The organism is Oscillibacter valericigenes, from assembly GCF_021531435.1.
GTDB lineage: Bacteria > Bacillota > Clostridia > Oscillospirales > Oscillospiraceae > Oscillibacter > Oscillibacter valericigenes_B.
The window spans coordinates 173,015-265,252 of record NZ_JAFBIS010000001.1 but is presented as its reverse complement, the minus strand read 5'-3'; the positions used below and the strand labels follow the sequence as shown (position 1 = coordinate 265,252).

Here is a 92,238-nt window from a genome sequence, read left to right as displayed (position 1 = left end):
TCCATCATGCCCCAAGTCGGATGATGAATATTGGGTTCATACGTTGCAGACAGTCTTTACAGAACTCGAGGCTCTGGGACTGTCGGAGGCTGTCCCGAAACCGGAGCCAAAGAAGCGTGGCAGAAAACCAAAGGCAAAGGAAGGACCAACCCTCAAGCGTCCTCGAGGACGCCCGCGAAAGAATGATAATCACTCTGCCGGACTTCTATAGTCCGACAAACTGGGAATCTATTAATTAAATACGGCGTCTTAATTTCGCAGATCACGTCGTCCGGCCGGGGCTGCATCAGCTCAACCATCATGCGGATGATATGGCGGGGGGTACGGAACTGGCCGTTGACGCCGGCAGTAGCGATTTTGCTGAGGAGGTATTCGTATATATCGCCACGGGTGTCGCTGTCCTGCATCTGCGCCATCTGCTCATAGATGCCGTCCAAGGCGGTAACGATCTTATCCAGCATCAGCGGCGTGGGGATTTTGAAAATGGCATCATCCATATACTTGGCGTAGGCGCTGGACTTATCGCCGTGAAGCGTCTTGATGAACGGGAACACCCACTCCTGCACAGTGGCGTACATTTTGCCCGCAGGAAAATCGTGAAATACCGACCACTTCAACTGATTTCCCGGAATGGTGCGGTCACCGATTTTTACCTCATCGGCAAAGATGCTTTTGTGGGGCAGGCCCAGCATGGCGCTCTCTTTGGCCCGCAGATTGTCGGTATCGTCCAGATCGCGGATAAACATCAGATAGGTCATCTGCTCCACGACGTCCAGCGGGTTGGTGATGCCGCCGGTCCAAAAAATTTCCCAGAGGCTGTTGATTCTATTTTTCAGTTCGCCAGTCAGCATATCAGTCTATCTCCCTGTTCCAGATATAGGCGGTATAGCGTCCGCCGCCAAGTTTGATGATCTCGCCCTTTTTCTGTAATTCAATCAACGTCCGCTGCACGGTGACCTGGCTGATATCAGGGCACTTCTCCATGATCTCTGCCTTGGTAATCTTGCCGAGGGTATCTTTGATGATTACCCGGATACGCTCCGGCTTGGACATGCCGCTGGTGACCAGGACTTGTACGCGGGAAGAAAAGTCCCGATAGGCGGCGACGATCACGCCCAGCATATAGCGCACAAATGGCGCATAGTCATTTTGGTTCTCATGCCACCCGACAGAACTCTGCTGCAACGTTTCGTAATACGTCTCTTTGCTCTGCTCGATGACTTTTTCGATACTGATATATTTTCCAACGATATAACCGCTCCGGTAGAGAAGCAGCAGCGTCAGCAGTCGGCTCATGCGGCCATTTCCGTCGTTAAAAGGATGAATGCAGAGAAAATCCAGAATGAACATGGGAATCACAAGCAACGGGTCCGCACCGGACTGCACCGCTTCATCATAGGCTTTACAGGCGAAGTCGATGGCTTCCGGCGTCTCCCAAGCGGGAACCGGCTGGAAACGAACGAACCGATTACCTGCTGAATCGGTCTCTGCGATCACATTGTCAGAATTTTTATAGTTTCCCCCAATGGACATACCGCTGAACTTATACAAATCACGATGCAGCTGTAAAATCATGGTCGGACGCAGCGGGATATACTCATAACTCTCATGGATCGTGGCAAGAACATCACGGTATCCGGCAATATCTTGCTCGTTTCTGGTGCGGGGAGTGGTCTTATCCAGCACAATTTTCTTCAATCGCTCGTCAGAAGTGTAGATACCTTCAATTTTGTTAGATGCCTCGGTGCTCTGGATTTTTGCAACCTCTACCAACTGGGTCAGCGTGTCACTGTTGGCCTCAACGAACAGATTTTGCTCACCCTTGAACTCATGGATCTGGGTCAGCAACGCAACAATATCGGGAACAAGCAGCTTCTGCCACTCATTTTGGAATTCATACTTACGCATATAGTACCTCAACAAACTGGTTTATAGCATTTTGCTGAATATATTATATGTCTAATACGATGACAAGTCAATTTAATTTTATCATTATTGCATTATTGATTTAATTGAAAACAAAAGCAATAAATTATAGGTTGATTTTTACCTATTATTGAATATAATAAAAGCAGAAAGAAGGTGTGCATATGAACATCGACAGCAATACCATCGTTTCTGTAACGGAAGCAAATCAAAACTTTTCCCGTGTGACCCGCATCGCCGAAAAGAAAGGCAGTGCTGTTATCTTCAAGAACAATCGTCCCAAATATATGTTGATTGACCTTGAGAACTCTCCGGTTATCGACATGAGTGATGACGAGAAAATTGACTTTGTTGCAGCACGCATCCTGAAAAAATATAAGCCTGCATTTCTGGAGTTGGCGAAATGATCAAGTTTTCAAAAGAAAAGGTCCTTTTGCTGCATCGGTTGATTGCTGAGGAAACCGGCGGCAGTATCGGTGTTCGGGACGAAGGACTACTGGAAGCTGCCCTGGAGAATGCGTTCGCCAGCTTTGGAGGAGAGGAGTTCTACCCTTCGAAGGAAGAAAAGGGCGCACGCCTGGGCTATGAGCTCATCTCCAACTACGCATTTGTCGATGGAAACAAGCGGATCGGCATGTATGTGATGCTGACATTTCTGGAAGTCAACGGAATCCGCCTGGAGTGTACCAACGAGGAGGTCGCGGAAGTGGGCCTCGCTGTTGCGGCGGGAGAAATGAAATACGAAGCATTGTTGGCTTGGGTCAGGGAGCACAGGATTTGAGAACTCCTGACTACTATTTGACTACTGTTTCGGAAGATACGAAAAAACCCGGGAGCCATTGCGGCGCAATGGCTTCCAGGTTTGCTCCGTTTTTCCTCAATATTTGTGCAAAACTACTGGAACCCCTGGGGCATCAGCGCTCCAGCGTTGACGGCCTGATAACTCCGACTCTGAAGGCCGCTGGTTCGAATCCAGTCGGGCGTACCAAAAACTCTCGTAAATCGAATATTTACGAGAGTTTTTTGCTTGTAAAGTTCAGAATTTAAGTTGCCGGTTTGACTACTATTTCGTATAGGACTCTTTCCGCCGCCGCATAAGCAAATCCCAGCAGACCCATCAAATATGGATCTGCTGGGAAATTTTATTATCTGTTTTCAGTCAGTCTACATGCGCAATTCCTTATAATCATAGCAGGGGCTGTGAAGCAAACCTTGTCAGCCTGAGCTCTGAGCGTAAGTTATTTGATATTGTGACATTGTTGAAAACTCATATTTATGTGTGCTGATCTACATTATATGCGGAGGTTTTAATTCTTCAAATACTGTTTCCGGAATTTGATAAAGTTAGTGGTCCCTGGGGCAAAACGGATTGGGAAACTGGTTCGTGTGCTCTTCTCGCCTCAATATCAATGACCCACTATTACTCCGTCAATTTGCGCAGAATACTTTCAAATCCTTTGCAAGCCTTTATAAGTTGTTCAACCTCAATGTACTCGTCTCGCACATGTGCCAGAGTTTCCAGAGAAGGACCGTATCCAATTGTAGGAATGCCTGCCTCACCACAGAAGTGACTGCCATTGGTGCAGAAAGCGAAATGGGAGATTTGGGTATCAATTCCCGCTTCCTTCAGGCCGGTAACTGCTTTCTGAACAAAATCACTCTTTTCATCGATTACCCAGGCGGGGAAGTAACGCTTGGCAGAAATGGTCTCACCGGTCCAGCATTTTTCTTTTCCTTCTGCCAAATAGGTTTTTGCCTTTAGACCGGGGACCCGCTGCTGGGCACGGTGGATGGCCTCTTCGATCTGACCGAGGATGACGGCTTCGTCTTCCCCTACCAGTGTGCGGCGGTCAAAGGTTGCGCGGCACAGAGAAGGAACAACAGATGCTCCGGGATAAGGATATGAGATGATATCGGTCAATTCCAAAATTCCCTTGCCAAGAATAGGATGCTCATTGGGAACAATCTTACAGATTTCCTCAATCAGAACCATCATCATATAGACAGCGTTAACGCCTTTTTCGGGATTGGAAGAGTGGCAGCTGACGCCCTCAGTTTCCACAACGACTTCGGCGCGGCCACGCTGACCAATCTTTACGGTAGAGGATGTTGCCTCACCGATAATTACAAAATCAGGCTTAACTGCCTTGGTAATTTCGCGGGAGGAGATTCCTTCAAAGCATTCCTCATGAACGGTACAGGAAACAGCAATATTGCCGGCGAAATCACGATCAGTATCTTCGGCGAGATGTGCAGCTGCGGAAATCATCGCCGTCACGCTGCCTTTCATGTCGGAAGTACCACGACCGTAAATCTTTCCATCGCAAATTTCAGCGCCCCAAGGAGCATGCGTCCATTTGCTTTCATCAATAACATCTACATTATCAATATGGCCATCCATCAGAATCGTCTTGCCAGGACGTTTGCCGTGAATGATACCATAAACACTGCCGAAGCGGTCGATCTTGACCTCATCAAAGCCATACTCCTCCATCTTGCGCTTCATCAATTCTGCAACTTCCTTCTCGTGTCCGGAAGGACTTGGAATGCGGATTGCCTCCTGGCAGAATGCAATCAGTCGTTCGTCTCTGGTCATAGTATCTTTACTCCTTTCAGTGTAGTGTATTTTTATAATCAGACGTTGTCGGAGCAGGAGCAATATGTAATGTCTCATTCATTATTATTATATTCGTTTCGCAAAAAAGCACAAGCGTTTTGTCTATTGTTTCCTTTTGTTGTAATAACGAATCATCAAGTAATATTTATGCGAGATGCACAAATTTTTTACTGAATCTTTAAAATATCCCGTTTCTTTTTATAAGTTCTTGACAGAAAGCTGACGGTATGCAATTATTATGTCAGAAATATATTGCGTATTCCCAAGGGAATCATCCTCCCGAACGGAACTGCATAATATTTCAAAATACGAAAAGGAGAGTTTGAAATGGCAATATGGAATGCTGTCAGTGCGTTTACTGATTGGATGTGGGGCAATCCCCTTCTCATCCTGCTGGTAGGCGGCGGTATTATCCTCGCTTTCATAATCAATTTTATTCAGATTAGAAAGTTTGGCTTTATCTGGCGCAATACCATTGGCACGATCTTCAACAAAGAAGAACAGGCTCGCAAAAAGGCACAGGGCGTTTCTCCTCTTCAGGTTTTGATCGCTGCAGTCGGTGCAACGGTTGGTACCGGCAACATCGTCGGCGTATCCTCCGCTATTGCAATCGGTGGCCCCGGCGCTTTATTCTGGATGTTTATCTGTGGCTTTATTGCGATGGGTATCAAGTATTCGGAAGTAACCCTTGGCGTTGAATATCGTGAAAAACTCAGCAATGGGCAGTATCGCGGCGGCCCATTCATGTACATTCTGAAAGGCCTCGGCTGGAAGCCCGTCGCATACATCTTCGGCATATGCAGCATGGTCTGTATGGCTATGATTTGCTGCGTACACGGTTCCTCTATGACCTCCAACGCTGCATCCATCGGCATCCCTCCCATTGTCACCCTGGTTTTTGCAGTTATCTTTATGCTCGTTGTCTGCTTCGGCGGCATGAAGGCGTTGTGCAAGATTTCCGATGTTCTTGTTCCTGTTATGAGCATTCTTTACATCCTTGCTGGTCTGATTGTTATTCTTATTAACATTGGAAGTCTTCCTGCTGTTATCGTTTCAATCTTCAAGGGTGCCTTCACTCCCACTGCCGCAGTTGGCGGTTTTGCCGGCGCTGTCTTTAAAACGGCTATGACGCAGGGTTTCAGAAGAGGCGTTTTTTCCAATGACGCCGGTCTTGGCCTTTCCTCTACTGTTCAGTCCCAGGCTGCCGCTATCGATCACCCCGCACAGCAGGGTTCCTGGTCTGTTATTGAAACCTTTATCGACACCACAGTCATTTGCTCCATTACTGGTTTGATGGTTATCTTTTCTGGTGTTTGGACTACCGGTGAAAGTGGCGCAACGCTTGCCGGCTCCGCGCTCGCTTCTGTCTTTGGTCCCTTTGGCCGCTATCTGTGCGTCATCGGTCTGTTCCTCTTCGGCCTTAGTTCTTTGATTACTGACCTTGAAGGTGTCAAGCTGTATTCTGACAATATGTTTAAGAGCGGTATCGTCGGCTACTGTTTCCAGGGTTTGATTATCGTGATGGTCATTATTGGTACTTTCGTCGATATTTCCAAAGCATTTATGCTCGCCGACTTTACGAACGGTGTCGTCCTCGTCATAAACATGATCTGTATCTTTGCTCTCGGTAAGAAACTTCGCGCCCTTACTTCTGAGTGGTTTGATAATCCGACAGAAAGCATTAAGAAATTCCAGATTCAGAAGAAGTAACAGTAAAATTTCCGTTTATTTGCTTTGAGCTCAAAAAAGTACCCACCCCATTTTGATGAGGTGGGTACTTTTCTAACAAAATATAGCTATTGAAACCGATACCCGCGTTCTTGCAGGGAACTTAGATAACTCATAAAGAACTCGTGCTGACAAAAGGATTGGCTATGAAAGCCATCCATTGCATGGAAGGACGCCACGCGGGTTTGTTCATTGATCCAGACAACATAGCTGCTGGACTTAGGGACAACTGATGTTCCTTTCAATTTTGTGCCTCCTCTTGACCGCTATTTGATACCTGGAAGGTATCTTGTATCACATGAAGCCGGGTTCCGAAGCCCTCAGTGGCTTCCACGGGATACCGCAGCTCCACGGCATACATAGCATTCTGACCGGAATAAAAGAATACTTCCAGCATGGATTTGCCGTCTGTACCGCCAATGCCGCCCCGCTTATCTTCGATCAATTGGAAACCTGCGTTTTGCTCTCGTTCCCACTCCTGCGCGTCCGCTAAATCCCGATACCCCAGATGGCGCACGGTCAGGGAGACGGCGGGATTGATGGTAGAAGTCCAACATTTGGCCAGCATGTCATGCTCCAGCATTCGATGATATTGCCAACCATCGTGGGGAATGTAGAGAGAATATTCCAGGTCACGGAACAAATAGACGGGAACCGATTCTTCAAGGCCTTCCACTACGAAGGTCAAATCCGTTTGCTCCGGTCGGGAGGAAGTGGCCCCGGAGAATGCAGACCAATCCGCGGAGAAGAACGCCTGCTGTCCACGTACATTGTAGAGCACAAAGAACGGGAGTGTTTTCGGCCCCTGACCGTCCCAAAATTCTTCCGCACCGCCGCGGAGCCAATTCAGCGCCTCCATCGGCAGCTTGCTGACGGGATACCCCGGCAGATAGATGCGGATCTCCTCCGCGTCATCCAGACCGTAGGGGCTGGTCGTGATGACGGAAAAGCCGTTTTCAACCGTGGTCACGCCGGGCTTTTCGTAATTCAGCTCGGCTATGTAGGCGGAGTATTCCCGCTCGCCGACGATTTTCAGCGCGTTCATACGCCCGGTAAAGACGCTGCGGTAGAGGGTCTGCGCCCCCGCGTCGGCGTCCTCGTAAATGCCGGAGAAGGTTCCATCCCCGTGCCAGTACAGCTCCGTTTGCCAGCCGCCGGCGCCGCTTAAAAAGTGAAACGTACCGGGCATGGAGGCAAAGAAGTTGTCGGCGGTAATCGGTGTCTGCACCTGTTCCTGCTTGGGAACTTGGGCATATTCCTCGAACGTGAAGTCCTTATAATGATAGGCGCGGCTCGCGAAGTCTCCCCTGTTTGTGTCATAATCCAACATGAAGAAGCCGGATTCGGGATCATAGGATTCCCGCGTTGCATTGACGCCCCAATCCTTGAAATCAAGAAGTTCTGACGCGTCCCAGTTGAGCCAGCCGCGCTCAATGACAGTTCCGTTTCGGCGGTACACATAGACACTTTCGTGACCGTCACCGCCATACTGACAGTTGCATACCAGCTCCGTGACGCCATCCCCGTCCAGATCCACGATGTAATCGTCAATTGCAAAGCCGAAGCTTTCTGCAATGCTATGTCCGCCGTCATTTTCTACGGGAACGTAGTAGGTGCGGGTAATAAGGTGATCGGTAGAGGTATCTATGTAGTAACCTGAAAGACCAAACAGATTTTCAAAACTTCCTCTGGATTCCTGCGGCATAGATTCATACCGCGTAACTGGCTTACCGTCCACATATTCTGTGATGTCACGCTGATACAAAACCAGATTGTGGCCTTCGTTGACTGCATAATGATCCTGATAATAGGTCTGCCCATCCCGATAATTTACAACGCATTCTTTCATTTCACTAATAGGTTCCAACGGGCAAATATAGACTCCATGATACTGAAATTCTCCAGAGTCCGGCACATAGAACCAGTAAACGTATGGTTTATTGTAGGCAGTTTGCTGTGCTTGGAGTCCAATATCGGTATAACCATCGAAATTGAAGTCACCAAATTGAATTCCTCCGTCCCGAATTCCATCGGTCAGGGGAGCTTCTGTGTATTCAGAGGCCAGTTCCGGCATTTCTGCCCAGTAGTCACGCATGGCGTTTTCTGTGGAGAAAGTGGTAATTGCTCCATCATCCCATACAATCTTTACATCGCTGATGCCATAGAAATACTCACTGGTTTCTTTGCCATATAGATGCAAAGTTCCAGTACGGCCTTCCGTTAGGGTGAAGGGTAACTCACATAGAGCGGAGGCATCAGAGGGGAGGCCGGGGGAATCAGACGTATCGGATTTTTCTTTGGGATTCGTCAGAAAGCACACCGCTGCCCCGACGCAGGCGATGACAGCCACAGCAACAATCCAGAAGGCAGGCTTTTTGTAATTCAGAACTCCTTTGATTCGCTCTTTGACCCCCACTTCCCCAAAGGCCAGCGGACAGGCGGAGATCAGCCTGCGGGGAATACTACAAGAGAGCAGCGCCATGGAATAGGCCTTCTTCGCTTCCACATCCATGTTGCAAATGACCTTTTCATCACAGGCAAGCTCAATATCCCGGCAGAGCAGAATATAGGCGACCCAGCAGAAGGGATTGAACCAGTAGACAGTCAGAATCGCCCAACCCAACGGCTTCCACCAATGGTCGTGTCGGGAAAGATGTGCCTGTTCGTGTGCGATCACACTTTGCATCTGAGCCTCGTTCATGTCAGAGGGAAGATAAATGTGAGGCCGGATGACGCCGAGAATGAAAGGCGTCTGGATGTGGTCGCAGAGATATAGCTGGTCCCGCTGCCGGACAGCTTCGCAGACAACTCTACGCAGACGGAGATAGCTGATAACCGCATATATGACCAACGCGATCACGCCGACGAACCAGACGATGCTGGCAAGATAGGTCCATACATACAGGGGATTAACGCCGCCCACCGGTGAAGGGGCAAATGCCTTCCCTATCACAGGATTTACAGTGTTGTCTATGATAGTGACGCCGCTGTTGATGGAAGGATTCGGGACAAATTGTACCACATCAGGGCGAATGGTTTCGCTGCTGGGGATCAGGCTTAATGCGCTCTCAATGGAAATCGGGCAAAGCAGGCGAATCCCAACCAGTGCCCACAGAATACAGTGGATCCACTTCGGTGCCCGTTTCAGCACGACTCGAAGCACAATGACCGCCAGAATCAGCCAGCTGGCGGCAATGCTCATATTGAGCAGCTTCAGAAATAGACTGGCCATCTCAGTTCTCCTTCCCGTAGCTGTCGATCATCTGCTGAATTTCAGCAATTTCCGCTGCCGTCAAAGCTTTTCGGGTGGTGAACGCCGCCAAAAATGCCGGGAGAGATCCGTCAAAGGTCTCATCAACAAATTGTTCACTCTGCACGGCGTAGAATTCCTGCTTGGAGATTTTGGACGTTACCGTTCCGTCTTCGTTTTGAAAAATGCCCTTCTCACACAGGCGGCGCAGTACGGTATATGTGGTGGACTTCTTCCAGTCCAACTCCTGTGCTGCCAGTTTCACCAGTTCCGCGGAGCTCAACGGCTCATTGCTCCAAATCAAATCGGCAAATTTCGCTTCGATCGCGCCTAATCTCATATTGCCCATCATTGGCACCTCCGAATGGTTTACAAGTTGTAGCCCATATTTTGAGTTTACAGCAAGTAAACCAAGCTGTCAAGAGGATCAAAAAAAGAATCTCTCCGGCTGCTTGGAAAGCACCGCTCCCAACTCATCATTCGGATATAGAACGGCGGACATCTTCCTCGTCCACATTGCCGAGAAGATGTCCGCCGCAGCGTTTCAGTCCATGTGCAAGTTCCAGGCCCAGCTTCAGGCCGCGGAGAAAACTGTCGGTTGGGAGCTTTCTTCACAGCAGTTACAGCGCAACATGAAATGTCCCCGGTTCCATAATCTCCAGAACCGGGGACATCTATGAAAAGACGCAATGTCTCTCAGCCGGGAAGCAGCACACCAAACACGGCGCCCAGGAAAGGCAGTACGATTTTCCAGATCAGCAAGGCTCCAATGACAAGTCCCGCAATACATGTAGTTGAATGATCGAATTTACGGATTCATCCATACAAAGCGGGGCCTTCTTCTCCCATGATATTCTATGATAGTTACTCCTTGATCCCCAATTCCTTCAAATAATTGTAAACAGTAAAACGGGAGATTTTCAGCCGCTCGGCCACATAGGGGACCGCTTTCTGCATCTGGAAAACATTGCGCTCATGCAGCATCTGAATGATCCGCATGCGGTCATATTTCCCCATTTTTTCAACCGGGACTCCAACACAGCTGATGCACTCATTCATGATCTGATTGATGTTCTGGCGGGAATAAAGTTCCTCTTCTAATTTTGTGGACGTGGAAATCAATTTATCCAGCGTATCCCGCATACCTGTATACTGGGAGATGTCAAAATTGATGCCGAGGCCGTAGTGATAATTTTCATTCTTGAAATAGATCGTGGAGGATTTGATCGTCTTTCCGCCCGTTGTCACGACCTGGCAATTCATGTAGTTCGTGCCGGGATCAATATTTTGAAACGCATCCTCCGGAACGGGGTCCCCCGTGATATACACACAGTCTCCCTTTTTCCGGCCGGATACATGCCCGTTATAAATCGCCGCGATAAAGTTCTCATAATGCTCGCAGTCGTGGATCACGGTTTCGCAGTGATAACCAAATGTCTCTGAAATCATTTTCGCGATCTCACACAAATTGTTGAACATCTCTTCGCTTTCCATATGGCGCTCCACCCCTGTTCCCCGGGTTTTTTCGCATTATACCATCTCTGTATCAGAAAAACAACATGGGCTATCTGCACAATGAGTTGTCTATTTTTCGTCAGTTGTATGACAACGCACGTATTGACAATTCGTTCACATATTATTACAATTTGTTTAGATATATCCGTGCTGGTTCGTACGAAAAATCCAACGAAGAAAAGGGGTCTTTGTAAAGATGCGTAAAGAAACGATCATGGTAGCGGACGGAAACGAAGCCGCGGCATATGTGGCCTACGCCTTTTCGGAGGTAGCCGCCATCTATCCCATCACCCCCTCCTCGCCCATGGCAGAGAAAACGGACGAGTGGTCCGCCAACGGGCGGAAAAACCTGTTCACCCAGCCGGTCAACCTGGTAGAGATGCAGTCTGAGGCCGGCGCCATCGGCGCGGTCCACGGTGCGCTGGAGGCCGGTTCCCTGGCAACCTCCTTCACCTCCTCTCAGGGCCTGATGCTGATGATCCCCACAATGAACCGCATCAGCGGCACCCGCCAGCCCGCGGTGCTGCATGTGGCGTCCCGTACCGTGGGCACCCACGCCATGTCCATATTCGGTGACCACAGCGACGTGATGAACTGCCGTCAGACCGGCTTTGCCATGCTGTCCACCGGCAGCGTGCAGGAGGTCATGGATATGGCCGGTGTCGCCCATCTGTCCGCCATCAAGAGCCGGATCCCCTTCATCCACTTCTTCGACGGCTTCCGCACCTCTCACGAGATCCAGAAGATCCGTGCCATTCCCTATGAGGAATTCGGCAAGATGCTGGACTGGGGCGCCGTCCGCAGCTTCCGGGAATCCGCGCTGAACCCCTACCATCCCTCCCTGCGGAACACCGTCCAGAACCCGGACGTCTACTTCCAGTTCCGGGAGGCCAACAACCGCTTCTATGACGGCCTGCCTGACATCGTGGAAGATTACATGAAGCAGATCAACGCCGTCACCGGCGAGGATTACCACCTGTTCAACTACTACGGCGCCCCCGACGCGGAGCGGGTCATCGTGGCCATGGGCTCTGTCAGCGGCGCCGCACGGGAGACGGTGGCCTATCTGAACGGACTGGGCGAAAAGGTCGGCTATCTGCAGGTCCACCTGTTCAACCCGTTCTCCAAGGAATATTTCCGGGCAGCCCTGCCCAAGACGGTGAAGAAGATCGCCGTCCTGGACCGCTGCAAGGAAATGGGCGCGGCGGGTGAACCGCTGTACCTGGCCGTCTGCGCCGCCTACGCCAACCGGCAGGACGCTCCTTACATCTGCGGCGGCCGCTACGGTCTCTCCTCCAAGGACACCACTCCCGCCCAGATCAAGGCCGTGTTCGACCACCTGTTGGAGGACGCGCCTTTCACCGGCTTTACCGTGGGCATTGAGGACGATGTGACCCACCGTTCCCTGCCCGTGGGCGACAGCCTGCCCCTGGTGCATAAAAAGATGGTCAACTGCAAGTTCTGGGGCCTGGGCAGCGACGGCACCGTGGGCGCCAACAAGAACTCCATCAAAATCATCGGCAACAACACCGATATGTACACCCAGGCGTACTTCGAGTACGACACCAAGAAGTCCTTCGGCATCACCCGGAGCCATCTGCGCTTCGGCGAGGAGCCCATCCTCTCCTCCTATCTGGTGAAGGAGGCGGACTTCGTCGCCTGCCACAACCAGTCCTTCCTGGATAAATACGACATCGTCTCCGAGCTGAAGCCTGGCGGCACCTTCCTGCTGAACTGCCGCTGGAAGCCCGAGGAGCTGGATCGCGAGCTGCCCGCCGCCGTGAAGCGGGGCCTGGCGGAAAAGCACGCCAAGCTGTACATCATCGACGCCAACTCCATTGCCCGGGAGCTGGGCCTGGGCGACCACGCCAGCATGGTGCTGCAGTCTGCCTTCTTCCGCCTGGCGGACATCATCCCCATCGAGGAAGCGGTCACCTACATGAAGAAGGCCGCCGAAAAGTCCTTCGGCAAGAAGGGCGAGAAGGTGGTCCAGATGAACCTGGCGGCCATCGACCAGGGCGTGAACCATGTGGTGGAGGTCCCCATCCCGGAGAGCTGGAAGGACTGCGCCGATGAGCCCAAGGCCGAGAACCCCAACGAACCTGATTTCATCCGCAAGATCCTGCGTCCCTGCAACGCCCAGCAGGGCGACAAGCTGCCGGTCTCCACGTTCATCGGCTATGAAGACGGCACCATGCCTCTGGGCACCACCGCCTACGAGAAGCGGGGCATCGCCACCCGGCTGCCTGTTTGGGATTCTACCGCCTGCATCCAGTGCAACCGTTGTTCCTTCGTCTGCCCCCACGCCGTCATTCGTCCCTACCTGCTGGACGCCCAGGAAGTGGAAAAGGCCCCCGAGGGCTTCGTCACCGTCACGGCCAAGGGCGCCAAGGAGTACCAGTTCTCCCTGCAGATCAGCGATATGGATTGCACCGGCTGCGGCAGCTGCGTGGCCTCCTGCCCCATGAGCGGCAAGGCCCTGCGGATGGAGCCCGTCACCGGCGAGCTGTCCCTCACCCCCGCCTGGGAATATGGCCTGACCATCACCGACAAGCAGGCTTTCAAGGCCGAGACCGTGAAGGGCAGCCAGTTCCGCCAGCCCCTGTGCGAGTTCTCCGGCGCCTGCGCCGGCTGCGGCGAGACGCCTTACGCCAAGCTCCTGACCCAGCTTTACGGCGACCGGATGTACTGGGCCAACGCCACCGGCTGCTCTCAGGCCTGGGGCGCGGCCATGCCCTCCATCCCCTACACCGTCAGCAAGGAGGGCCGCGGTCCCGCCTGGTCCAACTCCCTCTTTGAGAACAACGCGGAGTTCTGCCTGGGCATGTACCTCTCCGTGAAGCAGCAGCGTTACAAGACCCGTGCCTGGATCGAAGAGCTGCGGGGTCTGGTCCCCGAGCTGGAAGCTCCCATTGCGGAGTGGCTGGATACGTTCTCTGACGTGAACGCCTCCATGCCCGCGTCGGAAAAGCTGGAGGCCGCCCTGAAAGAAACGCAGGTCACCGGCCGGGCGGATGAGCTCAAGACCCTCATCCTGCGCCACCCGGAGCATCTCGCCAAGCAGCCCGTTTGGATGTACGGCGGCGACGGCTGGGCCTACGACATTGGCTTCGGCGGTCTGGACCACGTCATCGCCATGGGCGAGGACATCAACGTCTTCGTGGTGGATACGGAGGTCTACTCCAACACCGGCGGACAGAGCAGCAAGGCAACGCCTCTGGGCGCCGTGGCCCAGTTCCAGGCCGCCGGCAAGAAGACCGGCAAGAAGGACCTGGGCAAGATGATGATGGCCTACGGCAACTGCTACGTTGCCTCCGTCGCCATGGGCGCGGACCCCAACCAGCTTCTGAAAGCCATCACCGAGGCCGAGGCCTATCCCGGCCCCTCCCTCATCATCGCCTACGCCCCCTGCATCAACCACGGCATCAAGGCCGGCATGGACCAGGTCCAGGCCGAGATGAAGCGGGCGGTGGACGCCGGCTACTGGCCCCTGTACCGCTATAATCCCGCCAAGAAGGACCATCCCTTCACCCTGGATTCCAAGGCGCCCACCATGGGCTATCAGGAGTTCCTGGAGGGCGAGGTGCGTTACGCCTCTCTGCACAAGACCTTCCCCGAAAACGCGAAGGAGCTTTTCTCCCAGGCAGAGCAGGAAGCGAAGGCCCGCTACGAGTCCTATCAGAAGATGGCAGAGGAAGAATAACACACGCCAGATACGTCGGAACACCCCTTTCCGACTGTATTTCCCAAGAAAAATCCCGAAGCCTCGGCTTCGGGATTTTTCTATGTCATTCCGCGCGGAACTGAAAAACACGTATGCTGTCAGATCTCCATGGCAGCTTCCTCGGCTGCCGCTTCCGCGGCGGCGGCTTCTGCGGCAGCTTTGGCCGCCGCGGCCTCCTCGGCGGTCGTCTTATCCCAGGGCTCCGCCAGCTTGCTCAGGCACCGCTGGTAGCCTGCCGTCCCCTCCTCGTAGGGCGTGGGGCGGTAATCGTTTCGGTTGGCCACACTGCTGACGCAGCACGGTACATAGGTCATCTCCCAGGAAACGCCCGTCTCCTCCTTATGTACGGTCAGCTGCGCGATCACCGTGTCCTTATCCCCCGGATTTCGGTTTCCTCCGAAGCAGAAATTGCCGAGGCTGTACAGGATCACGCCGTCCTGGTACGCTTCCACCGGCTGCAGAACATGGGGATGGGTCCCCACGACGACGTCCGCTCCACCGCTGACTGCCGCATGAGCAAGAGCAGTCTGCCGTTTCGTGGGCACGTAAATTCTCTCCGCGCCGGTGTGCATGCAGGCGATCACGATATCCGCGCCGTCCTCCCGCAGGCGGGCCGCGCCCTTTTTCATCTGTTCCGTTGAGCCGTTGAAGGGCAGCACGTAAATACCCACCCGCACCGCCGAACCGTCATCGTGGCGCAGGTCAAAGCATATCCCCTGGTCTCCCTGTATCCCGGTGACGCCCGCGTCCTCCAGCGCCGCCAGGGTGTCCTCCACTCCGGCGTTGCCGAAGTCGCCGGTATGGTTATTCGCCATGGACACGCAGTCCACACCGCCAAGCGTCAGCGCCCGCGCATACTTCGGCTGTCCGCAGAACGCATATTCCGACTCGGACTCCAGACGCTTGTCCGAAAAGCTGCACTCCAGGTTGGCGAGGGTCAAATCGTCCGCCGTCAGGATCTCCGCCGCGTTGGAAAACGGATACGCCAGGTCATCTCCCACCACCGTTTCAAAATGGTTGGTATAGTGGCTTGATGTCAGGGTACAGTCGCCCAGAAACGAGATCACAAACCGATCCTGCGGTTCCCTGGGAAGGTCCGCAGGCTCCGGTGGGGAGACGGGCTGTTGTTCCTGCACGGGCTGTTGTTCCTGCACGGGCTGTTCCTGCTTCACAGGTTCCGCAACCGTTGAAGACGCGGGGACATCCGGTTCTTCGGGCACTTCATGGCCGGACGGTTTCAGAAAGGCCAGTCCTGCAGCCAAAAGCGCCGCCGCAAATACGGCGCCCAGCGCCAACAGCCACGGGTTTTTCTTCCGCTTCATCTCCCGTTTGCCCACACGGCCATTCCCCCCTCTCTTTTTTACTATTCTACCATGGTTCCCGCCCATATGCCAGACAGCAGCTGAAATTTTCGGTTTGTCAGTCTCTTTTCAGGCAAGAATTTTTGTCGGGCAAAAGCTTTTCCCGGATACACGCCCAAAAGCGGCGGAAGCACTTGCTTCCGCCGCTTTTCTCATAACCTTGTTATTTTCCGCCCGCCTTTGTCTCCTCCCAAAGCCGCTCCGCCTCAGGCTTCCAGTTCTCTGCATAGGCCGTGCATTTGCCGCACAGGTGGTCCACGCTCTCAGGCGACTGCAGGTCTGTGGAGCGGGCGCCGGTCCTGTGGACCATCTCCCGCAAAAGCTGAGGATTTTCCAGCATGGGACAAGGCCGGAGCATATTCTCGTTGAAGGGCTGACCGTCGTGATAGGCCATGAAAATCGGCGACCGGAGACACTCCAGCAGCGTCTTTTCCCGGATGTTGCTGTCAGAATAGTGGATAAACACGCAGGGGTCCACATCGCCGTTGGCGTTGATGTGCAGATACCGCCTGCCGCCGGCGATACAGCCGCCCACATATTCCGCGTCATTCTGGAAGTCCATGGCAAACAAGGGCTTGACCCGCCGCAGACGGCGGATGCGGTGATAGACCTCCAAACGCTGCTCCGGGGTGGGAAGCAGCGCGGGCGAGGCGTCGTTGCCCACCGGCATATAGTGGAAATACCAGATAAAATAAGCGCCCTTTTCGATCAGGCTGTCATAGAATGCCTCCGAGGTGATGGAATCATAATTTGCGCTGGTATAGCAAGCGGAAATGCCGTAGAGCAGCTTTTTGCGCTGAAGCAGCTCCATGGCCCTGATGACCTTTTCATAAGTGCCCTTGCCCCGCCGTCCGTCCGTGGCCTCCTCAAAGCCCTCCAGGGAGATGGCCGGCACAAAGTTCTTCACCCGCAGCATTTCATCCGCGAAAGCCTCGTCGATCAGCGTCGCGTTGGTGAAGCACAGGAACACGCAGTCCGAGTGCTTTTCGCACAGCCGGATCAAATCACGCTTGCGGACAAGGGGCTCTCCCCCGGTGTAGATGTACATATAGACGCCCAGCTCTTTGCCCTGACGGATAATGTCGTCGATCTCATCAAAGCTCAAATTCAGCTTGTTGCCGTATTCCGCCGCCCAGCAGCCGGTACAGTGGAGGTTGCAGGCAGAGGTAGGGTCCAGCAGGATGGCCCAGGGAACGTTGCAGCCATACTTCCGCCGCGCCTCCTCCTGGGTGCTCCAGCCAACCAGGTTCGCGTTGATGAAGAAATTGACGCCGATGGTCTTGACCACATCCTCGTCAACATTGCGGAACAGGTTCAGCACATACTGGTGATAGGGATGATCCGGATTTTCGATAACTTCCCGCAGGACCGCCCGCTGGGGCGCAAATTCTCCTTTTGCAAATTTGTCCGCCCAATCCATCAGCTTCAGCAGATTTTGCTCCGGATCTTTATAAAGATAGCGGAACGCCTGCTCCAGGCCCAACTTTTTGACCGTCGTTGATACATCCATTGCAGCATCCTCCTCTTCAATATTTGTCTATTCCATTTTTATAAAGGACTGTCTCCGCATATCACACATCCGGCCCACGGCGGCGGACAATTTTGACTGCCGCCAGAATCGTGATAAAGTTCAGCGCGCCCTCCGCCAGCAGTGCCGCTCCCAGTGAGATCATCACAGCCCCCGCGCTCTCCGACGGACGCAGGACCAGTAAAAAGCCGGCTACACCGGCCACCACTGCCGCTGCCAGGATCAGCCACCACGAATCAATTCCAAACGCCTTCGCGTCAATGGCGATCTGCACTTTCAAAAGCGCATCGGCCAGAACATAGATCCCAAGGATCGAAAACAGAACATTTGCCATCTTGTCTGTGCGCAGCATCATTAGAGCGCCGAGGGCGATCAGCAAAATTCCAAAGGCCAGATCGTATTGGAACGCCAGGCGGTATAAGTCCTTGGAAACATAGCCGACGATGCGGATTGCCCCAAACAGGACCAAGAGCAGCCCGCTGAGCCTGCACAGCAGCAATACAGAAAAAGTGGGGTCAGCTATCAGCGCAGCGCCCAACATGCACAGCAGCACGGAAACAATGATATATCCGGACTTCGCCGCTTGAATATATTTGTTGGAAATCAAATTCAGGACCCCTTTCTTATCCTTTGACAGTTCCATTATAGGAGAGCCGTTTCATAAAACATACGGACAAAAACAGCCCCTGTGCCTGAAAAGCAGGCACAGGGGCTGTTTTGTCTGAACCGGTGGTCATGGCTGCTCACACCGTGCGATCATCGTCTCCAGATCGCCGCGTTTCAGTTCACAAATGCGGTGGAACCGGGCCTGGATATCCTCCTGCATCCCCGTTTCCAGCCAGCCAATGGTAATGCCGAAGCACACACATTTCAGATAGTTGATGATCAGAAGCCGGTCCTGCTCAGGAACGGTCTTTCCGGCCAAAACGCCGTCCAGATAGGTCGTAACGGCATGCTCGCAGACCCGCCACTGGTATTGCTCATATATGTTCCGATTGACCGAGTTGTAAATATGCAGCACGGCTTTCCGGTTTTCCAGAGCAAAGCCAATGATGGCATGAAGGCAATCCTCAATGGAGTCAATGGACGGGTGCTCCCGGATCATCCGGTCCGCCTCTTCATTGACGATGGTCTCCACCAGCTGGGGCAGATCCTGAAAATAATAATAAAAGGTGTTGCGGTTGACGCCGCAGTCATCCACAATGTCCCTTATGGTGATCTGACTGATGGGCCGCTCATTCAGCAGCTTGATAAAAGAGTTCCGAATCGCCGTTTTTGTAAAGGCTGCCACGGTCCACGCCTCCTTCCTGTTGCTGTTTTTCCTATCTTACAACAAAACACGGCAAAAATGCAATCACGGGATGTTCCATACCTGTTTTTGTAAAAAACAGGTATTGTATCCTCCGCTTCCAGCGCGTATAATTTTTAAAGGCAAACGCTTTACTGCCATCAAAGAAGCAAAGAACAGGAGGCCATTCCCATGCTGACGATGGAAATGCTGGAAGACGCGCGTCTGGCGCTGCGGGGCATCGCCCGGCTGACGCCCCTGGACCCGGCCCGGGGGCTGGGGAAAAACGTGTATATCAAGGCGGAAAACCTGCAGCTCACCGGCGCGTTCAAGCTCCGGGGCGCGTACAATAAGATCCGCTCCCTGTCCCCCGATGACGCCGCCCGGGGCGTCATCGCCTGCTCAGCCGGCAACCACGCCCAGGGCATCGCCTGGTCCGCCACGAAACTGGGCATCAAATCCATCATCTGTATGCCCGCCGGCGCCCCCATCAGCAAGGTGGAGGCCACCCGGGGCTACGGCGCCGAGGTGGTGCTGGTCCCCGGCGTCTATGACGACGCCGCCCGGGAGGCGGAGCGGCTGACGGCGGAGCACGGCTACACCTTCGCCCACCCCTTCAACGACCCCCTGGTCATCGCGGGCCAGGGCACTATCGGCCTGGAAATTCTGGAGCAGCTCCCCGATGTGGAGCAGATCGTGGTGCCTATCGGAGGCGGCGGCCTCATCAGCGGCATTGCTTTCGCCGTGAAGCACCTGAAGCCCTCCTGCCGCATCATCGGCGTCCAGGCGGCGGGGGCTGCCTCTATGTACATCTCCCGTCATTCCGGCAAGCCCACGGAGCTGCGGAGCGTGGCCACCATTGCCGACGGCATCGCGGTGAAAAAGCCCGGTGACCTGACCTTTGAGCTGTGCCAGCGGTACGTGGACGAGATCGTCACCGTGGGAGAGGACGAGATCGCCTCCGCTATTCTGGCGCTGATGGAAGGGCAGAAGACCGTGGCAGAGGGTGCAGGCGCCACGCCGGTGGCCGCCTGCATGTTCGGCAAGGTGGATACCAGCGAGAAAAAGACGGTGTGCGTCGTCTCCGGCGGAAATGTGGATGTGACCACGTTGTCCCGGGTCATCACCAAGGGCCTGTCTAAATCCGGCCGTCTGGTGGAGCTGACCACCAAAGTGACGGATAAGCCCGGCAGCCTGCTTCAGTTGATACATCTGGTCAGCCAGAGCGGTGCTAACATCCTCACCATCAACCACTCCCGGGAGGACCGGGATTCCGAGGTAGGCGCCTGCATCGTCTCCCTGGTGCTGGAGACCCGCAACAGCGACCATGTGGCCGCCATCAAGCTGGCTCTGACCGACGCAGGCTATCCCCTGCTCCACAATTCGTAATTTACATCCATACAAAAGGACGCCTCACATGTCATGTGAGGCGTCCTTTTCTTGCAAGCATTTTTACTTTACAGCATTTCGTTTTTAATGTTTTCCCCACGCCGGTAATCCCGGGGCGTGACGCCGTAGCGCTTCTTGAACTGCTGGTTGAAATTTGACAGCGTCTCAAAGCCCACCGCCTCCGCAATGGAGAGGATGCTGTCCTCAGACTGGCGCAGCCGCTCCGCCGCGGCTGCCAGGCGGCGCTCGTTCAGATAGCTGATAAAGCTGCTCCCTGTCATTTGCTTAAACCAGCGCATAAAATGACTGGCGCTGCATCCACAGCCCTGCGCCATATCCGCCACCGTCAGCGACTGGTTGAACTCCCGTTCCACCCGCTGGAGCACCTCCTTCAGCCGCTCCGTGTCCCGGTGCTCCTCCGGCAGCGGCTCCGCCTGGGCCTGGGTCATCAGGAAGAGAAAGCGCAGCATGGCGGCCTTGACCCCCAGCTCAAAGCCGGTCCCCCGCTGTCCGCACAGGTCTTCCGCCTCTTTCAGGCAGGCCGCGGCAGCCGGGTAAACCGCCTCCTCCGCCCGCAGGCACACCGGCAGGGGCAGCCGCCCCGCCGCCAGCGGCACCAGATACCGCTGGGCGCAGATGTCCGCCGCGCCGGAGCCAAGGAACTCCGGGTCAAAGATGATATTCTCATATTCCATGGCGCTGCCCGGCACGCCCCGCAGAGCATGGAGCATCCCCGGCGGCAGGATAAAAATATCGCCCGCCGCCGCGTCCATCCAGCGCATTCCCGCCTGGACCTGTCCCGCGCCCTTTTTCACGTACACCAGCTCCATGCTCTTGTGCCAGTGCAGCGCCACCGACGGAAAGTCCCGCGGAATGGTGCAGGGGTAGATGTTGAAGGGAAACAGCACGCTGCCGTGCCGCTTTGTCTCCTGAAGATAGGCCGACCGCGTCTCGCTCATGGAACGCCTCCTTTCCTGTCGAACCGGGTAATATGATAGGATTCTGTCAGAATATGCAATCATTATGAGAGAAAAATCGTCAGTGAGGATATAATATACCAGCAAGCGTGAAAATGCACGTAAAATCTTCCGAACAGGAGGAACTTTTATGAACGAAATGATTTCCGCCAAGCTGACCGCCCTCTGCGGCAAGCCCATTCAGGATGCCAGCAATCAGGAGTTGTATTTGGCCCTTCTGCGTCTTGTTGAGGAACAGGCTCAGGAACGGGTCCAGCCCGTCACCGGCAGAAAGCTGTACTATATCTCCGCCGAGTTTCTCATCGGCAAGCTGCTCTCCAATAACCTCATCAATCTGGGCCTTTACGACGACGTGCGGGACTGCCTGGCCGCCGCCGGAAAGTCCCTGTCCGACCTGGAGGAGCTGGAGCCAGAGCCCAGCCTGGGCAACGGCGGCCTGGGCCGTCTGGCCGCCTGCTTCCTGGACTCTCTGGCGACCTTGAATCTCCCCGGCGACGGCATCGGCCTGCGCTACCACTGCGGATTGTTCCGCCAGCAGTTCCGGGACGGCCTCCAGACCGAGACGCCGGACCTGTGGCTGACGGACGAGAGCTGGGCAAAGCCCACGGGCACCGTGTATCCTGTGGAGCTGGCGGGCCAGGTGTATCAGGCCCGGCTGTACCGTCTGGCCGTCACCGGCTACAGCGGGCGCACAAATTTCCTGAACCTGTTCGACCTGGACACCGTGGACGAAAGCCTCATTACCGAGGGCATCTCTTTTGACAAGACCCGCATCGGCGAAAATCTGACCCTCTTCCTCTACCCCGACGACTCCGACGAGGCGGGCCGCCTGCTGCGCATCTACCAACAGTATTTCATGGTCAGTGCCGGGGCCCAGCTGCTGCTGGACGAGTGCGCCGCCCGGGGCTGCAATTTCCATGACCTGCCAGACTACGCCGCCATCCAGATCAACGACACCCATCCCAGCATGGTCATCCCGGAGCTGATCCGCCTGCTGGAGCAACGGGGCATCGGCTTCGATGAGGCGGTGGACATCGTCACCCGCACCTGCGCCTACACGAACCACACCATCCTGGCGGAGGCCCTGGAAAAGTGGCCCCGACACTATCTGGAACAGGTGGTGCCCCAGCTCATGCCCATCATCGAGAAGCTGGACGCCCTGGCCCGCACCCGAACGGACGACGGCTCCACCGCCATCATCGACGGCGAAAACCGGGTCCACATGGCCCATATGGACATCCATTTCACCCACTCCACCAACGGCGTTGCGGCCCTCCATACGGAAATTCTGAAGAACAGCGAGCTGAAGAACTTCTATCAGCTCTATCCCGAAAAGTTCAACAACAAGACCAATGGCATCACTTTCCGCCGCTGGCTCCTGGCCTGCAACCCCGCGCTCTCCAACGAAATTGAATCCCTCATCGGCCCCAGCTTCAAGCAGGACGCCGGGGAGCTGGAGCTGCTCCTCCCCATGGCCGCAGACAAGGACACGCTGCGCCGCCTGGCGGACATCAAGGCCCGGAACAAGGAGGCCCTGGCGGGTTGGCTGTACCAGAAGCAGGGCATTCTGGTGAATCCCAGGGCTATGTTCTCCATTCAGTCCAAGCGGCTCCACGAGTACAAGCGGCAGCAATTAAATCTGTTGTTCCTGATCCACCAGTACCTGGAGATCAAAAACGGCCATATTCCCGCCGTGCCTCTGGTCAGCATTTTCGGTGCCAAAGCCGCCCCAGCCTACACCATCGCCAAGGACATCATCCACGCCCTGCTGACCCTCTCCCAGGTCATCGCCGCCTCCCCCGAAGTCTCCCCCTGGCTGCAGATCGTGTTCGTGGAGAACTACAACGTCACCGCTGCGGAGAAAATAATCCCCGCCTGCGACCTCTCCGAGCAGATCAGCCTGGCCAGCAAGGAGGCCAGCGGCACCGGCAACATGAAGTTCATGCTCAACGGCGCCGTGACCCTGGGCACCATGGACGGCGCCAATGTGGAGATCGCCCAGCAGGTCGGGGAGGACAATATCTATATCTTCGGCCAGACCTCCGACCAGGTCATCCGCCGTTACGAGGCCGGAGACTACCGCGCCCGGGAGTGGTACGACGGCGACCCCAACCTGCGCCGGGCCATCGACTTCCTCACCGGCCCCGAAATGCTCCGGGCGGGCCGGGAAGAAAATCTGTCCCGCCTCCGGGACGATTTAATGAACAAAGACTGGTTCCAGACCCTCCCCGACTTTAACGCCTACCTGGTCCGCAAGGAACAGGCCATGGCGGACTACGCCAAAGACCCCCTGGAGTGGCAGCGGAAGTGCCTCGTCAACATTGCCAAGGCGGGCTTCTTCTCCTCCGACCGCACCATCGCGGAATATGACCGGGACATCTGGCACCTGGGCTGATATGTTCACAGCAGGCAGACAGACACGCATCTGCGTGTCTGTCTGCCTGTTTTTTATATTTGTCAAAAAGTTCGGTTTTCCAGAAAAACGATTACGTTTACAAAGTCTTTGACAGATCATACATAACCGGAATTGGAATTTTGTTGTAATCCACGAATTTCAAAAGCCGGATTGACAGCCGCTGAATATTTGTATATATTTAATAACTGAAAGGAGCTGGAAACGTTACCAGTAACGTTTCCACAGCATACTTTGTCAAAAGAAGGGAGTGGACACGGCATGACCATCAAGGATGTAGCGGAGCACAGCGGCGTTTCCGTCAGCACGGTTTCCCGTGTCCTCAACAACCATCCCGACGTCAGCGAGGCCGTGCGTTCCCGGGTCCTGGAGACCGTGCGGGAGCTGCACTACGTTCCCAACAGCAGCGCCCGGGATCTGGTCCGTCCCCAGTCCGACGCCATTGGCCTGGTGGTCCGCGGCGTGGGCAACCCCTTCTTCTCCTCCGTCATCCGGGCGGTGGAGCAGGCGGTAAACCAGGCGGGCTACACCATGGTCCTCCACCAGATCCCTTCCGGCGAAGACGAGATCCGGGCCGCCGCTGAGCTGGCCCGCTCCAAGCGGCTGCTGGGACTGATCCTGCTGGGCGGCTGCTTTGACTACACGCCGGAACAGACGGCGGCTCTGGAGATCCCCTTTGTCTGCTGCTCTTTTACCAACAGCTTCGGCAGTCTGAAAAAAGACGCCTACTCCTCCGTTTCCATCGACGACCAGGCGGAGGCCCGCCGGGCGGTGGAGGTCCTGATCCGTCAGGGCCACCGGAAGATCGCCGTTCTGCTGGACTCTGTCCAGGACCACTCCATCAGCGAGCTGCGCTACCGGGGCTACTGCCAGGCACTGTCGGAAAATGGCATCCCTCTGGAGCCGGACCTAGTGGCGGAGACCGGCGCTTTCGATATGTCCGCCGCCTACGAAGGCACCCGCCGCCTGCTGGCACGGAAAAAAGAGTTTACCGCCCTGTTCGTCATCGCGGATTCCATGGCCATCGCCGCCATGAAAGCGCTGCACGACAGCGGGCGCCGCATTCCGGAGGATTGTTCCATCATCGCTATCGACGGCATCGACATGTCCTCCTACACCGTTCCTACGCTGACGACCCTCATCCAGCCCCAGGAGGCCATGGGAGAAGAAGCGGTCCGCATCCTGGTGGATATGGTGGAGGAACGGGCGGCCAACCGCCATATCCGGATGGACACCACCCTGCGCATCGGCGGCAGCGTCGCCGCTCCCAACTGATTTTTACATCCAAGGGATGTGAAAATAAATGAAAATTCAAAAAAGGAAAAGGAGTATCACGATGAAAAAAGTATTTGCGCTTTTGCTGTCCCTGACTCTTTGCGTCGGCCTCCTGTCCGCCTGCGGCGGCAGCAAGACCGAGACCCCCGCGTCCTCCGGTGAGAGCGGAAGCTCCACCGCCACCGGCTCTGTTTACTACCTGAACTTCAAGCCCGAGCAGGACGAGGCCTGGCAGAACCTGGCCAAGGCCTACACCGAAGAGACCGGCGTGCCTGTCACTGTGGTCACCGCCGCCTCCGGCACCTATGAGCAGACCCTGATGAGTGAGATCGCCAAGAGCAATCCTCCCACTCTGTTCCAGGTCAACGGCCCCGTGGGTCTGGCCAACTGGAAGGACTACTGCTATGACCTGACCGGCTCCGACGTGCTGGGCCAGCTCACTTCCGAGGACTTCGCCCTGAAGGACGGCGACGCTACCCTGGGTATCGCCTACGTCATCGAGTCCTACGGTATCATCACCAACAAGACCCTGCTGGCCAAGGCCGGCTACTCCGTGGACGACATCAAGTCCTTCGCCGACCTGAAGAAGGTCGCTGAGGACATCACCGCCCGCAAGGACGAACTGGGCTTCGCCGCCTTCTCCTCTACCGGCATGGACGGCTCCTCTGACTGGCGCTTCAAGACCCACCTGGCTAACCTGCCCATCTACTTTGAGTACCAGGCCGACGGCATCGGCACCACCGACGCCATCAAGGGCACCTATCTGGATAACTACAAGGCCATCTTCGACCTGTACATCAACAACTCCACCTGCGATCCCGCCGTGCTGTCCGGCAAGACCGGTGACGACTCCCGCAACGAGTTCCTGGCCGGCGAAGCCGTGTTCTTCCAGAACGGTTCCTGGGAGTACGGCAACCTGGTTGGCGACGGCAAGTTTACTGACGATGACCTGCAGATGATCCCCATCTACATCGGCGTGGGTGACGAGGCCAACCAGGGCCTGTGCACCGGCACCGAGAACTACTGGTGCGTCAACAACTCCGCCAGCGCGGAGAACATTCAGGCTACTCTGGACTTTATGAACTGGTGCGTCACCTCTGAGACCGGCACTAAGGCCATGGCCAACGACATGGGCTTCGTCATCCCCTTCAAGGGCGCTCAGGAGTCCCCCAACCTGTTCGTCAAGCAGGACGCCACTTACACCGCCGAGGGCAAGACCCCCGTTTCCTGGAACTTCCCCACCATGCCCTCTGAGAACTGGAAGAACGAAGTAGGCAACGCTCTGACCGCCTATGCTGCCGGCACCGGCACCTGGGACGCTGTCGTCTCCGCTTTCGTGGACGGCTGGGCCAGCGAGTACGCTGCCGCCAACGGCTAAGATCAACACCGCGCAATCACAACGGGGTGGGCTTTCCGCCCACCCCGTTTTTTTCTCTTTAAATTCGTCCGCCCCAGCCGAGGGGCCATAAAAAGGCCCCCGTTTCATTTCTATCATAGGAGGGATATTGTGGAAAAAACGATCAGAAGATACTGGCCGGTGTTCGTCCTCCCCACGCTGGCGGCGTTCATCATCGGCTTCGTCTGGCCCTTTATCCAGGGCCTGTACCTGTCCTTCTGTAAATTCATTACCATTGATAACGCCAGCTTCAATGGCCTGAAAAACTATATCTTTGCCCTGACAGAGAGCGATTTCCTTCACTCTTTCTGGTTTACGGCTCTGTTCACCATCGTTTCCACCGTCTGTATCAACGTGGCGGCGCTTGCCATCGCCCTGGCCCTGACCCGTGAGATCAAGGGCACCAACCTGTTCCGCTCCGTTTTCTTCATGCCGAACCTGATCGGCGGCATCGTTCTGGGTTACATCTGGAACATCCTGCTCAACTGCGCTCTGACCCTGCTGGGCAAGCCTCTGCTTTCCCTGCACGCGCCTTACGGCTTCATCGGCCTGGTCATTCTCATGTGCTGGCAGCAGATCGGCTACATGATGATCATATACATCGCGGGCCTCCAGTCCATCCCCAACGACTATCTGGAAGCCGCCCGCATCGACGGCGCCACTGAGCGCCAGATCCTCTGGAAAGTGAAACTCCCCAACCTGATGCCTTCCATCACCATCTGCCTGTTCCTGAGCCTTACCAACGGCTTCAAGCTGTTTGACCAGAACCTGGCCCTGACCGGCGGCGACCCCGCCCACAAGACCGAGATGCTGGCCCTGAACATCTACCAGACCTTCTACGGCCGCTCCGGACCCCAGTGGAAGGGCTACGGCCAGGCCAAGGCTGTCCTCTTCTGCATCCTAGTGGTAGTCATCGGCCTCGTCCAGCTGAAATCCACCCGCTCTAAGGAGGTGCAGCAGTAATGGAAAAGAAACGCACGCTGAAAGACAGCATCCTGACCGTCGTTCTGGGCATTCTGTCTCTGGCCTGGATCTATCCCATTTTCATGATCCTGTTCAACTCTTTGAAGAAAGAGACCTCCATCAGCACCGGCACCGCCTTCCAGATCCCCAACAGCGGGAGCTTCGCGGGGCTTGAAAACTATATCAACGCGCTGACCTCCAAGGGCTTCCTCTCCGCTTTCTGGTACAGTCTTGTCATCACCATCAGCTCTGTGGTGCTGATCTTGATCTGCTGCTCCATGTGCGCCTGGTTCATCACCCGCGTCAAATCCTGGTACAGCAAGGCGCTGTACTACATGTTCGTATTCTCCATGGTCGTCCCCTTCCAGATGCTGATGTTCACCCTGTCCTCCACGGCGGACCGCCTGCACCTCAGCAGCCCCTACACCATCTGCATCATCTACCTGGGCTTTGGCGCGGGACTGGCCGTGTTCATGTTCTGCGGCTTTATGAAATCTATCCCTCTGGAAATCGAGGAAGCGGCCATGATCGACGGCTGCACCCCCCTCCAGACCTTCTTCCGGGTGGTGCTCCCCATCCTGAAGCCCACCCTGATCTCCGTCGGCATCCTGGAGACCATGTGGCTGTGGAATGACTACCTGCTGCCCTATCTGGTCCTGGACCGCACCAAGGGCTACATGACCATTCCCATCCTGATCCAGTATTTCCGCGGCAGCTTCGGCAAGGTGGAGATGGGCCCCATGATGGCCTCCATTATGATGAACATCATCCCCATCATCATCGTCTACCTGCTGTGCCAGAAGCACATTATCAAGGGCGTGGCCGCGGGAGCTGTCAAGGGCTGAGAGGTACCGCACATGAAAAGAAGCAGCGGCATTCTCATGCCGATCTCCTCTCTCCCCTCCCCCCACGGTATCGGCACCCTGGGCGCGGAAGCCCGGAAGTTTGTGGACTTCCTGGCGGATGCCGGCCAGTCCTGGTGGCAGATATTGCCCGTGGGCCCCACCAGCTACGGCGACTCCCCCTACCAGAGTTTTTCCGCTTATGCGGGCAATCCCTATTTGATCGACCTGGACCTGCTGTGTGAGGACGGCCTGCTGACGCCTGCGGAAGTAAATGCCGTCAGCTGGGGCACGGACCCCGCCAGGGTCGATTACAGCGCCATTTACAACGGCCGCTTCCCTCTGCTGCACCTGGCCATGGAAAGAGGCTGGGAGCGGGATGCTGACAAGGTAAAAGCCTTTTCAGAAGAAAACGATGCCTGGCTGCCGGATTATGCCCTGTTCATGGCTCTGAAGCGTCATTTCGGCATGAGCGCCTGGACGGAGTGGCCCGACGAGGACATCCGCCTCCGCCGTCCCGAAGCGGTGGCACGTTACCGGGAAGAGCTGGCGGACGACATCCGCCTGTTCACCTACATTCAGTACTTGTTCTTCCGCCAGTGGGAGGCCCTGCGGTCCTATGCCCACGAAAAGGGCATCGGCATCATCGGCGACCTGCCCATCTATGTCGCCATGGATTCCGCCGACGTATGGGCCGATCCCCGTGCTTTCCAGCTGGACGAGCGGAATGTGCCCGCGGAGGTGGCAGGCGTGCCCCCCGATTACTTCACTGCCGACGGCCAGCTCTGGGGCAATCCCCTCTACGACTGGGACGCCATGAAAGCCGACGGCTATACCTGGTGGATCCGCCGCATTGCCGGCGCCTCCCGGCTGTATGACATTCTCCGCATCGACCACTTCCGGGGCCTGGAGAGCTACTGGGCAGTTCCCTACGGCGAGACCACGGCCAAAGTCGGCCGCTGGGTGAAGGGCCCGGGCATGGACCTGATGAACGTTCTCACGGAAAAGTTCCCCAACATCCAGTTCATCGCCGAGGACCTGGGCTATCTGACCCCGGAAGTCCGCCAGCTTCTGGAGGACTCCGGTCTGCCGGGCATGAAGGTGCTGCAGTTCGCCTTCGATTCCCGGGAAGCCGCCAACTACCTCCCCCACACCTATCCCCGCCACTGCGTCTGCTACGCCGGGACCCATGACAACTCTACCCTGATGGGCTGGAAGGACGAGGCGGCTCCCGCTGACATCGCCATGGCCCGGGAATATCTGGGCCTCCACGACGAGGAGGGCTTCAACTGGGGCGTCCTCCGGGGCGGCCAGAGCAGCGTGGCAGACCTGTTCATAGCCCAGATGCAGGACTACCTGGGCCTCGGGTCCGAAGCCCGCATGAACACCCCCGGTATCTTAGGCGGCAACTGGCAGTGGCGGATGCTGCCCGGCCAGATCACTGATGAACTGACAGCGCGTATCGCGCGTATGACATCACTTTACGGAAGGAGTTAATAACCATGGCAAATGTGAGCCTGCAGCATATTAAGAAAGTATATCCCAACAGTGAGACCAAAAAGAAAAAGAAGGGCGAACCTGAAAAGAAAAGCAACCTCCAGATCACGGAGGAAGGTGTTCTGGCGGTCCAGGACTTCAACCTGGAGATCTCCGACCGGGAGTTTATCGTTCTGGTAGGACCCTCCGGCTGCGGTAAGTCCACCACGCTGCGGATGGTGGCCGGCCTGGAGGACATCTCCGGCGGCGACCTGCTGATCGACGGCAAGCGGATGAACGACGTGGAGCCCAAGGACCGGGACATCGCCATGGTGTTCCAGAGCTACGCCCTGTATCCCCACATGACGGTGCGGGAGAACATGGAATTCCCCCTGAAGCTCCGCAAAATGCCCAAGGATGAGATCGACCGCCGGGTCAACCAGGCGGCGGAGACTCTGGGCATCACCGAGTACATGGACCGCAAGCCCAAGGCTTTGTCCGGCGGCCAGCGGCAGCGCGTGGCCATCGGCCGCGCCATCGTCCGGGAGCCCAAAGTCCTGCTGATGGATGAGCCTCTCTCCAACCTGGACGCCAAGCTGCGCAACCAGATGCGCGCCGAAATTCTGAAGCTGCGCCAGCGCATCAACAGCACCTTTATCTACGTCACCCACGACCAGACCGAGGCCATGACCCTGGGCGACCGCATCGTCATTATGAAGGACGGCGTCATCCAGCAGATCGGCACCCCCCAGGAGGTGTTCGACCACCCCGCAAACCTCTTCGTCGCCGGCTTCATCGGCGTGCCCCAGATGAACTTCTTCGACGCCGAGCTGGTGAAAAAGGACGGCAAATACGCCGTGGAGCTGGGCGGTGTGTCCGTGGCCATCTCCGATGAAAAACAGGCCAATCTGGAAAAGAACGGCGTCCAGCCCCAGGCCATTACCCTGGGCGTCCGGCCCGAGCACATCGCTCTGCTGGGCGACGGCGCCCAGATGCTCCACGGCACCGTGGACGTCAGCGAGATGATGGGCAGCGCCATTCACCTGCACGTCACCAGCCAGGGCAAGGATGTCATCATCATTGTCCAGACCATGGATCTGCGGGGGCCCAACCAGGTCTCCATCACCTCCGGTCAGGACATTGCTTTCACCTTCGGCGGCAATGTGGTCCATCTGTTTGACCGGGAGACCGGCAAAAACCTGGAAGCCTGAACCTGTCATACATAAAAAAGAGAAGCGGCGTTGCCGCTTCTCTTTTTTATACGTTTTCATCCCGCCCCACGAAATCACAGATGCGGTCAAAGGTCTCCTGGCTCAGGTCATGCTCTACTTTACAGGCATCGATGGCCGCCTGCTCAGAAGAAACGCCCATGCGCTCAAACAGCCGGGTAATGGTCTTGTGGCGGCTGTAAATGCGGCTGGCGATCTCCATGCCGCTGTCATTCAGAGTGATGGTCCCGTCAGCCGCCATCGAGATATATCCGCTCTCCCGCAGCTTTTTCATGGCGATGCTGACACTGGGCTTGGAATATCCCAGCTTATTCACAATATCAATGGAGTGTACCTCTCCGCATTGCTCCTGCAAGATCAGGATGGATTCCAGATAATTCTCCGCGGATTCATGGATCACCATGACCGACAACCTCCTCTCTGTATTTTTATTATTATACCAAGCGCCTCTGCTGATTGCAAGGTCTTCTTGATTTCCCCCGCCGCAGAGCAATTAAAGCTTACATCCGAAGCCAACAGCAAGAAGATCAAATAACCTCCTAGAGAAGCAGTAAGGAATTCACAGACGCCTTTACGCCAGTGAGAATACCAATGCATAACGAAACCCCCTGCTGGGGCATTGTCCGTATAAAGCGCTTCCCTTCCGCATCAAAAACCAGATAACGGCCAATTTTCTCGCCTCTGATCCGTTCCCATGCCCCATTCTGCTTCATTATCCGCAGCCGGTCATCCCCGCCTGGGCGGAGATGGCCCCGGCGCACTGCTCATAATCTTGACACTGTTCCGCACCACGGCGACCTGGCGGTTGATGGTCCGCAGGTCGGCCAGCAGTATACCCGACGAGGCGGACATGGTGTCATTCAGAGCGTTCCCGTACTCCGTCAGGTTGCTGCCGGTGGGGGTAAACTGGATAGCCTGCATCCCTGCCAGTTCCTCGATCATGTCGGCTGTATTCTCCACTGTTATGATCTCGGAAACGCCCTGTTGGGCTTGGCCGATTTTGTCAATGGCATCTCCCAAACCACTGACCGCTCCTTGAAGCGATTGCAGAGAATGTCTGCGAAGTCCAGCTGGAGGATGCTGAGGACAGAATTTGAGGCGAAAGAGATCGTACCAAATATAAAATAAGTTCCTTTGTTGATGATCATGGTGGAAAGAAATGTCAGCAGCAGTAGCGAAACCTCCGCATATGTCCGGGAGTTCAGAGTCAAGACTGCCATCACGACCACAGCCACAAACACCATGATGACACTGACTTCCGCATTCAGGAACTCTGCCGCCACATTCCCCAAATCAAGGGCGAAATTCCGCAAACAGTATCCCCGGATTTTACTCAAGCAATTATGAAAAAAGAAAGGCATTGCAGCGAAAACGATGCAATGCCTTTGCTCGCTTGGTTAGGATAAGCGGATACGCCCTTCAGTCGTGCTCCGCGCCTTTGGCGCACCACAGCAAACCGCACACGGCTATCCGTAGGACCCCCGCGCAAAAAAAGAACGGCAGCTTATGCTGCCGTTCTTTTTTTTGGTGGAGATAAGCGGGATCGAACCGCTGACCTCTTGACTGCCAGTCAAGCGCTCTCCCAGCTGAGCTATACCCCCGAACCGGAACATTCGATAGTATAGCAGGAAGAATAGGGTTTGTCAACTCTTATCTCAAATTTTCTTGAAAATCTTTCGTTTTTCGACCGCACATTACAGGGTAATGAGCTCCGGGTTTTCTATCAGGGTTTTCATATCCTCCAGGATACGCCCAACCTCCAGGCCGTCGAACACCCGGTGGTCAAAGGTCAGGAACATATGCATCATGGAGCGGATCTTGGGCTCGTCACCCACCACTGCCATCTTTTTCACGGAGCGCCCGAAGCCCAGGATCGCCACCTGGGGCGGATTGATGATGGGCGTGGACCAGTCAATGGGGAACATTCCCACATTGGATACCGTGAACGTGCCGTTGGATTGGTCGCCGTCCCGCAGCTGCTTGTCCCGGGCCCGGTCAGCCAGGTCCTTCATGGCCTGATGCAGCTCCACAAGCCCCATGCGGTCGGCGCCTTTGACCACAGGGACCATCAGCCCCGCCTCCGCAGCCACCGCCACGGAGAGATTCACGCTGGAGTGAACGGAGAGCATACTCCCGTCGAAGGTAGCGTTGGCCATGGGGTGCTTTTTCAGCATCTTCACAGTCGCCATGCACAGCAGGTCGTTCACCGTGACCTTACAGCCCAGGAACGCCTCCTGACCCACCAGCTTCTGCCGGTAGGCCAGCAGATCGGTGACGTCCACCTCCACGGCGGCGGTACACTGGGCCATTTCCTGGAGGCTGGTGTACATATTCCGGGCGATAGCCTTCCGGATTCCAGACAAGGGAATTTGCTTTACATCGTCTGCCGGCTGCTGGACAGGCGTCGCGGCGGGCGCCGCCGCCCTGGCCTCCAGATAGTCCTTCACATCCTGAGCGATGATACGGCCGTTGGGCCCGGTGCCCGTCAGCTCCGTCAGAGGGATCTCATGCTGACGGGCCATCTTCCGGGCAAGGCCGGTGATGCGGACCCGCTTCCCGCCGCTCTCCGGCGCCTTTTCCGCCGCTGCGGGTACCGCCGTCTGGGCAGCCGCAGCCACAGGCTCCGGGGCCGGAGCAGGGGCGCTTTGTCCACCGCAGAGTGCGGCATACTCCTCCTGGCTCTCAGCCACACAGCCGATGGGCGCGCCCACCGACACCACGTCGCCCTCCTGGGCAGTGATGTGCAGGATGCCGTCATGGGTGCATGCAAATTCAATGGTGTTCTTCTCGTTTTCAAATTCCATGATGGTGTCGCCTTTTTTCACGGCGGCGCCCTCCGGCACCGTCCAGGCGCTGATGGTGCCCTCCACCATAGTCAAACCGGCCCGGGGCATTACCAATTCAAAACTCATATCTCAGACCGCCTTTCCGCCTTAATACCGGGCCACCTGTGCACGGACAGCCTCCGCGATGCGGCCCGCATCGGGGATGACGTACTTTTCCAAGGAAATGTTGTAGGGCATGGGCACGTCCAGCGCCGCTACGCGGCCGATAGGTCCGTCCAGTTCGTCGTACATCTCCTCCTGGAGCATGGCAGCCAGCTCCGCACCAATACCGGCGGTCTTGTTGCTCTCCTCCGCCACCACCACATGGTGGGTCTTGCGGAGGGACTGGAACACCGTCTCCTTGTCAAACGGCACCAGGGTCCGGGGGTCGATGACCTCCACGCTGATGCCCTCCTTCGCCAGCGTCTCCGCGGCTTCCAGGGCACGGCGCACCATCAGACCCACGGCGATGACCGTCACATCCGTGCCGGGCCGCTTCACATCCGCTACGCCGATGGGGATGGTGTAATCGCCCTCTGGCACCTCGCCCTTGGTCTGGTAGAGCTGCTTGTGCTCGCAGAACAGGATGGGGTCGTCGGAGCGGATGGCGCTTTTCAGTAAGCCCTTTGCGTCGCAAGGCGTGGTGGGGCTGATGACCGTCAGGCCGGGGGCATGCATGAACAGGCTCTCAACACAGTTGGAGTGCTCGGCGCCGGCGCCAAAGGAGGAACCCATGGCGCAGCGGATGACCAGCGGCAGCCGGTAGTCCGGGCCGTGCATGAACCGCCACTTGGAGACACAGTGGAAGATCTCGCTAAACGCCACCATGGTAAAATCAGCGTACATCAGCTCCGCCACGGGCCGCAGGCCGGTGACGGCGGCGCCCAGCGCCGTGCCGATGATGGCGGTTTCGGAAATGGAGGTATTGCGGACACGCTTGGGGCCGAACTCCTCCAGCATCCCCCGGGTCACGCCGAAGATGTTTCCGAATTCCGCGATGTCCTCGCCAAACATCAGGATCTTGTCGTCCCGCCGCATTTCTTCCTGCAAAGCGGCGCTGATCGCCTGCATATATGTCATTTGCATGAATCTTTCCTCCTTTACCGCTGCTCTGCGTACAGGTTCCGATAGAGGTCCTCCGGAGTGGGCTCAGGACTGGCCTCGGCAGCTGCCACAGCAGCGTCGATCTTGCCGCTGATCTCCGCCCGGATGGCCTGCATCTGCTCATCCGTCATGACACCCTGCTCCCGCAGCAGCGTCTCCATGCGGACAATACAGTCCTTTTTCTTCCACTCCTCCGTCACGGCGGCGTCCCGGTACTTCATCTGGTCGCCCTCAAAGTGGCCCCGCATCCGGTAGCATGTACTGTCCAGCACCGCCGGGCCATTGCCGGCACGGATGCCGTCCACCAGCTCCTTGGCGCCCTCGTAGACCGACAGGGCATCGGTTCCGTCCACAATGCGGGTGGGCATCCCATATGCCGCCGCCCGGTCCGCGCCGGGATGGGACACCGGCACGCCGTAACCGGCAGGGGTGGAGATGGCAAACTGGTTGTTGTTGCACACGAACAGCACCGGCAGCTTCCAAATGGCCGCCAGGTTCATGGCCTCATGGACAGGCCCTCGGCTGGAGGTGCCGTCGCCGTAAAAGACATAGGAAACGTTGTCGGTGCCCGCCATCTGAATGGACAGCGCGGCGCCGTCAGCCACGGCGATGTCGCAGCCCAGGGTGCCGGAAAAGCCCACCATGCCGTGCTCCCGGGAGACCATGTGCAGCACACCGCCCAGGCCGTTAGCATTGCCGCTGACCTTGCCCATCAGCTCGCCGAACATGGTCTCAAAGGGCATCCCCAGGATGCAGCCCGCGCCCACAGGACGGTGGCTGATCTTGAAGTAGTCGCCCTCCTTCCGGGTCGCCAGGACACCCGCGTAGGTGGCCTCCTCACCGATGCCGCTGTGGATATGGCCCGGCACCTTACCCAGCGCGTAGATCTCCACCTGCTTTTCCTCAAAAAGCCGCACGGAAAGCAGGTCCCGATACACATCCGTCAAAAAATTCTCTGTGTACTGCATGATTTGGCCTCCTTATGTACCTCATATTCCCGGAAGAACGGGGCGGTTTTGCATATTTTTGTGAATATTCATTTTCAAATGGATATTGGGTCTGATTTTACATCTATGGCTTCATTATCCCCGCTTTTTCGTTTCGTTTCAATGCACAATTTTCCCGAAAAGCTTCCAGTTTTTTTGTTGCTCTATACAGAGAAATTTTCTCTTTTTCTCAAGTTCCGATCAAATCTCCTCCCTCCATTGTTTTTACGAAAAATCCTGCTATAATGAATAAAAACGATGTTTCAAGAAAGGGGGCGCGTGCCATGAGCGTTCCGCCCGAATCCCTTCTGGAATTGGCCTATCAGTCGCTGAAGGACAACATCCTCCGGGGCGTCTACCCCGCCGGCAGCAAACTGCCGGTGGACCGCCTGTCCCGGCAGCTCTCCATCAGTTCCACGCCCATCAAGGGCGCACTGAACCGTTTGGTGGCAGAGCATTTGGTGGAGCAAGTCCCCCGCTGCGGCTATGCGGTAGTCCGGCTGTCCATCAAGGACATCTCGGAAGTGCTTGAGATCCGCAAGATGTTTGAGATCTTCGCCATTCGACCCGCTATCAAAAACAAGCAGCGTTTTCCCGCCATCATGCATCATATTGAGGAGCTTCTGGACCGCTTTGACCACGCCACCGACGGTATCTCCTTTATGGAAGCCCTGGAATTGGAGCGGGATTTCCACCTCTGTTTTATCAAGCTCTGTGACAACGAACGGTTTCTGAAGCTCTACTCCTCCAGTTGGTGCATGGACTACCTGTTCATGGTATTCGCCAATGTGGGGCTGTCCTTTGAGGACTTCGGCCCGGAGTTCTCCTATCACCGCAAGTGGTACAACGCCCTGGTCGCCGGTGATGCCGCGGAATATGAGTCTCTTTGGGATTCCGGTATCGAGACGCTGAAAAACCGGCTGTCACAGCTTCTGGCCGAAAAGGAGGCGCGTACCCAGCCAAAGCGCCGCCCCGTTTCAAAAACAAACCCGCCATCATGAAAAGCGCCTGCCGACGGCAGGCGCTTTTTTTGAATATACCAAAGCGCGGCTGCGTTTCCGCAGCCGCGCTCTGTTTAACACAACTTCAAAATAAATTCTTCCCAGTTACTTTCTTATTTCGTGAAAGCGGCGATCAGCTCGGGAGTCAGAACATCCTCGAACTCGGTGTAGCAGGGCTCGGAAGCGGCCTTGAACTCAGCGGCAGCCTCGGGAGTCAGCTCGCTGACGGTGACGCCAGCGTCAGCCCACTTCTGCAGAACGATCTGATCCTGCTCGCGCTCCAGCTTACGCTGATTCTGGGCAGCCTTCTGACCGCACTCATCAACGATCTTCTGCAGCTCGGGAGACAGGGAGTCATACAGCTCACCGTTCATGGTGAAGAAGATGCAGTCATACACGCCGGTCCAATAAGTAACATACTTCTGAACCTCAGCGATGGAAGCGCCGTCGGCGGTGGGCAGGGGGTTCTCCTGGCCGTCGTAGGTGCCGGTCTGCAGGCCGGTATAAACCTCAGACCAGTTGGCGTTGGCCCAGTTGGCGCCCCACAGGGCATACTCGCGGTTCAGCAGCTCGGAACCAGCGACACGCAGCTTCAGGCCCTGCATATCGGCCAGGCTCTCAATGGGACGGACGCTGTTGGTGGGATGACGGAAGCCATTCTCACCGATGCCCAGCAGGTGCAGGCCCATGCTCTCGACGACTTCGCCGACAGCCTTGCCGCCGTCGCCGTCCAGCTTCGCGTCGACATCATCGAAGGAGTCGAACAGGAAGGGCAGGGAGACAACGTTCAGGCGCTGATCAAAAGCGGAGTAGATCAGGTTGGAGTGAGCGGACAGCTCAGTGGTGCCGTCGATAACGGCCTGAATGCCCTCGGACTGGTTGCCGGCAGTCAGCTGGTCGGCAGCGTAGACCTCGACGGTGACGGCACCGCCGGTAGCGTCGCTGACCATCTTGCCGAAGTCACGGCCCATGTCAGCCCAGCAGGTGTTCTCAGTGGCGGAGCAGGCAAACTTCCAGGTCTGCTTCTCGAACTGAGTTTCGCCGCCAGAGGGCTCTTCAGTCTTGGCAGGCTCTTCGGTCTTGGCAGGCTCTTCGGTCTTGCCGCCGCCGCAGGCCACCAGGGACAGGCTCATGGCCAGAGCGAGGATCAATGCAAGAAACTTTTTCATTGTTTTTCCTCCTTGATTTTTTTCAGTTGTGTTTATTCTGTATCACTTGCGTGATGGCAGACGAATCAGGGTACGATCAGGCAGCGCCGCCGCCCACAAAGATCGTGGAGAAGATGGGGATATAGGTGATGACCAGCAGGGTGATGACGCACGCGATGATCATGGGCCACACAGCCTTGGAAATGGTCTCGATGGTGACGCGGGTCTTGTCCTTGATATTCTCCAGCTTGCTGCTGACGCCGATGGCGACGAACAGGTTGACGCCCACGGGAGGAGTCACCTGACCGATGGCCAGGTTCACGGTGGACAGCACGCCGAAGTGGATGGGATTGATACCCAGCTGGCAGGCCACGGGATACATGATGGGAATGAAGATGTACATGGCGGAGTTGGCATCCACGAAGCAGCCGGCGATCAGGAAGATCACGTTGACAATCAGCAGGAACACATACTTGTTGCCGGAGATGTTCAGCAGCAGCGTCTGAGCAGCGCCGGAAATGCCATGCACGGTGCAGATGTAGGAGAACAGCGTAGCGGCGCCGATGATCAGCATGATGCCGCCGGTGGTCTTGCCGGAATCAACCAGCAGGTCATACAGGTCGCGGAGCTTGACCTCGCGATAGATGAACAGACCGACGATCAGGCCGTACACCACGGAGACGGCAGCGGCCTCGGTGGGAGTGAAGATGCCGCCGTAGATGCCGCCCAGAATGATGACGGGCATCAGGAAGCCCCAGAACGCGGTGCGGAAAGACTTCCAACGCTGGCCCCAGGTCGCCTTCTCACGGGAAGCGGTCAGGCCCTTGCGGCGGACCTCGATCATAATGATGACGACCAGAGCAAGGCCCATCATAATGCCGGGGAGGATGCCGCCCATGAACATATCGCCCACGGAGACGCCGGTAATGGAGGCGTACACCACGAATGCGATGGAGGGCGGAATGACGATAGCAATGGAGGATGCCGTTGCCATCATAGCGGAGGAGAACGGTGCGGAGAAGCCGCCGCGGTTGATCATGGCAGGGATCAGGATAATGCCCAGAGCCGCCACGGTAGCCGGGCCGGAACCGGAAATGGCACCGAAGAAGCAGGCGACCACAACGCACACAATGGCGATGCCGCCCCGACGGTGGCCGATACAGTCATCAATGAACTGCACAAGACGGGTGGAAATACCGGCCTTGGCCATGATGTTGCCGGACAGCACGAAGAACGGGATGGCCAGCAGCAGGAACTTTGCCATGCCGTTGTAGACGTTGGTGGGAACGATGGACAGCTTGTCCCCGGAATACAGCATAGCGAAGATAGCGGACAGGCCCAAGCTGACACAGATGGGGATGTTCAAAAACAGCATCACGAAGAAGGAGCCAAACAGGATAATATTAATCATCAGTCATTTCCTCCCTCTTCTGTCTTCACGCAGTCCGCATTGTTGGTCATCACATCGATCAGGAACTCAATGGTGTGCAGGATCAGGAACACAGCGCCGATGGGCAGGAAGATCGTAAAGACCCATTCCGGCCAGCCCAGAGAGAAGGTACGCTTTCCGTTTGCCATCTGAGCAAGAACTTTCTCAGCGCCAGTCTTCAGCAGCAGGACCCAGAAAACCATGTTTGCCACCGTAATGATGATGACAAAGATCTTCTTGCCCTTGACTTTCAGACGGTCAAAAATCAGAGACAGGCTGATCAGGCTTCCCTCACGGGCGCTCAGTGCGCAGCCCAGCATGATCATCAAAACGAACAGGTTGATGACCAGCTCCTCGGTGAACGCCAGCTGGCTGGTGGTCAGCTTACGCACCACAACGTTTGCAAAGGTGATCACGGTGACGAAAACCAGGATGAGACTCAGAACGATCTTCTCAACCGCAGCAACGCCATTCATGATCTTTTTGTAGGCTTTCATGCAATCAATCCCTTCCTTTCTTTCCCCAATCCAAGGGGGGCACGAAAAGGGCCCCAAAGCCCTTTTCCATTTTCTGCGTCCGGGGGCCAACAGTGCCGTCTGCACCTGGCCGCTGCTCTCCCAACAGCGTCCGCAGTTTCAACACAGCCGCTTTCCCGGTCCGCTCCACAGAAAACACAATGGATTTTCTGTTAACGTGGACAAAATACATGCGATGCCGGCCGTATCCGGGACCGCGCCCCGGCTGCTGCCGGAGGCCCTTTTCCCGCTGGACTGGCACTGGTATGTTGGTCATACCAACTAGTTACACTTTATCATTTTACAGCGTTGGATTCAAGTAAACTCTGGGCTGTCTCCTGCCAAAAAATGAGGGGAATCCTCTCTGATTTGCACAAAAAAGCTCATCCTTCGCCGCTATTAGCAGGATATTTTTCAGCGAACTCCGAAACGATGTCCAAATGGAGGTTCATCTCCCGCTGGGCGCGTTCCTCATCCCTGGCCTTTACCGCCTCAAAGATCGCCCGGTGAGACACCTGGGACTTTTGGATGTAATCCGGTAGCATAAAGAAACGGATACGCACATCCGCGATCATGCTGTTGACCAGATGCATCGTGGCGGCCAGCATCATGTTGTGGCTCGCGGCCGCCAGGGCAGCATGGAACTCCACATCAGCCATATATTCCCCGGGGTCCTCCTCCAGCCGCTTCATGGCGGCGCCGATGGCCGCCAGGTCTTCCTCCGTGGCCCGCTGGCAAGCCAATCCAGCAATGGCCACCTCGTTGACTCTGCGGAATTCGTTGAAATCCTCCCGGGCATCCAACTGGTTAGAAACGCGGACAAAAGAGATCGCCTTGCGGATGAAATCCGCGTCCCGGGCGACCTTCTTCCGGTTGCCATTGGCCTCGATTGCGCCCAGGAACTCCAGGATCGCCAGGCACTCCCGGAGAGAGCCCCGGCCAATGCCCAGACGCTCCGCAAGATCGCGTTCCGACGGCAGGTCCTCCCCCACCCGGATCTGGCCGCTTTCAATGGCGTTGATCAACGCCTGCATGACCAGCTCCGGAATCTTCGGAGAAACATTTTGGATCTTTTCCAGCTGCATATCCCTGCCCCTCTCATAATGGTAGTACCATATTACCATCGGAGCAGACAGCCGTCAATCGAACCAAATACACAAAAATTTCCGCTTTTTTTGTATCCTCCGCAGAAAATCGTTCTGTTTTGCTTGTAAAGTATTTTAGCTTTTCAGGATAGGCGGTCCGGCAAAAACCGGGCATAGACCGCCGGCGCCAGCAGCGCCAGAATAATCAGGACAGCCGTGACAATGGTGGAGCTGGAGGTCAGCATGACGCCCGCGATCACCACCAGGCCCACCGCCAGCCACAGCAGGCCGGCGAAGCGGTGGAGGGACTTCCAGGCGGCATCATTGTTCTCACAGCCGGCAAAGCGGAGGGCAAGCTTCGCGTCCCTGGGGCAATCCCACATATGGGCGCCCAGCATCATCAGGGCCAGACCCAAAACGCAGGGCGTCACAAAGGGCAGCGTCAGCGCCTGTTCCCCCACGGACTGCATGATCATGCCGCTGCAGAAGATGACGGAAATGATGGGAAACCCCCAGCGCCCTACCAGCCGCACGGCGGGCTTGGGCAGCGTCATGTTCTTCTGGTTGATAAGCAGCTGCATATGGGCAATCAGATCCAGCAGGCACATCAGTCCCGGCAGGCCAAAAGCCACCATCCAACGGGGGATGGAATCATCCTTGCCGTCCATTCCGATCAGTCCGCTGGGGACGATCTCGGGGATCTTGTCCCACATCCGGGCACCCAGCACCATAGGCAGCGCGCAGGCCAGCAGCGAAGCCACCAGCAGTCCCCGCCCCTTCTCTTTGGAAACATGCTTGCCAAAGATCTTGGCGCCTTCGGCCTCGATCATCCGCTCTTCTTCTGTTTTCTTCTTGCTCATAACGGGATGGTTCCTCCATTCAATGCTCTCGCCGCTTCGCGCTCGTCAGTGCGCCGCGAACAGCGGCCAGGGTGTCCTCCTCCAGTTTGCAGACGCCGGTACAAAAACCGCCGTATTTGATTGCAAGAGGCCCGAAGTATGAATGCTTCGGGCCTCTTGACTACCGGAAACAGCCGCGGGGGCCATTCCCCAAAGCTGTTACTTGTTGGAGGTGTGGATGGCGCGCTTCTCGGCCTGCAGAGCAGCCTCACGCATGGTCTCGGTGACAGTGGGATGAGAATGGATGGTCGCGATGATCTCATCCAGGGTCATCTCCTCGCCGATGGCCAGAGCACCCTCGCAGATCAGGTCGGTGGCACGGGGCCCGATGATGTGCATACCCAGGATCTCGCCGTATTCCTTGCCGGCGATGATCTTCACCAGGCCTTCGCCGCCGTTGAGGATCAGAGCCTTGCCGTTGGCGGCCATGGGGAACTTGCCGACCTTGTACTCGATGCCCTGGGCCTTGCACTGCTCCTCGGTCAGGCCGACGGAGGCCGCCTCGGGCTCGATGTACACGCAGGTGGGATTGGTCTTCTCGTCATAAACGGCGGGGATGCCCATGATGTTCTCAGCAGCCACCTCGCCCATGGCGGAGGCGGTGTGTGCCAGCTGTGCGTGACCGAACACGCAGTCGCCGATGGCGTAGACGCCGGGAACGGAGGTCTCCATCTTGTCGTTGACAATGATGCGGCCGCGGTCGTTGTCCAGCTTGCCGGCTTCCAGGTTCAGGGAAGCGGTGTTGGCCTTCCGGCCGATGGCCACCAGGACCTTCTCAGCCTCAAAGCTGACGGTCTCGCCGGCCTTGTTCTTGCAGACGACCTTGGCGCCCACGGGAGAGGGCTCAACGGACTGCACGGGGCACTCCAGGTTGAATTCCATGCCCATCTTCTTCATGTGCTCCACGCCGATCTTAGTCAGGTCGCCGTCCAGCATGGGCAGCATATGGTCCATAGCCTCGACCACGGTGATCTTGGTGCCGAAGGCAGCGTAAGCACAGGCCAGCTCCAGGCCGATGACGCCGCCGCCGATGACGATCATGCTCTTGGGCAGGGCCTCCAGGCTCAGAGCGCCGGTGGAGTCGATGCAGTTGGGGTTCTCCTTCAGGCCGGGGATGGGCGGCTGAGAGTTGACGGAGCCGGTGGCCACGATGATAGCGTCGGCGGTCATCTCCTCGGTGGTGCCGTCAGCCTTCTTTACAGACAGCTTGCCGGGAGCCACGAAGGAAGCTTCGCCGTCGATCTTCTTGACCTTGTTCATCTTGAACAGGCCCGCGATACCGGAAGTCAGCTTCTTGGAGATGTCGTTCTTGTGCTTGATGACCTGGGGGAAGTTGACCTTCACGCCCTCGACCTCAACGCCGATCTCCTTGCCCTGGTTCTTGATGTCCTCCACCAGCTCGGCGGAGTGCAGCAGGCACTTGGTGGGGATGCAGCCCACGTTCAGGCAGGTGCCGCCCAGGTGCTCTTTCTCGATAACGGTGACCTTGGCGCCCAGCTGCGCGGCACGGATAGCCGCCACATAGCCGCCGGGGCCGCCGCCGACCACCAGCACGCTGGTGTCACCGGCGGGCTTGGCGGGAGCCGCCGCGGGGGCGGGAGCAGCAGGAGCGGCAGCAGCGGCAGGAGCAGGAGCGCCGCCCACGGCCTCGCCGGGCTTGCCGATCCAGGCCAGGGTGCCCTTGACGGGCACATCGTCGCCCTCCTGGGCCACGATCTTCAGGAGAGTGCCGTCCACCTCGCTGTTGACCTCATTGGTCAGCTTGTCGGTGGTGATCTCCACGATCACGTCGCCGACCTTCACCTCGTCGCCCTCGTGCTTGACCCACTTGGACACGGTGCCTTCCTCCATGGTCAGGCCCAGCTGGGGCATCTTCAGTTCATAAGCCATTGGTGATTCCCTCCTGTTACAGCAAGATGCTCATGGGGTTCTGCAGCAGATCCCGCAGATCCATCTGGAACTTCGCCACGACAGCGCCGTCCAGGGTGCGGTGATCCAGCGTCACAGACAGGCGCATGACCTGCTTCTTCACGACCTTGCCCTCATCGTCCAGAGCCAGCTCGTCCTCGATGGCGCAGACGCCCACGATGACGGAATCAGGCTGGTTGATGATGGGAGTGAAGGTCTCGATGCCGAACATGCCCAGGTTGGACACGGTGATGGTGTTGCCCTTATACTCCTCGGGCTTCAGCTTGTTCTCCTTGGCGCGGGTAGCCAGGTCCTTGGCGGTGGCCGCCAGGGTATCCAGGCCCATCTTGTCAGCGTCGCGGATGACGGGGGTGATCAGGCCGGAGTCCAGAGCCACGGCCATGCCGATGTTGACATGAGCGCGCTGGATGATCTGATGGTTGGCCTCGTCGAAGCTCACCAGGATCTCGGGATGGCTCCGCAGGCAGACAGCCAGGGCCTTCAGCACCAGGTCATTGACGGAATACTTCTTGCCGGTCTCGGCCAGCAGTATCTTGCGGAACTTCATCAGCTCGGTGACGTCCACCTTGATGTTCTGGGTGACAGGCGGGATCTCGGTGTGGGAGGCCAGCATCCGCTCGGCGACGACCTTGCGCATACCGGACAGCTTCACCACGGTGTCGCCCTCCATCAGATCCAGGCCGGCCTTGGGAGCGGCGGGCTTGGCAGCGGGAGCGGGCGCGGCGGCGGGAGCAGCCGCGGGCGCGGGAGCGTTCTTCTGGGCTTCGGCGGCGGCCAGGATGTCCTTCAGGACGATACGGCCGGAGGGGCCGGTGCCAGCGATGCCGGAATAGTCAACACCCATCTTGGCCGCGGTCTTCCGGGCCAGGGGGGAGATGCGGATACGGGCGCCGTTCGCGGCGGCCACGGGAGCGGGAGCAGCGGCAGGAGCGGCAGCGGGAGCAGCCTCCGCAGCGGGAGCGGCGGGAGCGGCAGCAGCGGGAGCGCCGTCGCCGACAGACTCGCCGGGCTGTCCGATATAGGCCAGCAGACCCTTGACGGGAATGTCCTCGCCCTCCTGAGCCACGATCTTCAGCATCACGCCGTCGTGCTCACTGGTGACCTCGTTGGTCAGCTTATCGGTGGTGATCTCCACGATCACGTCGCCGGTCTTTACCTCGTCGCCCTCGTGCTTGATCCACTGGGAAACTGTGCCCTCCTCCATGGTCAGGCCCAGCTGAGGCATCAATACTTCAAAAGCCATTTATTGTTACCTCCTCACTTGTTCAGCACGCGCTTGACAGCCTTGACGATGTCGTCGGGATGGGGGAAGTTCTCGTCCTCCAGCACGGGGCTGAAGGGAGAGACGATGTTCAGGCCGCAGACACGCTCCACGGGAGCGTCCAGCTCGTCGAACAGCTCCTCGGCGATCTGAGCGGAGATCTCGCCGGCGTAGCTGCCGCGCTTGACTTCCTCAGAAACAATGATAGCGTTGTGGGTCTTGGAAATGGAGGCCTTGATAGCGTCCCAGTCGATAGGCACCAGGGTGCGCAGGTCCAGGACCTCCACGTCGATGCCCTCGGCAGCCAGCTTCTCAGCGGCTTCCATGGAGAAGTTGACCTCACGGCTCCAGGTAATGATGGTCAGGTCCTTGCCCTCGCGCTTGACGTTGGCCTTGCCGATGGGGACCAGATACTCCTCATCCTCGGGGATCTCTTCCTTCTTGGCGTACAGCAGCTTGTGCTCGAAGACCACCACGGGGTCGGGGTCACGCATAGCGGACTTGATGAGGCCCTTGGCGTCGGCGGCGGAGCAGGGAGCCACGACCTTCAGGCCGGGGAAGTGGCAGACCATGCCCTCCAGGGACTGGGAGTGCTGGCCGGCGTTGCGGCGGCCGGAACCCATGGGCATACGCAGCACCAGGGGGATAGAGCACTGGCCACCGGACATGTACTTCAGCTTGGCGGCCTGGTTGAACAGAGGATCGGCGCAGACGGTGACAAAGTCGTCATACATCAGCTCCACGCAGGGATGCATACCACGCATGGCAGCGCCAACGGCCATACCCAGGAAGCCTTCCTCGGAAATGGGGGTATCAATGACACGGTTGGGACCGAACTCGTCCAGGAAACCGGTGGTGATGGCGAACACGTTGCCCATCACGGCCATGTCCTCGCCCATAATGAACATCTTGTCATCACGGCGCATCTCTTCCAGCAGGCCCTCACGAATGGCCTTGCTCACAGTGATCTTCTTGCTCATCTTGCCACACACCTTTCGTTATCGGCAGTATACATATCGTCAGTGACCTCGGAGGGGTCGGGATAGGGGGACTCGTCGGCGAACTTCACGGCCTCGTCCATCTCTTCCTGGGCGGCCTTCTTGATAGCTTCGAGGTCCTCTTCCTTGACGCCCATACCGATCAGCTTCTTGCCCAGCTTCTCGATGCCGTCGTTGGCCAGAGCGTCCTCCATGTACTTAGCGGGACGGTACACGGCGGGGTCGCCGCAGTAATGGCCCTGATAACGGTACACCTTCGCCTCGACCACGAAGGGGCCCTTGCCGCTGCGGGCGTGGTCCATCGCCTTGGTCATGGCCCAGTAAACTTCCTCGGGGTCGGTGCCGTCCACGACGGCAAAGGGCACGTCGTAAGCGGCGGCACGGGTGGCCAGGTCGGGGGTGTTGGTGACGCGGTGGATCTCGGTGGAAACGCCGTAGCAGTTGTTCTCGATGAACCAGACCATGGGCAGTTTCCAGGTAGCGGCCATGTTCAGGTTCTCATGGAAGGTTCCCTCGTTGGTGGAGCTGTCGCCGAAGCAGCCGACGGTGACGGAGTCGTCGCCCATGATCTTTGAAGCCAGGGCGGAACCGGCGGAAATGCCCTGGCCGGCGCCCACGATGCCGTTGGCGCCCAGGTGGTTCATCTTCGCCATATCAGCGATGTGCATGGAGCCGCCCTTGCCCTTGCAGTAGCCGGTGCGCTTGCCGAACAGCTCGGCCATGGCCAGCTTGGGATCGCCGCCGCGGGCGATGACGTGGCCGTGGCCGCGGTGGGTGGAAGTGAAGTAATCCTGGGGCTGGATCGCGGCGAACGCGCCTGCCTCAGCAGCCTCCTGACCGATGCTCAGGTGGATATTACCGGCCAGCATACCCTTGGTGAAGCACTCAGCCGCGTGTTCCTCGAACGCGCGGATGCGCACCATCGTGCGGTAAAAGCCCAGCAGCATTTCCTTGGAGCATTTCTCCTCAGAGTTTTTCTTCTTAGTTGCCAATGTCTTCACGCCTTTCTGTAATTTTTAGGATCTATGGTTTCCCTTACGCCTGTCTGGGCGCAAACAGGGGAACTTCCAATTCTTCGTCGAACTTCCGGCCCATGACCACGCCCTCGATCTCCGCGATGATGACGTCGACAGTCAGCAGGACCTTGGTTCCCTCCACCAGATGTCCGCCGTGGGCGTTGCCGTGGCGGTCGGTGAGCGTCATGTGGACATGCAGGTTGGTGTTGCCCTCGTCATCATGGCAGATGATGCCGGACGCGTTGGTCAACTCGATGGGTCCGGTCAGATGGAGCACCTCACCGTAGCCATAGCCCGCCTTGGTGGGCAGCTCCACCACATCGCAGAAATGGGGACTGTCCAAACTGCCGATCGCGCTGAGGATCACGCCGTTGTTGATACCGCTGCGCTTACAGGCCTCCTCCAGACCCAGCAGGACGTCGGTGCCCGGCTTCAGCCGGAGCGCCACCACGCGGCCCAGCTTACCCTGGGCCATTTCCATATCCATGTTTCCCATGCCAGCCTCCTTTAAATAATGATGTCTGTTTCCGGTTTCCTATAAGTCGATATGCTGGAATGCGTCACAGAGGACGAGGGTCTCCTGCTTCTCCGGCGGCCACTCCACCATATTGTGGGCGAGGACCGGCCGCATCCGCAGGCTGTCGTCTTCTGAAAAGGGGACATGATAGATGCAGTAGCACTGGGTGTTCAGCTGCCCGTGGAAATACCGTCCCCAGCGCAGCACGCTGAAAAACAGTGGGTTGACGAACACGGCCCGCAGCGGAAGGTTTCGGATGGTGTCAAAATCCTCGGTGGTGTAATCCACGTCCGCTGTGAACAGCACGTTCTTTCCGCCGAAGCTGATGAGATAGCAGAAGTGCCGGACATGCTCATATTTCTTATCCAGGTGCTTTGTCTTGAAGGCCCGAACGGTGATCTCCGGTTCAATACGGTAAGCGGCGTGATCCGTCTGCTCCGACAGCGGCACGCAGGGGATGCGCCGCTCCCGCAGGTAATCAGCCAGCCCGCTTTCCCGGACGGTCCTGGTATACGGCAGGAACACGCCCTTGACGGAGCGGCGCCGCAGGAACTCCAAGGTCATCTCCGGGGAGAAGTGATCCGGATGAGCATGGGAAAACAGCAGATAGTCGATCTTTTCAAAGGGCGGCTCCCCCGCCAGCATCCGCTGCCATACCTCCGGCTTCAGATTGCTGAAAGGATGTCCCTCTTTTCCGTAGATCCCGTCCATCATCAGGGTGATGCCCTGGTATTCCAGCAGCAGCCCTGCGTTAGCAATCAAGGTAACCCGCAGTTTTTCTCCCATGGGTGTTCTTTTCCTCCGAATCATCGCGGAACGCCTCAGCGGAGCCAGTCCCACACATCTTATCTCAGCTTGCTAGTCATCTTACGTCTTATGTAATACCCTTTGCTTTTTATCTTATGCATCCGCTTTCTAAAAGTCAATGTATAAAGTGCTGTTTTTTTGAATTTTGGTAAAATCACTCTTTTTCCGCCATTTTTTTGTGCACAATTTTTTCGCGTAAAATTTTCCAAAAAAGAATCTTGCTTTTTTGTGTCAACTGTCGTAAGATGTCTATAACATCCGTTGCAAGCATACGAACAGGAGGTGCCCAATGGCCGGATCGACTTCTTCCCTTTCTGAGCAGGCAGCTATCCAGATCATGGATATGATCTTGGTGGAGCGCCGTTTTCAGACCGGTGATAAGCTCCCGAATGAAATGGAGCTGGCTGAGGAGCTGGGCATCAGCCGTGTGACATTGCGGGAGGCTATCCGCATTCTCTGCACCCGGGGCCTTGTGGAGATCAAACGCGGCCGGGGCACCTTTGTGACCTCTTATGAGCTGCCGGCGGCGGGAGCGGACCTCTCTCCTTTGGAAACGGTGTCCGCCAGCAACCGGGAATTGCTGGAGATCCGTATGATGGTGGAGCCCCCCGCGGCGTACTACGCCGCCAAGCGCGCCACTCAGGAGGAGATCGAGGCCATCCGGGAGCTGAGCCTGAAAATCGAAGCTGCCGCCGCCCACGGGCAGAATCCCGTGAAGATCGAGCAGGATTTCCACAATACCATCGCCCTGGCCAGCCATAACCAGTTCATGACAAAGCTGATGCCGATTATCAATAAATCCATTTACACAGACCTGACCTATTTTGAGGAGAGTATCACCTACTCCCTTCAGGATCACCGCGAGATCGTCCGGTTTATTGAGAGTGGAAATGGTGAGGGTGCCCGTTCCGCCATGCGCCTGCATATTCTTCACGCCTACCAGATCTCCAACCTGGAATTTGAATGAGGTACTGACCATGCGCCTTGGTTCGTTTTCAAAATTTTTTTCGAGACTATAAAAAAGTGTTGACATTTTTCTATTCCCCTGTTATACTTGCAAATGTTCCGGTTCGGGGGTATAGCTCAGCTGGGAGAGCGCTTGACTGGCAGTCAAGAGGTCAGCGGTTCGATCCCGCTTATCTCCACCAAAAAAAGAACGGCAGCATAAGCTGCCGTTCTTTTTTTGATTCATGGTTTCGTGGAACGGTCCAAATTTCATAGCGAAGGGGCGGCAGGCTTGCCGCCCCTTCAGCATATTCGAAAGCACTTTAAAAGTTCTTGCGAATGGTCAAAACATTCTGGCCGTTTTCATATTGATAACGCACATCATCCATACTGTTTTTCACCATATAGATGCCAAGGCCGCCGATCTTCCTGTCCTCGGCGGACAGCGTAATATCCGCGTCCTCCCTGGCCAGCGGGTCAAAGGGCTTACCCCAGTCGCGGAACTGAATGGTCACAGAGGGCGGCTCCTGCTCCACATGGCAGCCGATGACCGCCTCCCCGCTGTTGGGTGCGTAAGCGTAGCTGGCGATGTTGACAAACAGCTCCTCCACGGCGATCTGGAGCTGCAGCCGGGTCTCAGGCGTGCAGGGTACCTGGTCCAGAGCCTCATCCACAAAACCCTGGACCGTGTCCAACTCGTTTCGCTCAGCCGGAACCGTCAATGTTTTCATGCGTCTCCTCCCTTTCCGGGTCCCCGGTAGGTGATGCCCAGCATGGTAATGTCATCCGCCTGCTCGGCGCCCCGTGCAAATTTCTCCAGAGCGGAGCGGACGTAGGGCAACAGCTCGCTGACCCGCAGATCGATCCCCTGTTTGTCATTCAAAGCGTCCCGCAGCCGGTCCTCGCCGAACAGCTGCTCATCGGGGTCCAGCGCCTCGGTGACGCCGTCGGTGTACAGGAAGAGGGTGTCCCCCTCCCCCAGTCTCAGCTGGCTGCTCTCATAGATCATCCCGTCCAGACCCGCCAGGACAAACCCGGGGTCCATCTTGAGATATTCGTAATTGCCGCCCGCCCGGCGCAGCAGCGGGGCGTTGTGCCCGGCGTTCACATAGGTAAAGTCTCCGGTGTTCAGGTCCAGCAGACCCATAAAGGCGGTGACGAACAGTCCCTCGCCGTTGTTTTCGCAAAGCTGGTCGTTGGCCCGGTCAAACACCTGGTCCAGCGGGTCGCCGGTGAGGGCCTGGTTCTTGATGATGGTCTTGGCAATGACCATGAACAGCGCCGCCGGCACGCCCTTGCCGGACACATCCGCCATCACCACCGCCAGGTGGGAGTCATCCACCATGAAGAAGTCGTAGAAGTCGCCGCCCACTTCCTTAGCAGGATCCATGCTGGCGTAAATGTCGAACTCCCGCCGCTCCGGGAAGGCCGGGAAAATATTGGGCAGCATGTCCTTCTGGATCTGGGTCGCCACGTTCAGCTCCGCGCCGATGCGCTCTTTTTCCGCTGTGACGGCGGTCAGATCGTGGATGTATTTTTCCAGATTGGCGGTCATGCTGTTGAAGGCATCCGCCAGCGTCTCGATCTCATCTCCCGTATGGACCTCGATCTGGGTCTTCAGGTCGCCGCCGCTGATGCGCTCCACACCCTCCAGCAGGTGGGACAGGGGCGTCGTCAGCTTCTGTGCGAAGGCATAGGACACCAGGGCCACGATCACGATAGCCGCCACGCACACCAGGGCCACCAGTATCAAGACCGTATAGATGGACTTGTCAATGCCGGCTACCGCGCCATCGGTGATGGCCTCGATATTGCTCCGGGTGTCCTCGGCGGGCGCCATGGCCTCCTCCACGTCCATCACGGCCACCACGGACCAGGGCAGAACGGACATGGGGTGATAGGCCATATAGACCTGGCGGCCCTCAAACTCCACCTCTTTCACGCCGGTCTCCCGGGCTGTGATGGAGCGGCCGATGTCCCGCAGTTCCCGGTTGTCGCTGTCGAACAGGCTCTCCCGGATGATATTGCCCTGGTCATCCCGGCTGATATTGGGCGAGATGATGGTCTGGCCGTTTTCATTGACCACGAACACATAGCCGGTCTCGCCGATCTCCGTCTCGATGATCTTGTCGCTGAGGGCGTTGATGGTGGAGCCGAACGCCACAACGCCCCGGATCTCCCCGTCGCCGTCCCGGTAGGGCATGGCGCAGGTGATGGCCAGGCCCCGGCCCATGGCGTCCTCAAAAACGTCGGTCCAAATGAGATCCCCGGCCTTCATAGCCTGCTGATACCATCCCCGGGTGGGGCAGTCCAGATACTCCTTCTTGTGGCCGGGCACGTCGTCCACCGTCAGGGAGAAGCCGCTGGCGGCGGCGAAGTAGCCGCACTCGATGTCCGGGTCGCCCCGGGCGATGGAGAGCAGCATGTCCCCGGTGTTGGCGGTCAGGGCCACCTCCTCCGCCACGGCTGCGGGGTCGATGGTCTCATTGAAGTACAGCAGCTGGGGCGACAGCTCTCCGTCCAGCGCCGGGTCCGGCCCGTTGGCCTCCCGGGGCGTATAGGAATCCGGATCGGTATAGAGCTGCTGCAGATAATCCGCCACCATGTAGGTGTAGGTCTGCTGCTTGTTCATCTTCTCGTCTGCATAGTCGGCTTTGCCTGCCGCGATCAGCGTCAGCTGTTCCATGGCCTGGGTCTCCATGGCCATAGTGCTGTCCTCCGCCGCCTGGGTGCCCATGGTATCGCTCATGGTCACCACATTTTCCCGCATGTTGTTCAGATTGACCAGGGTCACGGCGGCGACCACGGCAATAGAGCCGACGGATACCGCCAGCACCGTCAAAAGGATTTTGCTCCGAATACTCTTCATTATTCAGTTTTCCCTCCTGTTTGGAAAAGATGCGCGGACATCATCGAACATCGCCTGATACGCGGGATCGATGTGCATCCGGTCAAAGGGGATCTCCACCCCCATAGGGTGATGCAGCAGCAAATACTGCTTCCCCCGGCAGAAGGGCTGCAGGCCGGAAAACCGGAAGCCCAGGCCGGTCAGTACCTGGTATCCCCAGGCCGCCGAGGGGCTGGACAGCTCCAGGCAGGCGCCGGCAGTCTGCATCGGCCGGTCCTTGCTGTGCGCCAGCAAAGCGGACGCCCGTTCTTCCAAATCAGACCCGCAGGCCTCCAGACACAGTGTCAGGGTGCAATGGGCCTCGTCCTCCAGCACCGTCAGGTCACTGGCGGGGGCCGGTCCCCCCTCCGGAAGGAAGCGGACCGGGACGCCCACGCTCCGGTAGTAATCTGCCGCGAAAGCACGGTGCTCCTCCGGCATACAGAGGCTGACCTCACGCCGGTCAAAGGGCATGGCCGCCACCGCGTAGCTCAGCTTCTCGCCGATATTGGCGTGGGAATGGACGAACCCCCGGCTGAGATAGAGGTTGAACAGCATCCCGCAGGGCCGCAGCCCGCAGGCATAGGACTCCCGCTGGCTCATGGTGTGGAAGGTGGCATTGTGAGAGCCGATGGCGGAAAAGCGCTCTGCCTCCGGCATCGCGATGACCCAGGCCACCAGAGGGGTGCCGATGCCGTAGCCCCGGTACGCCTTGCGCACCACATGCATGCACAGGTCTCCCACCCCGTAAAAGGGCGGATTCTCCCGCAGGCAGATCCCGGCCGCGGCCTCTCCGTTTTCAGCGAACACCACGGCTGTCAGCAGACGGCCCGCGATGGTCTCCTCCATCAGCCAGTCCAGATCATAGATCCGCTTGTCGATGTAGGTGTCGCCGTATTCCTCCCGCACGCAGGCGAGCATCCCCTCCAGCACAGCTTTGTCCGGCCTCCGGTCCGAGGCGCCGGCAAATCTGCACGCCAATGTCTCCCCCGTCGTTTTCTTTCTGTACAGTGTCACAGTTTTTCTTCCTCACAGCAAAATGGTCAGATTGTTCACGCCGAAAGTCGTTTTATAATCCACCACCGGGGCGGCGGCCAAGACCATAGCAATGCCGAGGCTGTCGTCCAGCCCCTCCAAGAGGCCGTCCAGCTCGTCCATCTCCCCCGCCGTCTCCGCCTTGTGGCGCTCATAGTAGTCGATGGGGTTAAAGGGCGCGCCGCCGCAGCGGATGCGCAGGATGATGTCCGGTCTGTCCGGGTCTTCTCCCGGCGTCAGCAAAATGCGGATGCTGATGGTCTGGGTCTCATCCTCCGGGAAGCAGTGCTCCTTGATGCTCACCAGCATCTCCTCCAGAGACAGGGAGATGAGCATGGACCGCTCCGGATCCAGTTGATTTTCCTCGCAGAAAGCCGAAATGCGCTGGGAGGCATCCAAAATCTCATCCAGCGACGTATGTACCGAAAAGGACACGAACCGTCCCTCCTCCTCATACCGCCGGTCCAGCAGCAGGATGCCCTGCAGTTCCGGGTGGCGGCGGCGGAACAGGGTCAGCGCCGCCCACAGCACCGCCCAGGACAGCACCTCCGCCGCGGTAAAGCCCAGCCACACGCCGGGGAGCCCCAAGAGGCCCGACAGGACCCGGGCGGAGAGCACCAGGAACAGGTACGCGCGGCACACCGTCAGCAGATTCGCCAGCCAGGTCCGGCGGGCGGAGAGGTAGTAGTTCATCCAGATGGTGGACAGCATGGCCAGCGGCAGGCTGAGGGCAAACAGCCGCACCGCCGGAGCCGCCAGGTCCAGGGTCTCCGGGTCGGAGACACCGAACAGGCGGCAGAAGGGCGCCGCCAGCACCGCCAGAAGAACAGCGACCGGCACGATGAGCAGCATTCCAAGCTTCAGCGCCTGCTTTTCGATCTGGCGCAGGCTGGTGCCGTCCCGCTCACTGGTAAACACGCCCACAAAGGGCCCTGTGGTCTGACACAGGCCGTTGATGAACACAATGGACAGGTTTCCCGCCATGGAGACGACGCTGAAAGCGGACAGGCCGGCCTGTCCCGCCAGAGCGGAGATCAGCAGGTTCAGGGCCACGCCCCGCAGCACGCCGCACAGGTTATTCAGGGCGGAGGGGCTACCGGCGGCCAGCATCCGGGGCGCCCGGGACCAGGCCCGGGACAGGGAGCGGAGATGGAAGCTGCTGCCCTTCCACAAAAGGGCGGCCCAGCCCAGGAAAGCGGCAGCCAGGTTAGCGACCGTGCAGCCCAGCGCCACTCCCGCCAGCCCCATGCCCAGGGCCAGCACATAGAACAGCTCCAGGCCCACGCAGCCAACGGCCAGAAACAGGAACAGGGCCATGGACAAACGGTGCCAGCCGTCCAGCTTCAGCAGGAAATAGGGCGGGTAGATACCGGCGACGCCGATGCCGCTGAAGATATAAATGCGGAGATACTGGCGGGTCGGCTCCAGCAGTTCCCCCGTGGCTCCCAGGATGCCCAGAAGCGGCTCCAAAAGCAGGCTTCCCAACACCGCCAGAGCCAGGCTGACTCCCAGAGACAGCAAGGCCGCCAGCGTAACGGCAGCGTCGCAGCCCTCCCGGTCATCCCGGCCGATGCACCAGGCGGCCAGAGACGACGCGCCAACACCTGCCAGGGAGCCGATGGTGGTATAGACAAAATACACCGGGTTGACGATGCTGAGAACCGCCAGGGTCTCATGCCCCAGCAGGTTGCCGGCAATGAGGCTGTTGGCCAGGGTGGACGCCATCACGCCGCCGACGGACAGGATCGCGGGCAGGAGTGCCTGGCGGAAGGTAGTGGATATAAACTGACCGCTGTCCCGCAGTCCGCCATCTGGGGTGGATTGAGACATAATAACCTCCGTTTTCGCACAGGCGAGGCAGCCTGTCCGTATAAGATTTCATGATTTGATATTTTGTATTATAACGCGTCAGAATGAATTCTGTAAATGTCTCCTTTGTCACTTCGTTGGTTTTTTAGAAAAAATTTAGAAATTTAACACAAGATCTATGATATACTGATATTAATAAAATTTTTGAGATCGTGTATACAGACCAGACTATCCAGCCGGTTTTCATAGAGAAAGGAAGGCGAGAATTATGCCGCAAGATCAGGTCCAGCAGCAGTGTCCGAAGTGGAAACCTTCGGAGGCGACGGATCACCACCGCGAAGCACCACCGTTCGCGATTGGAGCACACCGGCAGGCCGAGGAGGCCCCCCAACAGCAGCAGCGCCAGGAGTGGAAACCTTTGGAGGTGACGAAGCACCGCCGCGAAGCACCACGGTTTCCGATCGGAGCACACCGGCAGGCCGCGGAAGCGCCCCAACCGCAATTTGCCCAGCCTGTCAATATCCAGGGTGCGGCGCCCGCCCCTGAAATGGCCGGGCAGGCCCAACAGCAGCAGCTCAGCCGTAAAGAACGGTGGAAACAGGAACGGAAAGCCGCGAAGCAGGAAAAGGCGGAAGAGAAACAGCGCCAGAAAGAAGCCAAGCGTATGGCCGCGGCCAAGGTCCAGGTGGACAAGCTGGTGCAGCAGATGAGAGAAAATCCCATTCCCGGGCAGGCTGCCACGGATTACGCCGGAATGCGGCCTACAGAGACCTTTTCCGACAAGGGAGAGTATCTGGAGCGGGTGATTCTGACACAGATCCAGGACGAATGGCAGGCAAGAGAATTACTGACTGAGGTACGCACATTCATGCACCACGCTGAGATATTCGATAAAGCGATTCAGGATTTTCGTTTCCGTCAGCAAAACGTCCCGGTATACATTGAAGATGTGCTGCACCAACAGGTCTCGGAGGATGTCACGGAGTTGCTGCAAAATGAGTCGGTGAAGTTCTCCAACGCCGCTTACGGAGAGCAGATAAAGAATACCTATAAAGCACTGGATGTAAAGGTATTCGGCTATCTGACCCGGGAGCAGGAGGAACAGGCCACTACCCGCTCCATGCGCAAGGGCGAGGCGGCTCAGGCATATCGGCAGGCCATCGAGCAGCGGATGCAGCAGGATCACATCGGCCGTAATGAAGCTGCGCGGCGCTATGCGGAAGACGCACTGCGGCAAAAGCGGCCCGTGACGCTTCGGAAGCTGGAGGAGCAGCGCAAGGCGCATAGAGGGGAGAAAAGCTTCCAGAGGATGGAGGAAGGGTTTCAAAGTGTAACCTACGCCAATGTGGATATTCAGCGCGCCCACCCCGGTGCCCCCACTCTGAACTGGGATACCGCCAGCGATCTCGCGGCGGAGTACATCCGCGACGCCACGAAGAACATCTCTTATCAGATGCGGGTACCCAACTGCCAGATCATGAATCTGATTTTGGACGCCGGGCGCTTCAAGACCCAGATGGAGACGAACTCCACCAAAGGAGCCCTGAATCTGGACATGCGTAAGCAATTTACCAAAGCCAGCTTTGGCGTGGACCCTGAGACACTGCCCCCGGATCAGTTTGAGATTTATGGTTATGCGTCCCATGGCGACCTGGTCAAAGAGAGCCAAGCGAACAGTGAGGTCGGTCAGGGTGTGGGCCAGTACGGCCAGGTGGTCGTGACCCTGAAGAAAGACTCTATGCGGAACCGGACTACCATGCTGATCGGCGACAGTCTCAGCGCACGGAGTGACGCCAGAGTGAACTGGGTGGATCAGCCGGACCTTCACGCGGTCACTGTGAAGTCGAGACTGGCTTTGATCGACAGTGCCTATGAGCACCACCTGCGCAAAGCAGCCGATCCCAATCACGAGACGGACCTGGAGGATCTGTTGCGGGATGCCCAGGCGTCGTATGCCGAGCTGCAGTACCACGGCGGCGTCCGGGTGGAGGACATTGAATCCGTGACCCTGATCGCCGATTATATTGCCGAAGACGGCGTGGAAGTGGAAAGAGAGATGCCGCAGGAGCTGGTGGACCGCCTGAAGGCCCTGGGCATCAGGGCCAAGATCGTGAAGGAGGGACGCGAACATGAACTTTGATGTGATCTGCAGCCGGGGCGCTAACGCTTATCTGGTGCGCCGGGATGATGAATACTGCATGGTAAATCTGGTGACCGGCAAATACAATGCCAACAAGGAACCCGGCGTCTTTTTGAAGCTGGGCTATTTTGAGGATGTGGACCAGCTCTCCCCGGAGGTGCTGGCCAAAATCGCCGCTATTCTGGAGGACCCGGACCGCAGGATCGAGATCTGAGCAGGAGGCAGAAATGCTATGGCTGATTATTACATCTTGGACCAGGAAAATCTGAAGTTCTTTCTGCCCTTCCTCTCCCCCGCTCTGCGGCGCGGAGCGGAACAGGGGGCCTTCCTTGTGGCAGGCGCCGTGGAAGATAATCTGGCGGTGGGCGCGGCTGCTTTCTCCAAAGCAGGCAGCGAAGCGAGACTGGAATCCATTGCGGTCTCCCCGGAGTACCAAAGATACGGCATTGCCAGCGGACTGCTGCGGTATCTGCGTTCCGTGCTGCCCGCCTTGGACTGCTTTGCCCTGAAGGCCTCCCTGGCCCCCGGACAGGCAAAGGAGACCGCGGTGAAAAGCCTTCTGGAGAGCCTTGGTTTTCAGGCAGTGTCCGGTCCTACCATGATCTCCTGCCCCATTGCAGCCCTGCGGTCGTCACCGCTGCTGCAGCCCCTTCTCCATACAGAGATCCAGGGTGTCGCCCCTATGAAGGATGTCCCGAAGCCGCGGCTGCGGGAGTTTGGAACCGCCCTGCTGCAGCAGGGCACGACTGCGTCTCCCCTTGACTGGGAGGTTTTCGATCCCGAGCTGTCTTTCTTCGGTCTGAACGAACGGCAGGAGATTTCCTGCTGTGTCTGCACACTACAGGAGGAAAACGGCATCAGCGTGGAGTGGCTCTATACCACGCCCGCCGGCGTGAAGCGTCTGGTACTGGCCGTGGTAGCACTGCTGCGTGCCTGCGAGGAACGCTTCCCACCCGACGCCCTCTTTTCCGCCGTTCTGGTGGACGACAGCGCCCGCAACCTCTTAGAGCATCTGGGCGGCGATGCCGTGACCTATACCGCTGCGATGCAGTGGCGGCTGGATCTGCTGGACTGAACTGGCAAACCCTACGAACAAACCCTCGGAGGCATGTGCAATGAAACGACTGGCGGCCCTGGCGGCCTTTAAGCTGTCCCTGTTTTTGAAGTCCCGGGTCAGTGACGATTTTTTCAAGCGGTACAGCCGCCTCATCTCCCCCGATGTGACGGAGGAGGAAGTATCGGGCTACCCGGAGGACGCGGAGAGCCTGTTCTATGACGAGCCGGTGACCGCCGCCCGTTACCGTTTTCTCCAGGACCGGTGTCAGGATGACCCCATTGCCCTGACAGCCATCCAGCTGTATCTGCTGGCCTTGATGGAGGAGCGGACGTTGGACCTGCTGCGGGAGGGGCTTGGCCTTGGTGAGGGCCTGACCATCGAGGCCGCCGCCAGAGTCGCCTGCCGCACCGACGAGACCATCGACCTGGCGCCCCAACTCCGCTCCGCCTTTGACCGGGTGGAGCTGCTGCTCCAGGCGGAGCCGGACCGGGACTGGTGGAAGGCTCCCTTCCGTCTGGACGGGCGGCTGGCGGCCTGGCTGTCCGGCGACGACACGCCGGACCGGGAGCTCAGCGGCGTATGCACTGTCACAGCCCCCGGCGAATCTCTGCCCCCCGCCTCCCTCACCGGAGCGCAGGCGGAGGAGACGGCCGCCCTGCTGGCGGCCAGCTCCGGCTTTGCCATCGTCCATATCTCCGGCGAAAGCGGCAGCGGACGGCGGCACTTCGCCCGCCACACCGCCCGGCTGCTGCACAAGGAGCTTCTGACCGTTCCCTTCGACGCCGTGGGCGAGGAAGGCTTCTTGCGGTCCCACCCCTGGCGGCGGGTGCTGCGGGAGCTGCTGCTGACGGACCGGCTACTGTGCCTTTCCGGGCTGGACTGCCCGGCGGAAAAGCGGGCGGCCCGCCTCCCTGCCCTGCTGCGGCAGCTGGAGCAGTCCCTTGCGCCCCTGAATAAGCCTGTATTTCTCACCACACCAACCGCTGTAAAGGTAATTCCCTTTCTATCCTGTCCCGTGTTTTCCGTGAGTATTCCGACGCCTACCATCCCTCAGAGCGCCCTGCTTTGGCGGGAGCTGGCGGAGCAATACCTGCCGGAGGGCGCGGAGGATTTCCCGGCGGCGGGCCTCGCCGCCAAAATGTCCCTTACCGCCGGGCAGATGGAGCGCATCGTCCGGCTGCTGCAGTGCCGGGCGCCTCACGGCCCCTGGGCGGAGCGGGACATCTTCAAGCTGTGCTATCAGGTTTTGGATGACGGGCGGTATGAGAACATCCGCTTCGTGGACACCGCCTATACCTGGGAAGACCTCCAGCTGGAGCCCGCTCTGAAAGCCGGCCTCCAGGCAGTCTGCGCCCAGGTGGAACACCAGGGCCTGGTGCTGGACGAATGGGGCCTGCGGCGGCGGTATCCCTACGGCCGCTGCGTGTCCGTGCTGATGTCCGGTCCTCCGGGCACCGGCAAGACCATGACTGCCCAGGTGCTGGCCTCGCGGCTGGGCCTGGAGCTGTACAAGGTGGACCTGTCCCAGATCGTGGACAAGTACATCGGCGAGACGGAAAAGCGTCTGAAGCAGGTCTTTGACCAGGCGGAGAAGAGCAACATGATCCTCTTTTTCGACGAGGCGGACGCCCTGCTGGGCAAGCGCAGCGAGGTCAAGGACGCTAAGGACAAGTACGCCAATACCGAGGTGGCCTACCTCCTCCAGCGGATGGAGGAGTACCAGGGCATCGTCCTGATGGCCACCAACCAGGCCGGCAGCATGGACGCCGCCTTCGTCCGGCGGTTCCGCTACCACCTGGTATTCACCCTGCCGGACGAGGCCCTGCGCCGCAAGATCTGGGAGGACGCCCTGGCGGGTATCCCGTCGGCGGGCATCCAGCTGGACTATCTGGCACGCCAGTTCCAGCTCTCCGGCGCCCAGATCAAAAACATCGCCCTCAACGGCGCCTACCGCGCCGCGGCGGACGGAGGCGTCCTCCGCATGGACCATCTGGTCCGGGCAATTTTCCAGGAACTGCAAAAGGAGGGCAAGGTCATGCTGGCCAGCGAATTCGGCGAGTATGGCGTGATGCTCAGTGAATTTTTGGCAGAAACAGGGCCGTCCATACCCTGAATACAATAGGAGGTGCGCCATGTCTCATATGTATGCTGAACCTGCTCAGGAGCAGCAGCGGGAGACTGCCTCCTCTGACAAGCAAACAGAAACCTTAGCCCCCTCCCGTCCTCCTGTCGTCTGTGCTGCGCCTCCCGGTGCGCCCCAGGGCGGCCTGCTGGACTGGTTCCGGGAAAAATTCTCCAAACAGGAACAGCCGGACGAGGGCCAGCAATGGGAAGAAAACGAGTACGGCGAGGTGAACCCCGCCTATGTCACGGACAAACCTGACCCAGGCAGTCCCCTGGCTCCGATGGTCCAGAACTATACCCAGGAGGGGCCCGGACAGGCGCCGGTCTTTGAGACCCACAGTTTCATGCCCAGCGCAAGTGTGGACAATGAGAGCGCGATGCATCTTCACAGCTTCATCGGCCTGCGCTTCACTCAGCTGGACCCCGTCACCACCCGGTATACCCGGAAGCGGCTGAAAGTAGGCTTCGGCGGCGGCGGGAAACCCGTTGCCGACCACGGCAAGCTGATGGACGACAGCAATACTCAGGCAGATATGTCCTCGGAGACCCCCATCACCCGGGACCAGCTGGAATCGGTGATGATGAGCATTCCCGACATGGCAAAAGAACCCTACAATGTTGTTGCCCACAATTGCAACCACTTCACCCAGGCCATCGCCGCCATGGTGGGCGCGACCATTCCAGCGCAGCTCCACGACACGGTCCTGGGACCGGCGGGCGCTTACAAGAATCTGGCCAATGCCGCGGAGCAGGGCCAGCAGGGCCGCACCCGGTTCTTCCAGGGCGGAGGCATGGGCAGCGGGAGACAGTCCCAGATGGCCGGCGGACAGGAAAGTAAGATCATCACCGATTTTGAAGGTCTGGCACAGTCGGCAGCCCGTTGGGACGGCCTTCCTTTTCTGCTGTACCCCAGTCTGAAAAATGCCGCTCAACAGGTGGCGCAGGCGGCGGCACCCATGGGCCGCTTTTTGAACAGCGGATTTTCCATCGAGTCCCCCGCCGATGCCGACGCGCTGGAGGCTGCCACCGATACAGCCGCAGAAAAGGCGGATGAACTGATCAAACTGCGCCTTTGGAAGGGGCATCCACGGGTCAACATCACCGCCATGAAGGTCATCGCCATGGCGGAGCGGCTCCACAGCACCTTCCTGCCGGAAAAACGGGCCATCACCAGCTATTCCCAGCAGGAGTTGGATGCCAGCCTGCACCAGAGGACCAAGCAGGAGGAGGATGCGCAGAAGGAAGGCAAAAAGGCCATCAGCAATCAATCGCTGTTTGTTTTCGGCAATACATCGCTTACCGGAGCAGGAGATATTTTCCTGCAGTCCATGGGCCTGATGCCGATCGATCTGATCCAGCAGCACACCATGGGGACCGGCAAGCCGCTGGTGCGGTGCGTGGCGCTTCTGCGGCAAGTCGCAGGGGCCTTGACCGGTGAGGACGGCATGGGCGTCAACAACTATCTCATCTCCTTTTTCCAGGGGCGGGAGAATCTGACCAACGCACAATTGGGCGCTTTGGCCACACAGACCATGCTGGACGTGCTGAGTCTGAAAGCGACAGAGGTCAACAGTCCTCTGGCCCACGACCTGCAGCTGACCCGCAACAACGCCGGAAGAATTGCCGCGGATCGGGATGATGACAGTCTGGACAATGAATCCAACGAATACACCCGGGGGACCATCCTGAACTTCACCGGAAAGCGCAATGCACCTCAGAACGAGAACCAGCGGAGTTATCAGGAGAACAAGCAGCACCTGCTGGATCTGGTCAACACCATGGAGGTAACCTTTGCCACAAAATTTGAAGCGGTTCGCGCCCGCGCGGCGGCAGAATCAGCCGAACAGAGCGCATCGGAGGGATGATAATGGGAACAATCCTGCACGCCGATAAAACGGAAGAACAGAAAACCGCTGAAGTCAGCACCAATATTGCGGGCCGCAGCCTGTCCTCCCGCCCCATCCGCACCGGCGTGGACGCCTTTTCTGCCGGGACGGACACCTTTTTCGGCCGGGACGCCTTCGGCAGTGCCCCCGCCGTGACCGCCTCTGCCCCCATGGGCGCGGAGCAGGGCGGTCTGCTGAGCTGGTTCAAGGGGATGTTCGGCAAGTCCGGGGACGCAGAGGACTCTGCCCCGGAGCAGGAAGCATCTGAAACGGACGCCCAGCAGGAGCTCACCCAGAACAATGATCCGCAAAAGGAACTGGACGATGCGGCGGAAGCGCTGCGCGGCTCCAAGAAGTGGGGCTTGTTCGGGAACTCCGACAAATTTGAGAATGTCACCGCTGCCATCAATGTGTCTGTCGGAAAGCTCAATGCCACTCTCAGCGGTGAGCTGGCTCAGGACCATACGATTCTTGAGGAAATCACCGATTCCTTCCGGAAACTGATCGATGCCTGCGATGATTATATCACCAGCCATGATCCCTCAACGGACCGGGGCAAGCACCGCCAGGCCATCGTCCGCCAGGTGCGGGAGCTGGCCGCGAAGGACCTGGCAGGCTTTGCCTTCTATATGTCATCTCCAGACCAGGGTGAGCGTGTTACCAGTCCCATAGATATTCTGAAGAGATCCCGCCAGCGCACCCTCCAGCTGGTGGACAAAAAGGAGGCTGAGCTGGAGCACGTGGGCGGCGCTGCCAGCTATATCGCGAAAATCGAGCCGGGCATGCTGACCGATGCCAACGCCTCCGGCTTTTTCAAGGAGGATGAGGTCTATACCTACGATCCCGATATCGGCCCGATGGACCAAATGCTGGAAAGGCTGGAAATCGTGCGGCGAAAGATGTCGCTGTCCGACGCGCAGTACGAGGAGCTCAAGACCGCCATTGAGAGTGGCCGCTTCGACAAGTACGCCGGTCACTACAAGGATCGGAAGCTTTATGACGCCGTCCAGATGATGATTCACCTGGGCTCTGCCGACAGAGCCGTAAAAGAGAATCTCTCTCATCACATGGAGGAGGGCGAGAGCCTGAACCTGTCCAAGCGCAATGTGGCAACCAGCCGGTTGGCGGAGCTTCTGGGGCTGGGGGATCTGATCGCCAAGTCCGAAACGGCAACACTGGTGGACAAGGACGGCACCCGAAGAACCGGTAATCTGATGCAGGCAGCCGAGGGCCAGGAGGTGGCCGGCTATGTCGTGGCTCAGTTCCGCGATCAATACGCCGAAAAGCAGAAGCAGGCGCTCATGAACAACGCGTACGCAACGATCAATGGCAATATGGATGACAAGGTCACGCCGGAGTTTCTGAAATCCCTGATGTCGCTTCAGGTACTGGATAATCTGGCTGCCCAGGTGGATCGCCATGCCGGAAACTACTTTGCCCAGATCAAGGACGGAAAGCTGGGCAAGGTCCAGGGCATCGACAACGATTTCTCCTTTTCCGACAATACGCTGGAGTACTCCACCACCGGTTCCAGCGCCGGTTTAAACAACATCGGTGGCCACGGCAGAAATATTCTGGACGAGAAAGGGGAACTGATGGTTCCCTATATGGATAAAGCCCTTGCCGACCGCATTACCGCTCTGGATGAATCCGTCCTTCGGGATGTGATGGCGGACATTCTGGAGCCCTGGGCCATTGACGCGCTGTGCATCCGTTTTGACAAGATCAAAAAGGCGATTCAAAAGGATCAGGAGAAAAACCCCGACTCGGGGCGCTATCTGGAGCGGGACGAAGACTGGGGCAAAAAAGAAGTGTTTGACACCCTTCGCAACGCCACCACGCAGAACAAAAAGGGAGTCAAGGTTGCAAGCAATTATGTGGCCAATTTCCTGAAGGCCGCCGATATGGACAATAAGGACCAAAGCAGTTCGATGAATCTCAAGGTAAAAGTAGATGGGGAATTTCGCAAACAGCTTGCCCGCGATGTTCTTCAGGCGGCTCAGGACCTGGGCGATGAGAAGCAGGCGAAGGAGTTTCTGGCGGCCCATGGCCTCCACGCCCGCGTACTCTCCTATCTGGAGACCACGGGACAGCTTCTGGACGGCCCCGCGCTGCTCAAGAGGATGAATAGCGCAGACCTGATAGACCCCATATCAGGCTCCGTCATCAGATCGTGGCAAAAACAGAAGAAATAGCGGTAGCCATGTAATCGGCGCAGCAGTTCGCGGGGCGCTGCACCGTCAGGGGAGGAACACATATGGGCAAGAAACTGCATATGGACCGGGCGGCGGAGAAGGAAGCCACCGACATCGGCGCGAAATTCATGCACAGCTCCGATGTGGTGGGCGACATGAGCCGTGCCTATGGCCGGGACCTGTCCTCCGTCCGCATCCACACCGACGAGAGCGCCGCCCGGGGCGCGGCGGAGCGGGGCGTGGACGCCTTCTCCACCGGGAAGGACGTCTTTTTCGCCCGGGGCGCTTTTGACCGGAGCGACCCCGCCAGCCGGGGACTGCTGGCCCACGAGCTGAGCCACTCCATGCAGCAGGGCGTGGGCGGCGGCGCGCCCGCCCTGACCCAGTCCGCCCCCATGGGCGCGGCCCAGGGCGGCCTGCGGGAATGGTTCAAGGGACTGTTCGGCAAGTCCGGGGACGCGGAGGACTCCGCCCCGGAGCAGGACACGGACACATCTGATATGGACGCCCAGCTTACCCAGAGCAACGACCCCCAGAAGGAGCTGGACGATGCGGCGGAAGCGCTGCGCGGCTCCAAGAAGTGGGGCTGGAGCCAGAACACCGACAAATTTGAGCGGGTCTCCTCTGCCATTGACGCCTCCATCGGCCAGCTCTCCGCCCCGCTCAGCGGCGACCTGACCCAGGATCAGGGGGTTCTGGACGACATCATCGCCTCCTTTGATGATCTGATCGGCGCCTGCGATGACTACCTCGGCCGCAGCTCCAGAACAGACCGCGGCAAGCACCGCCAGGCCATCGTCCGCCAGGTGCGGGAGCTGGCGGTGAAGGACCGGGGCGGCTTTGTCCGATACAGGATGACCCCCGATGAGGGGGAGCATTTCACCAGCGCCATGGATGTGCTTACAAAGTCCCGCCAGCGCACCCTCCAGCTTATGGACAAAAAGGAGGCTGAACTGCAGCATGTGGGCGGCGCCGCCAGCTATCTCGCTAGAATCGACAAGGGCATGCTGACCGACCGGGATACCTCCGGCTTTTTCAAGGAGGATGAGGTCTATACCCACAAGACCGATACCGGAAACACCGAACAAAAGCTGGATGCGCTGCAGATCGTAGGGAGAAGGATGGTGCTGACCGACGAACAGTATGCAGAGATCGAGACGGCCATCAAGGGGCCGGGTATTTTTCATGCCGCCAACTACCTGACGGATCGGACGATCCATGACGCCTGCGATCTGGTCGTTAAGCTCTCGCAGGCAAAAAATATCGTAGGATCGAATTTTCATCGTCATATGAAGGAGGGCGAGAGCCTGAACCTGTCCAAGCGCAATGTGGCGACCAGCCGGTTGGCGGAGCTGCTGGGTCTGGGAGACCTAGTGGCAAGATCCGAAACGGCGACGCTGGTGGACGCGGACGGGAAAAGCCGTTCCGGCAATCTGATGCAGACAGCCCGGGGCCAGGAAGTGAAGAGCTTTGTTGTGGATCAGCTCATCGATCAGTACACCGAGGAGATGGCACATACGGACAACATCTTCACGTTCCATCCCTTCGAGGCCAATATGGACGACAAGGTCACGCCGGAGTTTATGCAGTCTCTGATGTCGCTTCAGGTGCTGGACAATCTGGCCGCCCAGATAGACCGCCACGCCTCGAATTATTTTGCCGAGATCAAGGATGGGAAGCTGGGCAGGGTCCAGGGTATCGACAACGACTTATCCTTCACATCCGAGACCCTGGACTGGGAGGCCGGACAGACTAACCGGGTCGGCCACCACGGCAAAAACATCCTCGATCAGGACGGTAATCTGATGGTCCCCTATATGGATAAAGCCCTGGCCGACCGCCTCACCGCCCTGGACGAGTCTGTCCTCCGGGATGTGATGGCGGATGTTCTGGAACCCCGGGCTATTGACGCCCTGTGCATCCGTTTTACCAAAATCAAAAGGGCGGTTCAAAAGGATCAGGAGAAAAACTCCGGGCGCTATCTGGAGCGGGACGAGGACTGGGGCAGGCAGGAAGTGTTTGACACCCTTCGCAACCACATCGTAGAGGACGACCGGGGGGAAAAGGACGCAGGCAACTATGTGGCCAATTTCCTGCACAGCGCCCAAATGAGCGATATGGTAAACAACGGTACGCTGAACTTAAACGCTGCAGTTGACTGGGAATTCCGTCATCGGATCGCCATGCAGATCCTCCGGGAGGCCCAGGACCTGGGCGATGAGGGAAAGGCAAAGGAGTATCTGGCAGCCCATGGCGCCAAACCCAACGTACTCGCTTACCTGGAGGCCACGGGACAGCTGCTGGAGGGCCCCGACCTGCTCAAGCACTTGCCCTCCAATCAGTTGGAGGACTCACTCGTGTACTTCTATGTCAATCAGTGGAACGCTGCGCATCAATAATGGATCGCATCTGCATAAGTTCCGACGAAACAGCAGGAGGAATGTATATGGGCAAGAAACTGCATATTGATCAGGCGGCGGAGAAGGAAGCCACCGACATCGGCGCGAAATTCATGCACAGCAGCGATGTGGTGGGCGACATGAGCCGTGCCTATGGCCGGGACCTTTCCTCCGTGCGCATCCACACCGACGAGAGCGCCGCCCGGGGCGCGGCGGAGCGGGGCGTGGACGCCTTCTCCACCGGCAAGGACGTGTTCTTCGGCCGGGGCGCCTTTGACCGCAGCGACCCCGCCAGCCGAGGGCTGCTGGCCCACGAGCTGAGCCACTCCATGCAGCAGGGCGTTGGCGGCGAAGGCGGCGCCATGGCCCAGTCCGCCCCCATGGGCGCGGCCCAGGGCGGTCTGCTGGACTGGTTCCGCAGCAAGTTCGGGAAAAAGAAGAAACCTGAACCTGAGCCAGAGCCGGAAATGGAGATCTCCGAGCCGGAGCTGGTGACAGGGCCAATCCGTGAGCACACCACAAACGACAAGGGTGATGTTGTTGTGCGCACCTTCCAGAACTCCCGCAGTCATGCACTGAATCAAATGCTGCAGGGCGCCACCCGGGAACAGCTTCAAAATCCCATGCTACGCCGTCTGGTTATTGAGGATTACAACACCAACATGAACAGCCGTCTGCGTTCCTTAAACTCCTTGTCCAAGACCCAGATGGACAGTGAGGCGTTCCGCAATGGAGCCGGTGAACTCAACAACCTGAATATCATGCTGTCCAGTATGCTGCCGGAGGATTTCGACCAGCAGGTCATGAGCGCCCAAAAAACCGGTGGGCTGGACGCTGCCACCCAGTTCATCGGAGATTCCGTGGAAGGAAATACCGATGTAATGGACTTCATCGGTGCGCTGGCTCCCTCCTTCGAAGGGGTGGACAACTATGCCGACCCCGAGGCGCGTTCCACCATGATGATGAATAACCTCCTGCTGCGAACTGTCAACGGTGAGGTAGCAAAGCGTTACGGCATGGCTCAGCGTGCACGTGCCAACGTGCTGAAAAAGCAAGGCAAAAACAACGCCGAGATCTCAGCGGATATAGCTAAAACCGTGGACAACGGTGATGTGATGCGCAGCATGAAGCTGCAAAAGGAGTTTAACACCGGAAAGAGCGCCGGGGCGAGCCGTCTGCGCAATCTGTTCCTGAATCGGTTAAGAGGAGGACACTGAACTTTAAAAATACCTGCCGCGGGCTGTGTTCCGTCCCGCGGCAGGTATTTTCCTGTTTTGTGTTATTTCCCGGAATAAAAGGTGGCCTGTTTGTCGAACACCGACGGTGCGGTGTTGATGCCGCCGAAGGTCTTGTCCGCGCCGTCGTCAAAGGCGTTTTTCGCCTTGTTCAGCGGGACGAACCGGGGGCGCTCCAGCTCCTCCTCCGTCTCCTCGTCAGGAGGCGGTACATTTTGCTTCTGCCGCTTCAGCCTCTTTTGCTGTTCCAGCCGTTCCAATGACCGCATAGGCTTTCTCCTTTACAGCACCAGACTGGCGTAGGGCTCGAAATCGGCCCGGGTAAAGACCTTGCCGGTCTTGACGAACTCGTACTTGATGGCCTGGAGGTAGTGCTTCATATGTACCTCTCCCTCCGCCTCCGGGTCCGCCGCCGCCAGGAAGGCGGCGTTGAGGATGCAGTTTTTGATATTGCCGCCCACAAACTCGAACCGCTCCGCCAGGAAGCGGATGTCCACATCCTCCGCAAGCGGCGTGGTCTTGGGGATGGTGGTGCGCCAGAGCATCTCCCGGGTGTCCGGGTCGGGGAACTGGAACTCCACGATGAACTTCATCCGGCGGAAGAAGGCGGGGTCGATGTTGTGCTTGTAGTTGGTGGCCAGAACAGACACGCCGTCGTAGCCCTCCACCTCCTGCAGCAGCAGGGCGGTCTTGTTATTGTTGGAGGACTGGTTGCTGCCGCCGTCATCGGAGCGCTTGGCAAACAGGGTGTCGCACTCGTCGAAGAACAGCACCACGTTGCACTTCTTGGCCTCCCGGAAGATCATGGAGATGGCCTTTTCCGTCTCGCCCACGTACTTGTCAACGACCTTGGACAGGTCCACCCGGTACAGCTCCAGGTTCATCTCATGGGCGATGACCTGGGCGCACATGGACTTGCCGGTACCGGGCGCGCCGAACAGCAGCACGGACAGGCCGCGGCCGTAGGGATACTTCTTGATGTAGTTCCACTCCTCGTAGACCTTCTTCCGGTAGATCAACTGGTCGCAGGCGTTTTTCAGGGCCAGCCGCTGGTCCGGGTTCATCACAATGTCGTCCCAGCCGAAGTTGGCGGGGATGCGGGTGGCCTTCTGGGTCAGCTCATGGCTCATCTGGTTGTTGCAGGACTGGAACAGAATGGACCGGGGAATGTCGATGAACTGGTTCATGGAGGCCAGGGACCGGCCCTGGCGCAGAGCGTCCCGGATCTTTCCGGGGGTGAACAAGAACTTGGTGGCAAGCTCCGTAAGGTCCACGTCGGCGTTCAGGGTGTAGGGCTTGGCGTAATGCTGCCAGACCCGCTCCCGCTCGGAGAAGGACGGCGTGGGAAGCTCCAGTTGGGCGAAGTCCAGGTCCGTGATCTGCTTCATAGGCAGCTTTTCCTTGCTGACGGTGAACACCGTCAGTTTCTGCTGGGTGAACTTGCCGAAGGCCAGGTCCATGTAGCCAAAGAACTTGTCCTTCTCATCCTCCCGGTAGCCCAGATTGTCCAGGCAGACGCAGGCGTCGGTGAGGATGCACTCCCGGGCGGCGGCCCAAAGAGCCTGCTCCACGAACCGAAAGTCATAGACGAACAGCTTGGCGCAGTTGATGGACACGCAGTCCATCCCCTGCTCCTTGCAGAAGTGACGGATGGTGAACTTCCGGCCGGAGCCCTCGTCTCCGAACAGAGAGAAAATGCGGTTGCCGTCCTGATAGGAGATGCGCAGGGCGTCCAGCACACCGCCGTTGGCCAGGAAGGGGTCCAGCTCCTTCTCCTCCGTCAGGCGGGAGAAAAAGCGGGTGTAATTTTCGTCAATGCGCAGCGGATGGGCGCCGAACAGGAAGTCGATGACCCGCTTGTCCGGAGAGACCAGGGTGGAAAACGGCATGGCGCCGTTGATCTGCAGGGCTAGCACCGGCTGGAGCTGCTCCAGCGCCAGGGACATCTGACTATAACTGCCGGTGATGGTAAAATCTTCGCCGTAGTAGACCCGGGCGGCGGACTCGATGCTGGGGGCCGACTGATTGCCGTTCTGGTTCACCACCTGGAACACCGACGCATAGTTGGTCTGGGTGGAGGACAGAATGGCGCAGGCAAAACAGAAGGTGGTAAAGGGAGAAAAGTCCAGCTTCCGGCAAAGGCGGTACAGCGGCAGGGGCACCTCCGTCAGGGACGCCCGGTGGTCGATATAGGCCAGCAGGTCTTCTACCGATAACGCCTCTTCCGTTTCTTCCTCCTCCGCCGCTTCCGCCAGATCGCCGAACAGGGCGGACAGCTCGTCGGAAAGCTCCGGCAGTTCCTGCTCCGCTTCCCCGCCGCCCTTGGCGTGGAAATCCATCAAATGTTTTTCGCACAGGTCCCGGGCCACCTCAATGTCCGGATAGAGCACATTTTTGAAGCCGCCGTTGTCGCTGGCGAACAGCCGCATCAGCCCGTCGATATAGGCGGAGAGCTGCCGGTCCACGCAGGCGAACAGATGGTCCGTATACTCCTGGTAGCTGGCAAAGGGAACTTCCCGTTTCGTCAAGTCAAAAAAATCCATTCGGCACCTCCCGCTCACACATCGGAAAAAATATAGCCCGCGCCCCGCACCGTCTCGATGATGCCCCGGTGATCCGGGTCCAGCTTCTTGCGGAGATTGGAGATATGTACCATCACCGTGCGGAAATCCCCCAGGCTGTCCGTCTCCCAGACATGCTGGTACAGGTCCTGGTACAGCAGCAGCGTATCGGGGTGGTCTATCATATACCGCAGAAGCCCATATTCGATGGAGGATAGGTCTACCCGTTCCCCCTCCCGCAGGATGCAGCGGTGGGACGTATCCACGGAAAAGGATTTGAACATCCGGGCACTGTCCTGGGGCATCTCCTTCTTCTGCCCGGAGCGGCGGATCACTGCGTCTACCCGGGCCAGCAGCTCCGGGTAGCGGACCGGCTTCACCATATAGTCGTCGCCGCCGCTGCGCAGCGCGTCCACAATGGTCTCACTGTCCTCCAGGCAGCTCATAAAAATGATGGGACAGTCGCAGTCCTGCCGGATGGAACGGCACAGGTCATCGCCGGAGCGGTCCGGCAGCATGATGTCCAGCAAGATCAAGTCGTATTCATTTTGCGAAAGCAGCTCCTCCGCCTGGGCACAGGTAAAGGCATCGTCCACCTTGTGTCCCGCGTAGGTCAAATTCGCATGGGTGATGATCGACAGGTCCTGATCGTCTTCCACCAGCAGGATATGAGACATGGGCAGTCCTCCCTTTTTATAAAAACTCACATCTGTGCATTGCAAATAGGTCAAACATTTATTATAATGTCATTATTTATGTCGAATAAGATGTCAAAGGGCTGAACATCTCCTGTTTCGATACGGAATCTGCTTTTCAGGTATTATACCACACAGTGGATCTTTTGTCACCCTTTTGTGTCTTTTCTGTCCTTTTTTGTCCCTTTATATCGTATCGGAGCATTTGGAAAGAAGATGGTCACATTGAAAAAGAGAGAAACCGTCCTTGCCGTTTTGACGGCTGCGGCAATACTGGCCTGCGGATGCCTGTGGGCTGCCGAGCTCTACCGGAACGGGCCGTTGCCGGCAGCCTGCCTGGGATTGGCATGTACGATCGCGGCGGCAGGACTGCTGGCGGCTCTGTGGTCTTTTCAGCGGCGCAGCCTGGATGCCCGGGAACAGGCCCATCGTGAAGAGCTTGCCGCGCTGAAGAAAAAACACGCCCAGGAGCTCTCGGAAATGCAGGCACGGAACCAGTCCGAAATGGAGGCCTTCCGCAGCGGCCTGTCCCACAGCCTGCGGATGCCCGTGGCCATCATTCAGGGCTACGCGGAGCTGCTGTCCAGCGGCGTCATCAAGGACGCGGATGTGGCGGTGGAATATCTGGAGAAGATCAGCCAGCGGAGCCAGTACATGACCGAAGCCATCAGCCGTCAGTTCTCCGCGGCGGATACCATGGACAGCAGCAAGCTGACCTATTCGGATCTGGACCTGATAGCGTTGGTCCGGCAGGCCGCGGCGGATATGGAGACAGCCGCGGAGGACCAGGGCGTCCGTATCCAGGTGATCTCTCCCGAGGATCATCTTGCCATGCGGGCGGATACATATCTGCTGAACCGGGTGCTGTTCAATCTGTTGGAAAACGCCCTGAAATATATGGGCCGCCCCGGTGTCATCACCATCCGGATACTCCGGCAGGGAGACAGCGCCTCCCTGCTCGTACAGGATGACGGCCTGGGCCTTCCCGCCGAAGAGACCGCCCATATCTTTGAGCCCAACTACCAGGGCAGCAACCATGTGGGCGGGCAGGGCTACGGCCTGTACCTGGTTCGCCGCGCCATCGAGGGCCACGGCGGTACAGTGTCCGCCCAGAGCGCCCCAGGCCGGGGCCTGGGCATCTCCATGACCCTGCCCCTCTTTCCTTCCGTCTGAATACGTCATATGTAAAAAAGGGCACTGCCGCTTCCTTGCGGCAGTGTCCTTTTTTTGATTCCTCATCGCAGAGTCAGTATCTTGGAAAAGCCCACGGAATCCAGCACGGCCTTCACCGTGGGGGCCACATGCAGCAGCTCCATGGAGGCGCCCTTGGAGGAAGCGGTCTTCTGTCCCAGCAGCAGGGCACGCAGTCCCGCGCTGCTGACATACACCACTTTTTCCAGGTCCAGCGTCAGCTTTTTGGCGCTCTGGAAGGCTTCCAGGATCGCCTTTTGCAGCTCAGGGCTGGTATTGGTGTCCACGCGGCCGTCCACCTGCAGGGTGACGGCATCACCATTTTGAAGTTTCGTAATCGTCATATGTACCTCACATGGCCGCACACTGTGCGGCTGCCGCATTTTCTGGCCAGCGGCCCGCCGAATTGACTGTTTTTATTGCAGGTAGGTCATGCCCGTCAGCGCCTTGCCGTCGTCCAGGCTGCCCGGCGCGTTTTGCAGCACCGTTCCATTGATGTCCAGATAGGTAAAGGCGTCCAGACCGCCGCACTCCTCCAGGAAGACGATGCGGCACCGGCTCCGGGCGGGCCGGAATTGGTCGATGAGGAACTTCAGCCGCAGCCGGAGCTTTTCATCCATCTTCCGACCAACCATCACGGTGAAGTCATACGGCGTGGCGCCGTACAGGTCCTCGCTGTGCCGCTTGTCCGACTGCAGCAGGTTCCGCTCCACGATGTACACCGGCTCCTCCACGAACAGCTTCACTACTTTTTCCACCGCCCACTTCGTGCCCTTGCGGGCCATCAACTCCGGGGCGGCCTTCAGCAGGCGGCGCAGCTCCTCCGGGGAAAACAGCGCCTCATCCGTCTCCAGGCCCAGCCAGTGGGCGAACATGGGCAGCAGCGCCTCCGGCGCGGTGTCCACGTCCAGCAGCTCCGGCAGAGCGTCGATCTCCTCCTGGAACTCCTGGTACATGGTAGAAAAAATGGACAGATACCTCTGCAGGAAGTCGTTGTCCGTCTGATAGACCTGGGGGAACGTCCGGAAGAAGTTATCTCCGGGCACATAGACCCGCAGGTCCTCCAAAATGCCGTCCTCCGCGCCGGCCACCTCCAGCCACAGCCAGAGCCACCGGCCCGTCTGTCCCGTCAGCAGCACATCCTTCACGCCGGAGCGCTCCATGCCGTCCGCCAGGGTAAAGAGCCGTTCCTTCTCCGTCCGGGGAATGGCCGGGTCCAGCAGAAAATCGTCGATCCGCACCACCTCGTTATTGCGGATGACCGCATCCTGGTTCGAGGCGAAGGCCCGGACCGTCAGCATGGATTCCGCTCCCAGCTTGCACCGCAGGGACAGCCGTCCCCAGGCGCAGTCCGGCTGGGCGCTGTCCAGCCCCGGCAGAAATACGCTATGGACGCCGCTTCCCTCCGTCCGCAGGACGCCGCCGTCCTCTGACAGGGAAAAGCCCTCCAGCAGGCTGCGTTTCAGCAATGCGCCGTTCAGTCGGTATTTTCTGATCCCATAGTCAGCCATGGCTTACCTCCCCTGTTCCCGAATCGTCAGACGGATGGTACCGGGACAGCACAGGCTGTCATCCTCCAGGCGGATGTCGCTGCCGATCAGCACCGCGTCCCGGCTTTCAGGATACAAATTCAGGGCGTCAACCGCCTCCACGAAAGGCAGGGCGCTGAGGGCCTGGTACAGCTCGTTGAACCGGACCCAGCCGCCGAAGTCCTGGGGGCCGTTCACATGGTCCAGAAGGCTCCGCAGAAGCCGTTCCGCCTCTTCCCGGGCGTGAGACGCCATGCCCCGGATGCTCAGCGTGGCGGTGACGCCCACCGGCACATAGCGGGGCTGGCAGAGCTCGAACCGGGTGGTCAGCATCCGGCGGGGCTCCAGGAACTCCCGGAGCTGCCGCAGGTATTCCGGAGTCAGCTTCGGCAGTTCTTCTTCAGTATAAGGCTTCACAGCGATTTTGACAAGATTTTTGCCGCCGATTGCCACAGCTTTTACTTTGTGGATGCACAATCCCGGCGTCTGGCGGACCAAAACCTCGTAATCCTCCGTCCGCACCGCCACGGAAACCTGCCGCATCCCCGCGGAGAACCGCAGCCGCAGCTCCTCCGCGCTCTCGTAGGACACGCCGCCCCGTCCGGGAGCCGGACAGAAGTACCGTGCCTCCACCTCGGTGCCGTCGTAGCCGCCCCGCTGCTCCAGCGTGGTGCAGTGCCGCAGGTTGCCCCGGCTCCCCTGGGTCACGGCGCAGCCGGCCAGAAGGAGCTGGCAGCCACCTCCCCCGGGTTCGTCGATGACCAGCTGGGCCTCCCGGGAACGCAGGTGATAGGCAAAGTCTCCCGGACCCTTTTCTCCCGGCGCCACGAAGCGGTACTCCGCCTCGCCGTCCCGATTCTTTGTCTCCACCGCCACCAGCAGACTCTCCGGCAGCACATCCGCCACCAGGTCCAGCTGGATCACCTGCTTGTCGTAGCCGTACACCGGCCCCAGCAGGCGATGGTGGATCATCTCCTCGTCATAGCACACGGCCCGCACCGCGTCTGCGGCTTCGCAGGGCACATGGCCGAAGGCCGGGTCGAACCACAGCGTTACGCCCTCAAAATCCTCTTCCACCCGGTAAAACCGGCCCTGGACTCCCGCTGCAGGCGCTTGCCGGTAGAGGAAATAGGGGCCGTCCGCCTCCTCCCGGCAGAACACCAGCAGATTCCCGATCAGGGGCAGCCGCCCCCGCAGCTCCGCTTTTTCGTCGCCGGGGCAAACGCAGCAGCGCACCCGGGTCTCCCGCTGCTCCATGGGAAACAGGTGGACCGCCAGGGCCTGCAGCCGGGGCGTGCGGTCATAGTCCGCCGTCTCCAGCAAGCACCGCAGGGCGCATCCCTGCACCGGGGCTTCCGTCCATTCCGCGGGCAACTCTCCTTCCAGCCGCAGCGTCACGCAGCCGGAGCGCAGAAAGCCCATTGTCTCGTCCTGAGCCTCCGCGTCCTGCCAGCCGCCCTCTGTCCAATACTGCCAGCGGACACGGGAAAAGGCGGGGATCTCCGTCTCGTCCGTAAAAGGCGTCCGCAATTCTTCCTCCGCCACCTGGAACCACAGTCGCAGCGGCTCTCCCATCTCCGGCACGCCGGAGAGGACACAGATCAGACTGTTCCCCGGCTCCGGCTCCCGGCCGAAGGGATAGGCCACGGTCTCCGTGGCAGGGTCCAGCAGCCGGGTCACGTCCCGCTCCCCGCCGCTGCCGCCGGCATAGACCGCCGCCAGCCCCCAGGGATTCAGGGCCACGGTGCCGGTGGTCTCAAAGGGGATGGCGCCGCTCCAGAGCTGATGGCCCTCCGGCAGGATAGGACCGCCTCGTTCGGGCGCCTGCACCAGCACGGTGGCCGCCCGGTTCTCCCGGGCGGTATAGCCCACCAGCTTTAAGAGCTTCCGCCGGGTCTCCTCGGGCACGTCGTTGATGGCCTCCTGCTGCAAAAGCTGGAAAGCCGTCAGATTCTGCAAAAGTGTGATGCCGGGGTCGGAGACGTTGAAGTTGGTCCACTCCGCCGAATAGAGCGGAATCTGGGCCACGGCCTCCGCCAGCAGCTCGTCATAGGTCTTGTCACTGAGATTCAAACTGTTGAGCATAGCCTCTCCTCCCCGGAATTTTTACTGAAATTCAATGTAAACATGGTGCTCGCCGCTGACGCCGATGGCAAACGGCGTATCCGGCAGCTGGTCCAGTCCCGTTTCGTGGACGCCATTCCGGTCCACATACCGGGCCACGGCGATCATCCGCCCCACATGGCCCGGGAACCGCAAGGACTGGAGCAGCATCTTCAGCTGCCCCTCAGAGGGCAGGGTGCCGATCTCCCAGCCGCTGTGACCGGGCCTGGCCAGGGGGTCCAGGAAGTCCCGCACACTGTCCAGAATGAGGTTCTGCACATCAAAGGCCCGGGCGGCGTCGTCCGCCTTCACCCAGACGGAGACGGAGATCTCCACATATACCGGCTCTGACAGCACCAGACACTCCGGCGTCACGGTGGCATCGCACCGGGACAGGAGCTGCCGCCGCAGGGGTTCCCGGATGTTGTTGAAGGAATAGGCGCCCTCGCTGTAATCCCTGGTCATGACGGCAATGGTGATAAGGGACGGGTCGGGCTTTCCGTCAATGTCGCAGCCCGTCACGCACTTCACTTTCTCCACCGTCCCGGAGAAGGCCCGCACCGCCCGCACAAAGTCCAGCTCGCTGATGAGCCGTCCCCGGCCGCTGAGCAGGTCGGCACCCCGGCGGCGGGCGCTGTCCAGGTCCTCCAGGTCGCTGCCCGCGTAGGTAGCCACCGGGTTGTGGACGGACTGGACATACATGACATTGCCGAAAAAGCGGTCGATGGCCCCGGCGGGCACGTTGCCCCGGGCGCCGTCGCAGCTCACCGCCCGCACCAGGATGGCGGCCTCCGGGCGCGCCTGGGGGATACGGACGTGGATGCCGTCGCCGAACACCAGCAGGTTCCGCACCCGGTCGATCATATAGTGCCGGTCCCCGGGCTTGGAGCGGTCAAAGGTATCCACCTCCGTCCAGCGGACATAAAAAGCGGTGATCTCGCCCAGGAAATCGTACTCCACCCGGACGTTCTGGGGCTGTTCCTCCAGCATCTGCCGCATCTGGCGGCGGGAGAACTGCCCCAGCTCGCTGACGAATACCTCGGCGGAGAGGATGTTCTTGGCCGCCAGGGGGAAGGTCATATTGGCGACAGCCGTCTCCACATAGAACGCTTCCTCGTCCTGGGTCTGTTGGTTGCGGATGTCCACGGCGTTGAGCCGGATGGACCGCACCAGGGCGTGATAGCCCCGGACAGCGTTTTCGCTGCCCCGCAGCCGCAGCCACCAGCGGCGGACGCCCTCTACTTCCAGCGGTGCGAAATCCGCCGGAGGCATGAACAGCACCGTTCCGGCACCGGAAAAGTCCCCTGTGCCGTCGATGACCTTCATCTGCTTGAAGCCTGTGCGGGTGGAATACTCGTAGCACACCGGCTCCATGCGGAAGTGGACGTTTTCCTCCACGTCGAACAGTACAGACACCGGTGCGCCCTCCAGGGGACGGTCAAAGCCCAGGTACAGCGACGCCGCCGGGTAAGGCAGCGGAGCAAACACCGTCACCGGGCCGCCGTCCAGCAGCGCCTTGCTCTGGTCCTCTGTCCGGGTGCCGCAAACCGTCCGCAGCCGCTGGGGCTGCTTCCACTGGCCGGTATAGGCGTAGGACAACCGCACATCCCGCAGCAGCGGCATGGTGTGCTCGCAGGGCAGCAGGTAGCAGTTATCGGCCTGGATGACCCGCAGCCGCAGGCTCCTGCCCGTGTAACCGTTCACCGGCACCGGGACCCAGTCCGCCGGGCATTGGAAGGTGATCCGTATCTCGCCGCCGTGGGTGCCGTCCATGACGGTTGCCCACTCGCTGTCGCAGGGCAGGCGGCGCCAGGCCCGGCCGTTGAAATATTCCATGGCAATGCGCTCCGGCGCGGCGGAGGCCGTGTCGTACTGCACCGCCCTGGGCTTGCGCTTGATGATCTTCAGTTCCTCGGACTCCTGCTGGGCCGTCAGCCGCAGCAGCTTTTTCCGGCTCTCCAGCCGGAATGTCAGCGTCACGGACGCGCCCTGCTGGGCGAACACCTGATCGTCGCAGAGGTAGCACTCGTCGAACAGAGACGCCGTGTCGCCGAAGGGCATACACGCTTCCGCTTCCAGTTCCTCCCCGTTGTGGAGGATCAGCTCCGGCGCCGCCGGTTCCCCGGCGGAAGCCACCCGGATGTCCCCCACCGTCACGGCGGTGGAAACAGGGCCCAGGGCCTCCAGGCAGATGAGGTGGTATTCCGCGCCGTCCAGCGTCAAGGGCTCGGAGGCACTCTCCCGACGCAGCAGCACGGTGCCGTCCCGCTCCTCCACGCTGGCAAAGGGCCGCAGCTCTTCGCCGTCGTAATAGCTCCAGCGCCAGCGGGTGGAATCTGTCAGCTCAGACGCCAGAGAGGTCCCCTCCGGCGTGGTAAGGGCAATTTGAATGGGCACGCTGCTGTCGCCGCCGAACATGCTGCGGTGGTACAGCAGCAGGGCGTTTTTCTCAATGCCCGGTTCTTCGTAGTCAAACAGGCGGAAAGCTTCGGGGCTCTCCGGTGCCATCTCCGGCACCGCGCCTGCCTCCGGCAGTTCCTGCGTCTGCGGCACCAGCTGCGCCATCTTCGGGCCGCCCAGCAGGGGCTGTATCCGTCCCTGGGTGCCGGAGAGGGACAAAACGTCCGTGATCCGGGCGTTGGTGAGGTACACATCGCCGGTGGTCTCAAACAAAATCGGCGAGCCGTCGGCCCCGTCCGCCATCAGGCGGGAGCCCCGGGGCAGCGCCACGCCGGGCACCGTCCCCCGCAGCAGCTCCACCACGGCCACGCCGGAGGCGGGATAGGCAGGCTGCAGCGTCAGGCCCAGCAGGTTCACAAATTCCGTATGGTACTTCTCCGGGAGCTGGTTCAGCCGCCGGATGTTGTCAGCCATCTGGCCCGTGTAAATGAGGGCCAGGGTGGAACCGATGTCCGGGTCCCGGCGGTCAAACCGCCATTCCGGCGTATAGGACGATGCCAGCTCCTCCACCCGGGCGCAGAGGTCCGCCTGGGTCCGGGGGTCCAGCGTCAGTTCGTCGTGGTTCATAAGGTCGGCTCCTCTCGCGCGGCGTTCAGATAGAAGGGAAACACCAGGTTATCCTGACTGTTGGTGGCCGCCACGGTGTACCGGATGGATACCAGCAGGCAGCCGTTTTTCACCTCGGGGTCGATCTCCACATCCACGTCGCTGATGCGGGGCTCCTGGGTCAGCAGCAGGTCCCGCAGATCGTCGGACAGCATCCGCAGCATGGTGGGCGAGGTGTCCATGAAGGCGTAGCTGGCCATCTGGCTGCCGAAATTCGGCTCCAGCCACCGCTCGCCCCGGCTGGTCATCAGAATGAGATACACCGACTCCCGGACGCTCTGCTCTCTTGCAGAGACCGCGAAGCGCCCCGTGCCGGGGTCGATCTGCGGCGGGAATTTCATGCCCGCACCTAAAAACGCCCTGTCGTTCATCCTGTACCTCCTTCCTGTTATCCCACGGATACCGTGGAGCCGGACACCGTTGCGGTGCCGGAGCTCTCCATCTTCAGCGCGGAGCTGGCGTTGGCCGCCACCTGGGGAGCCTCCATCTTCACGGCGCTGTCACTCTTGGTGGTGACGCCGTTGGCGCCCTCCAGCTGGATAGAATCCGCCTTGACGGACACAGCGCCGGATTCACCATTCAGCGTCACGGTGATCTTGTCGCCTACTTTGATGTCGATCTTGCTCTTGATCTGCACCGTCAGAGTGCCGGAGCCCTCCTTGGTGTACATCTCGATGAAGTCCTCCTTGGCCTTGTCGCCAATGCGGATCTTCTCGTTTTCGTTGTCCATCAGGATCTGGAGCTTCTGCCCCGCCGTTTCCAGGGTCAACTTATCCTTCAGGCCGTTTTCATCGGTACTGTTGTCCTCGAAAATAATGGAGGTCCCGTGGCGGGTGACGATGCGCTTGAACTGGTTGTCCTTATCCACGGAATCCTTCAAAAACTTATCCGCCGTCTTGGGGATGCAGCCGATCACATAGGGCTTTTCGATATTACCGCCCTCAAAGGCCAGCAGCACCTGGTCCCCTACCTCCGGCAGGAAGTAGTGGCCCCACTTGCTGCCACTGGAGGGCATGGCCACCCGGGCCCACTTCAGCTCGTTGGCATTGACATCCCGGGTGGGAATGGTCACGCAGACCCGCCCGTCCATGGCGTCGGCCCCGGAGTTGACGCCGCCGGAGGCAGTGCTGTTGGGGTCGAAGTTCTTGGCGACGATGCCCACCATCACGCCCCAGATGCGGTTGTCCCCGGTCTCGGTCTTGGTGACCTGCCGCTCCGTGATCTCATCAATGATATCGTAAAGCCCCATGGCTCCTCCTTATTCCTCCTTATTCCTCCTGGCCTTCCTGACCCTCCTGGCTCTGCTGGCCATCCTGGTCATCCTGGCCGAATCCACCCGCCATGCCCACAATACCTGCGGCAAGGGGTGCCGCGGTGGCCGCCCCCATACCCACCAAGGCGGCAATACCGGCCGCGGTGGCAGCGGTACTGGCGGCTCCCGCTGCTGCGCCGCCCACCGCACCGGCGGCTTCTGTCGCAGTGCTGGCAGCACCCGCCGCTGCGCCGGCGGCGCCGGCAGCACTTCCCGCGGCAGCGGCAGCACCGGCTGCGGCACCTGCCGCTTCGGAGGCGGAGCTGGTCTTGATCTGGGCGGCACAGCCCTCGATGTGAGTGCGATAGCCGCCGTCACTGGTGAAATCATGGGTGACGGCGGTGAGGTAAAACTGATTGTCCACCGGCACGCCCATGCCCGTCACCTCGATAAACCGTCCCGGCACCAGGTCCGGGATGCCCACGCAGTCCGCCTCCAGGGAACCCAGGCGGTAGCTCATCTGCTCCATCAGAGATGCTACCCGGGCCTCCGCCTCCTCCTTGGACGTGATGGAGGCATCCAGATATACCTTAGCTCCTTTGCCCACCAGCTGTTTCGCTTTGCTGGCTGTGGAAATCGTGTTGTTGAAAGAGCTCTTTGCCGTGATGACCTCACCCTTGCCGGGGTCCATGGCCCGGGCCTCGATCTTCCCCACCACGCCGGTAATGCTGTACTGGATGTGGAACCCCCGGAGGCCGGTGCGGGTACCCATTTTGGTCAAAAGCGATGTGTCGCTTTTCGCCGGTCGGAACAGCACCTTGCCCCGGTCCACAAAAAACTCGTAATTGTAGCGCTTTGCCGCCCGCACCACGAATTCATAGTCACTCTCGCTGACCATCTCCATGGTAATAGGGCTGGACTTGGACGAGCCGCCGGTTGGTGCACCGCCGGGAACGCCCGTAGCGCCTCCGGCGTCCGGCGTATTGATGATCTCCGAGGACGTGATGCCCTTCATCTGCTGGAGTCTGCCCTCACCGGTCCGGTCCAGAACCTCCTTCACCGCCGCGCTGTACGTGGTGGCCCTCAGGGAGGTGGCGTAGGAGCCGCCCATCATCAGACCCTTGATGTCCATGGCGTTGATCTCGATGTAGGGCAGTCCGCCCGGCTCAAAGCCGAAGGCCACACCGGAGACAAAGCCCACAAAGACCGTTTCCAGCTTGTCCAGATACCCAAGCTGAACGGTGACGGAGTTGCCCATCAGCACCTGCTTCTTCACTTTTTCATAAAAGAACTTGCCTGTGGAGGGGTCGTAGGAATCGTAAAGCCGAAAGGAGGCCACCGATGCCTCATAGCCGGAGGTCACCTCCACGTGGATGTCATTGACTGCCATCTTCGTGCTCACGCTGTCAAAGGGCGTATCGCCCAACAGCACCTGGGCTCTGGGATGGGCAAAATCCACGTATTTGTCCTGCAGGTCCTTATAGGTGAACTGGCAGGCCCCAGGAATCCCGCCCGGGATCCCGCCTGCTCCGGAAAGCGGCATACACGCTCTCTCCCTTCCGTTTCAAAGATGTTTCAATGCGTCAGAACGCGCCCAGATTCAGCAGGTTCCCCAGCTGCTGTCCCATGTCCTTTCCGCCGGCCTCTCCGTTGCCGCTGAAGGTGGTATCCAGCACCTTGTTCCAGTACTGGATATCCGCGTCGGACTCCACCTGTTGGGCGATGTTCATCCGGACCTTGCTGCGGACCGGCTTTCCCGAGACGGAAAACATGGTGTATTCCGCCTGGACCTCGATGAGCTGCCCGGTAAAGGCCATGTCCGCCCACCGGAAGGTCACCACCCGGGTGCTGGGCCGCATGAGGGCGGCGATCAGGCCGTCCGTCTGGGGCTGGACGGTGTAGCCGCCGCCCTTGGCGGTTTGGATACCGCCCGCCACCGAGGATACGATACCTCCGGTGGACAGGCTGAACTTTTCCGCCATAAAGGCGTCCTTGGGGTTCATAGCGTCGAAGATCAGCTCCACCGACAACACCACCATGGGCGGCCGGGGGCTCTGGTTGGGGATGCCGCTGTCGATATTTTGCTGCAAATAAGTAAAGGGGATGGCCTCCGCATTGGCCTGGATGGACAAGGATGTGGGATTGTACTGCACCTTCATCACGCTGGTGTTCATCCCCGCGCCCTGCATGGCAGCACTGGTGGCGGCCATGCCCGCAGCGGCGCCCAGCAGGGCATTTTGCGTTGCCGCCGCCACCTGGGAAGAATCTATCTGGGAGGCATCCGACTTATGAATGATCAAAAGCGCCTTCTGCACGCTGCCCAGGGCCGAATTAGCCAGGGTACTTACCAAGCTCATAAAGTTCCCTCCCTTCCCTTACAGGCTCAGATTCAGCAGATTGCTCATGTTCTGCTCTGTCTTCACCAGATTGCTGGTGTCGCCGCCGAAGGCCTTGTCAAAGCTGTCGTACCACCCTTGGAGCGTCTTCGGATCCATCTCATGCTGGATCCGAAGCAGCACCTGCGCCCGGATGGGCCGCCCCGACGGGGAGAACATGGTGTAGTTCGCCCGGACCGTGTTCAGCTGGCCGATAAAGGTAAAATCCGCCCACCGGAAACTGATGAGCCGGGTATAGGGATTCCGCAGAGCCGCTACCAGCGCCTCCACCTGTCCCTGGATGCTGTGAACCTTCTGCCCTCCGCCAAGCTCCATGCCCATCTTCGCCAGGTTAGCGACGCCCTGGGCCGTCATGCCGGCGGTGAATTTGTCCCACATGAACGCATCGTAAGTGTCCATATCGTCGAAATACAGCATCACCGTCAGATTCAGCTTGGCATCCTCCACCGCCATAGTCCTGCTCCGGCCGGTGGTGCTGTCCTGCTCGCTCTTGGGAACAGCGGAGGCGTTCAGCGTCAGCTCGGAGGGGTTGAACTGCACCCGGAGGATGCGGTCCAAGCTGCCGGGATAGGTAGGCGGCGAACCGGTCTCCAGCGCCGCGGCGGTGGCCCGGATGCGGGACTGGTTCAGGGAGCTGAGGTTCTCCGCCGCACTGAGTCCCCCGGTGACGCCGGCACTCATCTGCGCGGCTTTTTCCCGGTAATCATGGATGACCAGCAGCGCTGTCTCCACATTGCCAGTCAGCGAAGCTAGTGCCTGCTGACCGATGCCCATTGCCATGTCCGTCACCTCCGTTCAAGTTATTTTACTTTACAGTCTGCCCCGGCGGCTGCGTTCCGCCTGAAGGCGCTTTTCCATCTGCCGGTACACCTGGTCGGAGATGGTCCGCATCTGCCGTGCCAGGGTCCGGTTCACCAGCTCGGTGATATCCTCTGCGGTTTGGGCCACCACCTTGCGCTCCACCTGGTTCACATCCACCTGATGGCTCTCACGGCGGTTCACTTCCTCATGGGTATCCGTACGGACGGTACTGCGTGTCCGCTGCTCCTCCAGCTGTTCCAGCAGCTCCTCCGTCACATCGGGGGCCGCCTGCTTGTGGACGATCTTCACCGCCGGAGGCGGCGTTACGTTTTCTTCCACAACGCTCCGCGGCTTCACAGGCAGATGGTGGAACCGCTCCAGCACCGCCTCCGACTGCTCCCGCAGCAGCTCCCGCTGCCGCTGGGCCTCCTCGCTCGGATGCTCCAGCTCCAGCGGCGTTTCTTCCCGCACTGCTTTTTGCAGTTCGGCATGGAGAGCGCCTAGGTTTCCGGGCTTCAGCAGCCCTTTCGCCAAAGCCCCTTCCGGGTCCTTCTGGTAGGCCAGCACCGCTTCATACACGGCCTGGTTCTCCGGCTCCGCCTGCCGCAGCAGCGCCTCCTCCCGGGGCGTCAGCTCCGGATGAACGGTGTCGGCCGGCTGCTCTCTCTGTGCGTAGACCTCCCGCAGAACGCTTTCCGGCTCATTCAGGGCCCGCAGCGCGTCCCGCATGGTCCGCTGGAGATCCGGACCGGCGGGCATCCGGGTCTCTTTCCGACGACTCTCCGCCTGCACCGCCTGAAGAACGGTGCGGTTATGCTGGTCAATGCGGGTCATCTCCTCCAGCAGCACCTCCGGTGCCTGCTCCTCTGCCTCTCTGGGCGTCAGGGGAAGCGGCTGAACAGGCGGGACAGGCTGGGTCTCCGTCCGCTGCCGCAGCTCCAGCCACGGCATGGCGGTCTCCGCTCTCTCCCGGGCCGGCGGCAGCGGTTCCGCCGTCTCCCGGCTCTCCCGCACGATCTGTTCCCGCTCCCGGTACGCATGCTCCCTGTGGAGCATGACCGTATGGGCAGAGGGCTTCGGCGGCCAAATACGCTGAAGTTCCGGAGCCGCGATCAGTTCCCGGATGGCAGTTTGCTCCTCAACAGTCAGCTGTTCCCTGGCCTCCTGCCGATGGATCAGATCCCCTTCCCGAATTTGGTTCAATTGGGTAAGGTTCCATATCTCTCCCGGCGGCACAGGCGTCCCTCCGGGGATCGCTCCGGCAGTCCGCAGCAGCTCCTGAATCGTCTGCCGCTGGCTCTCCCGGCTATGTTCATATGTAAAGTGTTTTTCCTGTTCAGTTCTTTCAGAAACGAGCTTTTTATCTATTATAGCTTCTTTTTCGTCCGGCTCTTCCCGGTAAAGGGCAGGAATCATCGGGACTGCTTCTCCCGGCGCTGTGGACGGGGCGCCGCCCTTTTGCAGCTGCTGCCGGATGACCTCCCGCAGCCGCTCACTGGCCAGCTGCCGCTCCCGCTCCTGGCGGAGCAAGGTCTCCCGGTCCGCAGGCTCCGCCGCTTCGACGGAGCGCCCTGTCAAGGCCTCTGTCTGCTCGGATTCCACCGTCATCTTTCCAGGAACGTAAACATTCTCCGTATTTTCCTGGTATTGGATCTGGTCTCCCTCCCGGTTTTCATTCCGGTAAGTAAGCTGCAGGAACTCCGCACCAGGCGCGGTATCCCCTCCGGTCAGTTGAACACCGCTCTCCGGTAACTCCCGAATCGTCTGCCGGAGGCTTTCCCGCAGTGCATTCTCTGTAAAGTGTTTTTCCCTGTCAGTTTCGTGGAGCACGGTGCTGCGCTCCAGCAGAGTTTCTTCCGTTCCGCCCTCTTTCGTAAGATGCGTCAAAAAAGTTCTGCCGCCTTCCCGGCGTTCCGGCAGCGGGAGCTGTTTGTCCGCCGCCTTTGGATACATCTGCCGGTAGAGGGCCTGATACTCTTTCAGCTCCTGCACATAGTTGTTCCAGACCATATCCGTCCGCACCGACAGGTCAACGGACGGCTGGGGCTGGCTGTGATAAGTCTCGAACCGGGACAAGGTGTTTTCCGCCACCTGCCACAGGGCGTTCTGCACCTGGACCCACTGCTCCTGCCGGAACTGGGGGCGGTTCAGCACCTCCACCACCGTGTTGTCCACGGCGGTCATCAGGGCGGCAGCCGCCGCCTGGGAAAGGACTTCTTCCTCGTCCCGGGGCGCTTCCAGCAAGTCGCCTGTCTCGTAGGCATTCAAATGGTGCAGCAGATGCAGGTTCGGCTGCTGGTAGACCTGCTGCTTGATCTCCGCCAGAGACACCGCATTGCTGAAACGCAGCTGCTCCGACAGCTTCAATTCCTGATTACGGAAAATATTGACGCCGCCGGACCAATTCCGCTGAAATGCGTGGACCGTTTCATATAGATTCGTCGTGTCCAGACGGTTCAAAATCTCCATGCACAGCGTCACCCGGGGGTCCTGGGCCGGGGCAGGAGTCTCCTCCTCTTTCGCCGCGGGCAGGGGCAGCGCGGGAGCGTCTTCTCCCGCCGCCTGCCGCTGGAGGATGCGCTCCAGCTCCTCCCGGTAGAGCTTCGTCATGTGGACGGTGCTCTCATTCTCCACCCGGAGCTGGCGCACCTGCTCCATGAACTGGGCCACATTGGTGATACCCAGCCGGTTCAGCACCGTGGTGATATACACCTGGTCCTGGTAGGTGAACTGCTCCGTGCCGTCCAGCAGGATTCGGTTCACCACGTTGTTCACGACCTCCATGGTGACACTCCGCACATCCACCGTGTTCTGCTGGTTCACCAGGGTGGTCATGCCGCCCAGATCCTCCGGCAGCTCCGGCGGCGCGGTCATCAGGAACAGCAGGTCCTTGGCCGCGAAATGGGCGCCCAGCAGACCGTAGTTGCCCCGGATGCGCTCACCGAAAGCTTCCGCGTTCCCCGTGAGGTTCTGCGCAATATGGAGTTGAATGGGGGCTTTCAGTGTCAGCATTGGGACCTCCTGTGTCCGGTATCACACGCTCATTCCCCGGCTTCGGGGGTATCAGAGGGATCAGATGTATCAGTAATATCGGGAATCTCTACCACTTCCGACAGCAGCTTCCGGGCGGCTTCCATATGCTGGCATACCTCCCGCACCCGCTTCTCATGGTAGCACGTCTGCTTGGACAGCCTTTTGACTTTCCCATAACCGGTGTTGATCTCAAGCAAATTATCATCCGATGTCGCCTGAAGGGCGATATTGGCCTCCTTGCACTGGTCGTGCTGCTCTCCGCAGCTCTCCTGGGCTTCCTTGCCGGTATCCTTCCGCAGCTTCATATTGGTCAGGCTGTTCTGCAGCGGGTTGATCTGCTTTGAGCCCATATTATGGGCCGCCTGAGCCTTGCTCAGCGCCTGCTCCGCCAGATCGGCGGCATCCCGGGCATTTCTGGCTTTCGCGGCAGCTTCCTTCCACTTTCCTGCCGCCGCGTCATAGTCCTTCTTGGCCTCGTCTGCCTCCGCCTTTGTGCTGCGCTCATTGTCTTCGGCTTCTTTCAGCCGTTCTTTGCCGATGTCCTCAATCTCCGTCTCGGCGGCCTTACGCGCCTCTTCCAGATTCTTGATCTCATCGTTCAGCTCCGCCAGGTCCTCGCTGTCCTTCACCTGACCCGCCGCGGTATCCAGGGCCTTTTTCGCCTCATTACGAAGTTCAGAGGCAGCTTCCACCGCTTTTCCCGCTTCGCCTGCGGCTAAGGTCTCCTCTTTCTCTTTCAGCGCCTTCTGGAGTTGTGCCTGTGCTTCGTCATTGGCCATCTGAGCAGTATCCAGTTCTTTCTGAGCATCCGCCAGTGTCTGTTCCGCTGCTTCCACAGCGCTCCGGCGCTGTCCTGCTTCACCGTCTTCGGGGCCCTTTTCGATTTTTTCGCTCACGGCTTTTTCTGCCGCCCGCGCTTCCTCTGCTTCCTTTTCAGCGGCTGCCAGTTCCTTCTGAGCTTCTGCAAGTGTCTGTTCCGCTGCTTCCACAGCGCTCCGGCACTGTCCTGCTTCACCGTCTTCGGGGCCCTTTTCGATTTTTTCGCTCACGGCTTTTTCTGCCGCCTGCGCTTCCTCCAGTTCCTTTTGAGCGGCTGCCAGTTCTTTCTGAGCTTCTGCCAGTGCCTGTTCCGCCGCTTCCACAGCGCTCCGGCGCTGTTCTGTTTCGCCGTCTTCTGGGCCCTTTTCGATTTTTTCACTCACGGCTTCTTCTGCCGCCCGCGCTTCCTCCAGTTCCTTTTGGGCGGCTGCCAGTTCCTCTTTTGCCCGTTCCAGCGTGTCTTCTCCGGCTTTACGGACAGCTTCCTCCTTAGCCCGGACCGCGCCTTCACAGGAGCGCCGTTTCTCAACGGCCCGCTCCAACTCATCGCCCTGCTCCTCCTGCCATGACCGCAAGGCAGCCTGATACGCTTTCTGCGCCTCTGCCAGCGCTTGGGAGGCCTTATCAACATCCGCCTGTTTGGACGAAGCCGCATCCTCGCGGGAGCTCCGCTCGGCAGCGGCCCGCTCCAACTCTTCGCCCTGTTCCTCCTGCCACGCCTGCAGCGCAGGCTGATATGCTTTCTGCGCCTCTGCCAGCGCTTGGGAGGCCTTATCAACATCCGCCTGTTTGGACGGGACCGCGCCCTCGCAGGAGCTCCGCTCGGCAGTGGCCCGCTCCAACTCTTCGTTCTGCTCTTCCTGCCACGCCTGCAGCGCAGGCTGATATGCTTTCTGCGCCTCTTCCAGCGCCCGGGATGCCTCATCAACATCCGTCTGCTTGGCCGGGACCGCACCCTCGCAGGAGCGCCGCTTGACAGCGGCCCGCTCCAACTCTTCGCTCTGCTCCTCCTGCCACGCCCGCAGCGCAGTCTGATACGCTTTCTGCGCCTCTGCCAGTGCCCGGGAGTCCTCATCAACATCCGCCTGTTTGGATGCCGCTTCCGCGGCGGCACTCTCCGCTTTTTCCCGGGCATCCTTCACATCCGTTTCGGCCCGGGCGTCTTCCATGGCTTTCTCAAGGGCTGCATTCGCCTCTGCCAGCGCCGCCTCCGCCGCGTCATAGTCAGTCTGTGCCTTTTGCTGCGCGGACCTGGCCTTTTCCACATCCCGCAGGTCAACTGGCAGCCTGTCTTCCAGCTCCGCCTTGGTTTTCTTTGCCTTGCTCAGCTGCGCTTCCAGATCCTCGAGCTTTTTTGCAGGTCCTTCCATCTGCGTCTGGATGTCATCCAGTTCGCCTTTCGCTTTACGCCAAACGGCATCTTTTTCCCGCCAAGCGTTTTCTTTCTCTTTAGAATCCTGCTCCGCCAGACGGGCAGCATCCATTGCCTCGTCGGCAAGCGCCTTTTTCGTCTTGCCGCCTTCGCCGTTGATGCCACTTTTCGCCGTATCCAGCTGCTGGGTCAGGCTTCCGCCCGGCCCCACAGCCGCCCGCAGCTTCGTCAAAATCTCATCCAGTTCGTTGATGAGGGCTGTCGCGTCCTCTTCCGCGAACTCCACGTCCGCCTGGGTCTTGGCGGCCAGTGCCTGACTGTACAGGTCGTTGGCCAGCGCTTTCAGCTCCGCGGGCGTCTTATCCGCGGACTTGGCATTGGTGGGTACCGTCTTGATGTCCTTGGGAATGTTGTCTCCCACCTCGCTCCAGGGGATATCCACGCAGAGCATCTCCCGGTAGCCAAGGGTGGTGGTCTCCACCAAAAGGCCGGACTGGTCCGCCACCAAATCGCCGTAGGTTTTCTTCATCACGGTGCAGCCGGTGAACACATAGGTCCGGGCTACCACGCCCGGGATGAACTGGTCGTGGTTTCTGCTGACGAACAGCAGCACCGGCAACACCAGGTCCGCGCCCAGAGGCAGCGGATCTATGTAATCCACGCCTACATAGCGCTCTATTTCCAGTGTGAAGGGCCGGGAGATGGGCTTGCGCCGCATATGGACGTAGTCGTTTAGACCGCCCTCCTGGATGTAGTCATACTCCAGCTCTCTCGTGAACGCCCGCACACTTTTACAGGGCAGGTCGAACATCAGCTCCACGCGCAGCATGAAATTGAAATTGACCAGTGGGTTTTTCCCTTGGTTCCAAACGACCCAGTTTTGATCTGTAATGCTGGCCATGGCGATGCGCCTCCTTGCCCGTTATTTTCTGCCGAATTCCAGAATGCTCTTTTCCTTTTTCTTCTTCGAGGGATTCAAGCTGCTGTTGATGGCGGAGATCTCCTCACACCACCGGCGGCGGCTGGCATGGTCCAGCGCCAGCACCTCCTCGGAGCTCCAGTGAAAGTAGTAGGAGATGAAGCCCATCTCCCGGTAGAGCTCCTCTTTCGGATACAGCGTTATCCCTCTCGCGTAAAATTTATAGGGACCTCAAAGATCTTGCCGCAGTCCGGGCAGACGGCCCGCATGGTGGGCGGCTCCACGTTGTTGATGCGCTGGTACATATCCTGCAAAAATGCAAGGTCCGCCGTGAAAAGCCGCTCCACAGTGGAGGGCACCACGGCGTCCAGTCCCTCCAGCTCCGTGATGACGGCGGCCAGAACCACGATGGTCAGATAGGAAGGGTTAGACAGCACACGGGGGTCCCGTGTGGCGGCGATCTCGTCTCCGGCGGTAGCCAGACGCATCTTGCCCCGCTTGTGGACGACGCCCTGCTGGTCTACAAAGCCCTTGGGCAGCTCAAAATCATATACAGTCGTCATGCTCTTTTACCTCCCTGTCCGGGGAGGGCGGAATACTCCGCCCTCCCCACGACATATTCACAAAGATCAGTCGGGAATGGTCAGCTCTTCGTAGGCCAGCTCCACGGTCTCGATGGCGACCTCACTGGCGGAGGCGTTCAGGTCGGGACCGGAATACTTGGTGACCCAGGCTTCCTTCAAAATCCAGACGATGTTGTTCTTGACGGTCTCATAGGCGGAGTTGGGAGAACCGTCCCGGATGTCCAGCAGCTCGATGGTAACGGTCTTGCGGGGCATGGCGCCGCGGGTCTCACTGACGCACTCCTGGATCCACTTCTTAAAGCCATTGCCGATGGTGTAGCCCATTTTCAGGGTGATGTTGCCGTGCTTCACCAGACCGGGGATCTTGACGGGAGCCAGGGAGTGGGCGTTGCCCTGGCGGAACTCCACCACGTCCACGCTGGCCTCGATACCGGTGACCTCGCTGAAGGCGGCCATGGAGCCGGCCAGGTCAGGGATGGACACCAGGAAGTTCATTTTAGTCAGCGGATAAGCCATACCCGCGCTGTTCATATCAGTAGCCATATCTTAAATCTCCTTTGTCACGTATTTCGGTTGGATCACTCGGCGCCGCCGGCGGCCTCGGAGGTGAACTGGGTCACGCGGAAGATGACGAACTCGGCGGGACGGCTGGGGGCAATGCCGATCTCGCAGATCAGACGGCCGTTCATGATGTCGTCCCGGCTCATGGTGCTGGGACCGATGTCCACGAAGAAGGCCTCAGCGGGGGACTCACCAGCCAGCATACCGGCGCGGAACATATTCTCCAGGAAGGAGGACACGGTCATCTGGACACGGGCCCACAGAGAGGAGTTGTTGGGCTCGAACACCACCCAGTTTGTAGCGGCCTTGATGGACTGCTCCACATAGATGAACAGGCGGCGGACGTTGACATACTTGAAGCTGGCATTGGAGCTGGCGGTGCGGGCGCCCCAGACACGGATGCCCTGGCCGGGCAGCGCGCGGATCAGGTTGACGCCGGCGGGGTTCAGGATGTCCTGCTCACCGTTGTTGTAGCCCACGGACAGGCCGGTGCACTGGACAACCTCGTTGGCGGGAGCCTTGTGGACGCCGCGGGTCACGTCGGTCCGGGAGTACACGCCGGCCACGGAGCCGGAAGGCGGTACGAAGCCGGGCTTCTTGGTGATGGGGTCGAAGACCTGGACCCAGGGGTGGTACATGGCGGCGTAAGTGGAATCCACGATGCCGCGGTACTCCAGTACGTCATTGACCTTCACCTTGTCCTTGGGAATGTCCAGAATGGCGAAGCGGTTCTGCTGGTTCTCGCAGTGGGCCACCAGGGAGACCACCACCTCAGGGATGGTGACGCCGGGAACAGCGATGATGCTGGCCACGGTGTTCTCGATGAAGGACTGGATGCCGGTGCGCTTGCCGGGGCCCTTGTCATCGCCGATGAAGGTGCCGGCGTTGACCGCTTCCACGGTGCCGTCGCTGCCGCCGGTGAAGGCCAGGGTGCCGGCCAGCTTGCCCTCGCCGAAGATCAGGCTGACGGGGTTGGCGATCTCAGGAGCGGGATCCACATCCTCCACAGCCAGCAGGGCGCTGGCCTTCAGCTTATCGGCCACGTAGTTGGGAGAGGTGGGATTCAGGTTCAGTCCGGTGTAGGCCTCGGTGTCGGCCTCGTAGCGGACGGTGACGTCCATCTCCACGGAGTACAGCACCGCCTTGGGCACCAGGGCGTTATCCACGGGGTCGCCGGCAAAGGCCTGCTCGAAGGTGACGGTATTCTCGAAGATGGCGGAAATGCGG

73 protein-coding genes and 2 tRNA genes (1 of these 75 running past the window's edge) are annotated in these 92,238 nt (G+C 58.8%); 24 read left to right on the top strand and 51 right to left on the bottom strand.

Annotated elements, in window-relative coordinates; genetic code table 11:
- Positions 1-152 precede the first annotated feature (152 nt).
- Complete coding sequence (locus JQM68_RS01095; protein ID WP_412758440.1) at positions 153-851, bottom strand: type I restriction-modification system subunit M N-terminal domain-containing protein; 699 nt, start codon at positions 849-851, stop codon at positions 153-155.
- A gap of 1 nt (position 852) precedes the next feature.
- Positions 853-1,908: a Fic family protein gene (locus JQM68_RS01090; protein WP_235221067.1), complete on the bottom strand. Its 1,056-nt coding sequence runs from the start codon at positions 1,906-1,908 to the stop codon at positions 853-855.
- Between the two features lie 182 nt (positions 1,909-2,090).
- On the opposite strand from JQM68_RS01090, the gene JQM68_RS01085 reads away from it, so the two are divergent.
- A complete protein-coding gene (locus tag JQM68_RS01085) occupies positions 2,091-2,333 on the top strand; it encodes a type II toxin-antitoxin system Phd/YefM family antitoxin (RefSeq protein ID WP_235221066.1) in 243 nt (80 codons plus the stop codon).
- Positions 2,330-2,707 carry a type II toxin-antitoxin system death-on-curing family toxin gene (locus tag JQM68_RS01080; RefSeq protein ID WP_235221065.1) on the top strand — a complete coding sequence of 126 codons (378 nt, stop codon included), beginning with the start codon at positions 2,330-2,332 and terminating at the stop codon, positions 2,705-2,707. The genes JQM68_RS01085 and JQM68_RS01080 overlap by 4 nt, the downstream gene beginning before the upstream one ends.
- 639 nt (positions 2,708-3,346) lie before the next feature.
- Here the strand turns inward: JQM68_RS01080 and JQM68_RS01075 are convergent.
- Positions 3,347-4,522, bottom strand: a complete 1,176-nt coding sequence (locus JQM68_RS01075; protein WP_235221064.1) for a YgeY family selenium metabolism-linked hydrolase — start codon at positions 4,520-4,522, stop codon at positions 3,347-3,349.
- A gap of 348 nt (positions 4,523-4,870) precedes the next feature.
- Here JQM68_RS01075 and JQM68_RS01070 point away from each other — a divergent pair, with 348 nt between their 5' ends.
- Positions 4,871-6,253, top strand: coding sequence for an alanine/glycine:cation symporter family protein (locus JQM68_RS01070; RefSeq protein WP_235221063.1), 1,383 nt, complete (start codon positions 4,871-4,873; stop codon positions 6,251-6,253).
- Between the two features lie 259 nt (positions 6,254-6,512).
- Here the strand turns inward: JQM68_RS01070 and JQM68_RS01065 are convergent, their stop codons facing one another.
- The 3 genes from JQM68_RS01065 to JQM68_RS01055 form a co-directional block, all read right to left on the bottom strand.
- Positions 6,513-9,503, bottom strand: coding sequence for a M56 family metallopeptidase (locus JQM68_RS01065; protein WP_235221062.1), 2,991 nt, complete (start codon positions 9,501-9,503; stop codon positions 6,513-6,515).
- Position 9,504: 1 nt separating this feature from the next.
- A complete protein-coding gene (locus tag JQM68_RS01060; protein ID WP_235221061.1) occupies positions 9,505-9,870 on the bottom strand; it encodes a BlaI/MecI/CopY family transcriptional regulator in 366 nt (121 codons plus the stop codon).
- A gap of 515 nt (positions 9,871-10,385) precedes the next feature.
- Entirely contained in the window at positions 10,386-11,015 is a 630-nt protein-coding gene (locus tag JQM68_RS01055; RefSeq protein WP_235221060.1) for a helix-turn-helix transcriptional regulator, read from the bottom strand.
- Positions 11,016-11,232: 217 nt separating this feature from the next.
- On the opposite strand from JQM68_RS01055, the gene nifJ reads away from it, so the two are divergent.
- Positions 11,233-14,739, top strand: a complete 3,507-nt coding sequence (gene nifJ / locus JQM68_RS01050) for a pyruvate:ferredoxin (flavodoxin) oxidoreductase (protein WP_235221059.1) — start codon at positions 11,233-11,235, stop codon at positions 14,737-14,739.
- Positions 14,740-14,858: 119 nt separating this feature from the next.
- Here the strand turns inward: nifJ and JQM68_RS01045 are convergent, their stop codons facing one another.
- The 4 genes from JQM68_RS01045 to JQM68_RS01030 all read right to left on the bottom strand — a co-directional run bounded on the left by JQM68_RS01045 (position 14,859) and on the right by JQM68_RS01030 (position 18,940).
- A complete protein-coding gene (locus JQM68_RS01045) occupies positions 14,859-16,097 on the bottom strand; it encodes a CapA family protein (RefSeq protein WP_235221058.1) in 1,239 nt (412 codons plus the stop codon).
- A 187-nt stretch (positions 16,098-16,284) separates the two neighbouring features.
- A complete protein-coding gene (locus tag JQM68_RS01040) occupies positions 16,285-17,631 on the bottom strand; it encodes a radical SAM protein (protein WP_235221057.1) in 1,347 nt (448 codons plus the stop codon).
- 61 nt (positions 17,632-17,692) lie between these two features.
- A complete protein-coding gene (locus JQM68_RS01035; protein WP_235221056.1) occupies positions 17,693-18,292 on the bottom strand; it encodes a DUF308 domain-containing protein in 600 nt (199 codons plus the stop codon).
- Positions 18,293-18,382: 90 nt separating this feature from the next.
- Positions 18,383-18,940 carry a TetR/AcrR family transcriptional regulator gene (locus JQM68_RS01030; RefSeq protein ID WP_235221055.1) on the bottom strand — a complete coding sequence of 186 codons (558 nt, stop codon included), beginning with the start codon at positions 18,938-18,940 and terminating at the stop codon, positions 18,383-18,385.
- Between the two features lie 189 nt (positions 18,941-19,129).
- On the opposite strand from JQM68_RS01030, the gene ilvA reads away from it, so the two are divergent.
- The gene (gene ilvA, locus JQM68_RS01025; RefSeq protein WP_235221054.1) at positions 19,130-20,326 is read left to right on the top strand and encodes a threonine ammonia-lyase; all 1,197 of its coding nucleotides are present in this window, start codon (positions 19,130-19,132) and stop codon (positions 20,324-20,326) included.
- Between the two features lie 68 nt (positions 20,327-20,394).
- Here the strand turns inward: ilvA and JQM68_RS01020 are convergent, their stop codons facing one another.
- Positions 20,395-21,285 (bottom strand): AraC family transcriptional regulator, encoded by an 891-nt coding sequence (locus JQM68_RS01020; RefSeq protein WP_235221053.1) that lies wholly within the window; start codon positions 21,283-21,285, stop codon positions 20,395-20,397.
- Positions 21,286-21,442: 157 nt separating this feature from the next.
- Here JQM68_RS01020 and JQM68_RS01015 point away from each other — a divergent pair, with 157 nt between their 5' ends.
- The 7 genes from JQM68_RS01015 to JQM68_RS00985 all read left to right on the top strand — a co-directional run bounded on the left by JQM68_RS01015 (position 21,443) and on the right by JQM68_RS00985 (position 30,879).
- Positions 21,443-23,698: a glycogen/starch/alpha-glucan phosphorylase gene (locus JQM68_RS01015; protein WP_412758443.1), complete on the top strand. Its 2,256-nt coding sequence runs from the start codon at positions 21,443-21,445 to the stop codon at positions 23,696-23,698.
- 279 nt (positions 23,699-23,977) lie between these two features.
- A complete protein-coding gene (locus tag JQM68_RS01010) occupies positions 23,978-24,991 on the top strand; it encodes a LacI family DNA-binding transcriptional regulator (protein ID WP_235221051.1) in 1,014 nt (337 codons plus the stop codon).
- Positions 24,992-25,052: 61 nt separating this feature from the next.
- Complete coding sequence (locus JQM68_RS01005) at positions 25,053-26,369, top strand: ABC transporter substrate-binding protein (protein ID WP_235221050.1); 1,317 nt, start codon at positions 25,053-25,055, stop codon at positions 26,367-26,369.
- A 129-nt stretch (positions 26,370-26,498) separates the two neighbouring features.
- On the top strand, positions 26,499-27,350 hold the full coding sequence (locus JQM68_RS01000; protein WP_235221049.1) for a carbohydrate ABC transporter permease: 852 nt from the start codon (positions 26,499-26,501) through the stop codon (positions 27,348-27,350).
- The gene (locus tag JQM68_RS00995; protein ID WP_235221048.1) at positions 27,350-28,195 is read left to right on the top strand and encodes a carbohydrate ABC transporter permease; all 846 of its coding nucleotides are present in this window, start codon (positions 27,350-27,352) and stop codon (positions 28,193-28,195) included. The genes JQM68_RS01000 and JQM68_RS00995 overlap by 1 nt, the downstream gene beginning before the upstream one ends.
- Before the next feature lie 12 nt (positions 28,196-28,207).
- Positions 28,208-29,689, top strand: coding sequence for a 4-alpha-glucanotransferase (malQ, locus tag JQM68_RS00990; RefSeq protein ID WP_235221047.1), 1,482 nt, complete (start codon positions 28,208-28,210; stop codon positions 29,687-29,689).
- Positions 29,690-29,694: 5 nt separating this feature from the next.
- A complete protein-coding gene (locus JQM68_RS00985; RefSeq protein ID WP_235221046.1) occupies positions 29,695-30,879 on the top strand; it encodes an ABC transporter ATP-binding protein in 1,185 nt (394 codons plus the stop codon).
- A 46-nt stretch (positions 30,880-30,925) separates the two neighbouring features.
- Here JQM68_RS00985 and JQM68_RS00980 read toward each other — a convergent pair whose 3' ends face one another.
- The 7 genes from JQM68_RS00980 to JQM68_RS00950 all read right to left on the bottom strand — a co-directional run bounded on the left by JQM68_RS00980 (position 30,926) and on the right by JQM68_RS00950 (position 35,794).
- Positions 30,926-31,300, bottom strand: a complete 375-nt coding sequence (locus JQM68_RS00980; protein ID WP_235221045.1) for a metal-dependent transcriptional regulator — start codon at positions 31,298-31,300, stop codon at positions 30,926-30,928.
- 323 nt (positions 31,301-31,623) lie between these two features.
- Entirely contained in the window at positions 31,624-31,857 is a 234-nt protein-coding gene (locus tag JQM68_RS00975; RefSeq protein ID WP_235221044.1) for a hypothetical protein, read from the bottom strand.
- 2 nt (positions 31,858-31,859) lie between these two features.
- Positions 31,860-32,210 carry a hypothetical protein gene (locus JQM68_RS00970; protein WP_235221043.1) on the bottom strand — a complete coding sequence of 117 codons (351 nt, stop codon included), beginning with the start codon at positions 32,208-32,210 and terminating at the stop codon, positions 31,860-31,862.
- A gap of 212 nt (positions 32,211-32,422) precedes the next feature.
- Positions 32,423-32,498 (bottom strand) — tRNA-Ala (locus JQM68_RS00965).
- A gap of 93 nt (positions 32,499-32,591) precedes the next feature.
- Positions 32,592-33,809 carry a dihydrolipoamide acetyltransferase family protein gene (locus JQM68_RS00960; protein ID WP_235221042.1) on the bottom strand — a complete coding sequence of 406 codons (1,218 nt, stop codon included), beginning with the start codon at positions 33,807-33,809 and terminating at the stop codon, positions 32,592-32,594.
- 21 nt (positions 33,810-33,830) lie between these two features.
- Entirely contained in the window at positions 33,831-34,808 is a 978-nt protein-coding gene (locus tag JQM68_RS00955; protein WP_235221041.1) for an alpha-ketoacid dehydrogenase subunit beta, read from the bottom strand.
- Positions 34,809-34,822: 14 nt separating this feature from the next.
- Positions 34,823-35,794, bottom strand: coding sequence for a thiamine pyrophosphate-dependent dehydrogenase E1 component subunit alpha (locus tag JQM68_RS00950; RefSeq protein WP_235221040.1), 972 nt, complete (start codon positions 35,792-35,794; stop codon positions 34,823-34,825).
- A gap of 302 nt (positions 35,795-36,096) precedes the next feature.
- Between JQM68_RS00950 and JQM68_RS00945 the strand changes: the two genes are divergently transcribed.
- Positions 36,097-36,813, top strand: coding sequence for a GntR family transcriptional regulator (locus tag JQM68_RS00945; protein WP_235221039.1), 717 nt, complete (start codon positions 36,097-36,099; stop codon positions 36,811-36,813).
- Between the two features lie 113 nt (positions 36,814-36,926).
- On the opposite strand, the gene JQM68_RS00940 is transcribed toward JQM68_RS00945, so the two are convergent.
- The 11 genes from JQM68_RS00940 to JQM68_RS00890 all read right to left on the bottom strand — a co-directional run bounded on the left by JQM68_RS00940 (position 36,927) and on the right by JQM68_RS00890 (position 48,396).
- Complete coding sequence (locus tag JQM68_RS00940; protein WP_235221038.1) at positions 36,927-37,982, bottom strand: DctP family TRAP transporter solute-binding subunit; 1,056 nt, start codon at positions 37,980-37,982, stop codon at positions 36,927-36,929.
- Between the two features lie 76 nt (positions 37,983-38,058).
- Complete coding sequence (locus JQM68_RS00935; RefSeq protein WP_235221037.1) at positions 38,059-39,372, bottom strand: TRAP transporter large permease; 1,314 nt, start codon at positions 39,370-39,372, stop codon at positions 38,059-38,061.
- On the bottom strand, positions 39,372-39,887 hold the full coding sequence (locus JQM68_RS00930; protein ID WP_235221036.1) for a TRAP transporter small permease: 516 nt from the start codon (positions 39,885-39,887) through the stop codon (positions 39,372-39,374). Before JQM68_RS00930 ends, JQM68_RS00935 begins: the two co-directional genes overlap by 1 nt.
- Positions 39,888-40,288: 401 nt before the next feature.
- Positions 40,289-40,990, bottom strand: a complete 702-nt coding sequence (locus JQM68_RS00925) for a FadR/GntR family transcriptional regulator (RefSeq protein ID WP_235221035.1) — start codon at positions 40,988-40,990, stop codon at positions 40,289-40,291.
- Between the two features lie 143 nt (positions 40,991-41,133).
- Positions 41,134-41,850, bottom strand: coding sequence for an SdpI family protein (locus JQM68_RS00920; protein WP_235221034.1), 717 nt, complete (start codon positions 41,848-41,850; stop codon positions 41,134-41,136).
- 198 nt (positions 41,851-42,048) lie between these two features.
- Entirely contained in the window at positions 42,049-43,779 is a 1,731-nt protein-coding gene (gene lpdA, locus JQM68_RS00915; RefSeq protein WP_235221033.1) for a dihydrolipoyl dehydrogenase, read from the bottom strand.
- 16 nt (positions 43,780-43,795) lie between these two features.
- Positions 43,796-45,061, bottom strand: a complete 1,266-nt coding sequence (locus tag JQM68_RS00910; protein ID WP_235221032.1) for a dihydrolipoamide acetyltransferase family protein — start codon at positions 45,059-45,061, stop codon at positions 43,796-43,798.
- 14 nt (positions 45,062-45,075) lie between these two features.
- Entirely contained in the window at positions 45,076-46,059 is a 984-nt protein-coding gene (locus JQM68_RS00905; protein ID WP_235221031.1) for an alpha-ketoacid dehydrogenase subunit beta, read from the bottom strand.
- Positions 46,056-47,069 carry a thiamine pyrophosphate-dependent dehydrogenase E1 component subunit alpha gene (locus tag JQM68_RS00900; protein WP_328283704.1) on the bottom strand — a complete coding sequence of 338 codons (1,014 nt, stop codon included), beginning with the start codon at positions 47,067-47,069 and terminating at the stop codon, positions 46,056-46,058. The genes JQM68_RS00905 and JQM68_RS00900 overlap by 4 nt, the downstream gene beginning before the upstream one ends.
- Positions 47,070-47,112: 43 nt before the next feature.
- Positions 47,113-47,589, bottom strand: coding sequence for a PPC domain-containing DNA-binding protein (locus JQM68_RS00895; protein WP_235221030.1), 477 nt, complete (start codon positions 47,587-47,589; stop codon positions 47,113-47,115).
- 39 nt (positions 47,590-47,628) lie between these two features.
- Positions 47,629-48,396 carry an MBL fold metallo-hydrolase gene (locus tag JQM68_RS00890; protein ID WP_235221029.1) on the bottom strand — a complete coding sequence of 256 codons (768 nt, stop codon included), beginning with the start codon at positions 48,394-48,396 and terminating at the stop codon, positions 47,629-47,631.
- Between the two features lie 310 nt (positions 48,397-48,706).
- On the opposite strand from JQM68_RS00890, the gene JQM68_RS00885 reads away from it, so the two are divergent.
- Both JQM68_RS00885 and JQM68_RS00880 read left to right on the top strand, forming a co-directional pair.
- Positions 48,707-49,384: a FadR/GntR family transcriptional regulator gene (locus JQM68_RS00885; protein WP_235221028.1), complete on the top strand. Its 678-nt coding sequence runs from the start codon at positions 48,707-48,709 to the stop codon at positions 49,382-49,384.
- 105 nt (positions 49,385-49,489) lie between these two features.
- Positions 49,490-49,565: transfer RNA gene (locus JQM68_RS00880), tRNA-Ala, on the top strand.
- Positions 49,566-49,685: 120 nt separating this feature from the next.
- Here the strand turns inward: JQM68_RS00880 and JQM68_RS00875 are convergent.
- Genes JQM68_RS00875 through JQM68_RS00860 form a run of 4 tightly spaced genes read right to left on the bottom strand, consistent with a single transcriptional unit; the run spans position 49,686 to position 55,114 of the window.
- The gene (locus JQM68_RS00875) at positions 49,686-50,093 is read right to left on the bottom strand and encodes an ATP-binding protein (protein ID WP_235221027.1); all 408 of its coding nucleotides are present in this window, start codon (positions 50,091-50,093) and stop codon (positions 49,686-49,688) included.
- A complete protein-coding gene (locus tag JQM68_RS00870; protein WP_235221026.1) occupies positions 50,090-52,231 on the bottom strand; it encodes a SpoIIE family protein phosphatase in 2,142 nt (713 codons plus the stop codon). Before JQM68_RS00870 ends, JQM68_RS00875 begins: the two co-directional genes overlap by 4 nt.
- Before the next feature lie 3 nt (positions 52,232-52,234).
- On the bottom strand, positions 52,235-53,266 hold the full coding sequence (locus JQM68_RS00865) for a GNAT family N-acetyltransferase (protein WP_235221025.1): 1,032 nt from the start codon (positions 53,264-53,266) through the stop codon (positions 52,235-52,237).
- Between the two features lie 12 nt (positions 53,267-53,278).
- The gene (locus JQM68_RS00860; RefSeq protein ID WP_235221024.1) at positions 53,279-55,114 is read right to left on the bottom strand and encodes an MATE family efflux transporter; all 1,836 of its coding nucleotides are present in this window, start codon (positions 55,112-55,114) and stop codon (positions 53,279-53,281) included.
- A 397-nt stretch (positions 55,115-55,511) separates the two neighbouring features.
- Between JQM68_RS00860 and JQM68_RS00855 the strand changes: the two genes are divergently transcribed.
- The 8 genes from JQM68_RS00855 to JQM68_RS00820 all read left to right on the top strand — a co-directional run bounded on the left by JQM68_RS00855 (position 55,512) and on the right by JQM68_RS00820 (position 68,111).
- Positions 55,512-57,233, top strand: coding sequence for a hypothetical protein (locus JQM68_RS00855; protein WP_235221023.1), 1,722 nt, complete (start codon positions 55,512-55,514; stop codon positions 57,231-57,233).
- Positions 57,223-57,447 carry a Ground-like domain-containing protein gene (locus tag JQM68_RS00850; protein ID WP_235221022.1) on the top strand — a complete coding sequence of 75 codons (225 nt, stop codon included), beginning with the start codon at positions 57,223-57,225 and terminating at the stop codon, positions 57,445-57,447. Before JQM68_RS00855 ends, JQM68_RS00850 begins: the two co-directional genes overlap by 11 nt.
- Positions 57,448-57,465: 18 nt before the next feature.
- On the top strand, positions 57,466-58,308 hold the full coding sequence (locus tag JQM68_RS00845; RefSeq protein WP_235221021.1) for a GNAT family N-acetyltransferase: 843 nt from the start codon (positions 57,466-57,468) through the stop codon (positions 58,306-58,308).
- Between the two features lie 40 nt (positions 58,309-58,348).
- Positions 58,349-60,403: an ATP-binding protein gene (locus JQM68_RS00840; RefSeq protein ID WP_235221020.1), complete on the top strand. Its 2,055-nt coding sequence runs from the start codon at positions 58,349-58,351 to the stop codon at positions 60,401-60,403.
- 19 nt (positions 60,404-60,422) lie between these two features.
- Positions 60,423-62,279 (top strand): C97 family peptidase, encoded by a 1,857-nt coding sequence (locus tag JQM68_RS00835; RefSeq protein ID WP_235221019.1) that lies wholly within the window; start codon positions 60,423-60,425, stop codon positions 62,277-62,279.
- Between the two features lie 2 nt (positions 62,280-62,281).
- Positions 62,282-64,495: a hypothetical protein gene (locus tag JQM68_RS00830; RefSeq protein WP_235221018.1), complete on the top strand. Its 2,214-nt coding sequence runs from the start codon at positions 62,282-62,284 to the stop codon at positions 64,493-64,495.
- A 62-nt stretch (positions 64,496-64,557) separates the two neighbouring features.
- The gene (locus JQM68_RS00825; protein WP_235221017.1) at positions 64,558-66,894 is read left to right on the top strand and encodes an eCIS core domain-containing protein; all 2,337 of its coding nucleotides are present in this window, start codon (positions 64,558-64,560) and stop codon (positions 66,892-66,894) included.
- Between the two features lie 47 nt (positions 66,895-66,941).
- Entirely contained in the window at positions 66,942-68,111 is a 1,170-nt protein-coding gene (locus JQM68_RS00820; protein ID WP_235221016.1) for an eCIS core domain-containing protein, read from the top strand.
- Positions 68,112-68,173: 62 nt separating this feature from the next.
- On the opposite strand, the gene JQM68_RS00815 is transcribed toward JQM68_RS00820, so the two are convergent.
- The 3 genes from JQM68_RS00815 to JQM68_RS00805 are packed head-to-tail and all read right to left on the bottom strand — an operon-like array spanning position 68,174 to position 71,367.
- Positions 68,174-68,398, bottom strand: a complete 225-nt coding sequence (locus JQM68_RS00815; RefSeq protein WP_235221015.1) for a hypothetical protein — start codon at positions 68,396-68,398, stop codon at positions 68,174-68,176.
- 12 nt (positions 68,399-68,410) lie between these two features.
- Positions 68,411-70,672: an ATP-binding protein gene (locus JQM68_RS00810; protein ID WP_235221014.1), complete on the bottom strand. Its 2,262-nt coding sequence runs from the start codon at positions 70,670-70,672 to the stop codon at positions 68,411-68,413.
- Between the two features lie 14 nt (positions 70,673-70,686).
- Positions 70,687-71,367 carry a response regulator transcription factor gene (locus JQM68_RS00805; protein ID WP_235221013.1) on the bottom strand — a complete coding sequence of 227 codons (681 nt, stop codon included), beginning with the start codon at positions 71,365-71,367 and terminating at the stop codon, positions 70,687-70,689.
- A gap of 243 nt (positions 71,368-71,610) precedes the next feature.
- Between JQM68_RS00805 and JQM68_RS00800 the strand changes: the two genes are divergently transcribed.
- Entirely contained in the window at positions 71,611-72,558 is a 948-nt protein-coding gene (locus JQM68_RS00800; RefSeq protein WP_235221012.1) for a sensor histidine kinase, read from the top strand.
- Between the two features lie 62 nt (positions 72,559-72,620).
- Here the strand turns inward: JQM68_RS00800 and JQM68_RS00795 are convergent, their stop codons facing one another.
- From JQM68_RS00795 to JQM68_RS00725, 15 genes are all read right to left on the bottom strand, one after another.
- A complete protein-coding gene (locus tag JQM68_RS00795) occupies positions 72,621-72,920 on the bottom strand; it encodes an STAS domain-containing protein (RefSeq protein ID WP_235221011.1) in 300 nt (99 codons plus the stop codon).
- 72 nt (positions 72,921-72,992) lie between these two features.
- A complete protein-coding gene (locus JQM68_RS00790) occupies positions 72,993-74,087 on the bottom strand; it encodes a phage tail protein (RefSeq protein WP_235221010.1) in 1,095 nt (364 codons plus the stop codon).
- Positions 74,088-74,090: 3 nt separating this feature from the next.
- Complete coding sequence (locus tag JQM68_RS00785; protein WP_235221009.1) at positions 74,091-76,190, bottom strand: baseplate J/gp47 family protein; 2,100 nt, start codon at positions 76,188-76,190, stop codon at positions 74,091-74,093.
- A gap of 21 nt (positions 76,191-76,211) precedes the next feature.
- Positions 76,212-79,235: a baseplate J/gp47 family protein gene (locus JQM68_RS00780; protein WP_235221008.1), complete on the bottom strand. Its 3,024-nt coding sequence runs from the start codon at positions 79,233-79,235 to the stop codon at positions 76,212-76,214.
- Positions 79,232-79,645, bottom strand: coding sequence for a GPW/gp25 family protein (locus tag JQM68_RS00775; protein ID WP_235221007.1), 414 nt, complete (start codon positions 79,643-79,645; stop codon positions 79,232-79,234). Before JQM68_RS00775 ends, JQM68_RS00780 begins: the two co-directional genes overlap by 4 nt.
- A 17-nt stretch (positions 79,646-79,662) precedes the next feature.
- Positions 79,663-80,523 carry a phage baseplate assembly protein V gene (locus tag JQM68_RS00770; protein ID WP_235221006.1) on the bottom strand — a complete coding sequence of 287 codons (861 nt, stop codon included), beginning with the start codon at positions 80,521-80,523 and terminating at the stop codon, positions 79,663-79,665.
- Positions 80,524-80,542: 19 nt separating this feature from the next.
- Complete coding sequence (locus JQM68_RS00765; RefSeq protein WP_235221005.1) at positions 80,543-82,069, bottom strand: phage late control D family protein; 1,527 nt, start codon at positions 82,067-82,069, stop codon at positions 80,543-80,545.
- Positions 82,070-82,109: 40 nt separating this feature from the next.
- On the bottom strand, positions 82,110-82,883 hold the full coding sequence (locus tag JQM68_RS00760; protein WP_235221004.1) for a CIS tube protein: 774 nt from the start codon (positions 82,881-82,883) through the stop codon (positions 82,110-82,112).
- Positions 82,884-82,901: 18 nt separating this feature from the next.
- Complete coding sequence (locus tag JQM68_RS00755; RefSeq protein ID WP_235221003.1) at positions 82,902-83,702, bottom strand: CIS tube protein; 801 nt, start codon at positions 83,700-83,702, stop codon at positions 82,902-82,904.
- Between the two features lie 30 nt (positions 83,703-83,732).
- Complete coding sequence (locus tag JQM68_RS00750) at positions 83,733-86,735, bottom strand: hypothetical protein (protein WP_235221002.1); 3,003 nt, start codon at positions 86,733-86,735, stop codon at positions 83,733-83,735.
- A 29-nt stretch (positions 86,736-86,764) separates the two neighbouring features.
- Positions 86,765-89,848: a hypothetical protein gene (locus JQM68_RS00745; protein WP_235221001.1), complete on the bottom strand. Its 3,084-nt coding sequence runs from the start codon at positions 89,846-89,848 to the stop codon at positions 86,765-86,767.
- A gap of 21 nt (positions 89,849-89,869) precedes the next feature.
- A complete protein-coding gene (locus tag JQM68_RS00740; protein WP_235221000.1) occupies positions 89,870-90,034 on the bottom strand; it encodes a DUF6760 family protein in 165 nt (54 codons plus the stop codon).
- A gap of 32 nt (positions 90,035-90,066) precedes the next feature.
- Positions 90,067-90,429: a phage tail assembly protein gene (locus JQM68_RS00735; protein ID WP_235220999.1), complete on the bottom strand. Its 363-nt coding sequence runs from the start codon at positions 90,427-90,429 to the stop codon at positions 90,067-90,069.
- A 66-nt stretch (positions 90,430-90,495) separates the two neighbouring features.
- Complete coding sequence (locus JQM68_RS00730) at positions 90,496-90,993, bottom strand: phage tail protein (protein WP_235220998.1); 498 nt, start codon at positions 90,991-90,993, stop codon at positions 90,496-90,498.
- A gap of 35 nt (positions 90,994-91,028) precedes the next feature.
- Positions 91,029-92,238, bottom strand: the 3' portion of a protein-coding gene (locus JQM68_RS00725) for a phage tail sheath family protein (protein WP_235220997.1). It continues 494 nt past the right edge of the window; the window shows 1,210 of its 1,704 coding nt (coding positions 495-1,704); its start codon lies off the right edge, out of view; its stop codon occupies positions 91,029-91,031.

Coding starts and splice junctions, on each gene's coding strand:
- JQM68_RS00860 (WP_235221024.1), bottom strand. CDS start 55,114: ATGTCTCAATCCACCCCAGATGGCGGACTGCGGGACAGCGGTCAGTTT.
- JQM68_RS00890 (WP_235221029.1), bottom strand. CDS start 48,396: ATGGGAGAAAAACTGCGGGTTACCTTGATTGCTAACGCAGGGCTGCTG.
- malQ (WP_235221047.1), top strand. CDS start 28,208: ATGAAAAGAAGCAGCGGCATTCTCATGCCGATCTCCTCTCTCCCCTCC.
- JQM68_RS00980 (WP_235221045.1), bottom strand. CDS start 31,300: ATGGTGATCCATGAATCCGCGGAGAATTATCTGGAATCCATCCTGATC.
- JQM68_RS00895 (WP_235221030.1), bottom strand. CDS start 47,589: ATGGGAAACATGGATATGGAAATGGCCCAGGGTAAGCTGGGCCGCGTG.
- JQM68_RS00820 (WP_235221016.1), top strand. CDS start 66,942: ATGGGCAAGAAACTGCATATTGATCAGGCGGCGGAGAAGGAAGCCACC.
- JQM68_RS00910 (WP_235221032.1), bottom strand. CDS start 45,061: ATGGCTTTTGAAGTATTGATGCCTCAGCTGGGCCTGACCATGGAGGAG.
- JQM68_RS01020 (WP_235221053.1), bottom strand. CDS start 21,285: ATGAGCGAGACGCGGTCGGCCTATCTTCAGGAGACAAAGCGGCACGGC.
- JQM68_RS00760 (WP_235221004.1), bottom strand. CDS start 82,883: ATGAGCTTGGTAAGTACCCTGGCTAATTCGGCCCTGGGCAGCGTGCAG.
- JQM68_RS00755 (WP_235221003.1), bottom strand. CDS start 83,702: ATGGCAATGGGCATCGGTCAGCAGGCACTAGCTTCGCTGACTGGCAAT.
- nifJ (WP_235221059.1), top strand. CDS start 11,233: ATGCGTAAAGAAACGATCATGGTAGCGGACGGAAACGAAGCCGCGGCA.
- JQM68_RS00770 (WP_235221006.1), bottom strand. CDS start 80,523: ATGGGGCTTTACGATATCATTGATGAGATCACGGAGCGGCAGGTCACC.
- JQM68_RS00745 (WP_235221001.1), bottom strand. CDS start 89,848: ATGGCCAGCATTACAGATCAAAACTGGGTCGTTTGGAACCAAGGGAAA.
- JQM68_RS01095 (WP_412758440.1), bottom strand. CDS start 851: ATGCTGACTGGCGAACTGAAAAATAGAATCAACAGCCTCTGGGAAATT.
- JQM68_RS00985 (WP_235221046.1), top strand. CDS start 29,695: ATGGCAAATGTGAGCCTGCAGCATATTAAGAAAGTATATCCCAACAGT.
- JQM68_RS01060 (WP_235221061.1), bottom strand. CDS start 9,870: ATGGGCAATATGAGATTAGGCGCGATCGAAGCGAAATTTGCCGATTTG.
- JQM68_RS01075 (WP_235221064.1), bottom strand. CDS start 4,522: ATGACCAGAGACGAACGACTGATTGCATTCTGCCAGGAGGCAATCCGC.
- ilvA (WP_235221054.1), top strand. CDS start 19,130: ATGCTGACGATGGAAATGCTGGAAGACGCGCGTCTGGCGCTGCGGGGC.
- JQM68_RS00730 (WP_235220998.1), bottom strand. CDS start 90,993: ATGGCTACTGATATGAACAGCGCGGGTATGGCTTATCCGCTGACTAAA.
- JQM68_RS00905 (WP_235221031.1), bottom strand. CDS start 46,059: ATGAGCAAGAAGATCACTGTGAGCAAGGCCATTCGTGAGGGCCTGCTG.
- JQM68_RS01010 (WP_235221051.1), top strand. CDS start 23,978: ATGACCATCAAGGATGTAGCGGAGCACAGCGGCGTTTCCGTCAGCACG.
- JQM68_RS00955 (WP_235221041.1), bottom strand. CDS start 34,808: ATGCAAATGACATATATGCAGGCGATCAGCGCCGCTTTGCAGGAAGAA.
- JQM68_RS00930 (WP_235221036.1), bottom strand. CDS start 39,887: ATGAAAGCCTACAAAAAGATCATGAATGGCGTTGCTGCGGTTGAGAAG.
- JQM68_RS00790 (WP_235221010.1), bottom strand. CDS start 74,087: ATGGCTGACTATGGGATCAGAAAATACCGACTGAACGGCGCATTGCTG.
- JQM68_RS00830 (WP_235221018.1), top strand. CDS start 62,282: ATGGGAACAATCCTGCACGCCGATAAAACGGAAGAACAGAAAACCGCT.
- JQM68_RS00775 (WP_235221007.1), bottom strand. CDS start 79,645: ATGAACGACAGGGCGTTTTTAGGTGCGGGCATGAAATTCCCGCCGCAG.
- JQM68_RS00840 (WP_235221020.1), top strand. CDS start 58,349: ATGAAACGACTGGCGGCCCTGGCGGCCTTTAAGCTGTCCCTGTTTTTG.
- JQM68_RS00850 (WP_235221022.1), top strand. CDS start 57,223: ATGAACTTTGATGTGATCTGCAGCCGGGGCGCTAACGCTTATCTGGTG.
- JQM68_RS01090 (WP_235221067.1), bottom strand. CDS start 1,908: ATGCGTAAGTATGAATTCCAAAATGAGTGGCAGAAGCTGCTTGTTCCC.
- JQM68_RS00875 (WP_235221027.1), bottom strand. CDS start 50,093: ATGAAAACATTGACGGTTCCGGCTGAGCGAAACGAGTTGGACACGGTC.
- JQM68_RS00935 (WP_235221037.1), bottom strand. CDS start 39,372: ATGATTAATATTATCCTGTTTGGCTCCTTCTTCGTGATGCTGTTTTTG.
- JQM68_RS01040 (WP_235221057.1), bottom strand. CDS start 17,631: ATGGATGTATCAACGACGGTCAAAAAGTTGGGCCTGGAGCAGGCGTTC.
- JQM68_RS00795 (WP_235221011.1), bottom strand. CDS start 72,920: ATGACGATTACGAAACTTCAAAATGGTGATGCCGTCACCCTGCAGGTG.
- JQM68_RS01015 (WP_412758443.1), top strand. CDS start 21,443: ATGATTTCCGCCAAGCTGACCGCCCTCTGCGGCAAGCCCATTCAGGAT.
- JQM68_RS00925 (WP_235221035.1), bottom strand. CDS start 40,990: ATGCAGCTGGAAAAGATCCAAAATGTTTCTCCGAAGATTCCGGAGCTG.
- JQM68_RS00735 (WP_235220999.1), bottom strand. CDS start 90,429: ATGACGACTGTATATGATTTTGAGCTGCCCAAGGGCTTTGTAGACCAG.
- JQM68_RS00805 (WP_235221013.1), bottom strand. CDS start 71,367: ATGTCTCATATCCTGCTGGTGGAAGACGATCAGGACCTGTCGATCATC.
- JQM68_RS00995 (WP_235221048.1), top strand. CDS start 27,350: ATGGAAAAGAAACGCACGCTGAAAGACAGCATCCTGACCGTCGTTCTG.
- JQM68_RS01005 (WP_235221050.1), top strand. CDS start 25,053: ATGAAAAAAGTATTTGCGCTTTTGCTGTCCCTGACTCTTTGCGTCGGC.
- JQM68_RS00765 (WP_235221005.1), bottom strand. CDS start 82,069: ATGCCGCTTTCCGGAGCAGGCGGGATCCCGGGCGGGATTCCTGGGGCC.
- JQM68_RS00845 (WP_235221021.1), top strand. CDS start 57,466: ATGGCTGATTATTACATCTTGGACCAGGAAAATCTGAAGTTCTTTCTG.
- JQM68_RS00960 (WP_235221042.1), bottom strand. CDS start 33,809: ATGAGTTTTGAATTGGTAATGCCCCGGGCCGGTTTGACTATGGTGGAG.
- JQM68_RS00750 (WP_235221002.1), bottom strand. CDS start 86,735: ATGCTGACACTGAAAGCCCCCATTCAACTCCATATTGCGCAGAACCTC.
- JQM68_RS01070 (WP_235221063.1), top strand. CDS start 4,871: ATGGCAATATGGAATGCTGTCAGTGCGTTTACTGATTGGATGTGGGGC.
- JQM68_RS00815 (WP_235221015.1), bottom strand. CDS start 68,398: ATGCGGTCATTGGAACGGCTGGAACAGCAAAAGAGGCTGAAGCGGCAG.
- JQM68_RS01065 (WP_235221062.1), bottom strand. CDS start 9,503: ATGGCCAGTCTATTTCTGAAGCTGCTCAATATGAGCATTGCCGCCAGC.
- JQM68_RS01055 (WP_235221060.1), bottom strand. CDS start 11,015: ATGGAAAGCGAAGAGATGTTCAACAATTTGTGTGAGATCGCGAAAATG.
- JQM68_RS00940 (WP_235221038.1), bottom strand. CDS start 37,982: ATGAAAAAGTTTCTTGCATTGATCCTCGCTCTGGCCATGAGCCTGTCC.
- JQM68_RS00945 (WP_235221039.1), top strand. CDS start 36,097: ATGAGCGTTCCGCCCGAATCCCTTCTGGAATTGGCCTATCAGTCGCTG.
- lpdA (WP_235221033.1), bottom strand. CDS start 43,779: ATGGCTTATGAACTGAAGATGCCCCAGCTGGGCCTGACCATGGAGGAA.
- JQM68_RS00835 (WP_235221019.1), top strand. CDS start 60,423: ATGTCTCATATGTATGCTGAACCTGCTCAGGAGCAGCAGCGGGAGACT.
- JQM68_RS00785 (WP_235221009.1), bottom strand. CDS start 76,190: ATGCTCAACAGTTTGAATCTCAGTGACAAGACCTATGACGAGCTGCTG.
- JQM68_RS00870 (WP_235221026.1), bottom strand. CDS start 52,231: ATGAAGAGTATTCGGAGCAAAATCCTTTTGACGGTGCTGGCGGTATCC.
- JQM68_RS00810 (WP_235221014.1), bottom strand. CDS start 70,672: ATGGATTTTTTTGACTTGACGAAACGGGAAGTTCCCTTTGCCAGCTAC.
- JQM68_RS00740 (WP_235221000.1), bottom strand. CDS start 90,034: ATGGGCTTCATCTCCTACTACTTTCACTGGAGCTCCGAGGAGGTGCTG.
- JQM68_RS01080 (WP_235221065.1), top strand. CDS start 2,330: ATGATCAAGTTTTCAAAAGAAAAGGTCCTTTTGCTGCATCGGTTGATT.
- JQM68_RS00885 (WP_235221028.1), top strand. CDS start 48,707: ATGGCCGGATCGACTTCTTCCCTTTCTGAGCAGGCAGCTATCCAGATC.
- JQM68_RS00920 (WP_235221034.1), bottom strand. CDS start 41,850: ATGAGCAAGAAGAAAACAGAAGAAGAGCGGATGATCGAGGCCGAAGGC.
- JQM68_RS01035 (WP_235221056.1), bottom strand. CDS start 18,292: ATGGAACTGTCAAAGGATAAGAAAGGGGTCCTGAATTTGATTTCCAAC.
- JQM68_RS00950 (WP_235221040.1), bottom strand. CDS start 35,794: ATGCAGTACACAGAGAATTTTTTGACGGATGTGTATCGGGACCTGCTT.
- JQM68_RS00825 (WP_235221017.1), top strand. CDS start 64,558: ATGGGCAAGAAACTGCATATGGACCGGGCGGCGGAGAAGGAAGCCACC.
- JQM68_RS01085 (WP_235221066.1), top strand. CDS start 2,091: ATGAACATCGACAGCAATACCATCGTTTCTGTAACGGAAGCAAATCAA.
- JQM68_RS00780 (WP_235221008.1), bottom strand. CDS start 79,235: ATGAACCACGACGAACTGACGCTGGACCCCCGGACCCAGGCGGACCTC.